The sequence below is a fragment of the Pseudomonas sp. NPDC089395 genome, assembly GCF_044749525.1.
Taxonomy (GTDB): Bacteria; Pseudomonadota; Gammaproteobacteria; order Pseudomonadales; family Pseudomonadaceae; genus Aquipseudomonas.
This window is the reverse complement of the sequence record NZ_JBIVID010000006.1, coordinates 225838-341180: the sequence shown is the minus strand read 5'-3', so window position 1 is coordinate 341180 and position 115343 is coordinate 225838. Positions and strand designations below refer to the sequence as shown.

98 protein-coding genes and 1 pseudogene (1 of these 99 running past the window's edge) are annotated in these 115343 nt (G+C 64.9%); 51 read left to right on the top strand and 48 right to left on the bottom strand.

Annotation, left to right across the window (positions count from 1 at the left end; all coding sequences use genetic code 11):
* Positions 1–57 precede the first annotated feature (57 nt).
* The 26 genes from ACIPZG_RS16105 to ACIPZG_RS15980 all read left to right on the top strand — a co-directional run bounded on the left by ACIPZG_RS16105 (position 58) and on the right by ACIPZG_RS15980 (position 36132).
* Positions 58–609 carry a hypothetical protein gene (locus tag ACIPZG_RS16105; protein ID WP_400639645.1) on the top strand — a complete coding sequence of 184 codons (552 nt, stop codon included), beginning with the start codon at positions 58–60 and terminating at the stop codon, positions 607–609.
* A 562-nt stretch (positions 610–1171) separates the two neighbouring features.
* Positions 1172–1921 (top strand): hypothetical protein, encoded by a 750-nt coding sequence (locus ACIPZG_RS16100; protein WP_400639646.1) that lies wholly within the window; start codon positions 1172–1174, stop codon positions 1919–1921.
* Positions 1922–1984: 63 nt separating this feature from the next.
* Complete coding sequence (tssB, locus tag ACIPZG_RS16095) at positions 1985–2518, top strand: type VI secretion system contractile sheath small subunit (RefSeq protein WP_008100185.1); 534 nt, start codon at positions 1985–1987, stop codon at positions 2516–2518.
* 14 nt (positions 2519–2532) lie between these two features.
* A complete protein-coding gene (tssC, locus tag ACIPZG_RS16090) occupies positions 2533–4035 on the top strand; it encodes a type VI secretion system contractile sheath large subunit (protein WP_400715341.1) in 1503 nt (500 codons plus the stop codon).
* A gap of 27 nt (positions 4036–4062) precedes the next feature.
* Positions 4063–4545, top strand: coding sequence for a type VI secretion system baseplate subunit TssE (tssE, locus tag ACIPZG_RS16085; RefSeq protein ID WP_400715339.1), 483 nt, complete (start codon positions 4063–4065; stop codon positions 4543–4545).
* Positions 4545–6365, top strand: a complete 1821-nt coding sequence (tssF, locus tag ACIPZG_RS16080; protein WP_400715337.1) for a type VI secretion system baseplate subunit TssF — start codon at positions 4545–4547, stop codon at positions 6363–6365. The genes tssE and tssF overlap by 1 nt, the downstream gene beginning before the upstream one ends.
* Complete coding sequence (gene tssG / locus ACIPZG_RS16075) at positions 6329–7399, top strand: type VI secretion system baseplate subunit TssG (protein ID WP_400715335.1); 1071 nt, start codon at positions 6329–6331, stop codon at positions 7397–7399. The genes tssF and tssG overlap by 37 nt, the downstream gene beginning before the upstream one ends.
* Positions 7396–9993, top strand: coding sequence for a type VI secretion system ATPase TssH (gene tssH / locus ACIPZG_RS16070; RefSeq protein ID WP_400715333.1), 2598 nt, complete (start codon positions 7396–7398; stop codon positions 9991–9993). The genes tssG and tssH overlap by 4 nt, the downstream gene beginning before the upstream one ends.
* Before the next feature lie 22 nt (positions 9994–10015).
* The gene (tssJ, locus tag ACIPZG_RS16065; RefSeq protein WP_400715332.1) at positions 10016–10753 is read left to right on the top strand and encodes a type VI secretion system lipoprotein TssJ; all 738 of its coding nucleotides are present in this window, start codon (positions 10016–10018) and stop codon (positions 10751–10753) included.
* Positions 10750–12093 carry a type VI secretion system baseplate subunit TssK gene (gene tssK, locus ACIPZG_RS16060; protein WP_400715331.1) on the top strand — a complete coding sequence of 448 codons (1344 nt, stop codon included), beginning with the start codon at positions 10750–10752 and terminating at the stop codon, positions 12091–12093. Before tssJ ends, tssK begins: the two co-directional genes overlap by 4 nt.
* The gene (gene icmH, locus ACIPZG_RS16055) at positions 12090–12806 is read left to right on the top strand and encodes a type IVB secretion system protein IcmH/DotU (RefSeq protein WP_400715330.1); all 717 of its coding nucleotides are present in this window, start codon (positions 12090–12092) and stop codon (positions 12804–12806) included. Before tssK ends, icmH begins: the two co-directional genes overlap by 4 nt.
* A gap of 30 nt (positions 12807–12836) precedes the next feature.
* Complete coding sequence (locus tag ACIPZG_RS16050) at positions 12837–16640, top strand: type VI secretion protein IcmF/TssM N-terminal domain-containing protein (protein ID WP_400715329.1); 3804 nt, start codon at positions 12837–12839, stop codon at positions 16638–16640.
* Positions 16637–17545: a type VI secretion system-associated protein TagF gene (tagF, locus tag ACIPZG_RS16045; protein ID WP_400715328.1), complete on the top strand. Its 909-nt coding sequence runs from the start codon at positions 16637–16639 to the stop codon at positions 17543–17545. Before ACIPZG_RS16050 ends, tagF begins: the two co-directional genes overlap by 4 nt.
* The gene (gene tssM, locus ACIPZG_RS16040; protein ID WP_400715327.1) at positions 17542–20037 is read left to right on the top strand and encodes a type VI secretion system membrane subunit TssM; all 2496 of its coding nucleotides are present in this window, start codon (positions 17542–17544) and stop codon (positions 20035–20037) included. The genes tagF and tssM overlap by 4 nt, the downstream gene beginning before the upstream one ends.
* Before the next feature lie 144 nt (positions 20038–20181).
* Positions 20182–20700, top strand: a complete 519-nt coding sequence (locus ACIPZG_RS16035; RefSeq protein ID WP_008100157.1) for a type VI secretion system tube protein Hcp — start codon at positions 20182–20184, stop codon at positions 20698–20700.
* Between the two features lie 94 nt (positions 20701–20794).
* On the top strand, positions 20795–21892 hold the full coding sequence (gene tssA / locus ACIPZG_RS16030; protein WP_400715325.1) for a type VI secretion system protein TssA: 1098 nt from the start codon (positions 20795–20797) through the stop codon (positions 21890–21892).
* Between the two features lie 163 nt (positions 21893–22055).
* On the top strand, positions 22056–24572 hold the full coding sequence (locus ACIPZG_RS16025) for an excinuclease ABC subunit A (protein WP_400715323.1): 2517 nt from the start codon (positions 22056–22058) through the stop codon (positions 24570–24572).
* A 220-nt stretch (positions 24573–24792) separates the two neighbouring features.
* Positions 24793–26547, top strand: coding sequence for an L-lactate permease (locus ACIPZG_RS16020; protein WP_400715321.1), 1755 nt, complete (start codon positions 24793–24795; stop codon positions 26545–26547).
* Between the two features lie 137 nt (positions 26548–26684).
* Positions 26685–27194, top strand: coding sequence for a sigma-70 family RNA polymerase sigma factor (locus ACIPZG_RS16015; RefSeq protein WP_400715319.1), 510 nt, complete (start codon positions 26685–26687; stop codon positions 27192–27194).
* Complete coding sequence (locus tag ACIPZG_RS16010) at positions 27191–28144, top strand: FecR domain-containing protein (RefSeq protein WP_400715317.1); 954 nt, start codon at positions 27191–27193, stop codon at positions 28142–28144. The genes ACIPZG_RS16015 and ACIPZG_RS16010 overlap by 4 nt, the downstream gene beginning before the upstream one ends.
* A gap of 87 nt (positions 28145–28231) precedes the next feature.
* Positions 28232–30661 carry a TonB-dependent siderophore receptor gene (locus ACIPZG_RS16005; protein WP_400715315.1) on the top strand — a complete coding sequence of 810 codons (2430 nt, stop codon included), beginning with the start codon at positions 28232–28234 and terminating at the stop codon, positions 30659–30661.
* Between the two features lie 78 nt (positions 30662–30739).
* Positions 30740–31645: a LysR family transcriptional regulator gene (locus tag ACIPZG_RS16000; protein ID WP_400715313.1), complete on the top strand. Its 906-nt coding sequence runs from the start codon at positions 30740–30742 to the stop codon at positions 31643–31645.
* A 103-nt stretch (positions 31646–31748) separates the two neighbouring features.
* On the top strand, positions 31749–32942 hold the full coding sequence (locus ACIPZG_RS15995; protein WP_400715311.1) for a CaiB/BaiF CoA transferase family protein: 1194 nt from the start codon (positions 31749–31751) through the stop codon (positions 32940–32942).
* Positions 32939–33877, top strand: a complete 939-nt coding sequence (locus ACIPZG_RS15990) for a hydroxymethylglutaryl-CoA lyase (protein WP_400715309.1) — start codon at positions 32939–32941, stop codon at positions 33875–33877. The genes ACIPZG_RS15995 and ACIPZG_RS15990 overlap by 4 nt, the downstream gene beginning before the upstream one ends.
* A gap of 87 nt (positions 33878–33964) precedes the next feature.
* Complete coding sequence (locus ACIPZG_RS15985; RefSeq protein ID WP_400715307.1) at positions 33965–35296, top strand: MFS transporter; 1332 nt, start codon at positions 33965–33967, stop codon at positions 35294–35296.
* Between the two features lie 203 nt (positions 35297–35499).
* Positions 35500–36132, top strand: coding sequence for a hypothetical protein (locus ACIPZG_RS15980; protein WP_400715305.1), 633 nt, complete (start codon positions 35500–35502; stop codon positions 36130–36132).
* A gap of 94 nt (positions 36133–36226) precedes the next feature.
* Here the strand turns inward: ACIPZG_RS15980 and ACIPZG_RS15975 are convergent, their stop codons facing one another.
* A complete protein-coding gene (locus ACIPZG_RS15975; protein WP_400715303.1) occupies positions 36227–37102 on the bottom strand; it encodes an AEC family transporter in 876 nt (291 codons plus the stop codon).
* A gap of 153 nt (positions 37103–37255) precedes the next feature.
* On the opposite strand from ACIPZG_RS15975, the gene ACIPZG_RS15970 reads away from it, so the two are divergent.
* From ACIPZG_RS15970 to ACIPZG_RS15960, 3 genes are all read left to right on the top strand, one after another.
* The gene (locus ACIPZG_RS15970; protein ID WP_400715301.1) at positions 37256–38653 is read left to right on the top strand and encodes an MFS transporter; all 1398 of its coding nucleotides are present in this window, start codon (positions 37256–37258) and stop codon (positions 38651–38653) included.
* 94 nt (positions 38654–38747) lie between these two features.
* Entirely contained in the window at positions 38748–39065 is a 318-nt protein-coding gene (locus tag ACIPZG_RS15965) for a hypothetical protein (protein WP_400715299.1), read from the top strand.
* Positions 39066–39106: 41 nt separating this feature from the next.
* Positions 39107–39658 (top strand): YbhB/YbcL family Raf kinase inhibitor-like protein, encoded by a 552-nt coding sequence (locus tag ACIPZG_RS15960; protein WP_400639684.1) that lies wholly within the window; start codon positions 39107–39109, stop codon positions 39656–39658.
* A gap of 9 nt (positions 39659–39667) precedes the next feature.
* On the opposite strand, the gene ACIPZG_RS15955 is transcribed toward ACIPZG_RS15960, so the two are convergent.
* Positions 39668–40600: a LysR family transcriptional regulator gene (locus ACIPZG_RS15955; RefSeq protein WP_400715297.1), complete on the bottom strand. Its 933-nt coding sequence runs from the start codon at positions 40598–40600 to the stop codon at positions 39668–39670.
* A gap of 123 nt (positions 40601–40723) precedes the next feature.
* Between ACIPZG_RS15955 and ACIPZG_RS15950 the strand changes: the two genes are divergently transcribed.
* Entirely contained in the window at positions 40724–40999 is a 276-nt protein-coding gene (locus ACIPZG_RS15950) for a DUF2790 domain-containing protein (protein WP_400715295.1), read from the top strand.
* 1 nt (position 41000) lies between these two features.
* Here ACIPZG_RS15950 and ACIPZG_RS15945 read toward each other — a convergent pair whose 3' ends face one another.
* A complete protein-coding gene (locus tag ACIPZG_RS15945) occupies positions 41001–41696 on the bottom strand; it encodes a tRNA (adenine(22)-N(1))-methyltransferase (RefSeq protein ID WP_400715294.1) in 696 nt (231 codons plus the stop codon).
* A 147-nt stretch (positions 41697–41843) separates the two neighbouring features.
* On the opposite strand from ACIPZG_RS15945, the gene ACIPZG_RS15940 reads away from it, so the two are divergent.
* Entirely contained in the window at positions 41844–42203 is a 360-nt protein-coding gene (locus ACIPZG_RS15940; RefSeq protein WP_400715292.1) for a RidA family protein, read from the top strand.
* A 135-nt stretch (positions 42204–42338) separates the two neighbouring features.
* Here the strand turns inward: ACIPZG_RS15940 and ACIPZG_RS15935 are convergent, their stop codons facing one another.
* The 3 genes from ACIPZG_RS15935 to ACIPZG_RS15925 form a co-directional block, all read right to left on the bottom strand.
* The gene (locus ACIPZG_RS15935; protein ID WP_400715290.1) at positions 42339–42998 is read right to left on the bottom strand and encodes a TetR/AcrR family transcriptional regulator; all 660 of its coding nucleotides are present in this window, start codon (positions 42996–42998) and stop codon (positions 42339–42341) included.
* A 70-nt stretch (positions 42999–43068) separates the two neighbouring features.
* Complete coding sequence (locus ACIPZG_RS15930; protein WP_400715288.1) at positions 43069–43503, bottom strand: acyl-CoA thioesterase; 435 nt, start codon at positions 43501–43503, stop codon at positions 43069–43071.
* Positions 43500–44651: an iron-containing alcohol dehydrogenase gene (locus ACIPZG_RS15925; protein ID WP_400715286.1), complete on the bottom strand. Its 1152-nt coding sequence runs from the start codon at positions 44649–44651 to the stop codon at positions 43500–43502. Before ACIPZG_RS15925 ends, ACIPZG_RS15930 begins: the two co-directional genes overlap by 4 nt.
* A 289-nt stretch (positions 44652–44940) precedes the next feature.
* On the opposite strand from ACIPZG_RS15925, the gene ACIPZG_RS15920 reads away from it, so the two are divergent.
* From ACIPZG_RS15920 to ACIPZG_RS15910, 3 genes are read left to right on the top strand one after another with little or no spacing between them, the layout of a single operon-like run.
* Entirely contained in the window at positions 44941–46380 is a 1440-nt protein-coding gene (locus ACIPZG_RS15920; protein WP_400715284.1) for a hypothetical protein, read from the top strand.
* 4 nt (positions 46381–46384) lie between these two features.
* Complete coding sequence (locus ACIPZG_RS15915; RefSeq protein ID WP_400715282.1) at positions 46385–47842, top strand: acyl-CoA reductase; 1458 nt, start codon at positions 46385–46387, stop codon at positions 47840–47842.
* A gap of 56 nt (positions 47843–47898) precedes the next feature.
* The gene (locus ACIPZG_RS15910) at positions 47899–48957 is read left to right on the top strand and encodes an NAD(P)-dependent alcohol dehydrogenase (protein ID WP_400715280.1); all 1059 of its coding nucleotides are present in this window, start codon (positions 47899–47901) and stop codon (positions 48955–48957) included.
* A 45-nt stretch (positions 48958–49002) separates the two neighbouring features.
* On the opposite strand, the gene ACIPZG_RS15905 is transcribed toward ACIPZG_RS15910, so the two are convergent.
* Positions 49003–50358 carry a DUF1329 domain-containing protein gene (locus ACIPZG_RS15905; protein WP_400639698.1) on the bottom strand — a complete coding sequence of 452 codons (1356 nt, stop codon included), beginning with the start codon at positions 50356–50358 and terminating at the stop codon, positions 49003–49005.
* A 40-nt stretch (positions 50359–50398) separates the two neighbouring features.
* A complete protein-coding gene (locus ACIPZG_RS15900; RefSeq protein WP_400715278.1) occupies positions 50399–52270 on the bottom strand; it encodes a DUF1302 domain-containing protein in 1872 nt (623 codons plus the stop codon).
* A gap of 292 nt (positions 52271–52562) precedes the next feature.
* On the opposite strand from ACIPZG_RS15900, the gene ACIPZG_RS15895 reads away from it, so the two are divergent.
* Positions 52563–53582: an AraC family transcriptional regulator gene (locus tag ACIPZG_RS15895; protein WP_400715276.1), complete on the top strand. Its 1020-nt coding sequence runs from the start codon at positions 52563–52565 to the stop codon at positions 53580–53582.
* Positions 53583–53654: 72 nt separating this feature from the next.
* Here ACIPZG_RS15895 and ACIPZG_RS15890 read toward each other — a convergent pair whose 3' ends face one another.
* Positions 53655–54989: an MFS transporter gene (locus ACIPZG_RS15890; RefSeq protein WP_400715274.1), complete on the bottom strand. Its 1335-nt coding sequence runs from the start codon at positions 54987–54989 to the stop codon at positions 53655–53657.
* Positions 54990–55168: 179 nt separating this feature from the next.
* Entirely contained in the window at positions 55169–56218 is a 1050-nt protein-coding gene (locus tag ACIPZG_RS15885; protein WP_400715272.1) for a 3-keto-5-aminohexanoate cleavage protein, read from the bottom strand.
* A gap of 205 nt (positions 56219–56423) precedes the next feature.
* On the opposite strand from ACIPZG_RS15885, the gene ACIPZG_RS15880 reads away from it, so the two are divergent.
* Positions 56424–58424 carry a U32 family peptidase gene (locus tag ACIPZG_RS15880; protein ID WP_400715270.1) on the top strand — a complete coding sequence of 667 codons (2001 nt, stop codon included), beginning with the start codon at positions 56424–56426 and terminating at the stop codon, positions 58422–58424.
* Between the two features lie 161 nt (positions 58425–58585).
* Here the strand turns inward: ACIPZG_RS15880 and ACIPZG_RS15875 are convergent, their stop codons facing one another.
* From ACIPZG_RS15875 to ACIPZG_RS15865, 3 genes are all read right to left on the bottom strand, one after another.
* Positions 58586–59968 (bottom strand): aspartate aminotransferase family protein, encoded by a 1383-nt coding sequence (locus ACIPZG_RS15875; RefSeq protein ID WP_008091765.1) that lies wholly within the window; start codon positions 59966–59968, stop codon positions 58586–58588.
* Positions 59969–59989: 21 nt separating this feature from the next.
* A complete protein-coding gene (locus tag ACIPZG_RS15870) occupies positions 59990–61480 on the bottom strand; it encodes an aldehyde dehydrogenase (protein WP_400715268.1) in 1491 nt (496 codons plus the stop codon).
* Between the two features lie 64 nt (positions 61481–61544).
* Positions 61545–62393, bottom strand: coding sequence for a LuxR C-terminal-related transcriptional regulator (locus ACIPZG_RS15865; protein ID WP_400715266.1), 849 nt, complete (start codon positions 62391–62393; stop codon positions 61545–61547).
* A gap of 438 nt (positions 62394–62831) precedes the next feature.
* Here ACIPZG_RS15865 and ACIPZG_RS15860 point away from each other — a divergent pair, with 438 nt between their 5' ends.
* Positions 62832–63743: a LysR substrate-binding domain-containing protein gene (locus ACIPZG_RS15860; RefSeq protein ID WP_400715264.1), complete on the top strand. Its 912-nt coding sequence runs from the start codon at positions 62832–62834 to the stop codon at positions 63741–63743.
* Positions 63744–63862: 119 nt separating this feature from the next.
* On the opposite strand, the gene madM is transcribed toward ACIPZG_RS15860, so the two are convergent.
* From madM to ACIPZG_RS15805, 11 genes are all read right to left on the bottom strand, one after another.
* A complete protein-coding gene (gene madM, locus ACIPZG_RS15855) occupies positions 63863–64627 on the bottom strand; it encodes a malonate transporter subunit MadM (RefSeq protein ID WP_400639707.1) in 765 nt (254 codons plus the stop codon).
* Between the two features lie 5 nt (positions 64628–64632).
* Positions 64633–65034 (bottom strand): malonate transporter subunit MadL, encoded by a 402-nt coding sequence (gene madL / locus ACIPZG_RS15850; protein ID WP_028625380.1) that lies wholly within the window; start codon positions 65032–65034, stop codon positions 64633–64635.
* Between the two features lie 60 nt (positions 65035–65094).
* Entirely contained in the window at positions 65095–66015 is a 921-nt protein-coding gene (gene mdcH, locus ACIPZG_RS15845) for a malonate decarboxylase subunit epsilon (RefSeq protein WP_400715262.1), read from the bottom strand.
* Entirely contained in the window at positions 66012–66626 is a 615-nt protein-coding gene (locus tag ACIPZG_RS15840) for a malonate decarboxylase holo-ACP synthase (protein WP_400715260.1), read from the bottom strand. Before ACIPZG_RS15840 ends, mdcH begins: the two co-directional genes overlap by 4 nt.
* Before the next feature lies 1 nt (position 66627).
* Positions 66628–67419, bottom strand: coding sequence for a biotin-independent malonate decarboxylase subunit gamma (gene mdcE / locus ACIPZG_RS15835; RefSeq protein WP_400715258.1), 792 nt, complete (start codon positions 67417–67419; stop codon positions 66628–66630).
* Entirely contained in the window at positions 67416–68264 is an 849-nt protein-coding gene (locus ACIPZG_RS15830) for a biotin-independent malonate decarboxylase subunit beta (RefSeq protein WP_400715256.1), read from the bottom strand. Before ACIPZG_RS15830 ends, mdcE begins: the two co-directional genes overlap by 4 nt.
* Entirely contained in the window at positions 68257–68556 is a 300-nt protein-coding gene (locus tag ACIPZG_RS15825) for a malonate decarboxylase subunit delta (protein WP_400715254.1), read from the bottom strand. Before ACIPZG_RS15825 ends, ACIPZG_RS15830 begins: the two co-directional genes overlap by 8 nt.
* Position 68557: 1 nt before the next feature.
* On the bottom strand, positions 68558–69445 hold the full coding sequence (locus ACIPZG_RS15820; RefSeq protein ID WP_400715252.1) for a triphosphoribosyl-dephospho-CoA synthase: 888 nt from the start codon (positions 69443–69445) through the stop codon (positions 68558–68560).
* Positions 69445–71106 (bottom strand): malonate decarboxylase subunit alpha, encoded by a 1662-nt coding sequence (gene mdcA / locus ACIPZG_RS15815; RefSeq protein WP_400715250.1) that lies wholly within the window; start codon positions 71104–71106, stop codon positions 69445–69447. Before mdcA ends, ACIPZG_RS15820 begins: the two co-directional genes overlap by 1 nt.
* Before the next feature lie 111 nt (positions 71107–71217).
* Complete coding sequence (locus ACIPZG_RS15810; RefSeq protein WP_400715248.1) at positions 71218–71961, bottom strand: cache domain-containing protein; 744 nt, start codon at positions 71959–71961, stop codon at positions 71218–71220.
* Between the two features lie 46 nt (positions 71962–72007).
* The gene (locus ACIPZG_RS15805) at positions 72008–72763 is read right to left on the bottom strand and encodes a FadR/GntR family transcriptional regulator (RefSeq protein ID WP_400715246.1); all 756 of its coding nucleotides are present in this window, start codon (positions 72761–72763) and stop codon (positions 72008–72010) included.
* A gap of 236 nt (positions 72764–72999) precedes the next feature.
* On the opposite strand from ACIPZG_RS15805, the gene ACIPZG_RS15800 reads away from it, so the two are divergent.
* The 7 genes from ACIPZG_RS15800 (at position 73000) to ACIPZG_RS15770 (ending at position 81057) form a co-directional block, all read left to right on the top strand.
* Positions 73000–74424, top strand: coding sequence for a gamma-aminobutyraldehyde dehydrogenase (locus ACIPZG_RS15800; RefSeq protein WP_400715245.1), 1425 nt, complete (start codon positions 73000–73002; stop codon positions 74422–74424).
* A 100-nt stretch (positions 74425–74524) separates the two neighbouring features.
* Positions 74525–75130 (top strand): dimethylamine monooxygenase subunit DmmA family protein, encoded by a 606-nt coding sequence (locus ACIPZG_RS15795; protein ID WP_400715243.1) that lies wholly within the window; start codon positions 74525–74527, stop codon positions 75128–75130.
* Positions 75127–76095 (top strand): PDR/VanB family oxidoreductase, encoded by a 969-nt coding sequence (locus ACIPZG_RS15790; RefSeq protein WP_008091738.1) that lies wholly within the window; start codon positions 75127–75129, stop codon positions 76093–76095. The genes ACIPZG_RS15795 and ACIPZG_RS15790 overlap by 4 nt, the downstream gene beginning before the upstream one ends.
* Positions 76096–76112: 17 nt before the next feature.
* Complete coding sequence (locus ACIPZG_RS15785; RefSeq protein WP_008091737.1) at positions 76113–77153, top strand: DUF3445 domain-containing protein; 1041 nt, start codon at positions 76113–76115, stop codon at positions 77151–77153.
* Positions 77154–77227: 74 nt separating this feature from the next.
* Complete coding sequence (locus ACIPZG_RS15780) at positions 77228–78424, top strand: MFS transporter (RefSeq protein ID WP_400715241.1); 1197 nt, start codon at positions 77228–77230, stop codon at positions 78422–78424.
* Positions 78425–78818: 394 nt separating this feature from the next.
* The gene (locus ACIPZG_RS15775; RefSeq protein WP_400715239.1) at positions 78819–79889 is read left to right on the top strand and encodes an enoyl-CoA hydratase/isomerase family protein; all 1071 of its coding nucleotides are present in this window, start codon (positions 78819–78821) and stop codon (positions 79887–79889) included.
* A gap of 16 nt (positions 79890–79905) precedes the next feature.
* Positions 79906–81057: an acyl-CoA dehydrogenase family protein gene (locus ACIPZG_RS15770; RefSeq protein WP_400715237.1), complete on the top strand. Its 1152-nt coding sequence runs from the start codon at positions 79906–79908 to the stop codon at positions 81055–81057.
* Between the two features lie 90 nt (positions 81058–81147).
* Here the strand turns inward: ACIPZG_RS15770 and ACIPZG_RS15765 are convergent, their stop codons facing one another.
* From ACIPZG_RS15765 to hisN, 3 genes are all read right to left on the bottom strand, one after another.
* On the bottom strand, positions 81148–82101 hold the full coding sequence (locus ACIPZG_RS15765) for an AraC family transcriptional regulator (protein ID WP_400715235.1): 954 nt from the start codon (positions 82099–82101) through the stop codon (positions 81148–81150).
* Positions 82102–82381: 280 nt separating this feature from the next.
* Positions 82382–83113: a hypothetical protein gene (locus ACIPZG_RS15760; RefSeq protein ID WP_400715233.1), complete on the bottom strand. Its 732-nt coding sequence runs from the start codon at positions 83111–83113 to the stop codon at positions 82382–82384.
* 223 nt (positions 83114–83336) lie between these two features.
* Complete coding sequence (gene hisN / locus ACIPZG_RS15755) at positions 83337–84128, bottom strand: histidinol-phosphatase (RefSeq protein ID WP_400715231.1); 792 nt, start codon at positions 84126–84128, stop codon at positions 83337–83339.
* A 138-nt stretch (positions 84129–84266) separates the two neighbouring features.
* Here hisN and ACIPZG_RS15750 point away from each other — a divergent pair, with 138 nt between their 5' ends.
* Both ACIPZG_RS15750 and ACIPZG_RS15745 read left to right on the top strand, forming a co-directional pair.
* Positions 84267–85157 carry a universal stress protein gene (locus tag ACIPZG_RS15750; RefSeq protein WP_400715229.1) on the top strand — a complete coding sequence of 297 codons (891 nt, stop codon included), beginning with the start codon at positions 84267–84269 and terminating at the stop codon, positions 85155–85157.
* Positions 85158–85348: 191 nt separating this feature from the next.
* A complete protein-coding gene (locus ACIPZG_RS15745; RefSeq protein WP_400715227.1) occupies positions 85349–87484 on the top strand; it encodes a TonB-dependent siderophore receptor in 2136 nt (711 codons plus the stop codon).
* Positions 87485–87516: 32 nt separating this feature from the next.
* On the opposite strand, the gene ACIPZG_RS15740 is transcribed toward ACIPZG_RS15745, so the two are convergent.
* The 4 genes from ACIPZG_RS15740 to ACIPZG_RS15725 all read right to left on the bottom strand — a co-directional run bounded on the left by ACIPZG_RS15740 (position 87517) and on the right by ACIPZG_RS15725 (position 90398).
* On the bottom strand, positions 87517–88038 hold the full coding sequence (locus ACIPZG_RS15740; protein ID WP_400639729.1) for an acyloxyacyl hydrolase: 522 nt from the start codon (positions 88036–88038) through the stop codon (positions 87517–87519).
* Positions 88039–88223: 185 nt separating this feature from the next.
* Positions 88224–88970: a phytanoyl-CoA dioxygenase family protein gene (locus tag ACIPZG_RS15735; RefSeq protein ID WP_400715225.1), complete on the bottom strand. Its 747-nt coding sequence runs from the start codon at positions 88968–88970 to the stop codon at positions 88224–88226.
* Positions 88971–89027: 57 nt separating this feature from the next.
* The gene (locus ACIPZG_RS15730) at positions 89028–89471 is read right to left on the bottom strand and encodes a carboxypeptidase regulatory-like domain-containing protein (RefSeq protein ID WP_400715223.1); all 444 of its coding nucleotides are present in this window, start codon (positions 89469–89471) and stop codon (positions 89028–89030) included.
* A 60-nt stretch (positions 89472–89531) separates the two neighbouring features.
* Positions 89532–90398: a LysR family transcriptional regulator gene (locus ACIPZG_RS15725; protein ID WP_400715221.1), complete on the bottom strand. Its 867-nt coding sequence runs from the start codon at positions 90396–90398 to the stop codon at positions 89532–89534.
* A gap of 105 nt (positions 90399–90503) precedes the next feature.
* Between ACIPZG_RS15725 and ACIPZG_RS15720 the strand changes: the two genes are divergently transcribed.
* Positions 90504–91889 (top strand): aldehyde dehydrogenase family protein, encoded by a 1386-nt coding sequence (locus tag ACIPZG_RS15720; protein WP_400715219.1) that lies wholly within the window; start codon positions 90504–90506, stop codon positions 91887–91889.
* A gap of 36 nt (positions 91890–91925) precedes the next feature.
* Here ACIPZG_RS15720 and ACIPZG_RS15715 read toward each other — a convergent pair whose 3' ends face one another.
* A complete protein-coding gene (locus tag ACIPZG_RS15715) occupies positions 91926–93833 on the bottom strand; it encodes a hypothetical protein (protein WP_400715217.1) in 1908 nt (635 codons plus the stop codon).
* A 40-nt stretch (positions 93834–93873) separates the two neighbouring features.
* A complete protein-coding gene (locus ACIPZG_RS15710) occupies positions 93874–94773 on the bottom strand; it encodes a helix-turn-helix domain-containing protein (RefSeq protein ID WP_400639735.1) in 900 nt (299 codons plus the stop codon).
* A gap of 150 nt (positions 94774–94923) precedes the next feature.
* Here ACIPZG_RS15710 and ACIPZG_RS15705 point away from each other — a divergent pair, with 150 nt between their 5' ends.
* The 3 genes from ACIPZG_RS15705 to ACIPZG_RS15695 all read left to right on the top strand — a co-directional run bounded on the left by ACIPZG_RS15705 (position 94924) and on the right by ACIPZG_RS15695 (position 98817).
* On the top strand, positions 94924–96282 hold the full coding sequence (locus ACIPZG_RS15705) for a glutamine synthetase family protein (protein ID WP_400639736.1): 1359 nt from the start codon (positions 94924–94926) through the stop codon (positions 96280–96282).
* A gap of 136 nt (positions 96283–96418) precedes the next feature.
* Complete coding sequence (locus ACIPZG_RS15700; RefSeq protein ID WP_400715215.1) at positions 96419–97507, top strand: polyamine ABC transporter substrate-binding protein; 1089 nt, start codon at positions 96419–96421, stop codon at positions 97505–97507.
* A 14-nt stretch (positions 97508–97521) separates the two neighbouring features.
* Positions 97522–98817 carry an NAD(P)/FAD-dependent oxidoreductase gene (locus tag ACIPZG_RS15695; RefSeq protein WP_400715213.1) on the top strand — a complete coding sequence of 432 codons (1296 nt, stop codon included), beginning with the start codon at positions 97522–97524 and terminating at the stop codon, positions 98815–98817.
* Between the two features lie 282 nt (positions 98818–99099).
* On the opposite strand, the gene ACIPZG_RS15690 is transcribed toward ACIPZG_RS15695, so the two are convergent.
* From ACIPZG_RS15690 to ACIPZG_RS15680, 3 genes are all read right to left on the bottom strand, one after another.
* Complete coding sequence (locus ACIPZG_RS15690) at positions 99100–99405, bottom strand: helix-turn-helix domain-containing protein (protein WP_400715211.1); 306 nt, start codon at positions 99403–99405, stop codon at positions 99100–99102.
* The gene (locus tag ACIPZG_RS15685; RefSeq protein WP_400715209.1) at positions 99386–99769 is read right to left on the bottom strand and encodes a type II toxin-antitoxin system RelE/ParE family toxin; all 384 of its coding nucleotides are present in this window, start codon (positions 99767–99769) and stop codon (positions 99386–99388) included. Before ACIPZG_RS15685 ends, ACIPZG_RS15690 begins: the two co-directional genes overlap by 20 nt.
* 119 nt (positions 99770–99888) lie before the next feature.
* Positions 99889–101265 carry an L-serine ammonia-lyase gene (locus tag ACIPZG_RS15680; RefSeq protein ID WP_400715207.1) on the bottom strand — a complete coding sequence of 459 codons (1377 nt, stop codon included), beginning with the start codon at positions 101263–101265 and terminating at the stop codon, positions 99889–99891.
* A gap of 147 nt (positions 101266–101412) precedes the next feature.
* On the opposite strand from ACIPZG_RS15680, the gene ACIPZG_RS15675 reads away from it, so the two are divergent.
* Entirely contained in the window at positions 101413–102348 is a 936-nt protein-coding gene (locus tag ACIPZG_RS15675; protein ID WP_400715205.1) for a LysR substrate-binding domain-containing protein, read from the top strand.
* Positions 102349–102365: 17 nt separating this feature from the next.
* On the opposite strand, the gene ACIPZG_RS15670 is transcribed toward ACIPZG_RS15675, so the two are convergent.
* The 12 genes and pseudogenes from ACIPZG_RS15670 to ACIPZG_RS15615 all read right to left on the bottom strand — a co-directional run.
* Positions 102366–103787: an undecaprenyl-phosphate glucose phosphotransferase gene (locus tag ACIPZG_RS15670; protein WP_400715203.1), complete on the bottom strand. Its 1422-nt coding sequence runs from the start codon at positions 103785–103787 to the stop codon at positions 102366–102368.
* Positions 103788–103958: 171 nt separating this feature from the next.
* Positions 103959–104723, bottom strand: a complete 765-nt coding sequence (locus ACIPZG_RS15665) for a WecB/TagA/CpsF family glycosyltransferase (RefSeq protein WP_400715201.1) — start codon at positions 104721–104723, stop codon at positions 103959–103961.
* A complete protein-coding gene (locus tag ACIPZG_RS15660) occupies positions 104723–105910 on the bottom strand; it encodes a glycosyltransferase family 2 protein (RefSeq protein WP_400715199.1) in 1188 nt (395 codons plus the stop codon). The genes ACIPZG_RS15665 and ACIPZG_RS15660 overlap by 1 nt, the downstream gene beginning before the upstream one ends.
* Positions 105907–107109 carry a glycosyltransferase family 4 protein gene (locus ACIPZG_RS15655; protein WP_400715197.1) on the bottom strand — a complete coding sequence of 401 codons (1203 nt, stop codon included), beginning with the start codon at positions 107107–107109 and terminating at the stop codon, positions 105907–105909. The genes ACIPZG_RS15660 and ACIPZG_RS15655 overlap by 4 nt, the downstream gene beginning before the upstream one ends.
* Before the next feature lie 42 nt (positions 107110–107151).
* Positions 107152–108498: a glycosyltransferase family 4 protein gene (locus ACIPZG_RS15650; protein ID WP_400715365.1), complete on the bottom strand. Its 1347-nt coding sequence runs from the start codon at positions 108496–108498 to the stop codon at positions 107152–107154.
* A gap of 648 nt (positions 108499–109146) precedes the next feature.
* Positions 109147–110142: pseudogene (locus ACIPZG_RS15645) on the bottom strand (DUF535 family protein); the annotation flags it as partial.
* 7 nt (positions 110143–110149) lie between these two features.
* A complete protein-coding gene (locus ACIPZG_RS15640) occupies positions 110150–111127 on the bottom strand; it encodes a glycosyltransferase (protein ID WP_400715195.1) in 978 nt (325 codons plus the stop codon).
* A 59-nt stretch (positions 111128–111186) separates the two neighbouring features.
* Complete coding sequence (locus ACIPZG_RS15635; RefSeq protein WP_008100535.1) at positions 111187–111711, bottom strand: serine O-acetyltransferase; 525 nt, start codon at positions 111709–111711, stop codon at positions 111187–111189.
* A gap of 8 nt (positions 111712–111719) precedes the next feature.
* Positions 111720–112676, bottom strand: coding sequence for a glycosyltransferase family 2 protein (locus tag ACIPZG_RS15630; protein WP_400715193.1), 957 nt, complete (start codon positions 112674–112676; stop codon positions 111720–111722).
* Positions 112669–113286: an acyltransferase gene (locus tag ACIPZG_RS15625; RefSeq protein WP_008100528.1), complete on the bottom strand. Its 618-nt coding sequence runs from the start codon at positions 113284–113286 to the stop codon at positions 112669–112671. Before ACIPZG_RS15625 ends, ACIPZG_RS15630 begins: the two co-directional genes overlap by 8 nt.
* 141 nt (positions 113287–113427) lie before the next feature.
* Positions 113428–114894 (bottom strand): FAD-dependent oxidoreductase, encoded by a 1467-nt coding sequence (locus ACIPZG_RS15620; protein ID WP_400715191.1) that lies wholly within the window; start codon positions 114892–114894, stop codon positions 113428–113430.
* A gap of 297 nt (positions 114895–115191) precedes the next feature.
* A protein-coding gene (locus ACIPZG_RS15615; RefSeq protein WP_400715189.1) for an oligosaccharide flippase family protein crosses the window boundary here: on the bottom strand, positions 115192–115343 show its 3' portion. It continues 1225 nt past the right edge of the window; 152 of the gene's 1377 nt are visible here — the last part of the coding sequence; its start codon lies off the right edge, out of view; it ends in the stop codon at positions 115192–115194.

Here is a 115343-nt window from a genome sequence, read left to right as displayed (position 1 = left end):
GCACCCCTGCGGTAACCTAGCAACGACGCTAACCAAGCAAGGAACGCTGAGGTCACCGTGAGGAATCATCCCGAACTCCATGTCAGATCCCCTCTTCTCTTCAGGTTGATGGCCATCGGCTTCGCCCTCTGCATGCTTGCCGTGGGGGCGCTTGGCGTTTATGTGCTGTGGACGGAGATCGTGCCGCTCTATGGCCGCCTCTACCGCAATGCGCCGGTCGTGGAAACGCCGCTCAAGGGCTTCTTCGTAATCGCCGGAATTGCGCTGACACCCTTGATGATCGTGGCCTGCGCAATCGCTGCGTGGACCGGGCAGAAGTTCGACCCACCCAAGACTTCGTGGCTCTACGGGTTTCAGTTGCGCTCGCTGCAGTTGACGTTGGTGATGATGGCCTGCCTCGCCCCGGGGATGATCGCGCTGACCACGGCCACGCTTTCGGCGAAGGGCTACTGGTCTTGCCCGAAGCTGCGGATCTCGGGGTCCGGCTGGCAGATGTTCTGGGTGAACGATGAGCGCGTGTGCTTCACGCCGGATTTCTACATCAACGACCATTGGCCGTGCAAAAGAGTCGGCGAGAAGGACATCTGCATTCAGGTCGATGGCAGATAGTCTCGATGATGACCCTTGGCTGCTTCAGTGGCAGTTCCGGCCCTATCGCCGGCAAGCCGGCTCCCACAGGTATCTCGCAGTATTCAAAATCGGCGCCGTACATGTGGGAGCCGGCTTGCCGGCGATAGGGCCGTGACTGACACAACCAATCGCCAGAACCTGCGCACTCAGCGCGCCCTATTCCGTCGCATTGCCATCATTGGATGGCCTATTGCCAAGCCCCAACCGAAGTTTCCCAAGCAACTCAAAATGCGACCCACATCACCTTTCCAAAAATAATTTCTCAGCAATTTCGTCGGTCATTTGCCCCGCCAAAAACCCTGTCACTACGGGGCTTACCCCCTGATTTTCGCGCGCTCAACCGCCAGCCGATAGCAATGCGACACCATTGCGCCCGTTCACAAAACAGGGAAAAAATCGGCGACTTCGCTGGAACTTCTCCGACTGCGAACTGCCCTACACGGCATTGCTGGCAACACGCTATTCATGTGCCAGCACCCAGTTTCAGGTCCGCGCCAACGGCGTTACGGGACGAACACAAAGCTTCATGGACGATTTACCGATGACACAGACGTTTGACGTCGAAGCACTGATCAAGCTGCGTAGCCAGACGCGGGCTATTTCCGATGCGCTCAAGGCGCAGGCGTCGGATTACCTCGCCACCGTGGCCCCGCTGATCCGTCCGCAAACGTTGTTCGGCGAATACCTGCAGGGCGCGCAACGCAGCAGCGGGCGCGAAACCCAGGGCCACTTCCAGTCGCTCATCGAACTCTACGAGCGCATCGGCTGCGCCGCGCCTTTCCAGCTGGTCAGCGCGCTGGACGTGCCGCTCAACCTCATCAGCACCACCCCCGAACTGTTCCCGCTCGAATACGACAAGGTCCTGGCCCAGAACGGCCAGGTCATCCGCATCACCAGCCCAGTGCGCTGGGTGGTCGGCTTCCAGGGCTTCGAGCTTGCGCGCTTTCGCGCCGTCATCAACGACCCCAATCGCAGCAGCGCCGAGCTGTACCGCTTCGTGGTGCACTACCTGGTGCTGTTCTACTGCCTGAGCAAGTCGCCCGGCCTTGGCCGGCTGTTCGAAGGCCTGCGCTTCGGCCTGAGCTTCGAGCGACTCAAGGGCCTGGGCGACCTGCCGTTCTGCGTCATCAGCGCGCCGGTGCGTTCGGAACTGCCCGACGATTCGGTCATCCGCAGCAGCACGCAGATTGCCGGCAACACCAGCTTCGAAGAGCTGGTGGGGCGCGACAACATCCTGGAAATGAACGACGAAATCCGTCAGCGCCTGCTGCTGACGATCGAAGGACTGTAACGCGCGTGCCCGTTACCGGGCCGCGCCAAGATTCGCAGCGAATTGCTCGCATTGGAGATCACGATGGCGAAGAAGGAAAGCACCCAGCACAAACTCGACCGCGTTCGCGCGCCACGGGTCCACATCACCTATGACGTGGACATCGGCGATGCGCTGGAGAAAAAGGAACTGCCCTTCGTCGTCGGCGTGCTGGGTGATTTCTCCGGCAACCCACTGGAGCCCTTGCCCAAGCTCAAGGATCGCAAGTTCGTCTACATCGACCGCGACAATTTCAACGGCGTGCTCAAGGGCATCAAGCCGCGCCTGACCTACCGCGTCGACAACACCCTGGCCAAGAACGGCACCCAGCTGGGCGTCGAGCTGAACTTCAACAGCCTGGAAGACTTCGAGCCGCAGAACGTGGTCAAGCAGGTCGAGCCGCTGCGCAAGCTGCTGGAAGTGCGCAACAAGCTGGCCGACCTGCGCAACAAGATGGGCGGCAACGACAAGCTCGAAGAGCTGCTGATGGATGTGCTGCAGAACACCGAGAAGCTGAAAACCCTGGGCAAGGAATTCGGTCGCGAGGCCGCCGTCCCCGCCACCGACGGCAACGAGTAAGCAGGAGCCAGACGATGACCGACAAACAAGCACTCCCTCAGCAGGACACCGACCTGGTCGAAGTGGAAAACTTCGCCCCGCAGGCCTCGCTGCTCGACAGCATCATCTCGCAAAGCCGCGTGGCCCGCTCCGACACCGAGCGCAGCCGCACCCGCGACCTGATCGGCGAACTGGTCAACCAGGTGCTCGAAGGCGAAATGACCCCGAGCAAGGACCTGATCGCCGTGCTCGACGCGCGCATCGCCGAGATCGACTCGATGCTCTCCGAGCAGATGAACGAGATCATGCACGCCCGTGAATTCCAGCAGTTGGAAGCCTCCTGGCGCGGCCTGAAGTACCAGGTCGACCAGACCGAAACCAGCTCCACGCTGAAGATCCACCTGCTCAACGCCTCCAAGAAAGACCTGGTGCGCGACCTCAAGGCCGCCAGCGAATTCGACCAGAGCGCGCTGTTCAAGAAAGTCTACGAAGAAGAGTACGGCACCTTCGGTGGCGCGCCGTTCGGCATGCTGATCGGCGACTACGAGTTCAACCGCAACCCCGAAGACATGTACCTGCTCGAAGAGATCTCGCACGTGGCCGCCGCGGCCCACGCGCCGTTCATTTCGGCAGCCTCGCCCGAGCTGTTCGGCTGGGACTCGTTCACCGACATGTCCGGCCCGCGTGACCTGGCGAAGATCTTCGACACCGTCGAGTACGCCAAGTGGAAGTCGTTCCGCGCCTCGGAAGACTCGCGCTATGTCGGCCTGACCCTGCCCCACGTGCTCGGCCGCCTGCCCTATGGCCCCGAAACCACGCCGGTGGAAGAATTCAACTTCGTCGAAAGCGTCGACGGTCGCGACCACAACAAGTACCTGTGGATGAACGCCGCCTACGCCCTGGGCACCCGCGTCACCGACGCCTTCTCGCGCTACGGCTGGTGCGTGGCGATCCGCGGCGTGGAAGGCGGTGGCCTGGTCGAAGGTCTGCCGACCCACACCTTCAACACCGACGACGGCGAAATCGCCCTCAAGTGCCCGACTGAAATCGCCATCACCGACCGCCGTGAGAAAGAGCTGTCGGACCTGGGCTTCATCCCCCTGGTGCACTGCAAGGGCACCGACTACGCCGCCTTCTTCGGCACCCAGTCGACGCAGAAGCAGAAGCAGTACAACACCGACATCGCCAACGCCAACGCACGCCTGTCGGCGCAGCTGCAGTACATCTTCGCCACCTCGCGCATCGCCCACTACATGAAGGCGATCATGCGCGACAAGATCGGCAGCTTCGCCTCGCGCATGGACGTCGAGCGCTTCCTCAACCAGTGGCTGGCCAGCTACGTGCTGCTCGACGACACCGCAAGCCAGGAGGCCAAGGCCAAGTTCCCGCTGCGTGAAGCCCGCGCCGAAGTGTTCGAAGTGCCGGGCAAGCCGGGCGTGTACAAGGCGGTGACCTACCTGCGGCCGCACTACCAGCTCGACGAACTGACCGCCTCGCTGCGCCTGGTCGCCGAACTGCCACAAGGCGCCCGCGGCTGACCGGCCCCGTGTGTACAGGGATGACACATGAGTAACCAGGCCCGCCTGCTGCCCTCGCTGCTTGACCGACTGCTGGACGACCGTCCGTACCAGTCGGCCGAGCCTGCCGTGCAGCGCACCTGCTCGCTGGCCGAGTACAAGGCCAGCATCGTGCGCGACCTGGAGGTGCTGGTGAATACCCGCCAGTCCCTGGTCGCCGAGGCGCTCGACGGCTTCAGCCAACTCGGTGGTTCCATCCTTGAATACGGCATGCCCGACTTCATCAGCCGCAGCGTGCTCGACCCGCAGGATCGCCGGCTCATCCAGCAACAGCTGGAGCGGGCGATCAGCACCGGCGACCGGCGCTTTCGCCGGGTACGCGTACAGCTGCTGGCCCAGCAGAACGGCCACCGCATGTTGACCTTCCGGGTAGACGCCGTGCTGCGTCTGCAGGACATCAGCCGCCAGGTGTCGTTTGACGCCGTGCTGCAGGTCAACACCCAGGAATACAAAGTGCAGAACCTCAACTGATGCTCGACGAACTGCTGCCCTACTACGAAAAGGAACTGTCGCACCTGCGCTTCCTCGGCCAGGAGTTTGCTGCGCAGTACCCGAAAATCGCTTCGCGGTTGCTGATCGAGGGCGACAACTGCGAGGACCCGCACACCGAGCGCCTGATCGAGGCGTTCTCGTTCCTGTCGGCGCGGGTGCATAAAAAGCTCGACGACGAGTTCCCGGAAATCGTCGAGTCGTTCCTTGAGGTCCTGTACCCGCACTACCTGCGCCCTACCCCGTCGATGTCGATCGCCGAGCTGAGCCTGGGCAAGCACGAGAAAGTCACCGAAGCCTACCGCGTGGCCCGGCACACCGAGATGCATGCCAACGCCGTCGAGGATGTGGTGTGCAAGTTCCGCACCTGCTACCCCGTCGAGCTGTGGCCCATCGCGGTGCAGCAGGCATCCTTCGCCGAAATGGAACGCTCGGCCTTCAATGGCCACAGCGCCGACCTGGTGGCGCAACTGCGCATTCGCCTGGACGCTACCGGTGACGCCCTGTTCGGCCAGATGCAAATCGACCGCCTGCGCTTCTTCCTCGATGGCGAAGCGACGCTGATGCTGCAGCTCTACGAACTGCTGTTCAACAACCTGGCCAAGGCTACCCTGAGCTTCCAGGACGACGGCCGCCAGCGCGAAGTCGCCCTGCCGCGCGATGCCTTGAAGGCCGTGGGCTATGCCCGCGACGAAGGCCTGGTGGACTACTCCGAACGCTCGTTCCTCGGCTATCGCCTGCTGCACGAGTACTTCACCTTCCCTGACAAGTTCATGTTCTTCGACCTCACAGGTTTCGCCCGCATCCTGCAGGGCAAAGCCGTCAAGCAGGTGGAGGTCAACTTCTACTTCAACGACTACGACCTCAGCGAGCGCCTGGCGCGGCTGACCCAGAACATTGGGCGCAACAACTTCAAGCTCAACTGCACGCCGATCATCAACCTGTTCCGCCAGCAGGGCGAGCCGATCAAGCTCACCCATACCCAGCACGAATACCCGGTCACCCCGGGCATTCGCCTGCACAACGCAGCGGAAGTGGTGTCGATCGACCGTGTGCGGCGCGTGCGCAAGCTCGGCGGCATCGACCAGGTCGGCACCTGCCAGCCGTTCTTCGAACCGCGCGGCGAGCAAGACCCGCACAACAGCTTCTGGATCGCCCGTCGGCGCAACCAGGGTGATGCCACGGCCATGAGCATCCGCGTGGTCGACCGCGACCTGGAGCTGATCGACGCCAGCAACGACACCCTGAGCATCAGCCTTACCTGCAGCAACCGCGATGTCCCCTTGATGCTGCCGTTCGGTGGCGAGCATGGCGATTTCAACATCCCGGCCAACTCGGTGATCAAGGACATCCGCTGCCTGCGCAAGCCCACCGCCACGGTGCGCGTGCCCCTGGGCAAGGGCCTGATCTGGCGGTTGATCGCGCACCTGTCGCTCAACCACCTGTCGCTGGTCAGCCAGGGCCGCGAAGTGCTGCTCGAACTGCTGTCGCTGTACAACTACCGCAACGTGTCGGCCATCCGTAAACAGATCAACGGCATCAAGGCCATCAGCAGCGAGCCGGTGGTCGCCCGTATCGGCCACCCGCGGCCGAACTTCGTACGCGGCGTGGGCATCACCCTGACCTTCGACGAAAGCCAGTTCACCGGCAGCGGTGTGTTCCTGTTCGGCATGGTGCTGGACCACTTCTTCGGGCAGTACTGCTCGATGAACAGCTTCACCCAATTGTCACTGCGCTCCCAACAACGAGAAAAGAGAGTCGTCCAATGGCCAGCACGTACTGGCGATCAGCCCCTGGTCTGATCGATCAGGCCAGAGCCGAGCCGCACCGATTCGAATTCTTTCAATTGGTGCGCCTGCTCCGCCTGCACTACAGCCGCACCGGGCGCATGGACCTGGCAACCCGGCCGCACGAAGACCCGCTGCGTTTTCGCACCCAGCTGTCGCTGGCGTTTCCGGCCAGCGAAGTCAGCGACCTGCACTTCGAGCGCGAAGGCAAGGTGTCGCCGGCCGGGCTGCCGCTGTCGGAAGTGCAGGTGACCTTCATGGGGCTGGTCGGGCCGTCGGGCGTGCTGCCGCGCCCGTACACGGAGCTGCTCCTGGAGCGCCACGTGCAGTACCGCGACGATGCCGCCCATGCGTTTCTCGACATCTTCTCGCACCGCATGACCACGCTGTTCTACGAAGCCTGGCAGAAGTACAAATTCCACATCGAGCACGAGCGCAACGGCACCTCGCGCTTCGATGGCTACCTGCTCAACCTGGTGGGCCTGGGCCCGCGTGCCCAGGCGCTGAAGTTCGAACAGCCCGCGCCACCGCTGCGCCGTGAGCTGTTCAGCTACTTTGCCGGCCTGCTCAGCCAGAAGCCGCGCAACGCGCTGAACCTGGAACGCATGCTCGGCTTCTATTTCGGCCTGCCGATCCAGGTCAAGCAGTTCGCTGGCCGCTGGCTCAACCTGCAGCCCGAACAGTGCACTCAGCTCGGGCGCAAGAATGCCCAGCTCGGCCACAGCGCCGTGGCCGGCAACCGGGTGTGGGACTACCAGTCGTGCATTCGTATCGAACTGGGTCCGTTGGCGCTGGCCGATTACCAGCGCTTCCAGCCGGGCACCGAGGACTACCTAAAGCTCGTCGAGCTGGTGCGCTTCTATATAGGTGCAGAGCTGGACTTCGAAATCGCCCCTCGCCTCAAGCGCGAAGCGGTGCCGCGTGCCCAACTGGGCCGCAGCGGCAACGTCGCCCTGGGCTGGCTGGGCTGGCTCAAACGCCCTGGCCGTGACGCAGAACCCTCGCGTTGCGCCGTCTTCCACATTCCTTACGATGGGGTCGCCTTGTGAACCTGAAGTCTCTGTTCGCCAAGCTCAACGAAACCAGCCGCACGGCCACTGAAAGCGCGGCGGCCCTGTGCCTGTCGGAGCACCACTACGATGTCGAGGTGGAGCACCTGCTGCTGCAGCTGCTGGACAACAGCGACAGCGACCTGGCGCCGATCCTGCGCCACTACGACGTGGTCGCCGAGCGTCTGCAGGCGCAGCTGATCACCGCCCTGGGCACGTTCAAGAAGGGCAATACCCGCACGCCAGCGTTGTCACCGCACATCACTCGCCTCATCGAGCAGGCCTGGCTGCTGGCCTCGATCGAGTACGGCGTCGGCCAGGTACGCAGCGCGCACCTGCTGCAGGCCCTGCTCGACGATGCCGAGCTGCGCCGCGTGGTGATCGCTTCGGCCGCGGAGCTGGAGAAGGTCAACGCCGACGACCTGCGCCTGAACCTCACCGCCCTGGTCGAAGGCAGCGCCGAATCCAGGCTCGCCAGCCCGCTGGCCAGTCCGGCGGCAGCGCCGGCAGCTGCCGGCAAGCTCGGCGGCAAGACGCCAGCCCTGGACCAGTACACCGTCAACCTCACCCAGAGCGCGCGCGAAGGCCGCATCGACCCGGTGCTGGGCCGTGAGTTCGAGGTGCGGCAGATGGTCGACATCCTCACCCGTCGCCGCCAGAACAATCCGATCCTCACCGGCGAAGCCGGGGTTGGCAAAACCGCCGTGGTCGAAGGCCTGGCCCTGCGCATCGCCCAGGGCGACGTGCCGGCGGTGCTCAAGGATGTGGCCCTGCACACCCTGGACCTGGGCCTGCTGCAAGCCGGCGCCGGGGTAAAGGGCGAGTTCGAGAACCGCCTCAAGGCCGTGATCGAAGAGGTCAAGCGCAGCCTGCACCCGATCATCCTGTTCATCGACGAAGCCCATACCTTGATCGGCTCCGGCGGCCAGGCCGGGCAAAACGATGCCGCCAACCTGCTCAAGCCGGCCCTCGCCCGTGGCGAGCTGCGCACCATCGCCGCCACCACTTGGGCCGAATACAAGAAGTACTTCGAAAAAGACGCTGCCCTCGCCCGCCGCTTCCAGGTGGTCAAGGTCGAGGAGCCCGACGAAGACAAGGCCATCCACATGCTGCGCGGCCTGCTGGGCAAGATGCGCGAACACCACAAGGTGGCGGTGATGGACGAAGCCTTGGTGCAGGCCGTGCGCCTGTCCAACCGCTACATCACCGGCCGCCAGCTGCCCGACAAGGCCGTCAGCGTGCTCGACACCGCTTGCGCACGCATCGCCCTGGCCCAGTCGTCGCAACCCGGCGCGCTGGAAGACTGCCGCCGACACATCGAAAACCTGCAGGCGGAAATCGCCGTGCTCGACCACGAAGCCGGCAAAGGCCACGACCATGACCGTCGCCTGGGCGAGCTGCAGGCCGCCTTGCAGGCCGAGCAGCAGCAGGAACAGCGCCTGAACGAGCAGTGGCAGCAAGAACTGGCGCTGGTCGAACAGCTCAAGGCCCTGGACGCCGCCAACGACGCCGATGCCGCGCAGCTCAACGCCCTGCGCGCCGAACTTGGCCGTGTGCAAGGCGACCAGCCGCTGGTGCACGCCCTGGTCGACGCCGGCGCCATCGCCCAGGTCATCAGCGGCTGGACCGGCATCCCGCTGGGCAAGATGCTGCGTGACGAGATCGACACCGTGCAGCGCCTGCCGGCCCTGCTTGGCGAGCGCGTGCTGGGCCAGGACCATGCCCTGCACGAGATCGGCAAGCGCATCAAGATTTCCCGCGCCCGCATGGAAGACCCGAACAAGCCCATCGGCGTGTTCCTGCTGCTCGGCCCCAGCGGCGTCGGCAAGACCGAAACCGCGCTGGCCCTGGCTGACACCCTGTACGGCGGCGAGCGCAACCTGATCACCATCAACATGTCCGAGTACCAGGAAGCCCACACCGTCTCCAGCCTCAAGGGCTCCCCGCCCGGCTACGTCGGCTACGGCGAAGGGGGCGTGCTGACCGAAGCGGTGCGCCGTAAACCGTACAGCGTGGTGCTGCTCGACGAGGTGGAAAAGGCCCACCCCGACGTGCTCGAACTGTTCTTCCAGGTGTTCGACAAGGGTGTGCTCGACGACGGCGAAGGCCGCGAGATCAACTTCCGCAACACGGTGATCATCCTCACCTCCAACACCGGCACCGAACGCATCATGCAGACCTGCCTGAACGCCGAGACGCCGCCCACCCCCGAGGCCATCGTCGAAGGCCTGCGCGATGAGCTGAACCGGGTGTTCAAGCCGGCCTTCCTCGGCCGCCTGAGCATCGTGCCGTTCTACCCGGTGCAGGACCAGGTGCTCGAACGCATCGTCAGCCTGAAGCTTGCGCGCATTCGCAAACGTTTCGCCCGCAACCACCAGGCCGAGCTCTGCTACGACGAGGCCCTGGTCAAGGCCATCGCCGCGCGGTGCACCGAAGTCGACAGCGGCGCGCGCAACATCGACAACATCCTGTCGCGCACCCTGATGCCCGAGCTTGCCCAGCACGTGCTCGAGCGCATGGCCCAGGACGCGCCGATCGAGCGCTTGACGATCGAACTGGGCAGCGATGGCGATTTCGCCTATCGCCTGGCCTGAACACGTTTCCGGAGATTACGCCATGTACACCCCACACCCCGCCATCAAGCGCCTGACCGCCGTGGCCCTGCTGCTGGCGCTGGCCGGCTGCGGCGTCAGCGACCGCATCGGCAAGCGCATGGAAGACAGCTGGGCCGCCGACATGCTGGCCGACAGCGAGCAGGTGATCCTCACCTCCGATGGCGGCAACCAGCTCAACCCGGGCGCCGACGGCAAGCCGCTGTCGGTGGTGATGCGCGTGTACCAGCTGACCGACCTCGATCGTTTTGCCGCCACCGATGCCGACACCCTCTGGGAGTCGCCGGAAAAAGCCCTGGGCAACGCCCTGGTGGACACCCGTGAGCTGACCCTGCTGCCAGGCATCGGTCAGATCGACCAGTGGCCGCTGGCCAAGAGCACCCGCTACGTGGGCATGGCAGCGTTCTTCCGGGATGAGCAAGGTGCCCGCTGGAAGATCGCCTTCGATGCCGACTCGCTGCGCAAGGACGGTATCTGGTTCTCCTCCGATGGCCTGTGGATCCTGGTCGACAACACCGAGATCACCGCCATGCGCGGCATGGACGTGCTGAACAAGCCGCCCACCGCCGACCAACTGGCAGCTGCGCAAAAGCAGCAACAGCTACAGCAGCAAGCCGCCACGCCGACCCTGGGCGAAAAGGTGCAGGACGCGGTGGTCGACAAGGCCGCCGATGCGGCCGGGCAGTCGGTCAGCAACGCCATGGACTCAACCTTCAATTCACTAGTGGATAGCGTCAAATGAGCAAGCAGAGCCGAGTGATGTGGTCGGAAGGCATGTTCCTGCTACCCCAGCACTTCCAGTACCAGGATGAGTTCCACCAGCACCAGCTGGCCGAGGCGAGCCTGCGCGCCACGCCCTTCCATTGGGGTGTGCAGGCGCTGCAAGTGGACGAGGACGCCCTGGCCAACGGTTCGCTGCAGCTCAAGCGCCTGAAGCTGGTGTTTCCCGACGGCAGCCTGTACGACGCACCGCAGCACGACCCGCTGCCGGCCGCGCGCGACCTCAAGGACCTGCTCAAGGCCAACGACCTGAAGGTCCATGCTGCGCTGAAGCTGCCCGAACCGTTCGGCCTCAACTACGTCGAGGATGACCACGCCCACAAGGCTGCACGGCGTTTTCGCAAGCAGTTCGATACCCTGCCCGACCTCAACGAAGGCGAGCTGGAAAACGAGATCACCAGCCTGCGCCTGAACGTGGTGCTGCTGGTCGATGGCGACAGCCTCGATGGTTACAGCCATTGCCCGCTGGCCAAGCTGACGCGCAACAGCATGGGCGGCTTCAACCTCGACCCGCACTTCGTCCACCCGACCCTGCACCTGGGCAGCCACGAAACCATTGCGGGCATCGGCAAGCGCCTGCTGGGTGCGTTGCAGGCCAAGAGCAAGGCCTTGTCCGGCCGGCGCCGCGAACGTGCCGACCAGATCGCCGAGTTTGGCTCTAGCGACGTCACCCTGTTCTGGCTGCTCAACACGGTCAACCGCGCCCACCCGCAGTTGGCGCACCTGCTGGCGCACCCACGCCTGCACCCGGAGCGCCTGTACCTGTTCCTCGCTGACCTCGCCGGGGGCCTTCTGACCTTCACCCTGGACACCCAGCTCAGCGACATCCCGGAATACGACCACCACGACCCGGCGGCGTCGCTGGTGAAGCTCGACGAGATGATCCGGGTGATGCTCGACAACGTCGTGCCCAACCAGTGCATCGTCATCAACCTCACCCAGACCAAACCGTCGTACTGGCAAGGCCAGCTGCGCGACCCACGCCTGGCCGAGGCCGATTTCTATATCTCGGTGCACGCCGACATGCCCGGTGCCAGCCTGCTGGAACTGGTGCCGCGGGCCTTCAAGGTCGGCTCGCCGGAAGACATCGAGGTGGTGGTCAACAGCGCCATGCCCGGGGTCACCCTCAACCACGCCGCGCGCCTGCCCAACGCGATCCCAGTGCGCCTGGACAACCAGTACTTCGCCATCGAGCCCCATGGCCATGTGTACGAGCGAATGATGAACGCCCAGACCATCTGTTTCTACGCGCCCAGCGCCTTTACCAACCTCAAGCTTGAACTGATGGCGGTGCTCAAATGACCGAAGCCGTACTGCAGCAGGGCGCCGTTGCGGCTGCCAGCGACAAACCGACCCTCAAGGACCTGGTCCAGGACTTCATCAGCATGGCGCTGATCGTCCGCAAAGGCCGCCAGGTGACCTCGGTGCCTGCCTTCGAGAGCAGCGTCGAACGCTTCTTCGCCAACCTGGAGCGCGATGCCCGCTCGGCCAACTACAGCGTCGAGCAGGTCAAGGACACCCAGTACGCGCTGTGCGCCTTCGTCGATGAAAGCGTGCTGCGCGCCGGTGACAGCGACCTACGCCGGCATTTCGAGCTGCAACCCCTGCAGTTCCGCTATTTCGGCGTGCACCTGGCCGGTGAAGGCTTCTTCGAGAAAGTCGAGTCGCTGCGCGGCGACGTCAAGCAGAACCTCGACGTGCTGGAGGTCTATCACCTGTGCCTGGCCCTGGGCTTCGAAGGCAAGTTCAGCCTCGGCCAGAAGGACCAGCTGCGCTACCTGGCCAACACCCTGGGCCAGGACATCGCCCGCTACCGCAAGCCGCCGAAAACCCTGACGCCCGACTGGGCCCTGCCCGACCAGGTGTCGCAGATGCTGCGCCATGAAGTGCCGCTGTGGGTGTACCTGGGGTTGATCGCACTGGTCTGCGTCGGCGTGTACCTGACGCTCGACTGGTTGCTGGACAAGGACGTGGCCGCCCTCTCCGAACAAATCCGCCAGCTGTTCAGTGCCTGAACACCCCTCAGGTAGCCGAGTCAGGAAGACATGAAAACACTACTGCGTCTGTTGAAAAGTTTCTGGGTACTGCTGCCGCTGCTGTGGCTGGCCACCCTGTTGATCTGCTGGCTGGTGGCACCCATGGTGCCGTGGCTGCGCCACCATGTGCCCGAAGCGCTGGCGATCGTCAGTGCCTGCTTCCTGCTGGTGATCGTGCTGCGCCAGTACCAGCGTATTCGCGCCGAACACAACCTGGAGAACCTGCTGCAGATCGAGGTCGACCGCTCGTGGAACGCCACCGGTGAATTCCGCGACCAGCACGTGCTGCGCGAACGCCTCAAGCACGCCATCGCCATGCTGCGTACCGACCGCTCCGCCGGGGGGGGTGGCAAGGCTGCGCTGTCGGACCTGCCCTGGTACCTGGTGCTGGGCATGTCGGCTGCCGGCAAGACGTCGCTGCTGACCCATTCGGGCCTGTCGGCCAGTATCGCCACCGCCAATGACAGCGAAAGCGGCACCCAGCACTGCGACTGGTACTTCAGCCCCGACGCGGTGATGATCGACACCGCCGGCCGTTACCTGCGCGACGACCAGTCGGCCAGCGAGTTCGCCGCCTTCCTGCGCATGCTACGCAAGCAGCGCGGCAAGGCCGCGATCAATGGCTTGGTGCTGGTGGTCAGCCTGCCCGAACTGCTGGCGTCGAACAGCGACGCACGTGACGCGATGGCCGCACAACTGGTGGCGCGGGTCGAGGAATACGCCGAGTGCCTGGACGCCAACCCGCCGATCTACCTGATGCTGAGCAAGACCGACCAACTGCCGGGCTTCCACCAGGCCTTCGAAGGCCTTGACCTGCACCAGCGCCAACAGCCGCTGGGGATGACCTTCGGCCTCGCCGAGATCCGTAACCAGGGCCTGCACGCGGTGCTCGAAACGCGCTTGAAGAACCTGCAGCAGCAGATTCGCCAGCAGGTCGATGCGCAGCTGGTGGGCCTGGGTGCAGCAGCCGACAGCACCCTGCTCAACTTCCCGCAGTATTTCGCCGCGCTCAATGGCGTGCTCGAGCAGTTCCTCGAACACTTCACCCGTGAGCAGCGCGGCGGCGCGCCGTTGCTGCTGCGCGGCCTGTACTTCACCAGCGCCCTGCAGACCGAGCAGCAGTTGGCCCAGGTGTACGAAGACGCCATCGCCGACAGCTTTGCCTTGCAGGTGGCCGCTGATGGAGCGTCCCACGCCAGCGCCAAGCCCGTGGGCAACCGCAGCTTCTTCATCACCGACACCTTCCGCCGGGTGATCTTCCCTGACCGCGACCTTACCCTGTACCAGTCGCGCCTGGGCCGTCAGGCGGCCTTCAGCCCGCTGCTGCTGGGCCTGGCCGCTGCCGCCGGGGTGCTGTTCATCGGCTGGCAGGCGCTGGCGTTCGCCAACAACCGCCAATGGCTGGACAGCCTGCGCAGTCAGCTGGCCGAGATCGAGCAATCGGCCGATCGCGAGCAGTTGCTGGCCGCAGGTAAAGGGCTGGAAGTGCTGCGCGAGCAGAAGGCGATCGTCGAGGGCCACCGCCTGCAAGGCGTGCCGCTGCGACTGAGCGCCGGCCTGTACCACGGCGAGGCCGTGCATGACGTGACACGCAACGCCTACCTGGCGCAACTGCGCAGCCAGGCGCTGGAGCCCATCGCGCGCAACCTGCAGGTGCAGATGCGAGCTTTCAATACCTTCGCCAATGGCATCAACCAGGCGCTGGAATTCACCCCGGCCCCGGCCCCGCGCAAGCGTAACGGCAAGCCACTGGCGCCGCGTGTGGCCGCCAAGGCCCAGGCGGCGCTGGGCAATACCCGCGCGGGCGCCTACGCCGCAAAGGTCAACCTGGCCACCGCCAGCGATGCCGCCGAGCTGTCCGCCACCACCGGTGGCCTGTCACTGTCGGAAGAAATGCTCGGGCGCCTGGACGAACAGCAGGTGGCGTCGATCATCGAGGCCTACAACACCCTCAAGCTGTACCTGCTGCTGACCGAACCACAGGCCCACCCGGACCCGGCTTTCGTCGCCGCCAGCCTGCCCCAGGCCTGGGCCAGCGCCGCGACCGAGGGCACGCCCGCCGACGAGGGCGTCATCGCCGAGAACGCGCCGCTGTACGTGCAACTGCTGGAACAGGGCCAGGCGCCTGCGCTGCCGCGCAACGAGCAACTGATCAACGAAACCCGGCAGAACCTCAAGTCGTTCATGATCTCCAGCTCGCTGGTCGACCGTGAATACCTGCGCCTGCAGCTGGAATCGAGCCGGCAGTTCCCTGCCCTGAGCCTCAACGACCTGGTTGCGCAACCCGGCCGTGCCCTGCTCTACGGCTCCGCTGGGGTGCCGGCGATCTACACCCGCCAGGGCTGGGAGACCTTCGTCAAGCCCGAGCTGATCAAACTGGTGTCGGGCAACCTGCGCAACGAAACGGACTGGGTGCTCGATGGCGAAGGCGGCGATGCCTTGGTGCAGAAGGCTAACTTCGTGCGCGAGTTCATGACCCGCTACAAGCGCGACTACACCCAGGCCTGGTACAAGATGGTCAGCAGCGTCGGCGTGCGCCACTTCGCCGACCTTGCCTCGGCCACCGAGCAGCTGGGGTTGCTCAGCGACGTGCAGAACTCGCCGGTGAAGAACCTGCTGGCAGCGGTCAACGACAACACCCAGTGGGACTTGCCTGTCCAGCATGAAATGCCGGCCACCGGCAACGCCCGAGTGGACGGTTTCTGGAGCAAGGTCAGCGGCCTGTTCGACGCGCAGGACGCCCTGCCCGACGCCGTGGCGCCGAGCCTGCCTGCGGTCGACGACGGCAGCCTGGCCAAGCGCTTCGAACCGGTGGCACGGGTGTTCGCCAAGCGCAACGCCGAAGGCGCCGACAGCACCATCATGGACCGCTACCTGGCCGCGCTGCGCAAGCTCAAGGTGCGCATGAACAACATCCAGCGCTCGCAAGACGTCGGCAAGAGCAGCAAGCAGCTGATCAGCGAAACCCTGGAAGGCCAGCCCAGCGAAGTGACCACCGTGCGCAATTACGTGGAAACCAGCGTCGACACCAGCCAGGACGGCCTGTCGCGTTCGCTGCAGGGCCTGTTCAGCCTGCCCATCCAGTACGCCTGGGACACCCTGCGCGACCCGGCCGGCCAGCAGATCGCCAAAGCCTGGGCGCAGCAGATCGCCAAGCCCTGGCAACAGGTCATGGCCCACCGCTACCCGATCGCCAGTGGTAGCCGCAACGAAGCCTCGGTGAAGGACTTGCAACGCTTCGTCGACCCGGACAGCGGCCTGCTGCCGACCTTCAAGCGCAACGAAATCGGCAACCTGTCCGGCGGCGAAGGCCTGGGCCTTGGCAACGGCAAGGCACCGGCGCTGGTCAATCCGGGCATGCTCACCAGCATCGACCGGGCAAGCTCGGTGGGCCAGGTGATCGCCAGCCTGTCGGACCGCGAGAACGGTTTCGAGATCATGCTCGAACCGTCGGCCAACTTCACCGACATCGTCTTCACCCTCGACGGCCAGGAGCAGCACTACCGTAACGGGCGCAGCAGCTGGAGCCGCTTCGCCTGGCCTGGCACCAGCAACGCGCCGGGCGCACGCCTGGACGTGGTCACGCTCAGCGGCGCGCGGGTCACCGTGTTCGACTTCCCGGGCCGCTGGGGCCTGCTGCGCATGAACGAAAGCGCCCGGGTCGACGACCTCGACGGCATCCAGCAGCGCTTCAGCTGGAACACCGCCAACGGCCGAGTAAGCCTGGTGGTGCGCAACTTCGGTGGGGTCAAGCTGACCGACCTGGGTGACGTCAAGGCGCTGAGCGCGCTCAACGACAGGGGCGCGCAATGATCGGCTGCTTCGGCAAACTGCCGTCGAGCGCGGACTTCGTCAGCCTGCACGGTGCGGCGGAAGAAGTGTGCGAGTTCGACGCCTGGTTGCAGGCTTCGTTGGCGGCGATGCGCCACCGCGAAGACTGGCAGGCGTTGTTCGACGCCTTGCCGATGTGTTTCTTCAGCTACCGGGCGCGCAACGGCAATTGGCTGCTGGGTGGCCTGCTCAGTTCGCGCGATGCCAGCGAACGGCGCTACCCGTTCTTCATCTTCCAGTTGCTCAAGGGCCAGGAAGGCGAGGCGCTGCTCAACCCGTTCACCCTCGGCGAGCTGTTCAGCGCGCAGATCAAACCGTTGCTGCACCAGGCCGTGCAGGGTGCCGATTGCGCCGTGGTGTTCGAGCGCATCAAGGCCCTGCGCGCCCTCCAGGGGCAGGACCTGGACCTGTTCCGCCGGGTCCATGCGAAGTTCTTGCACGACTTCAGCTTTGCCGATGTCGCCAGGGCATTGCAGGGCTCCTGGCCCACCTTCGACAGCGCCACCGCGCTGTCGCGGCTGCAGGCCGCATGGCCGTTGCTGCACAGCGACTTCGAAGGCGGCATCGAGCTGCCGCTGCCCGCCGAGCGCGGCCTGAAGAACCCCACCGCCGACCTGTGGCTGACCTGGCTGACGCGCCTGGGCGGCCGGCAGGGCGGCCCGGCGGTGAGCCTGCTGGCCGACGACTTCATGCACCCACGGCTGTACGGCTTCACGTCGCGCCACACCCGCACGGCCTACCGCCTGCTCAGCGGCACGGCCGATGCCTGCCAGCACCTGGAACTGCTCAGCCCGATGCCACACAGCGCACGTGCACACGATTTCGACCGACCCCTTGAACACGTCATCGACCAGTTCGTCGATGCGTTGGATGCGACGCCTGTATGAACAAGATCAAGTACTACTGCCTGCGCTACCAACCCTACCTGCTGGGGGTGGCCTTCTTCCTGGCGATCTTCCTGGTCTGGGCCATCGGCCGTGCCTTGGGCTTCGCCTCGCTGCACAGCCTGTTGGCGGGCATCGGCGTGTTCCTGCTGCTGTCGGCGGGCTATGTACTGTTGCTGTACCGGGGCGCGGGCCAGCACCACAACCTTGAAGCCCTGCTGCGCGACGACGCCGACCAGGCGGTACTCAACGCAACGCCGGCCGACCGCGAGGAAGTCAGCCTGCTGCGCGAACGCCTGCTGCAGGGCATCGAGCGCCTGCACGGCAACACCCCGCGCGGCACACCGGCCAAGGATGCGCTCTACGCCCTGCCCTGGTACCTGGTGATCGGCCAGCCGGCGGCGGGCAAGAGCACCATGATCCTGCAGTCGGGGCTCAACTTCCCGTATGCCGAGCGCGAAGGCATGCGCGTCGCGGGCCTTGGCGGTACACGCAACTGCGACTGGTTCTTCAGTGCCGATGCGGTACTGCTGGACACCGCCGGGCGCTACATGAACAGCCCGGAAGAAGCCGGCAAGTGGCGCGGCTTCTTGCAGCTGCTGCGCCAGCACCGTCAGCGCCGCCCACTCAATGGCCTGATCGTCGCCGTCAGCATCGCCGACATCTTGCAGGGCTCGGCCGAGGACCAGGCACGGGTGGCCAAGCGCCTGCGCGAACGCATCCAGGAAAGCTGCGCACTGCTGGAAGTGCGCCTGCCGATCTACCTGGTATTCACCAAGTGCGACCTGATCCCCGGTTTCACCCCGTTCTACCGCCAGTTGGACGACACGGCGCGTGGCGAGGTGATGGGCAAGACCTTCTCGCACAAAAGCTATGAGCAGGCCGACTGGGGCCAGCGCTTCGGCAAGGCGATGGATGAGCTGAGCGCCTACTGGCAGCAGGTGGCACGCCAGCAACTGGTGCAACAGGATATCCAGCTGACCCGGCACAACGATGCCACCTATCGCTTCCCGCTGGAGTTGGCCGCGCTCAAGCCGCGCCTGCAGGCGTTCGTCGACAGCCTGCTGCGCGCCAACCCGTACCAGCCTGCCGAACTGCTGCGCGGCTTCTATTTCACCGCCGCGCTGGAGGCTGAAGAGACCCCGTGGGGCAGCCACGGCCAGCAGGTGGCAGAGCGTTTTGCCCTGGAGAACGCCCAAGGCGCCGCCAGCGGCGGTAGCCAGCCTTCGCCGCTGTTCATCAACAGCCTGTTCCGCAAAGTGATCATCCCTGACCAGCACCTGGTGGCGCTGTACACCAGCAACCGTCGCGAACGCCGGCGCAAGGCCGCCTGGGTAGGCGCCGCCAGCCTCGCGGGCCTGCTGCTGTGCGGCCTGTGGGGCTGGTCGTACCTGAACAACCGCAACACCCTGGACAGCATTGCCGATGAACTGGCCCAGGCCAGGCAGGAAGATCAGGCGAACGCCGGCCAGTACGCCGCCTGGCACAGCCTCGATCGCTTGCGTTTCTGGGCCGCGCACTACTACCAGCAACATCACGACCAGGCCGTGCCGCTGGGCATGCGCCTGGGCCTGTACCAGGGTCACAAGGTCGAGCCGGTGCTGCGCGCACGGTACTTCGCGACCCTGCAGAACGTGATGCTCAAGCCCACGGCGGACAACCTCACCCGCACCCTGTACCTGCTGACCACGCTCAAGGTCTACCAGCGCAATACCCAAGTGCTGCAGCCGGTCAGCGGCGTGGACAGCGTCGAGGCCGAGGCCCTGCCGCACGACAACCGCGCCCAGTCGATCGCCGATTTCGGCAAGGCCGCCCTGGACACCTACGTCATGCTCTCGCCCGCCCAGCGGGAAAAGGCCGACCCAGCGTTTATCAAGGCGCACATGCCGGATTACTGGTACCCGGCCATCGCCCGCCACACCGGCAAGACCATGGCCAGTGCCGCCGCCGACAGCGCGGCCAACCAGGACTACGCCTACGCCAGCCGGCAGATCGTCTTCTACGCCGACCAGATCCGCGAGCCCGATGTACCGCGCATTCTCGACAACGCCTTCCTGATGTCCAGTTCGCGCAACTACATCAACAGCCTGCTGACCCAGTCGCTGCGCTCGATCGAGACCATCACCCTGGAGTCGGACACCCTGTTCGCGTTCGCCCGCGCCGATTTCCAGAGCCTCAAGAGCGAAGGCCAGAACCAGCTGAGCGCGATCGCCAGCAAACTGTTGAACACCCCGAATATCGGCAAGATCGTCATCTCCGGCCACGCCGACCAGCTCGGCGATGCCCAGGGCAACCTGCAGGTGTCCCGGCAACGGGCGCAGACCATCCGTACCTACCTGGTTGGCAAGGGCGTGCCTGCAGAACTGGTCACCGCCCAGGGCGAAGGCAGCCGCAAGCCGCTGGTCAACTGCGACATGCAGCAACCGCGGGCGCAGCTGATCAAGTGCCTGGAGCCCAACCGCCGGGTGGAGATCGAAGTGCGCGGGCTCAACTGAGGCCGCGCCGGCAAGAACCTGCCAGCCGGGCCTCACTGGAGGAGGCCCGGCTGGCGGCAAGCTACCTCTGCTGAGCTGTTCAGCGAGGTCAACACAAAGGGACGCATGAGCGACCCTTAACTGATGTGAATGGAGAATTTCACAATGGCTTTTGACGCGTATATCCAAATCGACGGCATCCCAGGCGAAGTACTGGACGACAAGCACAAGGACTGGATCGAAGTGCTGGGCTACGAGTACGGCGCCACCCAGGCCACCTCGGCCACTGCCAGCTCCTCGGGCGGTGCGTCCTCCGAGCGCGTGGCGCTGACCGACTTCAAGATCCGCAAAGCCGTCGACAAGGCTTCGGCCAAACTGTTCGAGCACTGCTGCACCGGCAAGCACATCGCCAAGCTCAAGCTGAACGTCAACCGTGCCGGTGGTGACAAGGTCACCTACCTGACCATCGACATGGAAGAAGTGGTGGTGTCGTCGGTGCGTTTCGTCGCCGGTGGCAACCAGGGCGGTGAAGACAAGGCGGTCAGCGACCTGCCGATCGAAGAAATCAGCTTCAACTTCGCGCGCATCAAGACCACCTACACCCAGCAGAACCGTACCGACGGCCAGGCTGGCGGCAACATCGTCGGCGGCTGGGACCGCACCGCGAACAAAGTGTTCGCCTAAGCAGTCGCTTGCCGTGGGCCGCATGCGCGGCCCATAACCTGCACCGTGCCGGGTCGCCCGGCACGGTGCTCATTACCCCTGATCAGAGTGTTCTATGCCTGAAATCCTCAACGACCTTTCGCTGGCCGAGCTGGCCGCGCCGATCGACGGTGGCAGCGGCGAAGACTTGAGCTTCTCCGCCTTGTTCGACCAGATCAAGGAGGCGCGCCGGGCAGACCCTGACTACCTGACCCAAGGCGACTGGCAGACTGACCTGAAGACCGCCGACTGGGAAAAGGTCATCCAGCTTTCCGCTCAAGGGCTTGCCCAGCAGAGCAAGGACCTGATGCTGGTCGCCTGGCTCAATGAAGGCCTGGCCCAGCGCGATCATTTCCAAGGCATCACCTTCGGCTTGAGCCTGGCCGAGCGCATTCTCGAAACTTTCTGGGACAGCGCCTACCCCTCGCTCGAAGACGGCCTGGACGAACGCTCCGCGCGACTGGCCTGGCTGAAAACGACCCTCACCGACATTGCCGGTGGCTTGCCCATTACCCAAGGGCAGCATTTCGGCGTGCTGCGTTATGACGAATCACGCCATGTAGAGAACCTCGCCTTGCAGAACCCCAAGGCGATGCAGACGGCGCTTGCCGAAGGCAAGATCAACGCCGAGATATTCCAGCGTTCGGTGGTGCTCAGCGACAGCGATCACCTGCGCGCCAAGGCCCTGCAGATTGCCGAGAGCCTGCGGGCCTGCGAGCGTTTGCAGGCCACCGCCGACCGCCTGTTCGGCGCCGAATCGCCCAGTTTCGCCAGCCTTGCCGACATGCTGTCGCGGGCCAGCCAACTGGCAGAGAAACTGCTCAAGGACCGCGGCATCGAGCTGCACCCGGTTGCCGTGGCACAGCCTGAACCTGTCACGTCCACCACCACTGGCGCCGAGCCGGGAGAAGCCATGAACAGCACCGTCCAGGCTGCCACGCCCGCCGCGCTGCGCACTACCCCGCTCAACCGCGACGAAGCCTTCACCCTGCTTGCGGGCATTGCCCAGTTCTTCAAGCAGAGCGAGCCGCAGAGCCCGGTGCCGTACCTGATCGAACGCGCCATCAAGTGGGGCAACATGCCGCTGGAAGGCTGGCTGAGCGATGTGATCAAGGACAGCAATGTGGTGGACAACATTCGCGATGTGCTGGGGACGCGTGAAAAGCAGTCCTGATGACCGCGCAGGCCCTATCGCCGGCAAGCCGGCTCCCACAGGAAGCCCACTGGGCTTGATAACAGTGGAGTACCTGTGGGAGCCGGCTTGCCGGCGATAGGGCCAGCACTCCCCCTGCAAATGGTGCAAACTTGCGGCTTCGCCCCCGCCAAGGACAGCCCCCATGCCGCCACGCCACCCCACCCCGCCCGGCTTCATCCGCGTACGTGGCGCCCGCGAGCACAACCTCAAGAACATCGACGTCGACATCCCCCGCGACGCGCTGGTGGTGTTCACCGGTGTCTCCGGCTCGGGCAAGTCCTCGCTGGCCTTCTCCACCCTCTACGCCGAAGCCCAGCGCCGCTACTTCGAATCGGTCGCGCCCTACGCCCGGCGCCTGATCGACCAGGTCGGCGTGCCGGACGTGGACGCCATCGAAGGCCTGCCTCCTGCCGTGGCGCTGCAACAGCAACGCGGCACGCCCAGCGCGCGCTCCTCTGTGGGCAGCGTCACCACCCTGTCCAGTTCGATTCGCATGCTCTACTCCCGCGCTGGCAGCTACCCCGCCGGCCAACCGATGTTGTATGCCGAGGACTTCTCGCCGAACACGCCGCAGGGTGCCTGCGCCGAGTGCCATGGCCTGGGCCGGGTCTACGAAGTGACCGAGGCGACCATGGTCCCCGACCCGTCGCTGACCATCCGCGAGCGGGCCGTGGCGGCCTGGCCGATGGCCTGGCAAGGGCAGAACCTGCGCGACATCCTGGTCACCCTGGGCTATGACGTCGATGTCCCCTGGCGCGACCTGCCCCAGGCGCAACGCGACTGGATCCTCTACACCGAGGACACACCCACCGTCCCGGTGTACGCCGGCCTCACCCCGGCGCAAACCCGCGCCGCGCTCAAGCGCAAGCTCGAACCCAGCTACCAGGGCACCTTCAGTGGCGCCCGGCGCTATGTGCTGCACACCTTCATGCATTCGCAGAGCGCGCAGATGCGCAAGCGCGTGTCCCAGTTCATGCGCCCCAGCCCATGCCCGCTGTGCCAGGGCAAGCGGCTCAAGCGCGAGGCGCTGCAAGTGACCTTCGCCGGGCGGGATATCGGCGAGCTGTCGCGCCTGCCCTTGCAGACCCTGGCCGAGGTGTTCCGCAAGGTGTCGGCGCCGGGCTACCTGGAGCAGCACGACGACAACCTGACCCTGGAAAAACGCCTGGCCGCCCAGCGCATCAGCGTCGAGCTGCTCGAACGCATCGATACCCTGATCGACCTGGGCCTGGGCTACCTGGCCCTGGAGCGCAGCACGCCGACGCTGTCGTCTGGCGAGCTGCAGCGCCTGCGCCTGGCTACCCAGCTCAACTCGCAGCTGTTCGGCGTCATCTATGTGCTCGACGAGCCGTCGGCTGGGCTGCATCCGGCCGATAGCGAGGCGCTGTTCGAGGCCCTGCAACGGCTCAAGCAGGCCGGCAACTCGGTGTATGTGGTGGAGCATGACCTGGACACCATGCGCCGCGCCGACTGGCTGGTGGATGTCGGCCCTGCGGCCGGCGAGCATGGCGGGCAGGTGCTGTACAGCGGCCCGCCTGCAGGCCTTGCCGACGTTGAGGCTTCGCGCACACGGGCCTATCTGTTCGCTGCGCAGCAGTTGGCTGCCCAGGCACCGCGCCTGCCGCAAGGCTGGTTGCAACTGGAGGGCATTACCCGCAACAACCTCGACAACCTCAGCGCGCAGTTCCCCTTGGGTTGCTTCACGTCAGTGACCGGCATTTCCGGCTCGGGCAAGTCGAGCCTGGTCAGCCAGGCGTTGCTGGAGCTGGTCGGCGCCCACCTGGGCCATGCCGAACAACCTGCCGAGCCTGAGGAGCAGAGCCTGGAAGACGCACCCGAGCAGACCAGTACCGGGCGCGTCACGGCGGGCCTGGACAGCATCAAGCGGCTGGTACAGGTGGACCAGAAACCCATCGGCCGCACGCCGCGCTCCAACCTGGCCACCTACACGGGGCTGTTCGATCACGTACGCAAGTTGTTCGCCGCCACCGAGCAGGCCAAGGCACGTGGCTTCGATTCCGGGCGGTTTTCGTTCAATGTCGCCAAGGGCCGCTGCGCGAACTGCGAGGGTGAAGGGTTCGTCAGCGTCGAATTGCTGTTCATGCCGAGTGTGTATGCGCCCTGCCCGACGTGTCATGGCGCGCGCTACAACCCTGAGACGCTGGCCGTGACCTGGGCGGGCATGACCATCGCCCAGGTGTTGCAGCTGACGGTCGACCAGGCGCTCGACGTGTTCGCCGAGCAGCCACCGGCGCGGCGGTGCCTGCAGGTGCTGCAGGACATCGGCCTGGGCTACCTGCGCCTGGGCCAGCCGGCCACCGAGCTTTCCGGGGGCGAGGCGCAGCGCATCAAGCTGGCCACCGAGCTGCAGCGCATGGCCCGGGGCGCCACGCTGTATGTGCTGGACGAGCCTACCAACGGGCTGCACCCGCAAGACATCGACCGGCTGCTGGTGCAGCTCAACCGGCTGGTCGACAGTGGGCACAGTGTGGTGGTGGTCGAGCATGACATGCGGGTGGTGGCGCAGAGTGACTGGGTGATCGACATCGGGCCGGGGGCTGGGGATGCGGGGGGGACGGTGGTGGTCAGTGGGGCGCCTGGGGTGGTTGCCCGGTGCGCCGAGAGCCGTACTGCCGAGTTTCTGGCCAGGGCCCTTTAGCGCCTGTACCGCCGCTATCGCTGGCAAGCCAGCTCCCACAGGTACAACGCCAGCTTGAAGGTCAGCGCTGTACCTGTGGGAGCTGGCTTGCCAGCGATAGGGCCAATGTATTCACAACATCAACTGCAGACAAAATCCTTCCTATACTCCCCCTGGCATCCCTGCATGCCAACCTGCCCAAAAAACGCGAAACCTCACACAACAACAAACGAGGTGGCAAATGGTCTGGCAGCAAATCTACGATCCCTTCTCCAGTCCCTGGCTCTCCACCGTCATGGCCGCCGTACCGGTGGTGGTGATGCTGGCAGCACTGGCGTTCTTCCATATAAAAGCCCACATCGCCGCCCTGCTCGCCCTGGGCTCGGCATTGCTCATCTCGATCTTCGCCTTCGGCATGCCGGCCAATATGGCCGGCTCCGCAGCGTTGTACGGCGCGGCCAACGGTTTGCTGCCGATCGGCTGGATCGTGCTGAACATCATCTTCCTGCACCGGCTCACCACCGAGAACGGCTCGTTCAAGGTGCTGCAGGATTCACTGGCGCGCATCACCGATGACCGCCGCCTGCAGCTGCTGCTGATCGCCTTCTGCTTCGGTGCCTTCTTCGAGGGCGCGGCAGGTTTCGGCACGCCCGTGGCGGTGACCGGGGCAATCCTGATCGGCCTGGGCTTCTCGCCGCTGGCGGCCTCGGGCCTGGCGCTGATCGCCAACACCGCGCCGGTGGCCTTCGGGGCGCTGGGTACACCGATCATCACCTTGGCCAAGGTCACCGGGCTGGATGAGATGGAGCTGTCGGCCATGGTCGGGCGGCAGCTGCCGTTCTTCTCGGTGATCGTGCCGTTCTGGCTGATCTGGGCCTTCGCCGGCTGGCGCAAGATGCTGGAAATCTGGCCGGCGATCCTGGTCGCCGGGGTCAGCTTTGCGATCCCGCAGTTCCTGGTGTCGAACTACCATGGGCCGATGCTGGTGGACGTGATCGCCGCGCTGATCTCCATGGCCTGCCTGACCGGGTTCCTGCGGGTGTGGAAACCGGCCACGGTGCACACTTCGGCGGCGCTCACCGGGCGCGTCGATGATTCCAAGATCGACGTCGACGACAGCCCCGGCAGCAGCGCCGCCTTTGCCCAGCGCGACCAGCGCAGCGTGCTCAAGGCGTGGATGCCGTGGATCATCCTCACCGTGTTCGTGTTCGCCTGGGGTACGGCGAGCTTCAAGAACCTGTTCGACACTCGCCCTGCGCTCGACCCCGCCAGCGGCGCGGCCATGCTCGACCCGCAAGGCAAGCCGCTGCGCGAGGCCAACCCGGTGTTCGCCCCGGTGTTCACCTTCGACACCATCCACCAGCAGATCGAGAAGGTGCCGCCGGTGGTGCCGGCAGCGAAGAAAGAGGACGCCCAGTACAAGTTCACCTGGTTCACTGCCACGGGCAGCGGCATCTTCCTGGCGGCGATTCTCGGCGGGCTGCTGATGGGCTATTCGCCGCTGGAGCTGGGGCGCCAGTACCTGCGCACGATCTGGGTGGTGCGCTATTCGCTGATCACCATCGTCGCCATGCTGGCGCTGGGCTTTCTCACGCGCTATTCGGGGCTGGACGCGACCATGGGGCTGGCCTTCGCCGCCACCGGTATCTTCTACCCGATGTTCGGCACTCTGCTCGGCTGGCTGGGGGTGGCGCTGACCGGCTCTGACACGGCGTCCAACGTGTTGTTCGGCGGGCTGCAGCGGGTGACGGCGGAGCAACTGGGGCTGAGCCCGGTGCTGATGGCGGCGGCCAACAGTTCCGGTGGGGTGATGGGCAAGATGGTCGATGCGCAGTCGATCGTGGTGGCGTCCACGGCTACCCGCTGGTATGGGCATGAGGGGGAGATTCTGCGCTACGTGTTCTTCCACTCGATCATTCTGGCGATTCTGGTGGGTTGCCTGGTGACCTTGCAGGCTTATGTGGCGCCGTTTACCTCGATGGTTGTGGGGGGGTGAATCGCAGAGTCTGCACGCGCCCTATCGCCGGCAAGCCGGCTCCTACAGAACAGTGGGGTATCTGTGGGAGCCGGCTTGCCGGCGAGAGGGACAGATGATTAGAATGCGATCAATTCTTAATTACAACCTCATTCCCCATGCCGCCCGCCGACCCCACCCTCACCCTGCAGGTCAAGACGCTGTACACCGAACACCACGGCTGGCTGCAGGGCTGGCTGGGGCGCAAGCTCGGCAATGCCTGCGATGCCGCGGACCTGGCCCATGACACCTTCGTGCGCCTGCTCGGCCGCAACGCCACGGCGGGCTTTGGCAACGAACCACGCGCCCTGCTCACCCACATCGCCAAGGGCCTCTTGGTCGACCGCTGGCGACGCCAGGATGTCGAGCGCGCCTACCTCGAAGCCATCGCCCACCTGCCCGAGCCCGAGGCACCCTCGCCGGAAACCCGCTGGCTGATCCTGGAAACCCTCTACCGCGTCGATGCCATGCTGCGGGAAATGCCGGCGCGGGTGCGCCAGGTGTTTCTGCTGTCGCAACTCGATGGCCTGACCTACGGCGAAATCGCCGAGCAACTGAACGTCTCGCTGATCACCGTCAAACGTGACATGCGTAGCGCCTTCCTCGCCTGCCTGAGCCTTGACCCATGAATCCGCGAATCGACCCGCACATCCTTGGCGAGGCCGCCGACTGGCTGGTGCAACTGCAATCAGGCAGCGCCACCGAGGACGACCACCACGCCATCCAGGCCTGGTGCCAGCGCAGCGCCGAACATGCCCAGGCGTGGCAGCGTGCCGAGGCCATCCTCGGTGACTTCCGCCGCCTGCCCACACCGGTTGCCGGAGAAACCTTGCGCCGCTTGAGCCGCCAAGGGGGCGTCAGCCGGCGCCAGGCCATGCAGCGCCTGGGCCTGTTGCTGCTGGGTGCGCCTGCGGCCTGGCTGGCCTGGCGCGAAACGCCCTGGCAACAGTGGCGCGCCGACGCCCGCACCGCCGTCGGCGAGCAACGCCCGCTGACCCTGGCCGATGGCTCGCGGGTGCTGCTGAACACCGACAGCGCCATCGATATCGACTTCAACGCCCAGGAGCGGCGCATCGACCTGCTGGCCGGCGAGATCCTCGTCACCAGCGCCGCAGACGCCCGGCCATTGCGGGTGCGCACCCTGCACGGCCAGGCGCAGGCCCTGGGCACGCGCTTCAGCGTGCGCCTCGACGGGCCGCTGACCCGCGTGGCCGTGCTGGAAGGCGCGGTGGATGCGCGGCCACTGCACGGCAGCGGCAACCGGGTACTGCTCGCCGGTCAGAGCAGTGCCTTCGATGCCACCCGGGTGCAGCCGGCCAGCGCGCTGGATGCCGACGACCTGGCCTGGGAGCACGGCATGTTGCTGGCCCGCGACATGCGCCTGGCCGACCTGCTGCAGGAGCTGGGCCGTTACCGCCCCGGCCTGCTCCGCTGCCACCCGGCGGTGGGCGAGCTGAAGGTGTCGGGCGCGTTCCCGCTGACCGACAGCGATGCCAGCCTGCGCCTGCTCGGCGAAACCCTGCCGGTGGCGATCCATGGCCTGACGCGCTACTGGGTGACCGTCGAACCCCGGGTGTAATTATTTTTGCCTCTGCCTGATACCTTTTCCTGCGTCGTCCGGTGATGAGTGCAGAACCCTCGTTTTCTGCACCCACAGGATCCTCGCATGACGCCCCGCCCCCACTTGCGCCTCAAAGCCCTGAGCCTGGCCATGGCCATCGGCACGCTCGTACCCGCTCCCGCGCTGCTGGCCGCCGAGCCCGCTGCCAGCGGCAGCACGCGCAGCTATCACATTGCCGCCGGCCCGCTGGCCGACGTGCTGGCACGCTTCGCCGCCAGCGCCGGCGTGCCGCTGTCGTTCGACCCGGCACTGCTCAAGGGCGCGCAAAGCCAGGGCCTTGAAGGCAACTACAGCGTGGCGGACGGCTTCGCGCACTTGCTCGCCGGCAGTGGCTACAGCCTGATCAGCACCGACAGCGGCGGCTACACCTTGGCCCCGGCGGTGGACCTGGGCGATGCCCTGGAACTTGGCGCCACCACCATCAACAGCGACCTGGCAGCCAGCAGCGACACCTGGCAAGGCGGCCAGGTAGCCCGTAGCGCACGCCTGGGCGTACTGGGTGACCAGCCGATCAGCGATGTGCCGTTCAGCGTTACCAGCTACACCGCCAAGACCATCGCCGACCAGCAGGCGCGCACCCTGGGCGACGTGTTGCTGAACGACGCGGCGGTGCGCCAGTCGGCGGGCTTTGGCAATTTCTCGCAGGTGTTCACCATCCGCGGCCTGCCGCTGAATACCGACGACATCAGCTACAACGGCCTGTACGGCGTACTGCCCCGGCAGATCGTCACCACCGAGGCGCTGGAGCGGGTCGAGGTGTTCAAAGGCCCCAATGCCTTCCTCAATGGCGTCTCGCCCCAGGGCAGTGGCATCGGCGGCGCGGTCAACCTGGTGCCCAAGCGCGCCGAGGACACCCCGACCCGCCACGTCACCTTCGACTACGCCACCGGCGCCAACCTCGGCGGCCACCTCGACCTGGGCAAGCGCTTTGGCGAGGACAACCGCTTCGGCGCGCGCATCAACCTGGCCCAGCATGACGGCGGCACGGGCGTGCACGATGAAGCCCAACATTCCACCCTGCTCGCCCTGGCCCTGGACTACCGAGGCGAACGCCTGCGCCTGTCGACCGACCTGGGTTACCAGAAACAGCGCATCAACCAGGGCCGCGCGGTGATCTACCCGACCGGCACCAAGGTTCCGCATGCACCCTCGGCACGCGACAACTATTCCCAGGACTGGACCTGGTCGCAGCTCGAAGACACCTACGGCATGGTCAACGCCGAGTACGACCTCAACGACAACTGGACGCTGTATGCCGGTGGCGGCGCCAAGCACACCCGCGAGAACGGCGAGTACTCCTCGCTCTACGTCAGCGACGAAAACGGCACGGCGCGTGGCGGCTACCTCTACCCGCCCCACGACGAGGACAACAAGAGCGCCATGGCCGGCCTCAATGGCCGCTTCGCTACCGGGCCGGTCAGCCACCGGATCAACTTCGGGCTGTCAGGCATGTGGGGCGAGCAGCGCTCGGCCTACAAGGCGATCACGGCGGCCAACCGCTTCGACTCCAACCTGTATCACCCGGTCAAGATGCCGCGCCCGACCAACACCTACTCCGGCAGCGACCTGCACGACCCGCGCATCGTCGGCAAGAACCGCATCAAGAGCGCGGCGGTGTCCGACACCCTGGGCTTGTTCGACGACCGGGTACTGCTGACCGTGGGCGTGCGCCGGCAGTCGATCGGCGTCGACGGCTGGGCCACGGCCACCGGTGTGCGCAATGCCAACTACGACGAGTCGGTGACCACGCCGGTGTATGGCCTGGTGATCAAGCCCTGGGAGCATGTGTCGTTCTATGCCAACCGCATCGAAGGCCTGGCCCAGGGCCCGACCGCGCCGTCCAGCGTGAGCAACGCCAACGAAGTCTTCCCGCCCAAGCGCAGCAAGCAGGTAGAAGCCGGGGTGAAACTGGACTGGAACAGCTTTGGCGCGACCTTGGGCGTCTACCGCATCGAGCAGCCCAACAGCACCACATTCCGTGAGCCGGGCGCGAGCAAGGACACCTTCAGCATGGATGGCGAGCAGGTCAACAAGGGTGTCGAGCTGAATGTGTTCGGCGAGCCGGTCGAGGGTTTGCGCCTGCTCACCGGTGCGGTGTTCATGCACACCGAGCTGGATAATACGGCCAATGGTCGTAACGACGGCAACCGGGCGCCGGGCGTGCCGCGCTTCCAGTACAACCTCGGGGCGGACTGGGATGTGCCGGGCATTGCGGGGGCTGCATTGAGTGCCCGGGTGTTGCGCACCGGGGGGCAGTACGTCAACACCGACAACAGCCTGAGCATCCCGGCGTGGACGCGGGTTGATCTGGGGGGGCGCTACAGTTTCAAGGTGGATGACAAGCAGGTGACTTTGCGGGCCAATGTCGAGAACGTGGCGAACAAGGCATACTGGGCATCGGCTTCGACCTCGAACAATTACCTGACCCAGGGCACGCCGCGGGTATTGCGGTTGTCGGCCAGTGTAGATTTTTGATTGCCTGGTCGGGCCTTATCGCCGGCAAGCCGGCGATGGGGCCGGGACAGACGCATACCTGGTGAACCATCCGACTCCATGCACCCAACCAACCTGATCCGCCGCCTCGACCTGGTCACCCTGCAACTCTTCGTGGCCATCCACGAAGAAGGCAGCCTGACCCGCGCCGCCACCCGCGAGGCCATCGCCCTGTCGGCCGCCAGCAAGCGCCTCAACGAACTGGAAAGCGCCCTGGGCACGCCGCTGTTCCTGCGCCAGGCCCGCGGCATGCAGCTCACCCCCGCCGGTGAAACCCTGCTGCACCACGCCCGGCGCATGCTGTTCAACCTGGAGAAGATCGGCCTGGAACTGGGCGAGCACCTGCAAGGCGTGCGCGGCTATGTGCGGATGCTGGCCAACCTGTCGGCGATCATCCAGTTCCTGCCCGAAGACCTCGCCGACTTCAGCGCCCACCACGAACGGATCAAGCTCGACCTCGAAGAGCGCCCCAGCAATGGCGTGGTTCAGGGGGTGCTCGACGGCGTCGCCGACCTGGGCATCTGTTCGGCCGACAGCGATACCCGCGACCTGCACGCCGTGTGCTACAAGCGCGACCAACTGGTCCTGGTGCTGCCCGCCGGGCACCCGTTGGCCGCACGGCCCGAAGTGGCCTTTGCCGACACCCTGGACAACGACTTCATCGGCCTGCATGCGGCCAGCTCCATCAACATGCGCACCGTGGAAGCAGCGCGGCGGGTCGGCAAGGTGCTGCGCCTGCGCATTCATGTGCCGAGCTTCGATGCGGTGTGTCGCATGGTGCAGGCGAACATGGGCGTAGGCATCCTGCCGCGCAAGGCCTTCGAACTGTTCGGCGGCGCGTTGGGCCTGCAAGCGGTGAAGCTCAGTGACGACTGGGCCGAGCGCGAGTTGCTGCTGGTGGTGCGCGAGCTGGAGGCGTTGTCGCCGGTCAGCCGACTGCTGTTCGAACAACTGCGCGGGGACTGAGCCTTCGCGTTTCGCGAACGGTTGTTGCCGACAGAGGATTGGTGCCGCTCCCGCCTGCGCCGTAGGCTCTCCCTCAAAGTCCAAGAACAATGAGGTACGCAACATGCCTGCTCCCCTCGAAGGTATACGGGTGCTGGAAATCGGTACGCTGATCGCCGCCCCGTTTGCCGCCCGCCTGCTCGGCGAATTCGGCGCCGAAGTGATCAAGATCGAAGCCCTGGGCCAGGGCGACCCCCTTCGCAAGTGGCGAAAGCTGCACGACGGCACGTCACTCTGGTGGTACCTGCAATCGCGCAACAAGAAGTCGCTGGCGCTCGACCTCAAGGCCGCCGAAGGCCTGGCCATCGTCAAGCAGTTGCTGCAGGACACCGATGTACTGATCGAAAACCTGCGCCCCGGCGCCCTGGAAAAACTCGGCCTGGGCTGGGACGTGCTGCATGCGCTGAACCCACGGCTGACCCTGGTGCGTATTTCCGGCTACGGCCAGAGCGGCCCCTACCGTGACCGGCCCGGTTTCGGCGCCATTGGCGAGGCCATGGGCGGCATCCGCTACACCACCGGCGAGCCGGGCGCGGCACCGGCCCGCGCCGGCGTCAGCCTGGGCGATTCGCTGGCCTCGCTGCACGCGGTCATGGGCGCCCTGCTGTCCTTGTTCAACGTGCGGGCCAACGGTGGCGACGGCCAGGTGGTCGATGTGTCGCTGGTGGAAAGCGTGTTCAACCTGATGGAAAGCCTGATCCCCGAATACGACCTGCTGGGCCATGTGCGTGAACGCAGCGGCGGCGCCCTGCCCGGCATCGCGCCGTCGAACACCTACCGCACCGCCGACGGCGCGTTCGTGGTGATCGCTGGCAACAGTGACCCGATCTTCCGCCGCCTGATGCACACCATCGGCCGCCCGGACCTGGCCGAAGCCGCCGAATTCGCCCACAACGACGGCCGCGCCGCCCAGGCCGGGCTGCTCGACGAGGCCATCGAACGCTGGACGCGTCAGCATTCGATCGACGCCGTGCTGGCGGCACTGGAGCAGGCCGAAGTCCCTGCAGGGCGCATCTATTCGGTGGCCGACATCGTCAACGACCCGCATTACCAGGCCCGTGACATGCTGCTGGACAGCCAGTTGCCCGACGGCACCCCCGTGCGTATGCCCGGCATCGTGCCCAAGCTTTCGGCCACACCGGGGCGGGTTGACTGGCAAGGGCCGGCGCTGGGTGAGCACACCGACGCCGTGCTTGGCCAGCTGGGCATGGCCGCGGACGACATCGCCCGCCTGCGCAGCCAGGGGGTGGTGCAATGATCCCGGCCAACCCCGAACAGCTGATCATCCAGGAAGTCGCCCCGCGCGACGGCCTGCAGATCGAACCGACCTGGGTGCCTACCGAGGACAAGATCGCCCTTGTCGACGGCCTCTCGCGCCTGGGCTTCAGCCGTATCGAAGCCGGCTCGTTCGTCTCGCCCAAGGCGATTCCGGCGCTGCGCGACGGCGATGAAGTGTTCCGTGGCATCCAGCGCCAGCCCGGGGTGATCTATGTGGCACTGATCCCCAACCTCAAGGGCGCCGAGCGGGCCTTGGCGGCCGGTGCCGACGAGCTCAACCTGGTGCTCTCGGCCAGCCAGTCGCACAACCTGGCCAATATGCGCATGCGTCGCGAGCAGTCGCTGGCCGGCTTCGGTGACATCGTCCAGGCCGTGCAGGGTCACCCGGTCAGCCTCAATGCCTCGGTGGCCACCGCCTTCGGTTGCCCGTTCGAGGGACGCATCGATGAAGACCTGGTGCTGCGCCTGCTCGATGCCTACCTGGAACTCGGCATGCACGGTGTGACCCTGGCCGATACCACCGGCATGGCCAACCCGCGCCAGGTCGAGCGCCTGGTGCGCCGTAGCCTGGAACGGGTGCCGGCAAGCATGCTCACCCTGCACTTCCACAACACCCGTGGCCTGGGCCTGTGCAACGTGCTGGCCGCCTATGAAGCCGGTGCCCGACGCTTCGATGCCGCCCTCGGTGGGCTCGGCGGCTGCCCGTTCGCCCCCGGCGCTTCGGGCAACATCTGCAGCGAGGACCTGGCCAACCTGTGTGCCGAAACCGGCATTCCCACCGGCATCGACCTGGACGGCCTGTTGCGCCTGGCAAGGGGCCTGCCAGCCCTGCTCGGCCATGAAGTACCCGGCCAGCTGGCCAAGGCCGGGCGCAACTGCGACCTGCATCCGCTACCGGCCGGTTTGCCGGGCTGATCCCGCGCCGTCACCCCGGGGCATTGCCCCACCAGACAACAAGAACAACAGGGCCGCCCACGCGGCGGCCCGACTGGAGAACACACAATGAGTCTTTCCGCCCTGCACACGGCGGCCGATGGGGCCGCCGACAGTGAAAAAGCCCTGGTGCGCAAGGTCGCCTGGCGGCTGATGCCGCTGATCATGATCTGCTACCTGTTCGCCTTCTTCGACCGCATCAACATCAGCTTCGCCAAGTTCCAGCTGCAGACCGACCTGGGCTTCAGCGACACCGCCTATGGCCTGGGCGCGAGCCTGTTCGTGGTCGGCTACGTGCTGTTCGAGGTGCCCAGCAACCTGATGCTGTACAAGGTCGGGGCGCGCCGCTGGATCGCCCGCATCATGATTTCCTGGGGCCTGGCCACGGCGGCGATGGTATTCGTGACCAACGAATGGCAGTTCTATGCCCTGCGCTTCATCATCGGCGCCATGGAAGCCGGCTTCGCGCCGGGGGTGCTGTACTACCTGACGCTGTGGTTCCCGCGTCACTACCGTGGCCGCATCACGTCGCTGCTGTTTCTTGCCTCGGCCTTCGCCGGGCTGTTCGGCGCGCCGTTCTCGGGGCTGATCCTTGGCCACCTCGACGGTGCCTTGCAGATGCGGGGCTGGCATTGGCTGTTCCTGCTCGGTGGTCTGCCCTGCGTGGCCCTGGGTCTTTTGGTGCTGACCTTGCTCAAGGACCGCATCGAGGATGCTGGCTGGCTGAATGCAGGCGAAAAACAACTGCTGCTGTCGCGCATCGACCCGCCCCAGGCCGGCCATGGCCAAGGCTCTTTGCTGCAGGCGATCCGCATTCCGGGCTTCCTGACCCTGGGGCTGATCTACTTCCTGATCCAGATCGCCTCCTATGGCCTGAACTTCTGGGCGCCGCAACTGATCCGCAGTGCCGGCACCGAGAACCCGTCGGTGATCGGCCTGCTCACCGCCGTGCCTTACATCTGCGGGGCCATCGCCATGGTGGTGTGCGGGCGCCTGTCGGATGCCACGGGCGAGCGGCGCTGGTTCACCGCCGGGCTGATTTCGCTGGGCGCGCTGGGCTTTCTCTGTGCGGGGATTTTCGATGACAACACGCCGCTGCTGCTGGTGTCCTTGGGCCTGCTGGGGGCCGGTGTGGTGGCGTCGATCCCGAGCTTCTGGGCGCTGCCGCCGAAGTTGCTGGCAGGGGCTGGCGCTGGGGCGGCGGGCGGGATCGCACTGATCAACACCCTGGGGCAATTGGGCGGCATCGTCAGCCCGGTGCTGGTGGGGCGCATTCGCGACCTGACGGGCACCACTACACCAGCGCTGTACCTCATTGCCGGGGCCTGTGTGGTGACGGCGCTGCTGGTGATGTTTGCCTTGCCGGAAAAGCTGCGTACCCGGGATGTGCCCCATCGGTGATTGGGGTGTAGGGCGTTGGATTTTTTTCGCTCTTGAGATCGAGCGCCGCGCGGGCGGCGCTCGATTTCAACCGCGCCACCCCCCCCAAGGCGAGCCCTTGCGAACCCCGTCAAGATACCGTCTTGCCACGATTGCGCCGCTCTAACCCGTAGGTTCTAATGCCGCCCGACCGTTTTATCTGCGCAATCCAAGGACGCTTCAACATGCACAGGAAGATCGTACCGCTGGCACTGCTGGCCACCCTGGCCGGCTGCTCGGACACCAAGGACGCCAGCGAGGCCAATTTCCACAAAGCCGCCCAGGCTTACCTCGACACCCAGTATCCCCACTGTTTCGTGGTCACCGACCTCCCCACCAAGACCCAGGACTTCGACGTCAGCGGCAGCAACAAGGCCCTGCATGCCCTGGCCCAGGTCGGCATCGTCAGCGAAAAGGAAATCGCCCGCGTCGAAGTGCCGGCACGCCTGTGGCAAGCCGCCCGCACGGACGTCTACTACGCCTACGACCTCACCGACGAGGGCCGCAAGTTCTACAAGGCCGATGCCCAGAAAATGCTCAACGGCCAGACTCGCGGCGGGCTGTGCTTCGGCAAGGCCGAGGTGACGGCGATCGAGCAGTTCAGCGAGCCGGGGCAGATGATGGGACATACGATTTCCGACGTGACCTACGCATACAAGATCACCGGGTTGCCGGACTGGGCGGCCAAGGACGTGGTGAAGGCCAATATCCGTGACCTGGGCGAAGCGGTCGCTACCAACGACACACCGGCCAGGGAGAAACGGGTGATGGTGCTGACCAACAAGGGGTGGGTGCATGAGCGGTTGTTTGATAAATGATCGTTGACTGTACGGGCCCTATCGCCGGCAAGCCGGCTCCCACATGCGCGATACCTGTGGGAGCCGGCTTGCCGGCGATGAGGCCCTTACAGGTTCACATCCACCAGGCCAGCACCACCGGCAGCCAAACGAACGACAGCACAGTCGAACACATCACCAGGTTCGCCACCTGCTCCGGCGAACGGTTGGCCCGCACCGCCATCAGGTAGTTGAACACCGCCACGGGCATCGCCGACTGCACCATCAGCACCGCCCGCTGCAAATGCTCCATGTCCAGGGCGGCGCCCACTGCCCACCCCACCCCGGCCCCCAGCACGATCCGCACGCCGCCCAGCAGCAGGCCGCTGGCGATATGTTGTGGGCGAATACTGGCCAGCGACACGCCCAAGGTCAGCAGCATCAAGGGAATGCACATGCCGCCGAGCAGTTCTGCCGTGTTGGCCACCCAGCGCGGGAGGTGGATGTCGAAGAAGATCATCGGCAGGGCAAGGGCCAGGCTGATGACGATGGGGTTGCTCACCAGTGCCTTGAACGAAGCCGCCGTACCGGAGATGGCCATGCCAACGGTGAACTGCACGATCGACAGGCCGAGGAAAAATGCCATGGCCAACGCGAGGCCCTGTTCGCCAAAGGCGTACAGGCTGATCGGCAGGCCCATGTTGCCGGTATTGGGGAACATGAACGCCGGCAGCAGCACCCGCCAGTCCTGGCGGCTGACGCGACACACCAGCAGCCCCGCAATGGCCATGGCCAGGGTACAGAGCAGGCAGGCCAGGGCCATGCTGATAAAGGCAGTGGGATCGAGTTGGGTGCGGTTCAGGGTCGCCAGCACCAGCGCGGGCGTGCCGACGCTCATGACCATCCGGGCAACGAACTGGGTGGGGTAGTCCAGGACCGTGCGGGCCCAGGCAAAGCCGATGCCGGCGACGATGAACACCGGTGCCAATACCGCGAACAGCGAAGCGAACATAGACCTTTCCTTCCCTGGATCAGCTGCGCAAAGGCGTCATTATGCCGCAGGGCCAAGCCCCTTGGGGAAATCTTTCCCACACCTTAGAATCGCGCGTCCTACTCCCCTGTGCCGCTACGGCTGGCAACTGCGCTACTCCCCCTTGAGGTTTTTATGTCTCCGCGTTTGCTGGCCATGGCGCTGGCACCCCTGCTCGGGCTGTTCATCATTGCCCTGGGCAATGGCTTCATGTCTTCCCTGACCACCTTGCGCCTCGGCGCTGCCGGCGAATCGGCCACCACCATCGGTATCGTCTCGTCGAGCTACTTCCTTGGCCTGACCCTGGGCGCTGTATTCAACGACCGGCTGATCCTGCGCATCGGCCATATCCGCGCCTACACCAGCTTCGCCTCGCTGATCGCCGCCACCATCCTGCTGCAGGGGATGTTCTACGACAGCACCTGGTGGTCGGTCTTGCGCCTGATCAACGGCTGGGCGGCGGTCGGCGTGTTCCTGGTGATCGAGAGCTGGCTGCTGCTGGCGGGCGATGCGAAGATCCGCGGGCGCCTGCTGGCGCTGTACATGATCGCCTTCTACGGTGCCGGCGTGATCGCCCAGGCGGGCCTGGGCGTCATCGCGCAGCTGAGCGACAGCGCACCGTTCATGCTGGCCGGCATGCTCGCCGCGCTGTCGGTGCTGCCGATCGTGATCCTGCCGCGGGTGTCGCCGCTGCTGGACCAGGTCGAGCCGCTCAAGCCGCGGCAGCTGCTCGGTGTGGCGCCATCGGGGTTGGTCGGCTGCTTCGGTTCCGGGGTGGCCATCGCCGGGATCTATGCCCTGCTGCCGCTGTACCTGCAGCGCATCGGCCTGGACGTGGGTGAAGTGGGCGGCATGATGGCCTGGGTGATCCTCGGCGCCATGCTGCTGCAGTACCCGGTGGGGCGCTGGTCCGACCGCAAGGACCGCCAGGATGTGCTGATCGCCCTGGCCGCGCTGTGCGTGGTGCTGTCGCTGGTCACGGTGTTCCTGCCCTCGCATTCGGCGCTGCTGCCGGCGATGCTGTTCCTGCTCGGGGGCGGCGTGTTCGCGCTGTACCCGGTGGCGGTCAGCCATGCTGCCGACCGGGCGCCGTCCGATGCGCTGGTGCCGATGATCCAGGGTTTGCTGCTGATCAACTCGCTGGGCTCGGCCATGGCGCCGTTGGCCATTTCGCCGGTGATGACCGAGTTTGGCGAGCCGGGGCTGTTCTGGGCCTTTGCCGTGGTCAACCTGGGCATGGTGTGCTTCTTCTTGTGGCGCCGTGGCAAGCGGCCGGCGGCCGAGCATCCGGCGCCGTTCACTGCCTCGACCACGTTCTCGCCGACTGGGGCGGAATTGCGTGTGACCGAGGACCTGATGCATGCGGCGCAGGAGCATCCGCCGCTGGAGCCGGTGGAGGCTCAGGGGACTGTGGGAGCGGGCTTGCCCCGCGAACACGGGCGTAGCCCGTGCCAGACAGCTGCAGCGTCTGGGCTGGCCTCTTCGCGGGACAAGCCCGCTCCCACAGGGATCGCGCCTGCTTCTAATGTATGAGTAAGACCGTTGTGACCGCCCGTCGCGCGACGGGCACCCCCGCCATCCTCCGCCAGCCAAACGAATGACAGATCATCCGCACAGGAGCTTCGCCATGATCCGCATTCGCCCGCTTGCCCTTCTCTTCACCCTGGCCCTGGGCCTGGGCAGTGCCAGCAGTTTCGCCGCCTCCACCCCTTCCGACACCAACACCGACGCCTACCCGAAAACCGACCAGCAAGGCGGCAAGACCGCAGGCGAGGACAGCAGCGTCAACAGCCCCGGCAGTGGCAAATCCAACGACAGCAGCGACACCGGCAGCAACGCCGATGCCGCCGACGGCGCCGCAGGGGGCTCCAACAGCACCGGCGAGGCCACCGGCAGCGGCGCCGGGCACACCGGCGGCACGGCAGAAGACCAGGACAGCCGCTGACTGAACTACACTGCGGCCCATCGCCCTGCCGAGGAATCGTCATGCACCTCAAGCCCTGGCTGTTCGCCGCCTTGTTGCCTTGCACTGCCCTGGCGGCTGGCGGTAGCGCCGGCGCGCTGTCGATCAGCTCGTCGTCGTTCACCGATGGCGGTGTCATCGCCCTGCAGCAGGTCGGGCCCGACCCGGCCTGCGGTGCAGGCGAGGAACGTACCCCGCAACTGAGCTGGGACAACCTGCCCGCCGGCACGCGTTCACTGGCACTGGTGATGTTCGACCCGGACGGTGGCAAGGGCATCGGCGTGGTGCACTGGGTCGCCTACAACATCGACCCGGCGCTCGATGGCCTGAAAGAAGGCACGGCCGGGCTGACCGGCCCGACGATCATGGTGGGGCGCAATTCTCGCGGCACCCTCGTCTACCGTGGGCCCTGCCCACCCGCCGGCGACAACCCGCACCACTATGCACTGACACTGATTGCCACCGACATTCCCCTCGGCACCTTGCCCGAGGGGCTGGACCGCAATGGCCTGCTGGAGCTGTTGCAGGGGCATGCACTGGGTGCCCAGAGCCTGGTCGGGCGTTACGGGCACTGACCTGCGGGCCTATCTCCAGTACTGCGGATCGTCGACGATGCGTTCGTGCCCGGCGAACAGCCCCGGCAGCTGTTCCTTCATGTAGTCGATCCAGGTCCTGACCTTGGCATCCAGGTAATGGCGCGACGGATAGATCGCATACAGCGCGCATTCCCTCAACCGATACGGCGCCAGCAGGCGCCGTAGCCTGCCTTGCACGATGGCCTGGCTGGCCGTGTAGAACGGCAGCAAGCCAATGCCCATGCCCAGCTCGCTGGCTCTGAGCATGGCGTCGGCGACATTGGTCAGAAAGCTGTCGCGCGGGGCGATCACGCACTGATCGACCCCCTGCGGGAACACCCAGTCACCTTCGTACATCGGGTACGCCATGCGCAGGCAGCTGTGCTCGTGCAGGTCTTCCGGGCGCTCGGGCACGCCATGGGCCTGCAGGTAGCTTGGGGCGGCACAGGGGATGCTGAAGATGGTGCCCAGCGGCACGGCGATCAACTGCGAATCCGGCAGGGCCTCGTCCACGGTGATCACCACGTCGTGGCCCTCGGCCAAGGGGTCGGGGTTGCGCTGTGACAGGGTCAGTTCGATCACCACTTCCGGGCACACGGCGTTGTAGCCGGCCACCAGCGGCATCAGCAGCATGCCCAGGCCGTGCGGGCAATGCAGGCGCAGCCGCCCGCGTGGGGTGAGGTGGGCGCCGCGGGCCTCGTCCATGGCTTCGTCTGTCAGCAGCATGATCTGCCGCGCGCGCTCAAGAAAGCGCTCGCCCGCCTCGCTCATGCGCAGGCGCCGGGTGGTGCGGTGCAGCAGCCGAGTCTGCAGCTGATTCTCAAGTTCCGCGACAATCCGCGACACCTGCGCCGCAGAAATATCCAGGGCATTGGCGGCCGCGGCGAAACTGCCGCACTCCACTACCCGGGCGAAGGTACGCATGGCGTGCAGCATGTCCATGGGCTTGGCTCCTTGTGTTTTCTTATTCGTGCGTTCCAGGCAGGAATCTATCACGACTTAGCCCATTTATTGAGGATCACCAATGAATACATCATTGGTAAAACATTGAAAAAGGAGCCTGCCATGAACACTCGACGCCGAATTGCCGTGCTTGCCGCAAGCGCCCTGCTTGCCTCGTTCGGCGCCCTGGCCGACACCGCCGGCAACCCGCCGGTAGCCGCCAGCACTGACAACTACGAATACGGCATGCCGCTGGACGTGGCCAAGGTCATTTCCATCACCCCGGCCAGCAACGTCGCCGACTGCCAGGTCGGCACCGCGCACATGGTCTATGTCGACCACCAGGGCCAGACCCGCGAAGTCAACTACCGGGAAATGGGCAACTGCTCGCAGCTGTGACTCAGGCCAGTACCTGGGTGATCCAGCCGACCTGGCGGGCGAAGTCGCTGCGCTTTTCCTGGGGGATGGCGTCACGCGCACGCTCGAAGTTGGCCAGGGTCTGCTGCTTCTGGCGCAGCATACGCTGCCACTTGGTGATAAATGCCGGGCTCTTCTCGCGCATCAGCAGGGGGCCGAAGTACAGCTCTTCGGCGCTGTAGGCCGACGCCTCACCCTTCTGCGCGACGATGATCTCGTAGTCGAAGCGGTTCTCGCGCAACAGTTCTTCGCACACGATCCGATAACCGTTGGCCATCAGCCAGCCGCGCAGTTCGCGCTCGCCGCCATTGGGCTGCAGGATCAGGCGCTCGCTGCCGCTCAGGCGCTGCTTGCCGCGTTCGAGGATCTCGCACAGGGTGTCGCCACCCATGCCGCACAGGCTGACCGCCGTGATGCGGTCCAGCGCCTCGATCGCTTCCAGGCCATCGGCCAGGCGCACGGTGATGCGTTGCTCCAGGCCATTCCTGCGCACAGTGCGCTGGGCCGAGGCATACGGCGTCTGCGCCACTTCGCCGGCAACGCCCGCTTCGATCACGCCACGCAGCGCCAGGGCCACCGGCAGGTAGCCGTGGTCCGAGCCGATATCGGCCAGGCGCGCGCCCTGCGGCACATGCGCCGCCACACGCTCCAGGCGCATCGACAATGTCTGTTCGTTCAACTCAAGCCCCTTCTTTACAATCGGCGCGATTCTGACGGCCGGGGCGCGGTATTACAACGTGCGCAGGCCAAACGGTGGCCCTGGCTCGACCACCGCGGCGGGGTCGCGTAGGCTTGCGGCTTTCCTTCCGTTGCAAGGCATCCAACAATGACAGATCTCATCTACACGCCCGATTCCGACGCCGACTCCATTTCCTCCGACGTCGCCGAGTTCAACGGCATTCTCGTCACGACTCAGATTCCAGCTGATCTCGAGGGCGACATCGTGCAGCAGAGCGAAAGCACCCTGCAGGCGCTCAAGGACGCCCTGGAAAAGGCCGGCAGCGGCATGGACCGGGTCATGCACCTGACCATCTACCTCACCGACATGGCCGACCGCGCCGCCTTCAACGAGGTGTACCAGCGCTTCTTCAGCAAGCCGTGGCCGGTGCGTGCCGCCGTGGGTGTGGCGGCATTGGCCTACCCGGAAATGCGCGTGGAAGTGACCGCGATGGCTGCCAAGGGCTGATTCCCTCTCAAGGGCCGGAGTCGGCCCTATTGCTGGCAAGCCAGCTCCCACAGGTACCTCACCGCTCTGAAGGCCTGTGGGGTACCTGTGGGAGCCGGCTTGCCGGCGATGAGGCCTGACGAGTCGCCGCCCATCTCACTCGGTGAGCATGGCGTGGAGCATCCGCGCCAGCATCAGCGGGGTGTCCGGGTCGGTCAGGTAGCCCGGACGCTCCAGCAGCATGGCCCGCGGCAGCGCCGACCAGGTCTGGTACACCAGAAACTCCGCCTTCTCCCGGTCCTTGACGCGAATTTCATCGGCGAAGCGTTGCATCAACGCGGAGCTGGCCGTGGCGCTCCACAGCGGCTTGGCCTTGACCACATCCAGCCGCACCAGCTCGTCATAGTGGGTCGAGCGCACGCTGAAGGCAGGGTCGTAGAGGGTTTTCTTGTGGTGCGAGGCAAGCACAGCCCGCAACGCCAGCAAGATGCCATCGAGCAGCGTGGTGCCTTCGGGTAGCGCCATGATGTCGGCGTACAGCCCACGGCGCGCTTCGGTGCGGTAATCGTCGAACACGGCGGCGATCAACGATTCCATGGTCGGGAAATACTCGTAGATCGAACTGATCGCCACCCCTGAATCTTCGGCCAGGCGCAGCGCGCTCAGGGCTTCCCTCCCCTCGCTTTCGAGAATCTGCCTGCCGGCCTGCTTGACCGCCGTCACCAGCGCAACCGACCGTGCCTGGCGCGGCTCCTTGCGCGGTTGCGCCGGTATCGCCACCTGCACACCCGGCTTGTCCGGACTTGCCTTGATCATCTGTCATCTCTCCAGAATGCTGCCCCTTGCCACCTTGGCCAACGGATGGGCAGCACCCGGGAGTATGCGATCAGTCGACCAGCAGGGCCAGCTTGTCACGCACGCTGGCGGGGATCGGCACCGACGTGTTGCTGGCGCGGTCCACGTACACGTAGACCACATGGGCTGCTGCCGCCGCGAGCGGTTCATCGTTGCGGAACAGCGCCAGCTCGTAGCGCGCGCTGCTGTTGCCCAGGTGGGCGATCTTCATGCCGACCTCGACCCGATCGGGGAACCCCAGGGGCGAAAAGTAGCTGCACCCGGAGTTGACGATCAGCCCGATCACCGGGCTACTGGCAATGTCGAGGGTGCCCTGTTCGACCAGGAAGGTGGTGATCGCCGTTTCACAGTAGCCGTAGTACGCCACGTTGTTCACATGCCCATAGGCATCGTTGTCGCCAAAGCGCGTGGGCACCTGCGTGAAGTGGCGAAAGGCCTGGCGGCTCGGCCGCGCGGGCTTGCTCACAGGATTTCCTTATAGATCGCGTACACATCCGCCAGATTCAGTTCGCGCGGGTTGTTGCCGAGCAGGCGTTGCTGCTTGATGGCATCGCTGGCCAGCGCTTCGAGGTCGGCCTCGGCGATGCCCAGCTCGCTCAGGCGCGTGGCCAGGCCCAACTCGCCGGCCAGGCCGCCCAGGTAGTCGGCCAGCGCCGTGGCCTTTTCGCTGTCACTGCCGCGCAAGCCGGGCATGACGATATCGGCCAGTTGCGCATACAGCGGCGCCACCACCGGCAGGTTGAAACGCATCACCGGCCCCAGCACCAGCGCATTGGACAGGCCGTGGGGGATGTGGAAGCGGGCACCGAGCGGATAGGCCAGCGCATGCACCGCCGCCACCGGTGCGTTGGCGAAGGCCATGCCTGCCAGGCAGGCGCCAAGCAGCATCTGCTCGCGGGCCTCGACATCGTCACCCTGCCGGCAGGCTCTGAACAGGCTGCCAGACAACAGCCGCAGCGCCTCGCGGGCCAGGCAATCGGACATCGGGTTCTTCAGGTGGCGGGTGGTGTATGCCTCGATGGCATGGACCATGGCATCGATACCGGTCGCGGCAGTGACGTGGGCCGGCAGGCCGAGGGTCAATTCGGCGTCGAGCACCGCAAGGTCGGGGAACAGCAAGGGCGAGTAGACCACGTTCTTTTCGCCGGCAGCGGTGGTCACCACCGACACCGAGGTCACTTCCGAGCCAGTCCCGGCGGTGGTCGGCAGCAATATCAGGGGCAGGCGCGGGCCCTTGGCCTGGTTGATGCCATATACCTCGCTCAACGACTCGCCGCTGCAGGCCAACAGTGCGGCCAGCTTGGCAGCATCCAGCGAACTGCCGCCGCCCACCCCGACCACGCAGTCGGCGCCACAGGCCTTGGCCGCCTCCACCGCTGCCAGGATCACCGACTCAGGCGGGTCGGCCTGCACTTCGGCAAACACGCTCACGGCAATCCCCTCGCTCTGCAGCCCGGCGAGCAGCGCATCCAGCAGCCGCGCCGCGACAACCCCTGCATCGGTGACCAGCAATACCGACTTGCAACCCTTGGCACGCACATGCTCGGCAAGCCGGGCCGAAGCACCACGCTCGATGATCAATGAAGGCGTGGTCTGAAATACCATTTTCAACATGAAAGCCTCTCGAATAGCGGTCCGAATTGACAGCTCCACACTCATTTAAATGAGTGGTCGAGGCCCAGTGTATGCCGCCTTTCGCGTCGATCCGGCATGCTAAAAACGAATCCGGAATGACCTTCGAAAACCCTTCGGCAACTTCTTTTTATTCCTTTATTTTCAATGTGTTACCTCGCACTGCCAATACCTGGAATCCGGAACAAATCGGCACTCGCCGTCGACATACTTGGGCCGCACCCTCCCCCCGGCCTGGCCGGATTCCACACGTCGAGTAGCGAGCCCGAATATGCCCACTGCCCCCCTGTCGATAGAACAAAAAACCCAGCTGCTGCTGAACGATCCGGCAGCATTGGTCAACTATTCCCAGCACGCCTGGAACCACCTGCCCCGCGCCGAGATCGACGCACTGCAGCTCAATGGACTCAAGCAGCGCTTCGACGCCCTGCGCCATCGCATACCGGTCTTGAAGAGACTTGCCGATGCCCAGGGCGTGGACCAGATCGAACAGCTCGACGACGTGGTGCCGCTGCTGTTCGAACACACCGTGTACAAGTCCTACCCGCCGTCCTTGCTGGAGAAGCGCAGCTACGCACAGATCAACAAGTGGCTGGGCAAACTGGTGACGCCTGAGGTCGCCGAGGCCATCGCCGCCGTCAACGTCAGCGACTGCCAGGGCCTGGACGACTGGTTCGAGACCATGGACGAAGGCGTGCCGCAGTTGCGCATCAGCCACACCTCGGGCACCTCCGGCACCCTGTCGTTCCTGCCCCAGGGCGTGCACGAATGGGAGAAGTTCGCGCAACTGCGCAAGATGGTGGTGTGGAACATGGACAACCCGGACACCCCGCAGCCCAACCTGCACACCATCTACCCCTACTACCGCAAGGGCTACCTGAGCCATGTGCGGGTGCATGCAGCGATGATCCCGGCGCTGCTGCCGAGCGAATCGCACTTCCATGCCGCCTACCCGACCACCCTCAGCACCGACGTGCTGCACCTGGGCGCCAAGCTGCGCGCGGCGCAATCCAAAGGCACCCTCGACCGCCTGGTGATCAGCTCGGAACTGCTGGAAAAGAAGAAAGCCTTCGACCAGTTGCAAGCCGAGATGCCGCAACACCTGGCGGCGTTCTTCGACCACATGTCCACCCAGCTCAAGGGCCAGCGGGTGTACATCGGCGCCACCTGGAACCTGCTGCACAGCATGGCCAAGGCCGGCCTTGAGCGTGGCCTGGAAGGCGTCTTCCACCCTGACTCCTTCGTGCACACCGCCGGTGGCGGCAAGGGCGTGGTCCAACCGGAAGGCTGGCGCGAGGATGTGCTGCGCTTCACCGGGGCGCGCACCTTGAACGAGTCCTACGCCATGTCCGAAGTCGTCGGCGGCGCCCATGCACGCTGCGAAGCCGGCCACTTCCACTTCGCCCCTACGGTCATCCCCTTCCAGCTCGACCCTGAAACCAGCAAGCCACTGCCGCGCAAGGGCCGCGTCACCGGGCGCGCGGCGTTCTTCGACCTGGGGGCCGAGATCCGCTGGGGCGGCTTCATCACCGGCGATGAAATCACTGTCGAGTGGGACCAGCCGTGCAGCTGCGGCCGGCCGAGCTGCTACGTGGTCGGGCCGATCCAGCGCTACAGCGACCTCAACGGCGGCGACGACAAGATCACCTGTGCGGCAACCGAAGACTCCCATCGCCAGGCGATGGACTTCCTCAACACACTAGAGGGCTAACCCCATGAGCAAACCGATTGCGCCGATGATCATCCGCGGCAAGGTCATCACCGACAACCTGATCGATGTCGGTGGTCGCGGCGGCGACCTGATCTTCCAGACGCCGGATGCGCACAAGTATGTCGACCAACTGCCGCTGGGCAACCCGGCCAAGCTGGCCGACCTGTATACCCTGACGTTCAATGACATCCTCGACTACGCCGAAGCGCTCGGTGAACGTCTGGAGTTCGACAGGAACCCGTTCCTGCAGGAGGCCTGCGAGCTGTCGTACCTGACCGCGCCGGTGACCCCGAGCATGGTCAAGGGCAGCTACATGGGCCTGCGCCAAATGCTCACCCGCGCCTCGGTCACCGAACAGGTGGAGAACGCGGTGGGCATCAAGTACCTGGAAGGCTGGGTCAAGCAGCGCCTGCTCGACGGTACCGAACTCGACGTGCGCTGCTTCGGCGCGCGCACCCTGCATATCGTCGCCGGCAACGCCACGGGCCTGTCGCTGCTGACCATCCTGCGCAACATGGTGCTGCGCAGCGACGCGATCATCAAGGCGCCGTCCAACGACCCGTTCACCGCCCTGGCCATCGCCCGCACCATGGTCGACATGGCGCCTGACCACCCGTTGACCAAGCACCTCAGCGTCGCCTACTGGAAAGGGGGCGACCAGGCCTTCGAAGAGCGCCTGTACCAGCCGCAGAACCTGGAAAAGATCGTCGCCTGGGGCGGCTACAACGCCATGAAGCACGTGACGCGCTACGTGCAGCCGGGCCTGGAGCTGATTTCCCTGGACCCCAAGCGCAGCGCCAGCATCATCGGCAAGGCCGCCTTCGACAGCGAAGCGAGCATGCGCGAAGCCGCCGTGCGCCTGGCCAGCGACATCGGTGCGCTGAACCAGAAGGCCTGTGTCTGCGCGCGGGTGATCTACGTGCAGAGCGGCACCGACGACGCGGGCCTGGCCAAGCTCAACACCTTCGGCCGCTACGTCTACGACGCCATGCAGACCCTGCCCAACACCCTGAGCACCGTGCCCAAGCGCTACGACCCGGCACTCAAGGCCGAAGTCGACGCCCTGCGCCTGGATGACGAGTGGTACCAGGTGATCGGTGGCCAGGACGGCGAAGGTGCAGTGATCTGCTCGCAAACCGCCGACGCCGTGTCGTTCGCGCCACGCCTGGACGACCGCACCGCCAACCTGGTGCCGGTCGACACGCTGACCGAGATGATGGATGCGGTCGACGCCTACACCCAGACCGTCGGCGTGTACCCGGAAAGCATCAAGGACGAGCTCAAGGACATCCTGCCGCTCTATGGCGCCCAGCGCATCGTGTCGCTGGGCTACGCGGCCGGCTTGAAGTGGGCAGGCCCGCAGGATTCCATCGAGCCACTGCGACGCATGGGCAAGTGGATCGTCAACCAGATCGCCTCGCCTGAGACCTCCCCAGCGCCCTGGCTGCGCCCTTCGATCTAAACCTCTCCCCCGGCCCTTGCCGGGGGTTCTTCTTTCCAAAACACAAGGATTCGACCATGACCACTTGCCTGGGTTTTGCCGCCCACGACGCCCACTCGCCCCTGACGCCGTATCGATTCGAGCGGCGCGCGCTGCGTGCCGATGACGTGGCGATCGCCATTGCCTTCTGCGGCGTCTGCCACTCCGATGCGCACCAGGTGCACAACGACTGGAACAACACGGTCTACCCCATCGTCCCCGGCCACGAGATCGTCGGCCATGTCACCGCCGTGGGCAGTGGCGTGAGCCGCTTCAAGGTCGGCGACCGGGTGGCGGTCGGCTGCCAGGTGGACAGCTGCCTGGACTGCGCGCCGTGCCATGAGCATCAGGAGCAACTCTGCACCCAGGGGCCGACGCCGACCTACAACGGCAAGGATCGCCACACTGGCGAGATCACCTACGGCGGCTACGCCGAGCATATCGTCGTGCGCGAGCAGTTCGTGCTGCGCATGCCGCTGAACCTCGACCCCCGCTACGCCGCACCACTGCTGTGCGCCGGCATCACCGTGTGGAACCCGATGCGCCGCTATAACGTCGGCCAGGGTACGAAGATGGCGGTGGTCGGCCTGGGCGGGCTCGGCCACATGGCGGTGAAACTGGCCGTGGCGCTGGGTGCCGAGGTGACGGTAATCACCAGCTCACCGGGCAAGGCCGAAGATGCCCGCGCCCTGGGTGCCAACCATGTGCTGCTGTCCAGCGACGCGGCGGCCATGGCGGCCGCGGCCAATGCCTTCGCGTTCATCATCGACACCATTCCCAGCCGGCACAACGTCAACCCCTACCTGATGCTGCTGGGGCGCGAGGGGGTGATGGTGCTGGTGGGGGCGATCGAGCCGCTGGAGCCGATCCACGGTGGCTTGCTGATCCGCAACAACCGCACCTTGGCTGGCTCGCTGATCGGGGGTATTCAGGGGATCCAGGAGTTGCTGGACTTCTGCGCCGAGCATCAGGTGTTGCCCAGCTGCGAAATGATCGCCATCCAGGACATCAACGGCGCCTTCGAGCGCCTGCAGAACAACGATGTGAAGTACCGCTTCGTGATCGACATGAACAGCTTGCGTGACGTGACCCTCTAACCGCTGCCGATGCTGCGGTGTCGACCACCGCAGCATCGATGTCACTCAGCGGATGCCCGCCCCCGCCAGCGCATCCGGCGCCCACTGCGCCTTGGACAGCGTGTCGGTGTAATGGATGCCGCCATAGGCACCCGTGACACCGTTGATGTTGTAGGAACCCCCTATCAGGTCATAGATCATGAATGGTGTGACATCCGGGATGTTCTTGTCGTAGCTCTGGCTGAGGAAGGCGAACGAGCCCCGGTAGAGCTTGCCACGGGCGTCATACTGGTCGGACGCCAGGGCGATCCAGCTGTCCTCGTCGAGGTACATGCGCCGCTTGTGGTAGATGTGCCGCGCCGACGATTTCAAGGTGCCCTCCACGACCCACACACGGTGTTTCTCCCAGCGCACGAAGTCCGGGGCGAGGTGGTTGGCGGTGGTCAACTGCTTCGGGTCCAGGGCGTAGGTCAGCTTGTAGGTGTTGTAGGGCACGAACATTTCCTGCTTGCCCACCAGCTTCCACTCGAAGCGGTCCAGCGCGCCGTTGAAGACGAACACGTCATCGTAGGTGCCGGCGCCGCCGGTGCCTGGGTTGGGCGTGTCGTAGGACAGGTCCGGGGCCAGTTTCACCCGGCGCTGGCCTGGCAGGTACTGCCAGCTGCGCCGTGGCTGGGCCAACGGGTTGGCGGTGTCCTTGAGCATGATCGCCTCGCCCGCGCGGCGCGCGGGGCCGGTGTAGTACAGCTTCATCTGGAAGAACACGTCGGTGCTGTTGAACGGCTTGTTCATGTCTTCGTAGATCGGGTAGCTGGAGAACGACATGGCCGTGGTCGACAAGCTGGCCCCACCGCCTGAGTCGACGATCCACGAGTCGTACTTGACGTTGCGGTTGCCGCCGACGCGCAGCAGGTGGTTCCACATGGCCTCGCTGCCGGTGGTGGGGATCGGGAACGGCACGCCGGGCAACAGGTTCTCGATGGCCACGCCGCCGTCGATGGAACGGGTGCCGGTGGCATTCTTCACGCTGTTTTCCAGCACAGCGGCGGGCAAGGCCACCGTACGGTGGGTGGGGTACACGTTGACGTGGAAGCTGGGGTAACGCTTGGCCAGCTCTACCGTGGTGGCGGTCAACTGGCCCTGGTACTGCTCGACGTTCTTGCCGTCGATGACCAGCAGCGGCTTCTCGTCGGCGAACGGGTCCGGACGCATGCCGTCGCCGGCCTTGAAGCCGGCTGGGGCTGAAGTCAGGCCGCCTTCGTAGGCGGGGATCGAGCCGTCGGCGTTGGCTGCCCGCTCGGCGCCGACGCGGGTCAGGCTGGTGCCAAGCTTGGCGGCTTCCTGGGCGGACACGGCCGCCTGGGCCTGGCCTGCAATGATCGTCGTCAGGGCCGATGCCAATAGGCTGTAGCGCAGTTTCATCTGAGTACTCTCCACGTTGTTGTTGTCATTCGGGGGTCAATCAGAAAGTGGTCTTGAACGAGGCGGTGAGCATCCCGCGGTCCTTGAGCAAGGGCGCCAGGCCCGCCTGCGAGGTGATCTGCCCGGGGATGCAGCGGTACTGCCCGCCGCTGCCAGGGGTGTTGTTGTCGAAGCCGCTTTCACAGGTGTTGAACGGGCCGAAGGAGTCGACGTACTTGAGGTCGAAGCGGTACTTCTGCTTCACGTCCGCGGCGATGCCGACCGAGTAGCTGCCGGCGTTCTCGCTGCCGCCCAGCTGCACCGCCGAGTTGCCCTTGAGGCCGACGTTGTAGGACAGCGGCATGGACAGGTCGACGCCGGGGAATACCTGGAACCAGGTCGCGGTGAAGTTGGTGGCCAGGCTGTAGGCGTTGGTGTCGACCTTGTCGACGCCCTGGTAGCTGGAATTGCCCTTGAACGACTGCTTGCCCTTGTCGACGCTGACCAGGTGGGTCATGGCCGCTTCCATCGCCAGGGACGAGGAATCCCACAGCGGTGTATTACCAAAGCTCACCAGGCCATTGAGCACGACGTGGAAAGTCTTGCCGCGCGCCGTGCCGGTATCACCTCTGCCGGGCATGCTCGCAATCAGGTTGTCGCCGTTGACCTGGCCAAGCCCTGCCCGCTCGCTCAAGGTCGCGTTGATGGTGGTGAAGTTGCTCAGCAGCGGCATGTTCTCGCGGTAGTTCAGGTCGAGCCCGACACTGACCGGGCCCACGCCCTTGGACAGGCTGATGCCGTAGATGTCGATGTCGTCGGCGTAGGCCGCCAGGTACTCGGTGCCGGGAAGGCCGGCCACGCCGGGTTGGTGCAGGTTGGGGGCGTTGATCAACACCACCGGCATCGGGTCGGAGGTCTTGCGGTAGTAGAAGCCGAGGTTGCCGTCGAGCCAGGCCGGGCTCCAACGGGCCATCAGGCCGAAATCGCCCGTGCTGTGGGGTTTCAGGTCATGCCCACGGGAGGTGGCATAGAACGCACCGGCGCCGTCCAGCGCGGTGGGCACCGGCAGCCAGAACACGTCGCCGCCTTCGCCGAACATGTCGTAGCCGCCCATGTAGGTGCCCCCTTCCGGCAGGCGGGTGTTGCGAAACTCCAGGAAATACTGAGCGCCCAGGGTCAGTTCGGGGTTGACGGTGTAGGACATCGAGAGCTGGCTGCGCGGCAGGAACAGCTCCTTGGTCTCGGTGCCGGGCACGTTGTACAGCTTGGCCAGGTCCAGCCCCGACTGGCCGTAGTTGATGCCGTTGGCGGCGTTGAACACCGTCTCGCCCCAGAACAGGTTGTGCCGGCCCAGCTTGGCGCTGAACATCGACTCCTCGCCCACTTCGGTGCTGTAGAACACGAAGGCATCGAGGATTTCGCCGGAGGGGCCGTTGTAGTAGCGGTCGCTGTAGCGGCTCAGGCCATGGCGTTGGGCCGTGCGGCCGTTGAGCGAGTCGCCGGGGGCAATGGCGCCCGCCTGGCGCGCCGCCACCAGGTTGCCGGCGTTGCCTTCCTGGCCGGGGAACGGGTTGCTGTTGGAGCCGACGTTGTCATAGGCGTGGTCGTACCAGCTTGCGGCGCTGACGCGAAACCCCATTTTCCGCTGATAGAGCACATCCAGCTCGGTCAGCAGGTCGACCCGTTGGGTCACGGCGCTGCCGACACCAAAGTTGTGGTCGCCGTCGTTGTAGTTGGCGGCGTTGGCGATCTTCGCGTTCTGACCTTCCACCCGTTGCCCGTAGCTGAACTTGAGGGTGTTGTCGAAACGCACCGTCCAGTCTTCACGGCCGTCGCTCAGTTCGAAGGCCTGGGCAGCTGGCATCGAGGCCAGCAGCGTGGCGGTGGCCAGCAGGCCGCGACGTGTAGGGCGCAGCCCTGTGGTGCTGTGCATGACGTTGTCTCCGTTTCTTGTTGTTTTTGTCTCAGGCGCCATGGGCCCGCGAGCACGCAGGTTTTGCACGCCTGCCAACGTTTCGGACCCTGCCAGCAGCACAGTAGGATTGCCCCGATCGGAGCGGGTTACATTTAGCGTCAGCCACTTCCCTATCGATGACAGGCGCGCGACATCGACCCGGCAGATTTCCCCGCCAAGCCACTTTTCATTTGACAATCAAGGCTCTATAACTGGCTGCTGACTGCGCCACCGAGATGTCTTTCGTCACCACAGGAAAAGTAGCCACGCCATGCCCGTACAAGCACGCACCGCGGTTCTGACCAACTACCTGGATGTCGCTCGCCACCTGAAGCTGAACACGATCTCGCTGCTGGGCGAGGTGGGCTTGAGCCCTGCCCTGCTCAGCGACCCGAGCCAACGCATACCGGCCACCGCCAGCATCATCCTGTTGGAGAAGTCGGCCCGCCTGAGCGGGTGCGACACCATCGGCCTGCGCATGGCCGAGCTGCGTGAACTGGCGGATTTCGGTGAGGTGAGCCTGCTGCTCAGCCACCAGAACAACCTGCGCGATGCGCTGCAGGTGATCGTGCATTACGGGCAGCAGATCAATGAATCGCTGGCGATCTACATCGAGGAAGTCGGCAACACGGTGATCATCCGCGAAGAGCTGGTGACCGACAGGGGCACCGACAACCGCCAGTCCATCGAGCTGGCGATCGCCGTGATGCACCGCTTCTGCGCCGCCCTGCTGGGCAGCCACTGGCAACCGATCAAGGTGTGCTTCACCCATGACGCGCCCGCGGACCTGAGCGTGCATCGGCGTATCTTCGCTTGCAAGGTCGAGTTCGGCTGCGAGTTCAACGGCATCGTCTGCCCTGCCGCCCACCTTGACACGGCCATCCCCCTGGCCAATGCGGCCATGGCCCGGCATGCACAGCGCTACATGGATTCGCTGCTCGGCAAGCGCGACCCTTCGGTGGCGGGCGAAGTGCGCAAGGCCATCTACCTGTTGCTGCCCATGGGCCGCGCCACCCTGGCGCAGATCGCCCAGAGCCAGGGCATGAACGTGCGCACGCTGCAGCGCCGCCTGGATGAGGAAGGGGTCAGTTTCAGCGAACTGATCAGCAGCGTGCGGCGCGACCTGGTGGTGCGCTACCTGGAAAACCCGAGTTATTCCCTGGGGCGGATCGCCGACATGCTCGGCTATTCCATGCCCAACTCGTTCACCCGCTGGTTCATCTCCCAGTTCGACATGCCACCTGCGGCCTGGCGCAGCGAGCGCAAGATCGTCGCGCGCAAGGACAGCTGAACTGGGCGAGCAAAAAAAATCGGTCATCCGCGTGGACGGATGACCGCAAGGGAGCATGACGTGCCAGCTACGTCATGACGATGCTTCCATCAGGTTTTTTGCAGGCGCCGTCTCGTCCTGTGCACGCTGCACGCGGGCAATGTCTTCCAGGTAATGACAGCGGATGTAGAAGAACACCCCTGCCGCCGCGATGCTCATCATCGGCACCAGCTGGAACGCCCCATGCAGACCGATCAGGTCGGACACCCGGCCGGTGACGAAAGGCCCCGGGGCCAGGCCAACCATGTTGTTGACCAACGTCAGGGCCGCGAAGGCGGTGCCGTGCACCTTGTAGTGGGTCAGGTTGGCGATGGTGGCGATGGTCGGACCATTGATCCCGGTGACCATCAGCATGGCCAGGCCGATCAGCGTCAGTTGCAAAGGCCCTGTGGACTGGATCAACGCGAGCGACATCAGCAGGCAACTGCCCAGGCAGAACACCATGGAGATCTCGATCTTGCGCAGCGCCGACTGGCGGCACAGGCGGTCACTGAGCATCCCGCAGAGAATCGCCCCGCCGCCGCAGCACAGCACCATGACGCCGGCCAGCGCACCGGCCTTGCCCTCGCCCATGCCGTAGTAGCGGTTGAAGTAGCTGGGCATCCACACGATCATGCTGCCGGCGACGAAGGTCTGCAGGCCGCTGGCCAGGTACGCCGCGAGGACCGAGCGGGTGCTGTACAGCGTGCGCAGCGGATGCCTGACCGCCACCTGAGCCTTGTTCGCCGCCGTGGCCATGCGCTGTGGAGCGATTTTCGCTTCCTTGACGATCAGCGGGAACAGCGCCGCCAGCAACAGGCCGAACAGCGCCATGCTGGCGAACGACCAGCGCCACCCCAGTTTGACCGCAATCGCCCCGCCAATCGAGATGCCCAGCACCGAGCCGAACATGGCACCGGCCATGAACGCGCTGGCCAGGGTGGCGCGCATGCTGCGGGGGAACACCGACACCACCACGGCGATGCCGACACTGCCGTAGGCCGCTTCGCCGACACCGACCATGAAGCGGGCGATGAGCATTTCCTGGTAGTTGTCGGCCAGGGCGCAGCCCAGGGTGGCGAGGCTCCACAGCAGCGCCATCAGGGTCAGGCTTTTGACCCGGCCGAAGCGGTCGGCCAGCATCGACAGGGGGATCGTCAGCAGGCCTACCATCAGCGCGACGATGCCGCTGAGCAAGCCAAGCTGGCCATCGCTCAGGGCCCATTCGCCCTTGAGGATGGGGAACACGGCATTGAGTACCTGCCGTGACATGTAGTCGGAAATCAGCAAGCCGAAGGTCAGGGCGAACACGACCCAGGCGTAGCGCCGGGGAATGCCGATTGAAGTATCGATTTCTGCTTCTGCCGCACCGGCGTAATGGGTGGCCATGCTGCCTCCTCAGTTGTTCTTGTTGTTATGGCTAACAGCCGATTCACACGCCCGTGGTGTAGGAGCGGCCTTGTGTCGCGAAAGGGCTGCAGAGCAGCCCCAAGGTTCACGCTGCGCTGCAGAAATCCTGGGGGCCGCTCTGCGGCCCTTTCGCGAAACAAGGCCGCTCCTACACTGCTTTAGCGCTGGGGGACGCCACGCTGGCCTGCTACGCGGTTCGGCGCCATGCCGTTGGCCCGCAGGGTTTGCTCGATGGTCGCGTACTGCTGGCCGATGCGGTAGATGTCCCGCGCTTCCTTGCCGCTGGCAACTTCGCGGCCCAGCTCGTGGGCGATACGCACCGTCTGCTTGACCTGCTCGACCGACGAGAAGCGCTTGCCGTGCTGGTCGATGATGGTGTCTTCGTTACCCAGGCGCGGGTGCAGGCCCATGGCCAGGGCGATGGTGTTGAGCGGCAGCACGTTCTTGAGCAGCGATTCGGCGGTGAGGGTACACCGATCTGGCACGCGGTTGACGAAGTGCATGAAGTTCATCGGGTTGGGGCCGTCGAAGCCGCCGCCGATGCCGATCCAGGTGAGGTTCAGCGGGCCCTTGTAAATGCCCTTGCGCACCAGGCGCTCAAGGGTTTCATAGGCATGGATGCCGGTCAGCTGGAAGTGCGGCTGGATACCGCTTGCCTGCAGGCGCTTGAGGTGCTCGGCGACCCAGGCCGGGCCGGCCGGCACGGTCATTTCGCTGTAGGCGGCGTGGATGGCCGGGTCGAGCAAGGAAGTGCCTTCGATGCCCTCGGCGAACAGCAGCTCGGTGATGTTCATCTGGATGGTGTTAATGGCCACGGTGACCTGGTCCGGCTTCGGCGTCAGGTCCGCCAGCATGTGCCGGGTATCGTCGGACAGCCACAGGGCTTCGGCGCCCTCGCCTTCAGGGGCAAAGGAGATCGAACCGCCGACCTGGATGATCATCTCCGGCACGGCTTCGCGCACACCGGCGATCAGCTCGTTGAACTTGGAAAGACGCTTGGAGCCCTTGCCGTCCAGTTCCCGTACATGCAGGTGGAGCACCGTGGCGCCGGCTTCATAGCAGTCCACTGCGGCCTGCACGTGCTGGTCCATGGTCAGCGGAATGTCCTCGGGGAAGTCGTCGGGCATCCACTGCGGCGCGTAAGGGGCGACGGTGATCACCACCTTGTCCATGTTGTCCGGGTGCAGGGAATCGTCGAAAAACTGCATGATCATCTCCTTTATTGTTCTGACCTGCCGACAGGCGGCAATGGCGTTGAAGGAAATGTATGCGCGGGGCTTGCCGGGTGCGTCTCATCCCGCGACAGCGCCGTCACATTTGATGACAAGCGCCCTCCGGGCAGCCAAAGGTGCCAGCAAGGCATTTCACCGTTACAATGCCGCCCTAACCGTGACAGCCCGAACCTATAACGACATGTCCCTTCCAAAGAATCACCTGGAACTGCTCAGCCCTGCCCGTGACGTGGCCATCGCTCGCGAAGCGATCCTGCACGGCGCCGACGCCATCTACATCGGTGGCCCGAGCTTCGGCGCGCGCCACAACGCCTGCAACGAGGTCGGCGAAATCGCCGAGCTGGTCGAGTTCGCCCGCCGCTACCATGCGCGCGTGTTCACCACCATCAACACCATCCTCCACGACAACGAACTGGAGCCGGCGCGCAAGCTGATCCACCAGCTCTACGATGCCGGCGTCGATGCGCTGATCGTGCAGGACCTGGGGGTGATGGAGCTGGATATCCCGCCCATCGAGCTGCACGCCAGCACCCAGACCGACATCCGCACCCTGGAGCGGGCCAAGTTCCTCGACCAGGCCGGTTTCTCCCAGCTGGTGCTGGCGCGCGAGCTGAACCTGCAGCAGATTCGCGCCATCGCCGCCGAAACCGATGCCGCCATCGAGTTCTTCATCCATGGCGCGCTGTGCGTGGCCTTCTCCGGCCAGTGCAACATCTCCCACGCCCAGACCGGCCGCAGCGCCAACCGCGGTGACTGCTCCCAGGCCTGCCGCCTGCCGTACACCCTGAAGGACGATCAGGGCCGTGTGGTGGCGTTCGAGAAGCACCTGCTGTCGATGAAGGACAACAACCAGACCGCCAACCTGCGTGACCTGGTCGATGCTGGCGTGCGCTCGTTCAAGATCGAGGGCCGCTACAAGGACATGGGCTATGTGAAGAACATCACCGCCCACTACCGCAAAGAGCTCGACGCCATTCTCGAAGACCGTCCGGACCTGGCCCGCGCCTCCAGCGGCCGTACCGAGCACTTCTTCCTGCCCGACCCGGACAAGACCTTCCACCGCGGCAGCACCGACTACTTCGTCACTGACCGCAAGGTCGACATCGGCGCCTTCGACTCGCCGACTTTCACCGGCCTGCCGGTGGGCGTGGTTGAAAAAGTCGGCAAGCGCGACATGCAGGTGGTCACCGAGGTCCCGCTGACCAACGGCGATGGCCTGAACGTGCTGGTCAAGCGTGAGGTGGTGGGTTTCCGTGCCAACATCGCCGAGCCCCGTGGCGAGTTCGAGGAAGACGGCCAGAAGCGCTACCGCTACCGGGTCGAGCCCAACGAGATGCCCGAAGGCCTGCACAAGCTGCGCCCGAACCATCCGCTGTCGCGCAACCTCGACCACAACTGGCAGCAAGCCCTGCAGCGCACCTCAGCCGAGCGCCGGGTGGGCGTCGAGTGGCACGCGGTGCTGACCGAGCAGCGCCTGATGCTCAGCGTCAGCAGCGAGGAAGGCGTCAGCGTGCAGGTCGCCCTGGACGGCCCGTTCGGCGCGGCCAACAAGCCGCAGCAGGCGCTGGACCAGTTGCATGACCTGCTCGGCCAGCTGGGTACCACGATGTACCACGCCAATGCCATCGAGCTGGACGCGCCGCAGGCGTACTTCATCCCCAACTCGCAGCTCAAGGCCCTGCGCCGCGAAGCCATCGAGGCGCTGACCGAAGCCCGTATCAAGGCCCACCCGCGCGGTGCGCGCAAGGCCGAGACCACGCCACCGCCGGTGTACCCCGAGTCGCACCTGTCGTTCCTGGCCAACGTCTACAACCAGAAGGCCCGCGACTTCTACCACCGCCATGGTGTGCAGCTGATCGATGCGGCGTATGAAGCGCACGAGGAACACGGCGAAGTGCCGGTGATGATCACCAAGCACTGCCTGCGGTTCTCGTTCAACCTGTGCCCCAAGCAGGCCAAGGGCGTGACGGGTGTGCGGACCAAGGTGGCGCCGATGCAGCTGATTCAGGGCGATGAAGTGCTGACCTTGAAGTTCGACTGCAAACCGTGCGAGATGCATGTGATCGGCAAGATGAAAGGCCACATCATCGACCTGCCGACACCGGGCAGCGCGGTGGCTCAGGTGGTGGGACACATCAGCCCGGAAGACCTGCTCAAGACCATCCCGCGCGCGCCGCATTGATCGCGGACATGTAGGAGCGGCCTTGTGTCGCGAAAGGGCTGCAAAGCAGCCCCTAGCGATATCAGCAGCGCTGCAGAAATCCGGGGGCCGCTTTGCGGCCCTTTCGCGACACAAGGCCGCTCCTACAGCGAATGGGCCGCGAAGCGGCCCCTTTTACAGCCTCAGAGAATCCCCAAGCCCCGTGCAGTGCGGTCCACGGCGATGCGGGTCTTCTCCACCAGCTCATCCAGCTCGCTACGCTTGGCCACCAGCGCCGGCGCCATGATCATCCGGCCCAGGGTCGAGCGAATGATCACCCCCTCCTCAAAGCCATACGTCCGGCACTGCCAAGCCAGATCGTTCTCGTTGGCATAGCGCTTGCGGCTGCCCTTGTCCTCGGCGAACTGCAACGCCGCCACCAACCCGGCCCCCTGCACCTGGCCAATCAATGGATGGTTGGCGAACACCTCGCGCAGAATCCGCTGCAGGTACGGCCCGGTATCGTCCTTCACCTGGCGCACGATCCCTTCGTCACGCAGCGCCTTGAGGTTGGCAATCGCCACCGCCGCCGCCACCGGGTGCCCGGAATAAGTCAGCCCGTGGGCGAACACCCCGCCGCGCTCCACCAGTGCCTCGGCGATACGCTTGCTCAACACCAGGCCACCCATGGGCACATAGCCCGAGGTCAGGCCCTTGGCGATGGACAGGGTGTCGGGCTCGAAGCCGAAATACTCATGGGCGAACCATTCGCCAGTGCGGCCAAAGCCACCGATCACTTCGTCGGCGCACAGCAGCACGTCGTACTGGCGGCAGATGCGCTGGATTTCCGGCCAGTAGCTTTCCGGCGGGAAGATCATGCCGCCAGCGCCCTGGAACGGCTCGGCGACAAAGCCTGCGACGTTCTCGGCGCCCAGTTCGAGGATCTTCTCTTCCAGCTGCAGCGCGCAGCGGCGGCCGAACTCGGCCGGGGTCAGCTCGCCGCCCTCGGCGTACCAGTACGGCTCGTCGATGTGCGCAACATCAGGGATCATCCCGCCCATCTCGTGCATGAACTTCATGCCGCCCAGCGCGGTGGCGGCCAGGGTCGAGCCGTGGTAGCCGTTCCAGCGACCGATCATGATCTTCTTGCTCGGCTGCCCGACCACCTGCCAGTAGCGGCGCACGGTGCGGATCAGCACCTCGTTGGCTTCGGAGCCAGAGTTGGTGTAGATCGCGTGGCTGTAGTGGCCCGGCAGCAGGCTGAACAGCAGCTCTGACAGTTCGATCACCGCCGGGTGGGTGGTGTGGAAAAACATGTTGTAGTAGGCCAGCTGGTCCATCTGCGTGGCGGCGGCGGCGGTCAGGTCCTTGCGGCCGTAACCGAGCTGGGTGCACCACAGGCCAGACATGCCGTCCAGGTAGCGGCGGCCGTCGTTGTCCCACAGGTACAGGCCTTCACCCCGGGTGATGACGCGCGGGCCTTCGGCGTTCAGCGCCTTCTGGTCGAGGAAGGCGTGGATGTGGTGGGCCGCGTCGCTGGCCTGGTAATCGCGGGTTTCGCGTTGCGGCTGGAAAGGTGCGTTCATTGTCGTTCTCCGTGATGTAGGTCAGCGCAGCTGGAACCAGGTGGTCTTGAGCTGGGTGTATTTGTCGAAAGCGTGCAGCGACAGGTCGCGGCCAAAGCCCGACTGGCGACCGCCGCCAAACGGCACCGCCACATCCAGGGCGTCGACCGTGTTCACCGACACGGTGCCGGCCTTGAGCTGGCGAGCCACGCGGTGAGCGCGGTTGAGGTCGTCGCTCCACACCGAGGCAGCCAGGCCGTAGACGCTGTCGTTGGCCAGGCGCAGGGCCTGGGCTTCGTCGTCGAAGGCGGTGATCGCCAGCACCGGGCCGAAGATTTCCTCGCGGGCCAAGGCCGAGTCCGGGCGCACGTCGCTGAACACGGTCGGTGCAATGAAGTTGTCCGAGCCGTTGAAGCTCAGGCGCTGGCCGCCGCACAGCAGGCGTGCACCGTCGCCCTGGCCCTGCTCGATGGCGGCCATGATGCGTGCGCTCTGGGCGCTGTCGACGATGGCGCCGGCGCGGCTGGCCGGGTCCAGCGGGTCGCCAGGCAGCCAGTTGCGGGCTTTCGCCAGCAGGCGCTCGACGAATTCGTCGTGGATCGAGCGCTGCACGTACAGCCGCGAGTTGGCCGAGCACACTTCGCCCTGGTTGAAGAAGATGCCGAACGCGGCCTTCTCGGCGGCCAGGTCCAGGTCCTGGCAGTCATCGAACACCAGGTTCGGGCTTTTGCCGCCGCACTCCAGCCACACCTGCTTGAGGTTGGACTGCGCCGAGTACTGCATGAAGTACTTGCCGACCTGGGTGGAGCCGGTGAACACCAGGCAGTCCACGTCCGGGTGCAGGCCCAGGGCGCGGCCAGCGCTTTCGCCCAGGCCCGGCACCACGTTGAGCACACCTTCCGGCACGCCCGCCTCCAGGGCCAGTTCGGCCAGGCGCAAGGCCGAGAACGGCGACTGCTCGGCGGGCTTGAGCACCACGCTGTTGCCGGCCGCCAAGGCCGGGGCAACTTTCCAGGCGGCCATGTCCAGCGGGAAATTCCACGGCACCACGGCACCGATCACGCCCAGTGCCTCACGGGTGATGGTGGCCAGGGCATTGGCGGCAGTCGGCGCGACCTGGTCGTAGACCTTGTCCAGTGCCTCGCCGTACCAGGCGAACACGTTGGCGGCGCCGGGCACGTCGATGGTGTAGGCGTCCATCACCGGCTTGCCCATGTTCAGCGAGTCGAGCAAGGCCAGTTCTTCGCGGTGGGCCATCATCAGCTCGGCCAGGCGCAACAGCACCTGCTTGCGCGCCGAGGGTGCCATGCGCGCCCAGGGGCCTTGTTCGAAAGCGCGGCGCGCCGAACGCACCGCCTGATCGATTTCGGCCTCGCCGCAGGCAGCCACCTGGGCCAGCAGTTGCTGGGTGGCCGGGTTGATGGCGGCAAAGGTTTCCCCGGAGCGGGCCGACAGCGGGCGGCCATCGATCAGCGCCGAGGTGATGAAGCTTTGCCGAGCAGCGCGCTGCTGCCAATCGCTTTTCGTGTGCACGCAGGTCTCCCTTGCGGCCGCGCGGGCGGCCGGTTTGTCGTTCGAATGAGGTGTCGCGCGGGCGTCAGCGCCTTCGCAGGTAGCTTTCCAGCGGGTCCTTGCTCAGGCCTTCCTGGGCCTGGGCCAAGGAGTCGATGAACAGCGAGAACAGTTCGGACTGCTTGGCGATGTCGAGCTTGGTGTAGAGGTTCTTGCGGTGGGTCTTGACCGTGTCTTCGCTGATCCCCAGGCGCTCGGCCAGCGAACGGGTCGAGTGGCCGCGCAGCAGGTACTGGGCGATGCGGCATTCGCGCTCGGTGAGCAACGACGAGCCGAAGTTGTTCAGCGCCGCGTTGATCTGCCGGCCCAGGGCACTCTCGAAGCGCCCGCCGAGGGCGTCGATGTCCAGATGGCCCCATTGCCGGCGCACCACGGCCACCACCCACGGTGCCACGCACTTGAGGTCGTTGACCTGCTGGCGGTCCAGGCGCTGGGTGCTGGCCAGGGCCACGGCGATGGTCAGGTGCTCATCCAGCGGGACGATGAAGTTCAGCTCGTCCTCCAGGTGCGCGTGCTGGTAGAACGCCAGGTAGTACTCGCTGCGCTTGAAGTGGTCGGGCGCGACATCGCTCAGGCGGTAGCAACCGGGCGCCACGCCGTCCATGCAGGCGCGGTAGAACGGGCATAGCAGGTAATAGCCTTCAAGGTAACGCTGCACATTGCCTTCAGGCAGCCACGGGCCCTCCTCGTCCTTGACGAACAGCGCCGAGGGCAGGCCCTTGCGCGGGTACAGGAACACCGTGATGGCCTGGCACGGGGCGAGCAGCTTGAGTGCGGCGAACAGTGACTCGACGAAGCCCGGCGCGCCCTGGGCGTCGATGACACGCGCCATCTGCGCGTACCAGTCGGGCGATTTCAGCCGGTCTTTGCTCATTGTCGTGGTCCCATGTCGGGGTTGTTGTGGTTGGGATTCTTGCATGGGTTGAGGGGGGCGGCCATCACCCTTCGGGGTGAGCCTGGGGTGCATGGCGTGGTTTTTGGGGCGCCCATGAGATCGAGCGCCGCCCGCGCGGCGCATCGCGGATGAATCCGCTCCTACATTTGTTGCAACGTGCCACAGTCTGTCAGGCCATGGTTGTCCGCCTTTGGCGCCCGCCGCAATATCGCGTCGTACAAACAAGGCTGACAACCATGGCCTATCAGGCATAGGCACGTTGCAACAAATGTAGGAGCGGATTCATCCGCGATGCGCCGCGCGGGCGGCGCTCGATCTCATGACCACAAAAAATCTCAACCCTTCCACCCACAACACCCACGCACATTCCGCCCCTATGTCATCATTATCCGCCCATCCTCTGCGACCCCCCGCCCCATGCTGATCGACGAAGAACTGACCCTGAAAAAGCTCGAGACCTTCCTCGCCTTCATGCGCTGCGGCAACCTCGGCCGCGCCGCCGCCGAGCTGTCCACCAGTGCGGTCAGCGTGCACCGGGCCATCCATTCCCTGGAAAGCGCCCTGCGCTGCCCGCTGTTCAAGCACGAAGGCCGGCAACTCATCCCGCTGGAAAGCGCCTACGTGCTGGAGAAAAAGGCCCGCCAGCTGATCCAGGACGCCGAACAGATGGTGCGCCAGACCCGCGAGGCCGCCGGCTTCTACGCCGAGCGTTTTCGCCTGGGGGCCCTGTACTCGCTGACCGTGAAAACCGTGCCGAAGCTGGTGATGGGCCTGAAGCTGCGGCGCAGCGAGCTGAACATCGACCTGACCCTGGGCTCGAACATCGATTTGCTGCAGCGCCTGAAGAACCACGAACTGGAGGCGATCCTGGTATCGCTGGACGAAAGCGTGGCCGACCCTGCCTGCGAGCAGTTGCCGCTGTTTTCCGACGACATCTTCCTGGCCGTGCCCACCGACTCGCCGTTCGCCGAACAGCAGGAAGTCGACCTCGCGGACCTGGCCGACTCCACCTTCATTACCCTGACCCAGGGGTTCGCCACCCACCGTGATGGTGCGCGCGTGTTCCAGCAGGCGGGGTTCGAGCCGAAGGTGGCGATGCAGGTGAACGATATCTTCACCTTGCTCAGCATGGTCAGTTCGGGGGTGGGGTTTGCGCTGTTGCCAGGAAGGATTGCGGCGGTTTACGAGAACCGGGTGAAGTTGATTGCGCTGCAGGCGCGGTATCGGTTGCAGCAGCATATCGGGGTGGTGTTTCTGAAAGCTCGGGAGCGGGAGCCGAATCTGTTGGCGTTGCTGGCTGAATGCCGGATGTACAGCCGGGAGAATTGAGGTGCGGCCATCGCTGGCAAGCCAGCTCCCACAGGTACAGCATCGCGCTCAGGCCTTGTGCTGTACCTGTGGGAGCCGGCTTGCCGGCGATGGGCTGCAAAAAAGCAGCCCCAGGTTCGTCAGCCCACCAATCCACGCATGCAGAAGAACAACAGCGATGGCCCCAGCAGGCACCCCAGGGCGGTATAGAATGCCGCCGTCAGGCAGCCGTAGGGCACCAGCTTCGGATCGGTCGCCGCCAGGCCGCCGGCCACGCCACTGGATGTGCCCATCAGACCACCAAAAATCACCGCCGTGCGTGGGTTGTTCAGCCCGATCATCGGTGCCACGAACGGCGTCACCACCATCACCAGGATCGCCTTGACCAACCCCGCGGCGATCGACAGCGCCATCACTTCGGAACTCGCTCCGATCGCCGCACCGGTCACCGGGCCGACGATGTAGGTCACGGCACCGGCGCCAATGGTCGTCAGGCTGACGGCATCGGTGTAGCCGAAAGCCATGGCCACCCCGACCCCGGCAACGAACGACGTGCCGATCCCAAAGAACAGCGACACCACGCCAGACACCCCGGCCCGCTTGAGTTCCTCGATATTGACGCCGAACGCCGTGGCGACGATGGCGAAATCACGCAGCATCGCGCCACCCAGCAGCCCGATGCCTGACAGCAACGGAATGTCCACCAGCCCTTTCTGCCCGCCGGTCATCACCCCGCCCACATAGGACAACACCAGGCCCAGGAAAATCGCGATGGCCGAGCCGTGCAGGCGCCCCCGGGTGATCTTGTCGGAGAACCAGTAGGACAACCACATGGTCACGCCGATGACGGCAAAACCGCTGACCAGGCCATAACCGTTGATCACTTTCATCATGGATTCGTACATGGCGGTCACCGTTGTGGGGCAGTCAGGGATTTGTCGGTGCCCGCCTCAGGCTTCTTTTGCCCGATGCGGTCGAGCAGCGGGACCATGGCGAAGCTCGCGACCACGGCCACCACGCCGGCCAGGATCGCCATGGGGCCGCCGGAGAGTGCCCCGAGCACGTTCTGCTGGGCCGCCATGGCCACCACGATGGGGATGTAGATGGCGCTCCAGAACTCCACGCCTTGCTCGGACTTGGGCTTGATCAAGCCGCGCTTGCTGAGGTAGCTGCCGATGAAGATCAGCAGGAGCATGGCGATGCCGACGCCGCCGACGTTGGCCGGCACCCCCAGGAGCTTGCCCAGGAGTTCGCCGATGAACAGGCCGACAAGGGTACACAGGGCCAGGAAGGCCACACCGTAGATAATCATTGTTGTTGTCCTCGCGTTGGGTCGAAGTTGCTTGTTGTTGTCCTTCGAAAAACACGGCAGTTATCGGCGCTGGCGGCCCTCCTGACGCAACAGGGCGTCGATGCTGTCGGGTCGGGTCTGTTCCACCGCCACCACCCTGCCCTGTTCGAACACCGGCCGGGCCAGGCCGCTGAGCACGCTGCCAGGGGGCATCTCCAGGTGCAGGCGCACCCCGCGTTCATAGGCGTTGCGCACCGTAGCACGCCAATTCACCAACCGCGCCATGTTGCCGGCGAGGTCGTCGCGCAGGCGCTGCGGGTCGTGGATCGGCCGGGCGCTGCTGCCGCTCAGGTAGGTGATGCGCGGGCGGCGCAGTTCAACGTCGGCGAAGGCCGCCGCCAGCTCGGCGGCCGGGCCGTCGAGCAAGGCGCAATGGGATGGCACGCTGACCGCCAGACGCCGGGCCACACCCTGGCCACGGCTGCGGGCACGGGCGGCGACCTCGGCCATGGCCGTGTCGCTGCCGGCAATGACGATCTGGTTATCGCTGTTGAGGTTGGCCAGGTAGACCTCGCCGCCCACCTCTGCCAGCAAGTGCTCGACGCTGGCTTGGTCGAGGCCGCTCAGGGCAGTCATGCCGTAACCCTGAGGGTAGGCGCGCTGCATCAGCTCACCCCGCAGCGCCACCAGGCGCACGGCGTCCGGCAGCGCCAGGGCGCCGGCGGCGACGGCAGCGGGATAGGCGCCAATCGACAACCCCGCCACATAGTCGGGCGCCGGGCTGCGCTGCATCAACCAGCGCGCCCAGGCCACCCCGGTCAGCAGCAGGCACAGCTGCACGGCGCGGGTGCCCTGCAGGGCCTGCGGGCTGTCCAGCGTGAGCACCCGCTCGCCCAGTACATCGCTGGCCTCCTCCAGCAGCGCTGCGCTGCCCTCGGGCAGGCGCTGCAGCATCCCCGCCTGCTGGGCGCCCTGGCCAGGGAAGGCGAACAGGCTGCTCACGCTGCGCACTCCAGCCGGTTCCACGGGTCGGCCACCAGCCGTGCCCCCAGCGCCGACTTGAGCAGCACGCGCCGCGCCACCCCGGCCCATTCGCGCAGGGCGACGGCACCGGTCGGGGTTTCCAGTTGCACATCGATGCGGCACGGGCCGCAGTCGAGGATATCCAGCAGCTCGCGTGCCTTGGCCCGCGCCAAAGGCTTGGAAGTGCGGATCACCAGGTCGAGGTCGCTGGCCGCGTGCAGCACATCGACCCCGGTCGCCAGCTGGTAACCCACCCCGCCCGTTGGCCCCCACTCCAGCCCGAAGGCGTCGAGTACAGGCGCCACGCTTGCCAGTGCCTGCAACGCAGCCCAAGGGCTGGAGCCCTGCCAGCGCAATGCTTCGGGGCTCAGCTGGCGACAGATGTCGGCCAGCCGCATTTCCACGCCCAGGCGCTGCGCCCGCCCCTGCCCACGCACGCCCACTGCTAACCAGCCTGCGGCGCACACGGCACGCCGCACCACCACGGGCTGCCCGGCCGCGAGCACCTGGGCGACCCAGGCCGGGGCATCGGCAGGCAACGCCGCCGGGGTCATCCCCCAAAGCAGGTCATGGGGCTGCGGGGCGTTCATCTCAGGCCTCCTGCCATTGGCTGCGCAGGCGTGCACGCACCTCACGGGAGGCGCTGCGATGCTCACCGGCCAGGCGTGAAGACAGGTCGGTCGAACCGCCGATATCGCGCACCGCCTCGGCCAGGCAGGCGCGGACCTGCGCCAGGTCGGCTGCACTCGGCGCGTCAGCGTTTTCTACGCCAAGGCGCCGCCACAGCAGGCCCAGCGAGGCATAGCTGGCCAAGTCATAGGCCATGGGCGGCACGTCGGCGGCCAGGGCTTCGAGCTGTTCGACGCTGCGCAAGGTGATGCGCGCCGCTGCCGCCTTGCCCATCGCGTGCACCATCACCCCACTGTCATCCAGGGCGATCAGCCGTTGTGCCTGATAACCATGGGCAAGGAAGGCGCCAGACATGGCCTTGCCCACCAGCAGGCCGATGACCGGGTGCCCGGCCAGTCGCGCCTGGGCATAGGCCTGCACGGCTGCGGCCAGGGCCTGGTGGATACCCAGTGCCTCCTCACGACGGCCATAGGCCTGGCTCGGCACATCGATGACCGCGACGATGGCGCGTTTCTCGCCATCGCGGTCCAGCTCGACCGCCTCGCTCACCGCCTTGGCCAGGCCCCAGCCTTCGAGCAGGCCGACCTCGCCTGAGCGGGCGCGGGGGAACGGGTTGTGCGCATCCGGCACCACGGCGATGAAGCGCGCCAGGCGGTGGTCCAGTTCGCCGTCGATGACCTTCACCGAGGCGGGATAGCCCAGCAGGGCTTCGCCACCGGCCAGGCCCGGCAGCCAGTTCAAGGCACGGTTCATGGGGCATCTCCTTGGTAAAGGGCGCGCACGGCGGCGGCATCCAGTTGCGGGCAGTCGTCGCCCAGGCTTGCCAGCCGCTCCAGGTACCAGGCGTGCTGGCCGGCGCGGTCGGCGGGCGCGGTGTCCAGCAGCTGCAGCAACTGCTGGCGAATGCTGTCGACATCGTCAGCCACGTAGCCGTCCACCAGGACGCTGGCATGGCGCTGCTCGCCACCGGTCAGGCTCCAGATGAACGGGCGGTCCTTGGCGTCGTACTCGGCAATGCCGGCTTCCTGTTCGATCACTTGCGGGCCGTTGAGGCCCAGGCGCGCTTCGCGGGTGACCAGCAGGTGGCTGCACAGGCCGGCAGCGATGGACATGCCGCCGAAGCAGCCGACCGAGCCTGCGACCAGACCGACCACCGGCTGATAGGCACGCAGCTCGACGATGGCTGCCTGGATCTCGGCAATCGCCGCCAGGCCCAGGTTGGCCTCCTGCAGGCGCACACCGCCGGTTTCCAGCAGCAGCACGGCGCAGGTGGGGATGCCGTTGCGGTTGTCTTCGATGGCCAGCTCCAGAGCGCCGGCAATCTTGGCCCCACCCACCTCCCCCATGCTGCCGCCCTGGAAGGCGCCTTCGATGGCGGCGATGACGGTGTTGCGGCCCTCGAGCAGGCCCTTGGCAATGACCACGCCGTCGTCGGCCTGGGGCACGATGCCCTGACGCGGCAGCCAGGGCGACATCAGCCGTTCGAATGGGCCAAGCAGTTCGCGGAAACTGCCGGGGTCGAGCAAGGCACGGGCGCGCTGGCGTGCACCCAGTTCGACGAAGCTGCGGCTCTGCAGCAGACGTGCGATGTCAGTCATGGCCGATCTCCTCGAAACCTTGCTCCAGGCGCAGGCGCACCACGCCGGGGGTGGCGCCGAAATCATGGATGTCGATCTTCACGGCCGGCACGCTGCGGCCGTCGAACAGGCGCTGGAACAGCTGGCTCCAGCGGGCGCTGCTGCCGTTGACCGAGGTCACCACCTGGATGTCCAGTTGGCCGGGGGTGCCGGGTTCGATCAGCACTTCCAGGTCGCCGGAGCTGACGCAACCGACCAGGGTGCGGCCACGGCCAGGTTCGGCGGCGGGGAATTGAAAGGTCAGGGTTTCCATGTCACAGGCTCCCGGTCTTGTCGAGGAACAGGCAGGCGGCCAGCAGATCGGCGGCGCCTCCTGGCGAGGCATTCATGTGCAACAACTGGGTGTCGAGCAGGCGCAGCTGGCGGCGCCCGTCAAGGCTGGCGCAACCGCCAGCGGCGAGTACGGCACGGGCGCCCTGCTGCAGCGCTTGCAGGCCTTGTGGGCCTGCGCGCCAGAGCACGCAGGTGTCGCTCAGGGCGGCCATGATCGCCAGCAAGGCATCGAGCCGGGCGTGGTTTTCGCTGGCACCGGCGGCGCGGCTACGGCGCAGTTGCGGCAGGCCGTGTTCGATGACCGCGGGGAAGCCTTGCTGGGCCTGTTCGCGGGCACCGCTGGCGCCGTAACGGCGGCGTACCTGGTTGCCGTGGCTGTCGGGGGCAATGGCTTGCGGGTCGTCGATCAGGGCGATACGGCCGGCGCGGGCTGCCACCGAGGCGGCATCGGCGCGGGTGTCCAGGGCGCGGGCTGCCACCAGCAGGCCCAGGGCCCAGATTGCGCCACGGTGGGTGTTGACGCCGCCGGTGGTGGTCAGCATGACCGCCTCGCCGTCGCGACCGATGCGGCCCAAGGCGGCGCGCAGGGGGACGCCGATCTGGCCATGCTGCTCGGCGGCTTCGGCCATCTGGCGCAGGCAGGGCCACAAGGACAGGGCCGAGGCGTGCATCAGGGCCAGGGTCATGTCGCTGTGGGCACCGCTGCTGCGGCGGTCGACCAGGCCGGGTTTGGGGGAGAGCTCGGCTTCGTCGATCAGGGATTCAACGGCTAGGTCGGCCAGGTGATCGGTCAGCGGGATTGGGGTTGTTTTTGCTGGCCCTATCGCCGGCAAGCCGGCTCCCACAGGGAGCGTGTTGAGGGCATTCATTACCAGCTCCTGAACCGTGCGGGGGGGTTGTAGAGGCCGCCGGACCAGTCCACCAGGTCGGCGATGCTGCGCGCGGCGAGCAGTTCGCGGCTGGCGTCGGTGCGGCGGATGCCGAGGTCTTCAGGCAAGGCCACCAGGCCTTGCTGGCGCAGGCGCAGGGTGTCCTTGGGGTCGTGCCGCAGGCCGATGGCGGTGACGCCGGCCACGGCGGCGATCATCTGCTGGCGCTCTTCCAGGCTGCGCGCTTTGTACAGGTAGGCGATGCCCTCTTCGGTGAGCAGGTGGGTGACGTCGTCGCCATAGATCATCACCGGCGCCAGCGGCATGCCGGCCTTCTTCGCCACCTCGACCGCGTCGAGGGTCTCGACGAAGGTGGGCTTGCCGCCTTCCTGGTAGGTCTCGACCATCTGCACCACCAGCTTGCGGCCGCGTTCGAGCATCGTGTCGGGCACGGTCATGTCCAGCCAGGCCGGGGTCGCATGGCGGCGTCCGCGAGGGTCGTGGCCCATGTTCGGGGCCCCGCCGAAGCCGGCCAGGCGGCCACGGGTGACGGTGGAAGAATGGCCATCGCCATCGACCTGCAAGGTGGCGCCGATGAACAGGTCGACCGCGTACTGCCCGGCCAGCTGGCACATCATGCGGTTCGAGCGCAACGAGCCGTCGCGGCCGGTGAAGAACACGTCCGGGCGCTGGGCGATGTAATCTTCCATGCCCAGCTCGGTGCCGAAGCAGTGCACGCTTTCGACCCAGCCGGTCTCGATGGCCGGAATCAGCGTCGGGTGCGGGTTGAGGGTCCAGTTGCGGCAGATCTTGCCCTTCAGGCCCAGCGATTCGCCGTAGGTCGGCAGGATCAGCTCGATGGCGGCGGTGTTGAAGCCGATGCCGTGGTTCAGCGACTGCACCTGGTGTTTTTCGTAGATGCCGCGGATCGCCATCATCGCCATCAGCACGTGCACGGGCTTGATGTGGCGCGGGTCGCGGGTGAACAGCGGCTCGATGTAGAAAGGCTGGTCGGCGACCACCACGAAATCCACCCACGAGGCCGGGATATCGACCCGTGGCAGGTCGTCGACCCGGTCCACCAGCTGGTTGACCTGGGCAATCACCAGGCCGTCGCTGAACGCGGCCGGCTCCACCAGCGCGGGGGTGTCTTCGGTGCTGGGGCCGGTGTACAGGTTGCCTTCGCGGTCGGCCATGAAACCGGCGACCAGGGTGACGTTGGGGATCAGGTCGACCAGCAGCCGCGAGTACAGCTCGATGTAGGTATGGATGGCGCCGACTTCGAGCAGGCCGTCTTCCAGCAACTGGCCGATGCGCAGGCTCTGCGGGCCGGCGAAGGAGAAGTCGAGCTTGCGCGCGATGCCGCGCTCGAACAGGTCCAGGTGCTCGGCGCGGCTGACACTGGGCATGATCATGTGCAGGTCGTGCAGGCGTTCGGGGTCGGCCTTGGCCAGGGCGCGTGAGAGGAAGTCGGCCTGCTTCTGGTTGTTGCCTTCGAGCACCACCCGGTCGCCGGGGGCGATCAGCAGTTCCAGGGCTTCGACGATGCGCTCGGTCGGCAGCACCACACCGTCGGCGAGGTGGCGGACGCGTTCCAGGCGGCGCTGCTTCTCGGCGCGCCGCCTGGACCATTGCGGCGGTGGATTCTTCGTTATGGTCATTTGTGACTCCACGGGTTCGCTGTCGTGGAGGCACAGTAGGACGGGCTAGCCAACCCGATCAATCAAGCCGGGTGCGCGTTCGTTACGCTCAGGTTAACGGATACGCGATTTTCAGCGCCGGGGGGATGGCAAGCGAATCAGCGACCAGCCGGCCTCGGGTTCTTCCAGGACCAGGCGCACGCCGCCAAGCGGCGTGGGATCGAGCAGCTTCGGCGCCAGGTCGCCGACCATCCAGTTGGCGGTGTTGGCGGCGATGATGCGTCCATCGGCACTGATCAATACGGCTTCGTGCTCAAGACGCATGAGGCTGCACACCAGCATCTTCTCCAGGTTGTGCAGCGACAGGTCGAGCCCCGCGACACCAATGAATTGCCCCTCGACAATGATCGGCATGGTGAAGGTCAGCACGTACATGTTGGTGCCGTAGAGGTCGACGTAGGGGCCTTCGACGCTGCTGTTGCGCGAGTCGCGCGGGCGCGCGTACCAGGGCATGTTGGTGTAGTCGTAGAAGTTTTCCCGGCGCCGGTCGAAGTTCGGGCGCAGCGGCAGGGTCTTGCCGCCGTCGGCCAGGTACCACCATTCCAGGTGCATTTCGCGGTCCGCCAGGCAACCGGGCTCGACGATCACCCCGCCCCCGCAACCGAACGCGCCGGTGGCCAGCAGCTGCTCGTCGATGGCCGGGCGCAGCAAGGCCAGGTCCTTGGAGGCCGGCTGGCGCCCTTCGGCCAGTACCCGCGTCCACTGCTCGACCGCCACATCCACCAACTGCCGCACCTGGCCAAAGACGGTGCCCACCGTGCTGTTGAGCTGCTGGGCACACAGCAGCAGAGGGTCGCTATCGATCGCGGTAGACATGGCATTTCCTCACGCAGTTATTTTTGTAGAGTGTTGTGGTCAAGGGTCAGGCCGGGGTTTCGCCACCGGCCAGCAACTCCAGGCGCAGCGCCATCAGGCGCTTGATGCCGCGGCTGACATGGGCCTCGGCCAGCGCGCCGGCCAGCACCGCGTCACCATTGACCAGGGCGTCGAGAATCGCCCGGTGCTCGTGTTCGATCACGCTGACTTCGCCGCCGCCGGCGGCCTCCATCCACAGCAGCTCGCCGACTTCCGACTGCAGGCGCATCTCGGCATGGGTCAGGCGCAACGACTGGGCCGCTGCCGCCACTTCGATATGGAACCGCGCATCGGCGCGGTGCCGGGCCAGGCGGGTGGTGGCCTGCCTTAGCGACTCGATGTGCTGGGCGATGCGCGCCTGTTGCTCGCGGGAGCTGCGCTGGGCGGCCAGGCGCGCGGCGGTGCCGGAAATCGCCATTTGCTCATCGCCCAGGTCGCGCAGGTCGGGGCCGCTCATTTCGCGCAGGCGGCTCAGCAACAGCGGCTCGGGCAGTTCCACCGGCGCGCAGACGAAGCTGCCGCCGTTGCGCCCGCGACGGGTTTCGATCAGCCCGCGCTGGCGCAGGACCACCAACGCTTCGCGCAAGGTTACGGTGGCCACCCCCAACTGCAGCGCCAGTTCGCTTTCGCTGGGCAGTTGCTGGCCTTCGGTGAACAGCCCCAGTTCGATGGCCTCCACCAGTCGCCGCGCCACTTCGTCGGTACGGCCTTCCTGGCGCAGGCGAATGAAAGCGGTGCTGCGGGCAGTATTCAGGGCACTCATTGACTCTCCCTATTCAGTGTGTTCGACCAGGCCCTGGGGCAACGGGTTAAACGTTCAGTTCCGTATCTTATAGCGAATGGGCGGTGGCTGATACGGTCGCTGCAACGCCGCTGCAACCGCTTGAATGCGGCGCACGACCTATTATCGCCAGGGGAGTTGGCAAACTTCAAACATTAAGATATGTTTTCATATGTTTACGGTTTACCACAACGATAAAACCCCTCAAGGGAACCGCCATGCAAACGAAACTACTGATCAACGGCCAGCTGATCGCAGGTGACGGCGCCAGCCATGCTGTGTACAACCCCTCCCTGGGCGAAGTCATGGTCACAATCAACGAAGCCAGCAGTGCACAGGTGGATGCCGCTGTGCAGGCGGCCGATCAGGCGTTCGATGCCTGGTCGCAAACCCCGCCCAAGGACCGCGCCGCCCTGCTGCTCAAGCTTGCCGACCGGATCGAAGCGCAGGCCGAGGTGTTTGCCTACCTGGAGTCGCAGAACTGCGGCAAGCCCTACCAGGCCGCACTCAACGACGAAATTCCCGCCGTTGCCGACGTGTTCCGCTTCTTTGCCGGTGCCAGCCGCTGCATGAACGGCTCGGCCGGTGGCGAGTACCTGCCCGGCCACACCTCGATGATTCGCCGCGACCCGCTGGGCGTGATCGCCTCCATCGCGCCGTGGAACTACCCGCTGATGATGGTCGCCTGGAAGCTCGCCCCTGCCCTGGCCGCCGGTAACAGCGTGGTGCTCAAGCCTTCCGAGCAGACCCCGCTGACCGCACTGAAGCTGGCCGAGATCATCAACGAGCTGTTCCCGGCCGGGGTGGTCAACATCCTCTTCGGCAAAGGCCCGAGCGTGGGCGAGCCGCTGGTGACCCACCCGAAAGTGCGCCTGGTGTCGCTGACCGGCTCCGTGGCCACCGGCGCGCGCATCGTCGCCAACACCGCCAGCAGCGTGAAGCGCACCCACATGGAACTGGGCGGCAAGGCCCCGGTGCTGATCTTCGACGACGCCGACATCGACGCCGCGGTCGAAGGCATCCGCGCCTTCGGCTTCTACAACGCCGGCCAGGACTGCACCGCCGCCTGCCGCCTGTATGTGCAGCAAGGCGTCTACGAGACCTTCGTGCAGAAGCTTGGCGAAGCGGTCGGCAGCATTCGCCATGGCCTGCAGGACGACCCGCAAACCGAGCTGGGCCCGCTGATCACCCGCGACCACCTGGAGCGCGTGGCAGGTTTTGTCGAGCGCGCCAAGGCGCAGCCGCACATTCGCGTCATCACCGGCGGCAACCGTGTACCGGGCCCCGGCTACTTCTTCGAGCCGACCGTGCTGGCCGATGCCCGCCAGGACGACGAGATCGTCCAGCGCGAAGTCTTCGGCCCGGTGGTCAGCGTCACCCCGTTCAGCGACGAAGCCCAGGCCCTGGCCTTTGCCAACGACTCCGACTACGGCCTCGCCTCGTCGGTCTGGACCCGTGACGTCGGCCGCGCCAACCGCCTGGCCGCGCGCCTGCAGTACGGCTGCACCTGGGTCAACACGCACTTCATGCTGGTCAGCGAAATGCCCCACGGCGGCATGAAGCAGTCCGGCTACGGCAAGGACATGTCCATGTACGGGCTGGAAGACTACACCTGCGTGCGCCACGTGATGTTCAAGCACTGAGCCAGCTTCGCTTTCGCCATAAAACATATAACACAATAGGTAATATGGCTTTACGCACTGACCGTGCGCCCTGCCATCACCTGAACGAGGTGTGACACCCATGCTTATCACCGGCATCAAGAGCCGCCCGGTCTATGACCGCCTGCAACCGATGACAGGGGGCCTGCGCCACCTGGTCGCCGGCCAGGGCAGCGGCGGCGCGGCCATGCTGCGCCTGATCGGCGACATGACCCCCAGCCAGCGCCAGGCCAGCACCCTGCTCTACTCCACCGAGTCGTTTTCCGGGCACAACCACCTGGCTGAGCTGCGCCAGGCCCAGGTGGGCGATCTGCAGGTGTTCGACACCAACCAGGCGCTGATCGGCGGCCTGCGCCGCCTGCTGGAAAGCGCGTACATGGGCACCCGCCTGTACCTGAGCGGTTCGGAAAGCTTCATCGGCACCACCATGCAGGCCGCCAACGCGGTGGACCTGAACCGTGACGAAGTGCTGCGCGAACACAGCGGCACCCTGGTTCGCCGCGTCTGGTGCGCCCACTGCGACACCTACACCGAGAACGTCACTCACCGCGTCTTCACCTGCCCCGGCTGCCAGCTGGACCTGGTGGTACGCGACCACTACTCCCGCCGCCTGGCTGCGTTCCAGGGTATCAAGGCTGACGGTGAAGTCCCGGGCGAAATGCCAGCTGCCGAGGAGCTCGACACATGAACACCCACAACGGAACCCTCAGCGTGCGGGTCACCCGCATCGAGACGCTCACCCCGGAAATCAAGCGCTTCACGTTCGTCGATCCGGACGGCAAGCACCTGCCGGCGTTCTCTGGCGGCAGCCATGTGGTCGTGGTGATGCAGGACGGTGACAAGACCCATCGCAATGCCTATTCGCTGATGGGCTCGCCGTACGATTCCAGCGCCTACCAGATCGCCGTGCGCCGAGTCGAAGACGGCCGCGGCGGCTCGCGTCACCTGCACGAAGCCGTGACAGAGGGTGCGCTGCTGCAGATCCTGCAGCCGGCCAACCTGTTCCCGCTGGCCAAGCATGCCCGCCAGCACGTGTTCATCGCCGGTGGCGTGGGGATTACCCCGGTTTACTCGCAGATGGAAGAGCTGCATACCAAGCAGGCCAGCTTCGAGCTGCACCTGGCCGTGCGCGGCCCGGAGCACACCGCGCTGGGCCTGGAACTGCAAGCCCGCTATGGCGCCCGTGTGCATCTATACGTGCAAGGCCAGGATGAGCGCATGGACATCCGCGGCATCCTCGCCGAGCGTCCGCTGGGCAGCCACGTCTACGTCTGCGGCCCGGACAGCATGATCGACGACACCGTCGACAGCGCCCACGCCCTGGGCTGGACCGACAGCCACATCCACTTCGAGCGCTTCACCGAGCAAGGCTCCACCGGCCAGCCGTTCAGCGTCACCCTGGCCCGCCAGGGCGTGACCATCGACGTGCCGCCGGACCAGTCGCTGCTCGAAGCCGCCGAACAGGCTGGCTACAAGGTGCCCTACCTGTGCCGTGGCGGTGCCTGCGGTTACTGCGAAACCGAAGTGCTGGACCTCGACGGTGAGCTGGATCACCGCGACGACTGGCTGAGCGACGAAGACAAGCTGAGCCAACGCAAATTCATGCCGTGCGTATCCCGGGCCTCCTGCAGCCGCCTGGTCGTAGACCTCTGAGACGAGAACAAGAAACCATGACCGTGTTCAAGCCGATCGAAACCTATTCCGACGACTACTCCTACAGCAACAGCCGCGACGCCATCCTGCGCCTGCCCTTCCCCTACCCGGAAGACCAGTACATGTACTCGATGAACGTCGAGCCGCATGTGCCGTTCGGCGTCGGTGCCCTGCGCGCCCAGTTCGACATCGACGAGCACTACATCTCCGAGTGCCACCACCGCGCGCAGACCCTCGACAGCCAGCCGGGCGTGCACTACGCCGCGCTGCCGCACATGATGGAAGCGCAGTGGGACTTGCTGGAGCTGCTGATGGAGTCCTACTCGCGGGACTTCCCCGAGCACTTCACCCTGGAGAAGAACGGCAGCCAGTGGCACTGGATCAATCGTCCGCTGCAGATCGACCAGACCTTCACCTTCGGCGACGCCAGCACCCTGCCGATGGAGCCGATGGAATACATCACCCGTCAGGCCCAGGGCGAATTCATCCTCCTCGAAGAGCGTGACGAGACCCTGGTGATGGGCGCCGGCATGGCCACTCAGCGCGCCGACTATTCGCTGCGCTTCAACCTGGGCATGAGCTTCATGGAGTTCCACGGCCCGGTGCCGAAACTGCACGAGATGGGCATCCTGCAGCGCGCGCTGAAATTCCTGCTGCGCCTGCGCCCAGGCCACCCGGTGCGCCGCACCAACTGGTCGATCACCGTCAACCCGCGCCTGGAAACCTCGGCCGAGACCCTGCCGGACTGGGCCCCGGACCGCACCACCGTGACCGCGGAAAACGCCGGCGAGCTGGTCAACCTGCGCATCGAACTGCAACCGCTGCACCGCCTGCCGCGCAGCAACGCCGTGCTGTTCCCGGTGCGCACCTACCTGGTCAGTCTCAAGGAGCTGGCCGAGGCCGCGCCGCAGTGGGCCAAGCGCATGCACCGGGTGATCCGCGACCTGGACCAGGAACTGGTCGACTACAAGGGCTTCACCCGTTACCGCGACGCCATGGTCACCTGGCTGTCGCAGTACGACGACGGTACGCCTGTCGACGAAAGTCTGCAGCAGTAAGCCTTTTCTCCACGAGCGCGCCATACTGGCGCGCTTTTTCGTAACGCTGTGCATGCCAACCAGGGATTACCCCGATGAAAACAACAATACGCAATGCCTTGCCCGAGAGCTGGAGCCTGGTGTTCTCTTCCGCCGCCTCCGCTTATGGTGTGGGCCTGCTCGGTCTTTGGGCGCTACCGTTTCTGATCAGCGCGATCATCAATGACCTCAAGCTCAACGAGGCCCAGGCCGGGCTGCTGATGTCGGCCGAATTCATCTTCACCATGCTCGCCTCGCTGCTGGTAGCGCCGCTCATGGGCCGCGCCCCACGCCGAACCCTGGCGTTGGGTGGCACCCTGCTGGCGATCGCCGCCAACCTGGTCAGTGCGCACATGACCGACCTTTATGCCCTGGGCGCCGTGCGCTGTGTGGCCGGGGTCGGCGCGGGCCTTGCGCTGGCGTGCGGCAACGCCTGCGTGGCCAGTGCCAAGCAGCCCGACCGTATCGCCGGGCACATGAACATCCTCTCGGTGCTGCTGATGATCGTGGTCATGCTCGGCTACGCCAAGGTCATGGCGCTGTACGGCCTGGCCGGGCTGTACAACGCCATGGCCGCGACCATGGCGGTCATGCTGCTGGCGATCCCGGTGATGGAGCAGCGTGCACCGGTACTCGAAGCGACGGTGGCGACGCGCAAAGGCCCTGGCAATGTGCTGCTGAGCCTGCCGGCCATCTGCATGATGCTGGCGATGTTCGTGTTCCAGGCCCGCGACACCATGGGCTGGGCGTTCGTCGAGCGCATCGGCACCCTGGTCGGCTACAACGGTGACGAACTGGGCGTGTTGCTGTCGTTCCAATCATTCGTCGGCCTGATCGGTCCGCTGCTGGCGGCGATGATCGGCAAGCGCTTCGGCCTCAGCACTCCGGTGATCCTGGCCATTCTGCTGACCGGCGCGACCAGCCTGTGCTACGTGCTGGGCGAGCACTCCAAGACCATGTACACCATCGGTGTGATGACCATCTGCATCACCTACTTCTATGCCCTGAGCTACCTGACCGGGCTGGCTGCGGCGCTGGACCGCGAAGGGCGTGTGGTGGCTGCAGCGAGCAGCTTTCTTAGCCTGGGGCTGGCGGTGGGGCCTGCGATTTCCGGGGGGTTGATCTCGCTGGGCGGGTTCAGTCTGGCGGCCTGGGGCATTGGGGTTACCGTGGTGCTGACGTTGATGCTGGTGGCTATCCCCTTGGCGAGCATTCGCCGTGAGCAGGTTCCTGCAGTCCTGGCGACCGCCTGAGGTTCGGCGGCGCGGTTGAGATCGAGCGCCGCCCGCGCGGCGCATCGCGGATAAATCCGCTCCTACATTTGTTGCAACGTGCCTATGTCTGATAGGCCATGGTTGTCAGCCTTGTTTGCACGACGCGATTTTTCGACGGGCACCCAAAGCGGGCAACCATGGCCTGACAGACCGTGGTACGTTGCAACAAATGTAGGAGCGGATTTATCCGCGATGCGCCGCGCGGGCGGCGCTCGATCTTGACCGCGCTGAAAAACTCGACCCAGGCAAAAATGCAGGCCACCCCTGCATTTTTGCCGATTGTGGACGACAAATTCGCATGCCACGATCTCGCGATACTCCAGCGCCCTCCAAACTTCACTTGGAAAATCAATAACAAAGCAGGGAGAACGCGATGACCGCGCACGCTCATACCTCGGCAACGGCTCATGTACTGGCCGAGGTCCGCAACCAGATTGGCCACCTCACCCTCAACCGCCCCACCGGCCTCAATGCCTTGACCCTCGACATGGTGCGCAGCCTGCGCCAGCACTTCGACCGCTGGGCCGAAGACCCGCAGGTGCTGGCCGTGGTGCTGCGCGGCGAAGGCCCCAAGGGCTTCTGCGCCGGTGGCGATATCCGCTCGCTGTACGACAGCCACAAGGCCGGCGACACGCTGCATGAAGACTTCTTCGTCGAGGAATACGCCCTCGACCTGCTGATCCACCGCTACCGCAAGCCGGTGCTGGTGCTGATGGACGGTTTCACCCTCGGTGGCGGCATGGGCCTGGCCCAGGGCTGCGACCTGCGCATCGTCACCGAGCGCAGCCGCTTAGGCATGCCCGAGGTCGGCATCGGCTACTTCCCGGATGTCGGCGGCAGCTACTTCCTGTCGCGCATTCCGGGCGAGCTGGGCACCTACCTGGGCGTCAGCGGTGCCCAGATCCAGGCCGACGACGCGCTGTACTGCGGGCTTGCCGACTGGTACCTGCCCAGCGACAAGCTCGCGGCGCTGGATGAAGGCCTGGACCGCCTGACCTTCACCGAGCAGCCGCTCAAGGACCTGCAGAACCTGCTGGCCAAGCTCGGCAGCCAGACCCTGGGCGACGCGCCGCTGGAGAAGCTGCGCCCGGCCATCGACCACTTCTTCGCCCTGCCCGACCCGGCGGCGATCATCGAACAACTGCGTGCCGTCAACCTCGGCGACAGCCATCAATGGGCCCTGGCCACTGCCGACCAGCTGGAAAGCCGCTCGCCGCTGGCGATGGCGGTTACTCTGGAAATGCTGCGCCGGGGCCGTCACCTGGCGCTGGAAGACTGCTTCGCCCTGGAGCTGCACCTGGACCGCCAGTGGTTCCAGTACGGCGACATCATCGAGGGCGTGCGCGCCCTGATCATCGACAAGGACAAGCAGCCGCGCTGGAATCCGCCAACCTTGGCCGGCCTGCAACGCCAGCGGGTCGAGCAATTCTTCGAAGGCCTGTGAGCCCGGGAGTACAGCAATGCAAGACCTGGAACTGAGCGAAGAGCAGATCATGATCCGCGACATGGCCCGGGACTTCGCCCGTGGCGAGATCGCCCCGCACGCCCAGGCGTGGGAAAAGGCCGGCTGGATCGACGACGGCGTGGTGCGCAAGATGGGCGAACTGGGCCTGCTGGGCATGGTGGTGCCGGAGGCGTTCGGTGGCAGCTACACCGACTACGTCGCCTATGCCCTGGCCGTCGAGGAAATCGCCGCTGGTTGCGGCGCTACCGGGGCGATGATGAGCATCCACAACTCGGTGGGCTGCGGCCCGCTGCTGGCCTACGGCACGCCTGAGCAACAGCAGGCGTGGCTGCCACGACTGGCCAGTGGCGAGGTGATCGGCTGCTTCTGCCTGACCGAGCCGCAGGCTGGCTCCGAGGCGCACAACCTGCGTACCCGGGCCGAACTGATTGACGGTGAATGGGTGATCAACGGCGCCAAGCAGTTCGTCAGCAACGCCCGCCGTGCGGGCTTGGCGATCGTCTTTGCGGTGACCGACCCGGACCTGGGCAAGAAAGGCCTGTCGGCCTTCCTGGTGCCGACCGACAACCCAGGCTTCAAGGTCGACCGCAGCGAACACAAGATGGGCATTCGCGCCTCCGACACCTGCGCCGTGACCTTCGACAACTGCCGTATCCCTGCCGCCAACCTGCTGGGGGTGCGCGGCAAGGGCCTGGCCATTGCCCTGTCCAACCTCGAAGGTGGGCGTATCGGCATTGGCGCCCAGGCGCTGGGGATTGCCCGTGCGGCGTTCGAGGCGGCGCTGGTGTACTCGCGTGACCGGGTGCAGTTCGGCAAGCCGATCAACGAGCACCAGAGCATCGCCAACCTGCTGGCCGACATGCAGGTCCAGGTGAATGCCGCGCGGTTGCTGATTCTGCATGCCGCGCGCCTGCGCACGGCTGGCAAGCCGTGCTTGTCGGAGGCTTCACAGGCGAAGCTGTTCGCCTCGGAGATGGCTGAGCGGGTCTGTTCGATGGCGATCCAGGTGCATGGGGGGTATGGCTACCTGGAGGATTACCCGGTGGAGCGGCATTACCGGGATGCGCGGATTACCCAGATCTATGAAGGGTCCAGCGAGATTCAGCGGATGCTGATTGCGCGGGAGTTGAAGCACTATCCGTTGTAGGGCTCGGCTTGGGATTGGTGGGGATGCGTAGATCGCGCGCCGCGCGGGCGGCGCGCGATCTCAAAAACCCTACAAGACTCAAGGCAAGCCCTACCGCCGCCGCAAAGTCTCCGAAGGCAGCTCGCCAAACCGCTGTCGATAAATCTCCGAAAACCGCCCCAGGTGCAAAAAGCCATAATCCATGGCCAACTCGGTCACGCTGCGCACCGTGCAACTGCCATCGCTCAGGCACGCATGCACCCGTTCCAGCTTGCGCTGGCGCACGTACTGCTTGGGCGTGGTGCCCAGTTGCCGGTCGAACAGCGCATACAACGACCGCACACTCATGCACGCCTGCTCCGCCAGCGTCTCGGCCGCCAGCTCCAGCTTCAGGTTGCGATCGACATAATCAAGTATCCGCTCCAGCCCCACCCCAGGGCTGCCCAAGTGCTCGCGGCGGATATTGGTGCTCATCAAGGTCAACAGCTTGCTTGCCACGATCTCGCTGTAGTGCCCCTGCACGCGCGGCAGCGAATCGCTGACCTCGGCCTCATGGCAGACCATGCCCAGCAGGTTGACGAAACCTTCCAGCTCGTCCAGTCGATAATGGTTGCGCAAGAACCGCACCCCGCCCTCCGGCCGTTGCCAGCGTTGTTCTTCGCAGATCGACTCGAGCAGCCGGGTGGGCACCTTGAGGATGAACTTCTCGCAGTCGTCCGAGTAGGTCAGGTCGACCGGGTCGTCCGGGTTGATCAGCAACAGCTCGCCCGGCACCAGGTGGTGCTCGCGCTGGTGGCCGCGCCACAGGCAGTTGCCGTTGAGCAGCACCTGCAGGTGGAAGATGGATTCAAGTGCCGGTGAAGTGACGCGCACACTGCCGCCGTAGCTGATGCGGCACAGGTCGAGGTCGGCGAACTTGCGGTGGCTGAGGCTGGCTTGAGGATGGGTGGTGCGTGACAAGCCGATGCAGTGCTGGCCGACGTGCCGGTTGACGTAGTCGGACACGGCATACGGGTCGGCGTGATGGAACACGCTACTGCGCTCGCTCAGCAGGCGGCTTTCCATAGGCAAGGCACTCGGTGTCGTTATTGTTCTGGGTGCCGCTTCCTACTGGCTCGGGGGCCTGTGGTCGCGGTCGGTCACGGTCATTGAACGATACACTAAGCAAAAGGTGAGGGTTGGGCAATGCGACCTGTGGATTGGGTGGGCGGATAGCGGACAGGGGCGCGGGCGGGGTTGCGCGATAATCGAACGGTTTTGCAATTTGTGGGGGGGGCGGTGAAGGCCATCATCGAGTTGGCGCAGGACGAAGGCCACCCGACAGCACCGCATCGCCTGACACCCGTCACTGCACCGGCAGGAAGTTCATCAGCAACAGGCTTTGCGCATAGTTGAGCCCGATCCGCCGGTAGCGTTCATCCAGTAGCTCGGCGAGCAGATCCAGGCGTGCCACGATCTTGCCGAACTCGACGGCGAAGCTCAGGTTGCTGCCCTCTTCGGAAATCTCGTTGGAAAACAGCAGCAGCACGCCATTGGCATCCTGGCGCTGGCTGAGCATCCAGGTTGCCTTCTCGATGTTGCGCGCGGCATTGTTGACGAACAGCGGGTCGATGGTATCGGTCATGTAGAACTCGGTACGCCCGCCGTGCGCGGTGATCAGCATGCTGCCGATGGCGTAGATGAAGGCGCCGACCCGGTCACCGCGAAACTCCGGGCTCAGGGCATAGCTCAGGGCTGCGAGGTCGCGGCGGTTGCCCAGCTGCGCCAAGGGCTGGCGCTGTTCGATGGCGATGCGAATCTGCCGCTCGGCGGTGGCGGCATCGAGGTAGCCGGACATCTTCCACTGGTTGGGGTTGCGCAGGTACAGCTTGTTCATCAGCAGGTACAGGCTCTGCAGGTTGTCGCGCATCGACAGCGTCGCCAGGCGATCGACGCTGGTCTGGAACAGCTCGCTGGGCTTGCCGTTGCCGAACTGGCTGACGATGTCATGGCCTTGTTGCTGGGTACAGGCGCCCAGGCTGATCAGGACGCCTGCCAACAGCAGGCGGGGGAAGAATTCGGGTTTGTTTGCAACCATCGGCACCGGGACGTAATCGGCGGCCGCGCGGGGGATCGGCGTGGCCTGGCCAAGCATAGAGCCCGGAAATGGGAAAAAGTGCGATGGGGGTGATGTGCTTGTCTGTGATGGCCTCTTCGCGGGACAAGCCCGCTCCCACAGGTTCTCCACTTACTTCAAGGCTGCAAAGTACTTGTGGGAGCGGGCTTGTCCCGCGAAGAGGCCGGTTCAGGCAACCCAAGACTTACATGGCGTGACGCAACATCTCCACCATCTGTGCATGCAGCGCCGGGTCGCCACAGGCCACCACGCACCCGCCATCCTGCGCCGAACTGCCATCCCAGGCGGTCATCACCCCACCCGCCCCTTCGATGATCGGCATCAACGCCTGCACGTCATAGGGTTGCAGGCTCGCCTCGACGATCACATCGACGAAGCCCGAAGCCAGCATGCAATAGGCGTAGCAGTCGCCACCGTAACGCATCAGCCGCGCCTTGCCAGCCACGGCTTCGAAGGCCGACTTGCGCTCGGCCGTGTCGAACATGTCGGGCGTGGTGCACATCAGGGTGGCCGACGCCAGGTCCGCACAGGACCGGGTTTTCAGCGGCGTACCACTGCGCCAGGCGCCTTCGGGCGTACCCACGAAGCGCTCACCGGTGAACGGCTGGTTCATCACCCCAAGCACCGGGCGCGTACCGTCGTTCAAGGCAATCAGCGTGCCCCACAATGGCAGGCCGGTGATGAACGCACGGGTGCCGTCGATAGGATCGAGCACCCAGGTCAGCGGGCTGCTGCCCACTGCCACGCCCGCCTCTTCACCGAGAATGCCGTGCTCGGGGTAGCGTGCCTGGATCAGCGCGCGCATGGCGTCTTCGGCCGCCTTGTCCGCCACGGTCACCGGGTCGTACAAGCGCCCGCCCTTGTCCTCGACGTCCAGGCTGGCGCGAAAGTACGGCTGGATCGCTGCTGCAGCGGCATCGGCCAACTGCTCGGCGAAGGCGCGGTATTCGGCGATCTGTTCGGCATTCAGGGACATGGGGCGGGACCTCGAGGTAGAAGTTGGGGCTCGCATCATACCCGAGTGGCCAGCGCCTGCGTGCTAGCCGCAGCTGGGTCTAGACTGAACAGACCACGAGGCATGAACCGGGGGGCTGCCCACACGAGGAGGTGTGCGATGAGCCAGTTCAAGCGTTTGTTCGTCATGCTCGGCCCGCAGATGCGCCACACGCCAGCCCTGCAACGCGCAGCGGCATTGGCGGAGTCCAACGGTGCACTGCTGGATATCAATGTGTTCGTCGACGATGTCGACACCTTTGGCTTGATGGGCGACGGTCACGAGCGCGAGCGACTGCTCGCCGACAACCGCCAGTGGCTGGCCGACCAGGCCGAGCAACTGGGCAATGCCGGGCTCGATGTGTCCACCGAGCTGCTGCTGACCCGCGACCCGCTGGGCAGCGTGCTCGAACGCATGGAACAAGTGGGCTGCGACCTGATGGTCAAGGACGTGCAGCACGAGCCGGTGCTCAAGCGCCTGCTGGTGACCCCACTGGACTGGCAACTGCTCAAGGACAGCCCGGTGGCGGTGCACCTGGTCAGCGACATCCGCCTGCCGCTGCCCCGGCAGATCGCCGCGGCGGTCGACCTCAATAGCCATGGCGTCGGCGAACACCTGGACGAGCAGGTGATCCATTGCGCCCATGCCCTGGCCCTGCAGTGCAACGCCGAACTGCACTTGCTGCATGTGTGTGATGCGAGCAAGACCCACATCGCCGATTTCGGCGCCGGCACGGTGACCATGCCTGGCTTCGATGCCAGCGTGCGCAGCGGCCAGCGCGCGGCGTTCAACCGGCTTGGCGACCATCATCAGATCGCGCTCGAGCGCCGGCATTTCCTCGAAGGCGCCGCGACGCGGGCGATCGCCCAGTTCGTCAGCCACAGCCGGATGGATGTGATCGTGATGGGCAGCCACCGGCACGATGCCATGCAGACGTTCCTCGGCGGCACCACGGCCCATGTGCTGGAGCATCCACTGTGCAACGTACTGGCGATCAAGGGGGCGCAATAGGTTTCTGCGGCTCATCGGCGCCCACCTTTCTCGTGCAGGTGCAGGCTTGCACGCGAAAGGACTCGGGCGGCGCCGACCATGGTATGTGGTACACCAGTTCCACTTAAATATAATGTATTTGATAATGATTCGTAGTAGTTTCACGGCGCTCCCCCACCCCCTCAGCGCCCTACTTCAGGATCGTACCGTCGATGCGTCGCACGTTCGTTTCGCTTTGTGTGCTTCAAGCCATCTCCCCCCTAGCCCTTGCCGAGCCTGCACCTGCCAGCGACCCTGCAAGCATCGAGCTGCAGGCCCTGAACATCACCAGCAGCGCCGACAGCGAGCGCGCCGATGGCCCGGTCGAGGGCTATCGGGCCACCCGCTCGGCCAGCGCCACGCGTACCGACACCGCCCTGCATGAAACCCCGCAGTCGATCAGCGTGGTGCCCAAGGATGTGCTCGAAGACACCGGCGCCACGCGCCTGCAGGATGGCCTGGACTACGCCGGCGGCGTCGGCCGCGCCAACAACTTCGGAGGCCAGGGCCTGACCACGTTCACCGTGCGCGGCTTCACCACCGGCGAGTTCTACCGTAACGGCTTCCCGATCAACCGCGGCTACCCCAATGCCCCCGACGCCAATACCGTCGAGCGCCTGGAAGTGATTCGCGGCCCCGCCACCAGCCTGTACGGCCGTGGCGACCCTGGCGGCACCTTCAATGTGGTCAGCAAACAGCCGCTGGCCGACCCCAAGGTGACCTTGGGTAGCCAGTTCGATGACCAGGGCATGCACCGCGCCACCCTGGACGCTACCGGGCCGCTCAACCAGGACGGTTCGCTGGCCTATCGCCTGAACGTGCTGGGCGAAGGTGGCGAGAGCTTCCGCGATGATGTCGAGAGCGAACGCTACGACGTCGCGCCGGTGATCAGCTGGCAGGTGAACGACGCCACCAGGCTGGTCTTCGAGGGCGACTTCATGCGCAACAACCACCCGCTGGACCGTGGCCTGACCCGCCTGCCCGGCCAGCGCGGCACGGCCTCGCGCGACACCTACATCTGGGAGAAAGGCAGCGACAACCTGCTGCACAACGACAACGACATGGCGCAACTGCGCTTCGAGCACGCCCTCGACGACAACTGGACACTCGGCGGCGGCCTGCAGTGGCTGGACGGCTCGCTCAAGGGCAACGCCGTCGAAGCCAATGGCCTGCAGGCGGACGGCCGCACCCTGGGGCGCAACTTCAATTACCGCAAGCTGGAGTGGACCGACCGCGACTATCAGCTCAACCTCACCGGCCACTTCGACACCGGCGGCTTCGCCCATACGCTGCTGACCGGCATCGAATACGAAGACTACGACTACAACTCGATCATCCAGCGCTCGGCCGCCGGCAGCGGCGCCTACCCGATCGACATCTTCGACCCGGTGCTGGGCCAGCCCCGCCCTGCCCTGACCCGTACCACCACCTTCGACAAGGAGAACCTCAAGACCTGGGCCGCCTTCGTCCAGGACCAGGTTGCCTTGACCGAGCGCCTGAAGGCCCTCGCCGGCGTGCGCTTCGAGCGCTACGAGCATGACTACGACAACAAGCTCAACAATGCCGGTGACTTCAGCAAGGGCGAAAACGGCGTGACCCCACGCTTTGGCCTGATCTATGACCTCACCGACAGCGTGGCGGTCTATGCCAACACCGCGCGCTCGTTCAAGCCCAACAGCGGTGCCAGTCTGCAAGGCAGTGGCTTCGACCCGGAGAAAGGCAAGTCATATGAACTGGGCGTGAAATGGCAGGCGCTGGATCGCCAGCTGAGCATCGACGCGGCGATCTACCACATCGTCAAGGAGAACGTGCTGACCCGCGACCCGAACGACCCGACCGGCACCTACAGCATTGCCGCAGGCGAAGTGCGTAGCCGTGGCCTGGACATCAACATTGCCGGCAACCTCACGCCCGAATGGCGAGTGATCGGTGGCTATGCCTACGTCGATGCTGAAGTGACCGAGGACAACAGCGTGCCCACCGGCACGCGCCTGGCGAACATTCCGCGCAACAGCTTCAGCCTGCTGAACACCTACGAGTTCCAGGATGGGTTGGCCAAGGGCCTGGGCCTGGGGGTTGGGGTGAAGTACATCGATGACCGCGCCGGGCAGACTGCCGCGACCACCTACACCATGGAGCGCTACAGCGTGGTCGACCTGCTCAGCTTCTACAAGGTCAACGAGCACGTGCGGCTGAACCTGGATGTGAAGAACCTGTTCAACAAAGGCTATGACGAAGGGGCGTTCAATACCTACGTCTACCCAGGCGCACCGCGCACCGTACAGGCCGGAGTGTCTTACACCTTCTGAAGGGCTGGGGCCGCGCTGCGGCCCCCTGCTACTCAGAATCCTTTGCTGTAGAACAGCGAGTACGACTCGATGCCGTCGTTCGGCTGGTTGATACCAGCATTGGAGTAGTGCATGACACGCAGGCCTATCTTCTGCTCCCCCGGCAGCTTCAGGCCAAAACCGATACGGTCTTCGAAGTTGACCGACGAACCCAGTTGCTGATTGCCCACATCGGTCTTGGAGAACGCCGCCAGGCCGATACCGGCCTCGATGTACGGGGTGTAGGTGAAACCGCTGAACTCGTAGGTGAACACCGGGCTGAATGACAGCGAGTGGGCGCCACTGAAGTCACCCCCTTCCCAATAGGTGTAGGCCGCATCCCAGTAGCCGGTGACGTAACCGGTGTTGCTTTCCAGCCATTTCTTGTCCCAGTCGAAGGACATGCCGATACGGTAGGTCATGTCCCCCTGGCCGGTGGCGCCAATGGCCCCGGACACCTGCGCAGCCTGAGCCAGGTTGGTCGCGGTGAATGCCAATACGGCGGCAGCCAGCGAAGCGGCTAGTCGGGTATTCATTGATGACTTCTCCTGATGGTCAACACGGCAAGCGGGGGCTTGGGCCCCTCGATTTTTTCGGTGACCCGTACATTCAACGGGTCACACGATGTAATACCTTTCTGATTATTGTTCAGATAATCAGAAAGTTGAAAGTGATTTGCCACTAATGGCTAATCTCTTTTTCCGCCCTCAGCGGCCGGGTTTCAATCGTACTCGGCCTCCTCATGTTCACCCAGCAAACGGCGCTGCCGGGGCGTGGCCGCCTGCAACACGTGCGGGTTGAACTGCCAGCTCAAGTACGGCGAAAACTTTTGCGCCACCATGCGCCGCCCGTAGTGCACCTGCAGCATGTCGCGCTCGCGGGTGTTGCTGCAGTTGGCTGCCGCGCTGTGCCAGACGTCACTGCGAAACACCAGCGCATCGCCCGCCTGGCACAACACCGATTGCGCCTCGCGCCCCTGCCATTGCTGCTCGCCGTCTTGCGGCGGTCGCGCCGCACGGTGGCTGCCGGGCACGATGCAGGTCGGCCCGATGCTAGGGTCGATGTCGCAGAGGTACAGCTGTGCCGTGAGAATGTGTACAGGCTGGACGAAGTCTTCACGCTCGCTGATCCACGCCGGGAGTTGCATGGGCAGATGATCCAGGTGCAAGCCCATCCCCGGGTAGCCGGGGTGGCTGCGCCAGGCGGTCTGGCCGATCACGTGGCAATCGCTACCCAGCGCTGCCTCGGCCAGGGCGATCAGCGGGGGCAGGTCGAGAAACGGCAGCCACAGCGGGTTGCGATTGAAGACACATTTGTAGTGTTCGAGCAGCCCTTGGTAATCCCAGTGGATAGGCTGCAGGTCATCGATGGCGCAGCGCAGCAACGCCACCTGCAGGGGGTCGAGCACACGGGGCAGCAGCACGTAGCCCTGCTCCTGCAACTGCTTCAACTGAACGTCCAGTCCCATGGCGATGTGCTCCTCCATGCGCGGAGTACATTTGTACTCCGCGCCGTATCTGCCCTCTTAACGCCAGTTGAGGTTCACCGTGGCGGGTGCCTTGCCGTTGACGGTCACGTGCTGCTGCACCGTAGTGCCGTCAGCCTGCCCGATCACGCGGTACTGGCCCGGCGGCAGCTGTACGTATAGCAATGGCCCTGCATCCTGCAAGCTGAGCAACGAGCTGCCTTGGGCATTCTGGATGTCCACCGAAGCGCCGCTCTGGAACTTGCCGTCGGGCCCGGTCGAGAGTTCTACGTGAAGGTCGTAGCCTGGGGTCTTGCGCAGGGCATTGGCTTCGTCCTGCCCGATGCCGCCTTCCAGGTAGCGAATGCCGTTCTGCTCCTGCGGTTGCAGTTGCACCGCTTGCATGTCGACCGGGGCATTCAGGTCCGCGGCGGCGGCGAGGGTCCAGGGCAATGCCAAGGTGACCAGCAGTGCTGCACCCAGGGCGTAGTGATGATGACGCATGGTTAGCTCCTCCTTGTGGAGATGGCTCACCTACATTGGATGCCCGGCCAGCGGCGGGGTTCACCCCGCGCGGCGTTCTTCGAGCAGTTTCACGAACATGCTCAGGCTGCGCGACACGGTGCCCCGCCGCCACACCAGCCAGGTCTTGAGGTAGCGGAAATCCTCCGACATCGGCCAGGCGCTGACCGTGCTGCAGCCGGGCATGTTGTCGAGCATGCTGCGCGGCAACATGGCCAGGCCCGCGCCGGCGCTGACGCAGGCGAGCATGCCGTGGTACGACTCCATTTCATGGATCTTGCCTGGCACCGCCTGGTCCTGGACGAACCAGTTCTCGAAGTGATGGCGATACGAGCAGTTGGCACGGAAGGCGTAGATGCTCGCACCATTGACGTCCTGGGCGCGGCTCACCGGCGCATGGTTGAGGGGCGAGATGATCACCATCTCCTCTTCGAACACCGGCATGCCTTCGAGGGTCGGGTGCAGCACCGGCCCATCGACGAACGCCGCCACCAGGCGCCCGGACAGCACGCCTTCGAGCATGGTCCCCGAAGGCCCGGTGGAGAGGTCGAGGTCGACCTTGGGGTAACGCTGGTTGTACGCCGCCAACAGCGCCGGAATGCGCACCGCCGCCGTGCTCTCCAATGATCCCAGGGCGAAGGTGCCCTGCGGGTCTTCGCCGGCCACGGTCAGCCGTGCTTCGTGCACCAGGTCGAGGATGCGCCGGGTGTATTCGAGGAAATTCCAGCCAGCTGGCGACAGGCGCAGGCGGCTCTTTTCACGAATGAACAACTCGACGCCAAGGTCTTCCTCCAACTGCTTGATGCGGGTGGTCAGGTTCGACGGCACCCGATGGATGTGCTGGGCGGCGGCGCTGATGCTGCCCTGCTCGGCCACGGCTTTGAAGATCTCCAGTTGCACCAGGTCCACAATCATTCTCCAAACGTGAATGTTTCGCTCATTATTATTCAGTTTTCATTAAAGCTATAGCCCACTAGTCTGGCGTCACTGATTAACAACAAAGAGTGCCCCGCCATGAGTGCGATCAGCAGCCTGACCCACGCCATCTCCGTCGACCCTTTCAGCGGCGAACAGATCGGCGCCTACCCCTTCGACACCGACGCCGCACTGGAAGCGGCGCTGCAACGCGCCAAGGCGGGCTATAGCCGGTGGCGCCAAGTGTCGCTGGGGCAGCGCAGCGAATACCTGCTCGCCCTGGCCAGCACGCTGGAAGCCAAGGCCGAAGCCTTCGCGCAGATGATCAGCCACGAAATCGGCAAGCCGATCAGCCAGGCCCGCGGTGAAGTGAGCAAATGCGTCGGCCTGTGCCGTTGGTACGCCGAGCACGGCCCAGCCATGCTGGCCGCAGAACCGACCCAGGTGGAAAAGGCGCGTATCGAATACCGTCCACTGGGCCCGATCCTGGCCGTGATGCCGTGGAACTTCCCGATCTGGCAGGTGCTGCGCGGCGCGGTACCGGCGATTCTGGCCGGCAACACCTACGTGCTCAAGCACGCCCCGAACGTGATGGGCAGCGCTTACCTGCTGGGTGAACTGTTCAAGGACGCAGGCGTCCCTGAAGGCGTGTTCGAAGTGCTCAACGTGACGCCGGAGGGTGTCACCCGCGCCATCAACGATCCGCGTATCGCCGCCGTGACCCTCACCGGCAGCGTGCGCGCCGGCATGGCCATCGGTGCCCAGGCCGGTGCCGCGCTGAAGAAGTGTGTGCTCGAGCTGGGCGGTTCCGATCCGTTCATCGTGCTGGCCGACGCCGACCTGGACGCCGCGGTCAAAGCTGCTGTGATTGGCCGCTACCAGAACACGGGCCAGGTCTGCGCCGCCGCCAAGCGTCTGATCGTCGAAGAAAGCATCGTCGAGGAGTTCACACGCAAATTCGTCGAGGCGACGCGCCAGCTGAACGTCGGCAACCCGCTGCAGGACGACACCTACATCGGCCCGATGGCCCGCTATGACCTGCGCGACGAGCTCGATGCCCAGGTCCAGGCGACCCTCGCCGAAGGTGCCACCCTGCTGCTGGGTGGCAGCAAGGTCGAAGGCGTCGGCAACTTCTACGCACCGACCGTGTTCGCCAACGTGACCTCGGAAATGACGGCGTTCAAGCAGGAGCTGTTCGGGCCGGTGGCAGCGATCATCACCGCCCGTGATGCCGACCACGCCGTGGAGCTGGCCAACGACAGCGAGTTCGGTCTGGCGTCGACCATCTACACCGCCGACTATGCCCTCGCCGAGCGCATGACGGCGGCGCTGGAGACTGGGGGCGTGTTCATCAACGGTTACTGCGCCTCTGACCCCCGTGTGGCGTTTGGTGGCGTGAAGAAGAGTGGTTTCGGGCGGGAGCTGTCGCACTTTGGCGTGCGTGAGTTCACCAATGCGCAGACGGTTTGGCTGGATCGTAACTGAGTTGCTGCCTGGGGCCGCTTTGCGGCCCCAACGACCTCAATCCCTGACCTGGTCCTTGACCCAGTCCAGCATCCCCCCCGGCACGATCAGCTCATGCCGCGCCCGTGAACACGCGGTGTACAACCCCGCCAACATCCGCGCCCGTTCATTGCGGTTGCCCGCCGTTGTCGGTGCAACCATCAATTCCGGCGACACCATCACCCGCGCGAACTCCATGTTCTTCACATCCCGAACCCGCCCCAGGAACAACTTCGGCGCCTTGTCCCAGCGATAACGGCTCTTGGCCTTGGCGAAGTGCTCAGGGGTGTAGCCCTTGCGCAGCATGCCGGCCACGGCAGCAAAAGCCTTGTCGTCGCCCTTGTCCTGCTCCAACGCCTGCCAGCTGGGATAGCGGAACAACATCGGGTGGCGCGCCCGGGTGCCGTAGCGGTACAGCTCGATGCAGTCCTCGACGAACAGCTCGAAGTCCTTGCGCGCGCTTTTCAGCAGCACGAACGGCACGCCTTGGTGTGTCAGGCGCTGGAACCAGCCGAACAGCCCCCACTCGTCGTCGACGATCAGCGCCGTAGGCTGCTCGGGCACTGTCACCGCGTCGAAGAAGCTGACCCGCGTGTAATGCTCGGCACTGCCACTGAACGCGGCCTGGATGGCGGACGGGTGCGCCTGGATCAGCGGGTTGAGCACGCTGTCCATGGCTGGACCTGCGCGCAACGAGTGGTCGATGTAGCGCTGGCGGATGAAGCTGCCGTGGTGCGGGCTCAAGCCATTGAGGTTCTGCAGCTCATCGCCCAGGGCAATGACTGACTGCGGGCTGCGGTCGAGCACGGCAAGCATCGGTGCGGACAGCTCGTGGGCTTCGTCGACGATGACGTGGGTGTAGCGGCTGTCGATCACCTCGGCGGTCAGCGACAACAGCTTGACTCGGTGGTAATCGCGCAACGGCAGCTGGATCTCGCGGGCCGAGGGGCGAATCAACTCTTGCCAGTACAGCCGGGCTTTCTCCAGCAGCACTTCCTGATCCAGCGGCGAGGTCCCCGGGCCGGCCCAGGGCAGGTGATGCAACTGCAGCTGGCTGTCGCCGCTGCGGCAGAAACTTCGCACGGCCTTGATGCACAAGGCCACCACGTCACGCGCGGCCAACGGCCCGATGTCGGGAATGGCCAGCCATCTCACCACCTGCGCCTCCTGCGGGCGCCATGACAGCTTGGTACGGTACGGGTCGCGCAGGCGCCAGCCGTTGCTGGTGAGGTCACGGTTGAGGATCTCGTCGGCCAGCTGGCCGAAGGTCATCGCCGTGTAGGCGGCGGCGTCCTTGACCCGTGCCTGCAACGCCCGCAGCTGGCCTTCGGTGAGGGCCAGCAGCAAGGTACGCTGCGGATCGAGCAGGCGTGCGAACTGCTCGATCAGAAAGGTCTTGCCGGTGCCGGCGAAGCCCTGCACCGCCACCGACTCGTCCACGCCGGAAAGGAACTCGCGCAGCAGGCGGTTCTGCTGGTCACTGAGCAGCAGGTCGCTGGCCAGCGACGGCAGGTAGACCGGGTGCAGCGGCGTCACGCGCTGGCGGTAGCTGTCGGCGAACTGGAAACTCCACTGGCCCTCGTCGTCCTGAAACTCATCGACCGGGTATTCGACCTCTGGCGAAACCAGGCCGACGCCATTCTCGCCCAGCATGCCAAGCCCCATGGCGAAGGCTTCGCGGTCGAAATGCTGCGCCACCTGGCCCTGGAAACGGCCCGGGGCGGCCGCTTCGACTTCATTGGCAATGCGCACGATTTCGGCGAATCGCCGCTCCTGCGCATCGGCCGAGGCGCTGGCGGGTTGCCGTGGCAGGTTCTGCACGAACAGCACAGCGGCGGCCTCGAACAGGCTGGCGGTGTGAAAGAAGTCGGTGGGCTCGCTGGCCAGGCGGTCGGCCTGGTCGCTGGGCAAAGGCAGGTAGAACATCGAAACCTCGGGTGGAAACTGCCAGGCACGATAGCAGGTTTCAGGCCCTGCTGCGCCTGAGCGTCTCGCTCGGTAACTCCTTGAACAATTGCCTGTAACTCTCTGAAAATCTTCCCAAATGCCAGAAAGACCAGCGCATCGCCACTTCCGCCACTGTCAGCTCACCGCCGCGCAGCAGGTCACGCCGTGCGCCGTTCAACCGGCGTAAGCGCAACCACTGCGCCGGTGGCATGCCGGTAAAGGCCTTGAAGGCTTCCTGTAGCTGGCGCAGGGAAACGCCGGCAACCGCCGCCAGTTCCACCAGGTTGAGGGTCTCCTCCGGGCAGTCCGCTGCCCATTCGCTGACCCGCTGCATGATGCCCCGCTCCACCCCACGCCGTCCTAGGGCACCGCCCTGCAGCCGCTGACAGGCGTTGTCGAGAATGAACAGGCAGTCTTCCAGCAGTTGCTCGGCCAGCGCCTGGCCCTCCAGCGGGCAATCCGCATCACCCAGGCGCGTCAGGGTGGCACTGAGCCAACTGCCGAACAGCGCGTTCTGACCGCTGCCCAACGGCACCATGAACAACCCTTCGAGGCGCTGCGGGTCAAGCCCGTGGCGGGCCAGGAACGCCTGGTCGAACACTACCGCCACTTCCTGGTAGTTCTCCGGCGTGATCCAGATATTGCGGCTCTGCTCGTTGAGCAGGTAGAGGCTGTTCTCGCTGCGATCGAAGCAGAACGCCAGGGCGCCGCTCGGGGCGCGGAAGAACTGCTCGACGCGGGTGTTCAGGCGCTCTTCGTACACCTCCACGCCATCGAGCCCCAGGCAGCGCAACTGGCCGCTGAAGTGGCCCGGCGACATCTGCCGGTACTGTTGCTGCCAACCCGGCGTAGCACGCACCAGCTCGGTGACATCGGTGGTGTGAAAAGCCTGGACTTGCAAGGCATTGGGCGTATTCACGCTTGGTCCTATTTGCACTCTTTTGGTGCATTCATTGTCGAATAAAGTGGATAGATCGCCTGTGGGGGCTGCGACCAAGATAGTCGCCAGCACGCCGTGTGGGAAGGTTCCTACACGCAAGTGCCATAAAAACCCAACCAAGAGGTCTGTATGAACGCCCCCTTCGATCAGCTGTCCACCTGGCTGAAAGAGCACCGCATCACCGAAGTCGAATGCGTGATCAGCGACCTGACCGGCATCGCCCGCGGCAAGATTGCGCCGACCGCCAAATTCCTCCACGAGCGCGGAATGCGCCTGCCCGAAAGCGTGCTGCTGCAAACCGTTACCGGCGACTATGTCGACGATGACATCTACTACAGCCTGCTCGACGCCGCCGACATCGACATGGTCTGCCGGCCCGACCCGACCGCGGTGTACCAAATTCCGTGGGCCATCGAGCCGACTGCCATCGTGATCCACGACACCTTCGACAAGCACGGCAACCCCATCGAGCTGTCGCCGCGCAACGTGCTGAAGAAAGTCCTCAAGCTGTATGCCGACAAGGGCTGGCAGCCGATCGTCGCGCCCGAGATGGAGTTCTACCTGACCCAGCGCTGCGAAGACCCGGACCTGCCCCTGCAAGTACCGCTGGGCCGCTCGGGCCGCGCCGAAAGCGGGCGCCAGTCGTTCTCCATCGATGCGGCCAACGAATTCGACCCGCTGTTCGAGGACGTCTACGACTGGTGCGAACTGCAAGGCCTGGACCTGGACACGCTGATCCACGAAGACGGCCCGGCGCAGATGGAGATCAACTTCCGCCACGGCGACGCGCTGGACCTGGCCGACCAGATCACAGTGTTCAAACGCACCATGCGCGAGGCTGCGCTCAAGCACAACGTGGCCGCCACCTTCATGGCCAAGCCGATCACCGACGAGCCCGGCAGTGCCATGCACCTGCACCAGAGCGTGGTCGACATCGCCACCGGCAAGCCGGTGTTCGCCAATGACGATGGCAGCATGAGCGAGTTGTTCCTGCACCACATTGGCGGCTTGCAGAAGTACATCCCCAAGCTGCTGCCGATGTTCGCGCCGAACGTCAACTCGTTCCGCCGCTTCCTGCCGGACACTTCTGCGCCGGTCAACGTCGAATGGGGCGAAGAGAACCGCACCGCGGGGCTGCGTGTGCCCACCTCCAGCCCCGACGCGATGCGGGTGGAGAACCGCCTTCCAGGCGCCGACGCCAACCCGTACCTGGCGATCGCCGCGAGCCTGTTGTGCGGCTACCTGGGCATGGTCGAGAAGCTGGAGCCGAGCGCACCGGTGCAAGGGCGCGCCTATGAGCGACGCAACCTGAGGCTGCCGATCACCATCGAGGATGCCCTGCAGCACATGGAGGACTGCGAGACCGTGCAGCAGTATCTGGGCAAGCAGTTCGTCCAGGGCTATGTGGCGGTCAAGCGTGCCGAGCATGAAAACTTCAAGCGCGTGATCAGCTCCTGGGAGCGTGAGTTCCTGCTGCTCAGCGTGTAACGCATCGCCGGCAAGCCGGCTCCCACAGGGGCCGGTGTTGCCAGCGCTGTACCTGTGGGAGCCGGCTTGCCGGCGATGGGCTGCAACGCAGCCCCAAAACACCGAACTCGAAGAACAAGACCAACGAGGTGTCGACATGCGTCATCTGCAATCCCTGATACCCGCAGCATTCACCCTGCTGTTCGGCGCCGCCGCGCAGGCCACGCCCACCGTCAGCGTGTACAACTGGACCGACTACATCGGTGACACGACGCTGGCCGATTTCCAGGCCAGCAGTGGGATCAAGGTGGTGTATGACGTGTTCGACTCCAACGAAACCCTGGAGGGCAAGCTGCTCGCCGGCCGCACCGGCTACGACGTGGTCGTGCCCTCCAACCACTTCCTCGCCCGCCAGGCCCAGGCCGGCGCCTTCCTGCCGCTGGACCGCAGCAAGCTGCCGAACTGGAAGCACCTGGACCCGAAACTGCTGCAGCAGCTTGAACAGAACGACCCCGGTAACCAGTACGCTGTCCCTTACCTGTGGGGCACCAATGGCATCGGTTACAACGTCGACAAGGTCAAGGCCGCGCTGGGCATCGACCGTATCGATTCCTGGGCGGTGCTGTTCGAGCCCGAAAACCTGAAAAAGCTCAAGCAATGCGGCGTCGCCTTCATGGACTCGCCCGACGAGCTGTTCCCCGCCATGCTCAACTACATGGGCATGGACCCACGCAGCGAGAAGGCGGGCGACTACGCCAAGGCCGAAGCACGCCTGCTCGAACTGCGCCCCTACATCACCTACTTCCACTCTTCCAAGTACGTCTCCGACCTTGCCAACGGCGATATCTGCGTGGCCTTCGGCTACTCCGGCGACGTATTCCAGGCAGCCAACCGTGCGATCGAAGCCAAGAACGGCGTGAAAGTCGCCTACAGCATCCCGAAGGAAGGCAGCAACCTGTGGTTCGACCTGCTGGCCATTCCCAAGGATGCGCAAAACCCTGATCAGGCCCTGGCCTTCATCAACTACCTGCTGCAGCCGCAAGTGATCGCCAAGGTCAGCGCCACCGTCGGCTATGCCAACGCCAACCCCGACGCCAACGCGTACATGGACCAGGCGCTGGTCGACAACCCCGAGATCTATCCGCCCCAGGCAGTGCTGGACAAGCTGTACATCTCCAGTACCCCAAGCCCGAAGATCATGCGCGTCATGACCCGCTCCTGGAGCAAGATCAAGTCCAACCGCTGAGCCGAGAACGCGCCATGCCTTTCGATACCCAACACACCGCGTCGTACTATGCCGCCACGGCGCGCAACACGGCGCCCTACCCCAGCCTCGACGGCGAACTCGCGGCCGACGTGTGCGTGGTCGGCGGCGGCCTGACTGGCGTCAACACTGCCCTGGAGCTGGCCGAGCGGGGCCTTTCGGTGGTCCTGCTGGAAGGCCGACGCATCGGCTGGGGCGCCAGTGGGCGCAACGGTGGCCAGCTGATCCGCGGCATCGGCCATGACGTCAGCGGCTTTGCCCGCTTCGTCGGCGATGATGGCGTGCGCTACCTGAAGCAGGCCGGCATCGATTCGGTGGCCCTGGTGGCCAGCCGCATCGAGCGATACGGCATCGCCTGCGACCTGCGCTGGGGCTTCTGCGAGTTGGCCAACACCCCTGCCCAGTTCGCCGCCTTCAAAGAGGAACAGGATGACCTTGCCGCACTGGGTTACCGCCACGAAACGCGCCTGATTCCGGCCACCCGCATGCAAGAGGTGGTGGCCAGTGACCAGTATGCCGGCGGCCTGGTGGACATGGGCTCGGGCCACCTGCACCCGCTGGACCTGGTCCAGGGCGAAGCACGGGCGGCGCAGGGGCTGGGGGTGCGCATCTTCGAGCAGAGCCCGGTGCTGCGCATCGAGCACGGCCCGACGGTTACCCTGCACACCGCGCGTGGCAAGGTGCGGGCGCAAAGCCTGGTACTGGGCTGCAACGCCCACCTGGATGAACTGGAACCACGCCTGAGCGGCAAGGTGCTGCCGGCCGGCAGCTACGTGGTGGCGACCGAACCCCTGCCCGAGGCGCTCGCCAGCACGCTGATCCCGCAGAACATGGCGCTGTGCGACCAGAAAGTCGGCCTGGACTACTACCGCCTGACCGCCGACCGCCGCCTGCTGTTCGGCGGTGCCTGCCACTATTCAGGGCGCGATCCCAAGGACATCGCGGCGTATATGCGGCCGAAGGTGACCAAGGTGTTCCCGCAGTTGGCCGATGTCCGCATCGATTACCAGTGGGGTGGCATGATCGGCATCACCGCCAACCGCTTTCCACAAGTGGGCAGGCTGAGTCAGCACCCGAATGTCTACTATGCCCAAGGCTATTCCGGGCATGGGCTGAACGTGACCCACTGGACGGCGAAGCTGCTGGCAGAAGGTATCGCGCTCGGCCAGAGCAAGGGGCTGGATGTGTTCAGCGCCGTGCCGCACCTGACCTTCCCGGGGGGTAAGGCGTTGCGCTCGCCGCTGCTGGCGATGGGGATGTTGTGGTATCGCTTGCGTGAAGCATTGGGCTAGTACCGGCCCTGTGGGAGCCGGCTTGCCGGCGATGAGGCCAAGATAGGCAAAAGCGGGGGATCAAGATGATCCCAGTCGCCGCCCTGTTGCCTTGGGCAGGCTGTTCGGGCCCTATCGCCGGCAAGCCGGCTCCCACAGGAGAAACCACTGCATTAAGTGAGTGAGGTGTCACCGAAGCGTCGTGCCGTGGCGGTTTCTCATTCAAGAAACGACTTTAGGTTTACAACCTAAGCAACTGCTTTAAAACAAATAAAGCACTTAATCTCGAAACACCTTTAAGTGCTATAGAATCGCCTGCAACCCTTTGCTAGCGATGACATTCAGCAACTTCAACGCCGGGCCTGCCGGCCGTGTCTCGCCCTGCTCCCACTTGCGAATGGTCGAGGCACTGGTATGCAGGTGCAAGGCAAAGACCGGCTGGCTGAAGTTCAGCGCCTCGCGCAAACGACGAATATCCAGCGCACTGAACTCATGCACAGGCGCAGGACAGAGCATTTCGAAATCGCGCAGGGTGACCTTGCCGATTGCCCCAGCTTCATGAAGGGCAACCAGGTCTTCACGCAACGACTCAACAAGTTTGCTGCTCACAACAGACCTCCATTAACACACCCGACTGCAATGCTCGGCCAAGCGCGACAGGTGAAAGCTCCAAGAAAACCCTGCCCGCAAACTGCAAGGCCTTCTTATCCTCCACGGTGATGTTGGTCTTGTCACTTTTGGCAAAGCCGTGCAGAAAAACATAGCGATCGCCGATGCGAGCCGACAGCAAAGTACGATAACCGCCTCGTTTGCCCATGCCGTGTGCTGCCACGCGTTTTTTGTACAGCTCACCACCAAGGTTGGCATCCACCAACCCTCGGCGCATCTCCTCCACCGCCTGACACAACATGCCGTCCGAGAGCCGTTGAGCCACTTGCCAACGCGCGAAATCCTTGCGCTTGAAAACTTCCATGAGGATTCTCCAAACCATACCCGTAACGGGCATAGTTTTCCAACAGGCATGGCAAATGCAAAGACAGCACATGCCTGTCGAATCGTAGGAAGTTTCCTAAGCTAGTGACGTGCAGTGCCTCAGCACTCCACAAAGGCCACAGCCAACCCCCCCCGCGAGGTTTCCTTGTAGTTGGCATGCATGTCAGCCCCGGTGTCGCGCATGGTGCGGATCACCCGGTCGAGCGAGATGAAGTGCTCGCCGTCTCCGCGCAAGGCCATCTGCACGGCATTGATCGCCTTGACCGCGGCAATCGCGTTGCGCTCGATGCACGGCACCTGGACCAGCCCGCCCACCGGGTCGCAGGTCAGCCCCAGGTTGTGTTCCAGGGCAATCTCGGCAGCGTTCTCCAGCTGCGGTGGCGTGGCGCCCAGCACTTCGGCCAGACCCGCAGCGGCCATCGAGCAGGCCGAGCCGACCTCGCCCTGGCAACCCACTTCGGCACCGGAAATCGAGGCGTTCTTCTTGCACAGGATGCCGACCGCAGCCGCCGCAAGTAGAAAGGCCACCACGTCGTCGTCGCAGGCTTCCGGGTTGAACTTCATGTAATAGTGCAACACTGCCGGGATGATGCCGGCGGCGCCATTGGTCGGCGCGGTGACCATGCGCCCGCCTGCGGCATTCTCTTCGTTCACCGCCAGGGCGAACAGGTTGACCCATTCCATGGCGCTCAAGGTCGAGCCGATCACGTTGGGTTTGCCCAGCTCCTGCAGGCTGCGGTGCAAGCGCGCGGCGCGGCGCTTGACGTTGAGTCCACCGGGCAGGATACCTTCGTGGCGCAGGCCGTTGTCGACGCACTCGCGCATGGCCGCCCAGATGCGCAGCAAGCCTTCACGCACTTCGCTTTCAGGGCGCCAGGCGCATTCGTTGGCCAGCATCAACTGGCTGACGCTCAGGCTGTGGGCCTTGCACAGGGCCAGCAATTGGGCGGCACTGGAAAACTCATAAGGCAGGCAAATATCGCTGCGCTCTGCCTGCGGAGCTTCGATCTCTTGCTGCTCGACAATGAAGCCACCGCCGACGGAGTAATAGGTCTGGCTCAATAGCACGCCCTGCCCGCCCGCCGCTTCCAGGGTCATGGCGTTGGGGTGGTAAGGCAGGCTTTCGTCCAGCAGCAACATGTCGTGGGCGTAATCGAACGCCAGCGGGTGGCTGCCGTCGAGCATCAGGCACTGCTCCTGCATGACCTGCCCGATGCGTGATTCGATGGTCGCCGGGTCGATACGGTCCGGCCATTGGCCCATCAACCCGAGCAGGCAGGCGCGGTCGGTGGCGTGGCCGACGCCGGTCGCCGACAGCGAGCCATACAGGCGCACCTGAACGCGGCTTACCTGCGCCAGCAGGCCACGCTCACGCAAGGCCTGGGCGAAGGTCGCCGCAGCCCGCATCGGGCCCACGGTGTGGGAACTGGACGGGCCGATGCCAATTTTGAAAAGGTCGAAAACACTGATAGCCATGCTAATGCCTGGCCGCGCCAGCGCATGTGCGCTGCTACACGGCTCTCTGGGAAAATTGAACGGTACTGCTGATTTAAGCGATACTGCCGCGCTCATCCGCGGATGACCAACGAAACTTTCTAAGCATGCCTTTAGCGGTACTAAACGATGCGACGGCAAATCAATGGCCAGATGTTTGTCTGGCTGCATGTTTTCAGCTGTGCGGCGCGGCACTTGTCGTTCACCCGCTGCGCCGAAGAACTGCACATCACCCCGGGCGCGGTCAGCCAGCAGATGCGTCAGCTCGAAGAGCGCCTGGGCTATCGGTTGTTCCTGCGCCGGGCGCGTGGGGTGGAACTGAGCGCCGAAGGGCAGCGGCTGGCGCAAACGGTGGCCGAGGCCTATGGCAGCATCGAGGCCGAACTGTTGCGCCTGGACGCCGGAGAGATCCGTGGCACCTTGCGCCTGCGCTCGATTCCCTCGTTCCTGGCTAAATGGCTGACGCCGCGCTTGCCGCGCTTCCAGCAACGCTACCCGGACATCGAATTGCGCCTGGTCGCCGAGGACAGCGCCCAGGCCCTGCACCCAGGCGATTTCGACCTGGCCATCGACCTGAACGACGGCAGCTACCCGGGCATGCTTTCGACACCGCTACTGGACGAGCAGATATTCCCGGTCTGTTCCCCCGCCCTGCTGCGCGGCCGCCCGCCCTTGCATGGCCCAGCGGACCTGGTGCATTACCCGCTGCTGCACGACATCACCGCCTGGCGCGGCAGCTCGGAATACGCCGAGTGGGAGTTCTACCTGGATGGCATCGGCGCGAGCGGGTTGAATGTGCGCCGCGGGCACACCTTCAACCGCAACCACCTGACCATCGAGGCGGCGATTGCCGGCATCGGCGTAGCCATCGCCCGGCGCACGCTGCTCAATGACGAGCTCGAACGCGGGGCGCTGATCGTGCCGTTCGGGGTCCCGATCGCCAACTACAAGCGTTATGTGGTGCATTACCCACCGGGTGGGCTGAACCAGCCAGGCGCACGGGCGGTGCACGATTGGCTGGTAGAGGAAGCGCGCGGGTTCAGGGCATTGCACCCGTTAGGCTGATAACCCGCGCGCAGCGCTCAATACGCCTGCTTGCCGGTGAACGCATTGAGCGTGCGCACCAGGATCACGAAATCGAGCCACAGCGACCAATTGTTGATGTACTCGATGTCCGAATCGACCCGCTGGATCATCTGCTCGATGTCGCGGGTTTCGCCACGGAACCCACGCACCTGGGCAAGGCCCGTCATGCCCGGCTTGATGTTGTGGCGGGCAAAGTAGTCGACGATGTCCTGCGAATACAGCGAGTCATGTTGCAAGGCATGGGGGCGCGGCCCGACCAGGGACATCTCCCCGGTCAGCACATTGAACAGTTGCGGCAGTTCATCCAGGCTGGTGCGCCGGATGAACGCCCCTATGCGCGTCAGACGCGGATCGTTCTTCTGTGCCTGTTTGACGACGCCCTGCTCGGGCTGATGTACGTGCATGCTCCTGAACTTCCAGATGCGGAAAGATTCGCCTGTCCAGCCGGTACGTTCCTGACGGAAGAACACAGGTCCCGGGCTGTCCAACTTGATCGCCAGGGCAACGGCCAGCAATACCGGCGATGCGCACAACAGAATCAGCGCCGCCAGCACCCGGTCCTCGAGGTTCTTGAGGAACAGGCTCATGCCGGTCAGTGGGGTTTCCGACAAGGTCAGCACGGGAATGCCGGCAATTTCACGCACGCTGTGGTTGATCAGTCGTAGCGAGAAGATGTCCGGCACCCAGTTGACCGCAATGCACTTGTCGAGCAACTTCAAATACACTTCGTTAATAACTTCCGAACCGCCAAGCGGGGTCACCAGATAAACCGTTCTTATTCCATGCCGCGCCACAAGTTCATCCAACTCGTCAACATGCCCCAATACCGGCAAGCGCTGTTTATTGTCATGACTTTCCTTGCCCGGCTCCATCATTTCATCAATCAATACGCAGCCAACTACCCGCTCGCCGAACCACGGGTTGTTACTGATTTTCTGATAAAGGAAGTTGGCCAGGTCACCCGCCCCGATAATCAGGGCATTGTCCAGCCGGGCATGGGCGGTAAACCGTTTTTGCACCTCGCGCACGGCATAGTGCAGAAACAGCTGCACCACGTAGCCGATCACGAACAGCTGCCCCACCAGCAGGCGCGAGTAGGTCTCGCTTTGCTTGGTCAGAAATGCCAGGACCACGAGAAAACAGAAGGTCGCCGACCAGGCCTTGAACAGCCTGAACGCCTTGATGGACAAGCCGACATTGGTGCGGTAGATGGCGTAATGGTCGTAGATCACCGCCAGGGCGCCGATCAATAGCAGCAGCATGATCACGTAGTCGGAGGTGATGTAGCCGATCTGATCGTAGATCAGGTACCAGGCCACGCCGGTCACGGCAATGCCGTCGAGGCCCGCCTGGATGGCGTTGCTGACGCTGCTTCTTCGCTGGAGCAAGGAACGACTGCTTCTGGGTTCGAAAACCATTCTCAGGCCTCATCAAATTAGGCGCAGCAAATACAATTCACCAAGTCACAACAACAAAAGCACCACCTGCTCCATATGACTAAATCGTCCATGATCGTTATTCGAATCATGTCAATTGATATGACTGTAGCAGTACCTTGCCATCACGCCGGCTCCCTCATGCTGTCGGTTTTATTGCTGTAAATCGGTGACGTCTTTCTGACGCTGCGCCGTAAACATCCGAGTGCGCCAAATAAACATTGGATTACCCACAACATAGCGCATGAACAGACGTTTGGGTTCTTTCATCAGTCGGAATATCCATTCACTGCCCAACCGCCGCATCCACTGTGGCGCCCGGGCCACTTTGCCGCCGAGAAAGTCCAGAATCGCGCCACCGCAGACGATCACGCACGGCGCACCGCTGGCGGCCAGTTGGCTCGCGACGAGCTCCTGCTTGGGCATGCCCATGCCCAGCACGATGAGTTCAGGCTGCAAGTCCCGCGCCAGCTCAAGGTAGGTGTGGGCTTCGGCAAATCCGTGGTGCAGCGACACCGGCGCGACACCGAACAACGCCTCGCTGCGCCTGGCCGCTTCTGCCAATGTCGGCGCCTGGGTGCCCCAGAACGCCACGCGGCGGCCCTTGTATGCCGCCAACAACTTGGGAATGAAGTCGGTGCCGTTCATGTTCAGCCCGGGATCCTGCCCCATGCGACGAAACAGCATCGCCATGCCCGAACCGTCGCGCAACAGCACATCGGCAGCGCTGAGCGCTTGCAGAAAGGCGGCATCCCGGGCCACCAGGTTCAGTGCGTGAGCATTGACGAAACCCAGTACCAGCGGGCGCTCGGGGGCGGTCAACGCATGGAGCACGCGCTGTTCATCGGCAGGGTCGACTACCCTGCGCATCTTCTCGGTCACCGCCTTCCAGCGGCCCTGCCAACCTGGATTGCTCATCAGCCGTCATCCCGCTTGGAACGCACCCACTCCACCTGACGCTTGACCAAGAACCCCAGGTAGAGCGGGATCTTCTTCAACGCGTAGAGCGGCGCATAGATCAACACCGAAAACGGGATCACCTCCCGCGAGAAGCGGCTCCAGGCCAGCCATACCGCGCAGCCCAACATGGCCAGTGCCAGCGTCGCCAGCGTTGCCGGGAGCGCCACGCCCAGTAGCAGGAACGCCAGCCATGCCACGACGAACAGCCCCACCAACGCCAAGGTCAGCAGCGCCAGCGGCGGCACCATCAGGTCCAGGCTCATGGCCAGCAAGGGCCAGTTACGCTTGGCCAACGCGCTGATGACCAGCTTCGGCCCGTCCGCCAGCAACACGCCCAGGTGCCCATGTTCCCACCGTGTGCGCTGGCCGCTGAGGCCTTCCTGGCTGGTCGGAAACAAGCTGGTGACCTGCGCCTGCGGGCAGAACAACGGGGGTTTGCCGGCACGGCAGAAGTCCAGCCCCAGCTTCAGGTCTTCGACCAGGTGCCCGGTCGCCAGGTTGGCGGCAGCGATGTCCTGCCAGCCAATCGCCATGCCCGTGCCCATCAATTGGCACGGCAGCCCCGCACGCGCCCAGCCTTGCGGGCGCACCAGGTTCTTGACGCGCCAGGCGAACTCGGCGATCAGCACTTTCAGCCCCGCCCCCGCCGGCGCGCACATCAGGTCCAGGCCCTGGACCGGGCGCCCAGACTCGATGCAGCGTTGCGCCAAATGTTCGATGGCGCCTGCGCTCACCTGGCAATCGGCATCGATGATCACGACAACGTCCGGCGGCGCCTCGGCCAGGTGCCGCACGCCGCAATCGAGCGCATAGCCTTTGCCGCGCAATCGCCCATGCTGGCGTTCGACGACCTGCGCGCCAGCCGCTCGGGCCAGCGCGGCGGTCTGGTCGCTGCAGTTGTCCGCCACCACCAGCACACGGTCGCCCGCCAGCAACTGACGGCGGATGCCCTGCACCGTCGCGACGATGCCGGACGCCTCGTTGTGCGCGGGCACCAGCACGGCCACCCGTGGCCGTGCTGTCGTGGCCGGTGGCCGTGGCCGAGCAGGCAGACAGGCCAGCAGCACCTGCGCGAACAGTACCGTCACCGGCACCAGGATCAGGAACGCCAGGGCGCTCAACAGCCAGCTGATGAGTGTGCTCATGCGGGTGCCTTGAAGTAGTGGGCCAGCTTGGCCGCTTCGGTGTCGATATCATGGCGCTCCAGCACGCGCTGGCGCGCTGCCTCGCCCATACGCTGCAGCACCTCGACCGGTTGCGCCAGGCAGTCGGCCATCGCTGCCGCCAGTTCGTCGACGGCTCCGGCGGGAAACAGCCAGCCGTTTTCCCCCGGACGCACCAACTCGGGAATACCCGCCACATACGTGGTCAGTACCGGCCGGCGCAAGGCCATGGCCTCCATGATGACCACCGGCAAGCCTTCGGCGAAGCTCGGCAGCACCAGGGCGCGTGCGGCGAGGATTTCCTCGCGCACCTGCGCGCTGCTGATCCAGCCGGTGATCCGCACCTGGGCCTGGAGCCCGTATCGGGCGATCAACGCTTCGATCTGCGCGCGCATTTCGCCGTCACCGGCCAGCACCAGTTCGAAGTCCAGGCCCTGATCGGCCAACCGGTGCGCCGCTTCGAGCAGCAACAGCTGGCCCTTCTGCTCGCACAACCGACCCACGCAGACCAGCCGCGGCGCGGTGGGTGTCGCCTGCGCCGCCACCTGGTGAAAGCCGGGTTCCAGGCCACAATGCACAACCTTGACCTTGTCCCAGTGCTCATGCGCCACCCAGCGATACAGCTGACTGCGGCCATACGAGCTGACCGAGGCGACGAAGGCCGCTCTGCGCACCTTTTCGCCTACATGCAGGAACTGCGGTTTGTCGAACTCTTCCGGCCCATGCACGGTGAAACTGAAAGCCGGCCCCCCCAGCGCATTGGCCAGCATCACCACTTCGGCGGAGTTGGTGCCAAAGTGCGCATGCACGTGCTCGGCGCCAAACGCCTCGAGCCACTGCACCACACAGCACGCCTCGGCCAGGTAGACCAGATGGTAGGGCAACGGCCGATCCGCGCGCAGGCCCAGGCGCAGGGCCAGCCACAGGGCCGAGCCGAAGCGCCGCGGCTCGGCCCGCAGCACCTGCCACACCGGTTTGAGCAAGCCCTTGATGCCGCCCTGCAGCACGTACTGGGTCTTCTCCCGCTCGGCCAGATCCTCGGCATCCTGCAGCTCGCCATCCCAACCGCGCAGGGCGATACGCTGAATCACCACGCCCTGGCGCTCCAGCGCCAGGATTTCGCGGCGGATGAAGCTGTGGCTGACTTTCGGATACTGATTGATGAAGTACGCAATGCGCATAGGAATCCAGATCTCTACCTGCGTGATGGATGAGCAGCGTGCTCAGCGTTGCGGGCACAGGCCCTTGGCCGTCGCGCTCGCCTTGAGCACGTCGTCGTACATGGCCTGCAGTTCCAGGGCCTGGTCGCTGCACAAGGTGATGCCTTGCTTGAAGGTGTTGCGGTGCTGCCGATAGCGCTCGGGGTGCTCGAGAATTTCGACCAGCGCCTCGCGCAGGTATTTTTCGTCGGCACTGAGCGGGATCAGCGTGCCATTGACCCCGTCGACGATGTCTTCCACGGTGCCGCCGGCATGGGTGCTGATCACCCAGACATCGCGCACCAACGCCTCGCGTACCGCCAGCCCGAAGGTTTCCTTCGACTGCGTGGGGAACAGCAGCACATCGATACCGGCAAAGAATTCGTCCATGTTGGCCTGGGTGTAGCCCGGCACGATGCTGACGGTGCCCGGTATCTTGATGCTGTGCCGGTTCAAGGAGCGAAAGCCCAGGTGCAGCAGGTTGTCGACCACCTTCAGTTCATAGTCCGCACGCGCAAGCCCGGCGAAGGCGCGGGTGATCACGTCGATACCCTTGATGGTTGCATTGCCGCCGACGAAGCCGAAGCGAATGGCCTTGCCGGGGTGGCGCTGGTAGTCGGCCGCCGGTGGCAGGATGCCGTTGCGATTGACGCGCAGCTTCGCGGCCTCGAAGCCATTGGCGATGTACAGGTTGCGCGCGAAGTGGCTGGGCGCCAGCAGCAGATTGGCCTGCTTCAGCGTGCTGGCCAGGAACGACTGGCGATAGACATTGAGCACCGGGTCGTCCACGCAGCGTGCGCAGACTTCGGCGCGAATGGTGGTTTGACCGCAGTACTTGCCCTGGTTGTCGATCATGAACTGGCGGCCGCAGATCCACCAGCAATCGTGCAGCGTCACCACGAAAGGCAAGCCTGCGCGCCGGCAGCTGTCGGCCAGCAACGCACCCAGCCCCTGAATCGAGTGCATGTGCACCAGGTCCGGGGCCACACGTTTGAGCACGGTGTCGAACACGGGCAACGTCGCGGGGTTTTCGAAATCCTCCTGGGCGCTGCGTTTGTCTGGCAGGCCCATGCCGATCACCGCAGCGCCGTGCGCCTCATAGCGGTACAGGCTGTAGGGCGCCGCGTCGGTTTCTGGCAGCGAGGTAAAGATGAACTGCTGGAACGTTGTGGTCGCCGCCATCAACCGCGCCATCTGTTCGGCCACCACCGTGGCCCCACCGAAACTGCGCGGGGCGAAGAAGATGTTGGCCGCCAGCACGCGCCGAGTGCGATCACGCGGCAGCCGCGGAAACAACTGACCAAGCTGCTCGTCGTTCAGCGTTTGGGCAGCGTTGTCCCACTCGACCAGCGTGACGTGGCCGGCGCCCATGTCCAGCATGGCCTTGGCCAGTGCCGAGGTTGACGCAATGGCCCGATCGCACATCAGCAAGGCCCGCTGGAACAGCGTGACCGCTGCCATCAACGGGTTGACCGTTTCCTCGTTGAAGGCGCTCAGGTCGTTGTGCAACCGATACGCCTGCGGGTCGAAGATCAGCGCGTCGACATCCCAGATCGTGCTCACCTTCAGCCGCTTGGCCTCCTCGACCAGCTGGAGCATGTCGGCCGTGGCGGGCAGGCGATGGAAAATCACCGCAGAGGCAGTCTGCAACGCATTGGTACAGGCTGCGCCGTCGCGCCAGTCGAGCACCTGGCAATGGTAGCCAAGGAACTGGAGCGCCTGCTGCAACCAGGCCGGCCGACCGCTGGGCGGCCGCGCCAGGTTGCCTTCGCAGATCACCAGCAGCTCGCGCGGGAAGAGTTCACTGGCCGGTACGCTGGGGTCGTCCAGCGGCAGGCTCTTGCGTTTGCTGTCGGCGGGCTTCCACAAGAGTGCCGGCCCATGCTTGAGCAGTTCGCGAACGGCCTTCTTCGCCGTCGGGTACACGCCCGCCTTGCGCAGGTAGGCAATGAAGCGCTGGTCCGCGCGGGGCTCGCGCCTGATCTGACGCAGCAAGCCCGCCAGCCTGGACCGGAGGCTGACAGGTGCACTGGCAATCGCGTCCTGCTGCACCGCCAGCGCACTGGCCAGGCGCTGGCGGTGCACGTTCAGCTGCTGCGCAAGATCGTGGTCGGGCAGCGCGGCCTCAAGCTGGCCGAACAGATCGTCCAGCAGTGCATGCCGGCGCCGATACATGGCGCGTTTCTTTGGCGCGATGTCTTCTGCCGAGCGCTTGGCTGCTGTCAACGGAATGGCGAAGAAGCCTTCACGCGACAACGTCTCGGCACCGCTCTCCTGCCAGATGGTGTCGTAGTTGGCGGCCAGTTCGCGCCCCGTGTCAGCACCGAAATAGGGATGGCGATGATGCCGGTAGGCATCGCTGACGGCATGAATGTGCGCCGCGCCCACCAGCCGGGCAACGCACTTGATGGCTTCGATCAACAGGCTGCGCGGGCGCAGGCCTTCGAAATCCTTGGTCAGGTCGCGGTAGATGTTCAGCGACGTTTCGCTGTCGATGCCCTTGTGTATTCCCTGCACGGCGCCGATCAACAGACTCAGTTCACCGTCGGCCCGGTGCAGGCTGAAGGCCAGGGAGGCTACCCGCAACTCGCCCTGGAACAGATTGAGGACCAGCTCCCCTTCGCGCTTGAACCAGATCGGTCGGTCCAGCACCAGCGTGCAACCCTGGGAATACGCGGACAGGTCAGCGAGGGTGCGGTGTTGTTCACGCCCCCGCAGCAATAGCGAAGGAAATTGCCCAGCCACCACTTCATAGTGCGAGGCCACCACGGCCAGCCGCTCAGGTGCATCCCAGCCTTTGCTGATGTAGGGCCACTGCAGGATGCCGACGCAGTCGTCGCCGAGCGCTGCGAAGGCGTCATCGCCCAGCGCCGTGCTCAGGCGCTGCATGAAGGCACTGAGCTGCGGCCACTGGCGAACCATCAGCAGGCTCAGGGTGAGCCTGTTCTTCAGCGCTCGCGGCGAATAGCCAGGGTGCACCGCTGGCAGGCTCCTGGCGAGTGATACAAGGTTCATGGTCATCTCACTTGTACTCGATCAAGGCCGATTTGCTGGCGGTCAATCTGTCCAGCAGAAACTTCACTTGCCCGATCATTTCAGGGAACTTCCCAAGCACCAGGAAGATCGCCTGCAGCCCGTTCTCGCGCAGCGAACGCTCGCCGCGGCGTGCCAGGCGCAAGGCCTGCAAGGGATAGATCGACAACAGCAACAGCCCCCAGCCGCCGAACACCCCACAGGCCAACAACGTTGCCAGCGGGATACCCAGGCCCCACAGCCAGGCCCGGCGCGACTCACGCCGCCAATGCCGCTCGGGCGGGTAACCGTGCAGATAGGTGCCTTCGGCGAAGGCGTAACCGCCCCGCACGCAGCGCCGCCACCACTGGCTGAAGCGGGTCATGGCAGCATCGTGGAGGGTCATTTCGGCGCCCAGACGCCAGATCTTCCAGCCACGGGCGCGCAAACGTACACAGAGCTCCGGCTCTTCGCCGGCAATCAGTCCCGGGCGATAGCCCGACACGGCCATGAACGCATCGACGCGCATCAGCGCATCGCCGCCGCAGGCCTTGGCTTCGCCCACCGGGGTATCCCACTCCAGGTCGCACAACAGGTTGTACACCGACCGCTCCGGAAAGCGCTCGCGGCGCCGGCCACAGACCACCGCCACCTCAGGGTGCGCATCGAGGAACTTCTGGGCACGGGCCAGCCAGCCCGTCACCACTTCGCAGTCACCGTCGACGAATTGCACATGACGCAGGTCCGGGCACAACTGCAGCAAACAGGCGAAGCCTTCGTTGCGCGCCCGCGCTGCGGTGAACGGTGTGCTCAAGTCCAGCGCCAGTACCTCGACGCCATGATTGCGCGCCCTTTGCACCGAGTCATCGGTGGAACCGGAATCGACATACACAACCTGATCCGCCCCCTGTGCCAGTGACGCCAGGCAGCGCTCCAGGCGCATGCCCTCATTACGACCAATCACTACGACTCCGATGCCTGTCACCATGCGCCTCACTCGCCACCCCTGCACGTCATTAGCCGTTCACCACCGCCCTGCAGGCCGGCTCATGAGTACTGCGCTGCCTCACTATGCTTTCGGGCCTTGACGGTTGCCGGCACACCCACTGCCAGCGAATTGTCCGGCACATCGATCAACACCACCGCGTTGGAGCCGATCACCACGTTGTCGCCGATGCGGATGTTGCCCAGCACCTTGGCCCCGGCACCAATATCGACGTTGTTGCCAATCACCGGCGCGGTCGGCTCGCTGACATTCTTCAGGCCCACCACCACGCCGTTGCGGATCCTGCAGTCGTCGCCGAAGCGGGCGTAGCCGCTGATGACGATGCCGCCGAAATGGTCGATGACGAAGTTGCGGCCCACCACCACCTCGCAGGGCAACTCGACCCCGGTGATGATCTGCACGAACTTGAACAGCACCTTGTAGACGAACGAGAAGAACTTGCGCAGCAACGCCGGGCGCACGCCGTAGCGCCAGCGGCCAAAGCGGTACACCAGCATCACCCAGAAACCCTGGGCACCCCAATCACCACCGTATGCCCGCAAGTCCGCGCGGATATTCTCGAACATGGCTTCACCTACCGTGTTGGCTGGGTTGCGTAGCGGGTCTTGAACAGCAGCGACCACGTGGCGCGGGTGTGCTGCCAGCAGGCCTTGATGGCAGCCCAGCCGCGCCCTTTCAACAGGGCCTTGAGTGCCAGCACCAGGTCGCCCAGGCTGACCAGGCACATGTGCAAGGCCAGCCCGGCCGCGCCATGGTGCTTACGGAAATACAGCAATTCGCTTTCGATCTGGTAGGCGGAGATCTGCCGGCTGGCCGCCTCCAGTTCGGCGACCGACTTGGAGCTTTCGCCGCCAATGTGCACGACCGTGGTATGCGGGTAGAACACCACCTTCCAGCCGGCCTCCTTGACCCGCTTGCAGTGGTCGACTTCCTCGTAGTAGAGGAAATAGCGCGGATCGAACAGCCCAACCTTGTCGAGCACCTCGCGGCGCACCAGGTAGAAACAACCCGGCAACCAGTCGCATTCACGCACCGAAGCGTGGTCCCAGCTCATCTCGTCGACCATCTTCAGCCCGGGGAACAAACGCCCCAGGCCGGTGCGGGCGACGAAGATGTTCAACGGGGTCGGGAAGTACCGGCAACACGGTTGCAGATCACCCTCGCGCCCTTCCAGGCGCACGCCCAGCACGCCGCATTCGGGATGGGCGTCCATGTAGGCGATGGTTTTTTCCAGGCTGTCGCTGGCGACGAAGGCATCGGTATTGAGCAGCAACGCGTACTTGCCCTGCAGGTGCGCCAGCAACTGGTTGTTGGCGCGACCAAAGCCGACGTTCTGCTTGTTGCTCAGCAGCAGCGCCTCGGGGCAGACCTGGGCCATGCGCGCCAGCGAATCGTCGGCCGAGGCATTGTCCACCACCAGGTAGCTCGCCAGCCGTTCGCTGTCGGCCTGGCGCAGCGCGTCGAACATCGGCTGCAGCAGCGACGCGGTGTTGAAATTGACGACCATCACATCAACGGGCTTTCTATCCATTGTTGCCGTCCCCAAAGAAATACTGCCGCCTCACTGCCGCCAAGGTCGGTTCCAGCGCCGGGTCGAAGGCCCCCTTGCGCTGCTTGACGAGGTCAATCCAGGGATACGAATTGCACCGCTCCTCAACCCGTTCGATCAACTCCTTGGTGGAGCAGATCACTTTGGCCGGGTTGCCCCCCACTACCATGCCCGGTGGCACATCCTTGGTCACCACGGCACCGGCGGCAACCACCGAGTCAGGCCCGATGGTCACTCGCGGCATGACGATGGCGCCGTGGCCGACAAAACAGTTGTCACGTATATCAATGTAGCCCACCGAATCGAGCTGCTTGCCATAACAGACCTCGATCAGCGCAACCACGCCGTCATGACCGATCAACGTGCAGTCCGACAGGCCCACGTTGCTGCCGATGCGCACCAGCGTCGGGTCCGTGACACAAACGCCGCAGTTGATGTGCACGTTGTTGCCTATCGAATGAAACTTGCCCCACCGCGCCTGGTAAGTGCCCCATTGCAAGGGCGAGGGGTTGCAGAATTTCCTCCACAGCGAGCTGCCCCGCCCAGTTGCGTTGGCGTAGTGGTACACGGCGTTCCGTAGCCATCCGAACATGCTGTTTGCCTCGTAAGTATTTCCTGGACTGCTCCTGAGGCGAACCCGGTCTCGTTCTTCTTGTTGCTGACCGCATCGCACTCAACCCTTGTCAACCACACTGTTGCCGTTACGTCACGCCGGGGCACGCTCCCTTGCGGCTCATACCGCCGCCTTGCGGGTGGATTTCATCTTCTCGTCGAGGTGGTCAGCCAGCCGCAGGGCGAACTGCAGCAGTGGCATCGTCGGGTTGGACGCGCCACTGGTGGCAAAGATGCTGCTACCGGCGACATACAGGTTCTGCGTGCCGAATACCTTGCAGTCGCGGTCGACCACGCCGAACTCGGGCGTCGCGGCCATGCGCGTGGTGCCCATATGGTGGGCATGCGGCTGGATTTTCAGGGGCACGGTGGTGTCGTAGACGAAGTCGTGCAACTTGACGAAGCCAAGGCCCATTTCGGCGAATTGCTTGGCCAGCTCGCTGCCGATGCATTTGATCGTATGCCGATCACCCTCACTCAGTTCCCAGTTGACATTGACCTTGCCGACCCCCAACGCATCCTTTTCATCCAGCAGCGAGAGGTGGCTGTGCAAGTTGGGGAACTGCTCGATCATGGTGCCGATGACGCCGTCGCCGGGGCAGCTGAAGTTGGCGATGAAGGCGATCTTGCTCGCCACGCCCATTTTGCAGGCCAGGTTTTCCAGAAAATATTTCACCTCGGCCGTTCTGCCGTAGGTCCTGACATCGTCCAGCACCGACGTGGTGACATTGCCTTTGCCTGCGTGGTACTCGGCGATGAAGGCGTCTGTGGTGTAGTACTGATGGGTACCGGTGTCCTGCCCCTCACCGAGGATGAACGTGCCCATGTCGATGTTCAGGTGCTCCATGAAGCAGCGCCCCACCAGGCCGTCCCCGCTCACCACACCGGCCGCCGACAGTGACTGGCTGTTGAGCAGCTGGCGAGCGTTCTCGATCGCGCCAGTGGCGAGGATGAAGTGTTTGGCGACCAGCCTTTGGCGATGGCGGTCGTAGTCGGACACCTGCACCGACGTCAAACTGCCCGAGGCCTTGTCGAACTCAAGGTCCACGCAATTGCAGTTGATAAACACATCGAGGCCGTCGGTCTCGTTGAGCGCGGTCGCGTATTTTTGCGCAAAGCGCGTGGGCGGGCTGAGCAGAAAGCGGTCGCCTTCGAAGTCGCCGCCCTTCAACCCGCCGTTGAGCGCTTGGAAGTCCTTGCCCTGGGGCAGGTCGACGATGTCCATGGCGGCGGGCAGGTAGTGCTCGATTTCGGCATAGGGGATCGGCCAACCCGGCAGTTCGCCCGGGGGCTGCACGGCGAAGTCGGAGGGGGTGAAGGGCCGGCAACGCCCGGCCCAGTGATTGGAGGTACCGCCCAGAAAACGCAGGCGGGTTTCCTCGGCGTACAGCTCAAGCCCCGAGGACGAGCATTTGTACAATTCCTGCGAGCGTGGCGCGTACTCATGGCCACCGCCTTCGATCAGCACCACGCGCCAGCCTCGCTGTGCCAGGCGCAAGGCCAGGGTGATGCCTGCTGGCCCGGCACCGATGATGCACACGTCGTAGTCTTCGCGCAGGGTCTTCTGCGTCTGGTAGTCGTTGATCATGTTTACTGATTCCGGAAGTACTGGGACGGCAACACCCAACCGTTGATCACGACAAACCCCTTCGGCTCGACGGATTCATCTGCGGCGGCGCGCGCAATGCCAGGCGCCACGCCGAACAACGCACCACCTACCCCCAACAGGACACAATTGCGCAGAAAGCCCCTACGACCCGGCGCAGCGCAGTACTTAAGCTTCCCCATGATCCCCAGACCCGTGCCATTTTCTTAAGAATCCTAGTCACTTATCCGCGATGCGCTACCCTGCCCATCGCTCGGGTCACCCTTTTCGTCGGGTCCGCTAGATCCAGTCGAAGAAGCGCACCACCAGCTCGCCGCAGAGGGCGCCTATCAGCACCATCGGCAGCACCATCAGCTCGCGTTTGATATTGAGAATGTCCAGTTTTCGATTGACGTAGACGATCAGCACCAACGTCGGCAAGGCATGCAGCG

Bases quoted from the DNA above. Each gene is read 5' to 3' on its own strand.
- ACIPZG_RS16100 (WP_400639646.1), top strand. From the start codon at position 1,172: ATGACACAGACGTTTGACGTCGAAGCACTGATCAAGCTGCGTAGCCAG.
- tssB (WP_008100185.1), top strand. From the start codon at position 1,985: ATGGCGAAGAAGGAAAGCACCCAGCACAAACTCGACCGCGTTCGCGCG.
- tssC (WP_400715341.1), top strand. From the start codon at position 2,533: ATGACCGACAAACAAGCACTCCCTCAGCAGGACACCGACCTGGTCGAA.
- tssE (WP_400715339.1), top strand. From the start codon at position 4,063: ATGAGTAACCAGGCCCGCCTGCTGCCCTCGCTGCTTGACCGACTGCTG.
- tssF (WP_400715337.1), top strand. From the start codon at position 4,545: ATGCTCGACGAACTGCTGCCCTACTACGAAAAGGAACTGTCGCACCTG.
- tssG (WP_400715335.1), top strand. From the start codon at position 6,329: ATGGCCAGCACGTACTGGCGATCAGCCCCTGGTCTGATCGATCAGGCC.
- tssJ (WP_400715332.1), top strand. From the start codon at position 10,016: ATGTACACCCCACACCCCGCCATCAAGCGCCTGACCGCCGTGGCCCTG.
- tssK (WP_400715331.1), top strand. From the start codon at position 10,750: ATGAGCAAGCAGAGCCGAGTGATGTGGTCGGAAGGCATGTTCCTGCTA.
- icmH (WP_400715330.1), top strand. From the start codon at position 12,090: ATGACCGAAGCCGTACTGCAGCAGGGCGCCGTTGCGGCTGCCAGCGAC.
- ACIPZG_RS16050 (WP_400715329.1), top strand. From the start codon at position 12,837: ATGAAAACACTACTGCGTCTGTTGAAAAGTTTCTGGGTACTGCTGCCG.
- tagF (WP_400715328.1), top strand. From the start codon at position 16,637: ATGATCGGCTGCTTCGGCAAACTGCCGTCGAGCGCGGACTTCGTCAGC.
- tssM (WP_400715327.1), top strand. From the start codon at position 17,542: ATGAACAAGATCAAGTACTACTGCCTGCGCTACCAACCCTACCTGCTG.
- ACIPZG_RS16035 (WP_008100157.1), top strand. From the start codon at position 20,182: ATGGCTTTTGACGCGTATATCCAAATCGACGGCATCCCAGGCGAAGTA.
- tssA (WP_400715325.1), top strand. From the start codon at position 20,795: ATGCCTGAAATCCTCAACGACCTTTCGCTGGCCGAGCTGGCCGCGCCG.
- ACIPZG_RS16025 (WP_400715323.1), top strand. From the start codon at position 22,056: ATGCCGCCACGCCACCCCACCCCGCCCGGCTTCATCCGCGTACGTGGC.
- ACIPZG_RS16020 (WP_400715321.1), top strand. From the start codon at position 24,793: ATGGTCTGGCAGCAAATCTACGATCCCTTCTCCAGTCCCTGGCTCTCC.
- ACIPZG_RS16015 (WP_400715319.1), top strand. From the start codon at position 26,685: ATGCCGCCCGCCGACCCCACCCTCACCCTGCAGGTCAAGACGCTGTAC.
- ACIPZG_RS16010 (WP_400715317.1), top strand. From the start codon at position 27,191: ATGAATCCGCGAATCGACCCGCACATCCTTGGCGAGGCCGCCGACTGG.
- ACIPZG_RS16005 (WP_400715315.1), top strand. From the start codon at position 28,232: ATGACGCCCCGCCCCCACTTGCGCCTCAAAGCCCTGAGCCTGGCCATG.
- ACIPZG_RS16000 (WP_400715313.1), top strand. From the start codon at position 30,740: ATGCACCCAACCAACCTGATCCGCCGCCTCGACCTGGTCACCCTGCAA.
- ACIPZG_RS15995 (WP_400715311.1), top strand. From the start codon at position 31,749: ATGCCTGCTCCCCTCGAAGGTATACGGGTGCTGGAAATCGGTACGCTG.
- ACIPZG_RS15990 (WP_400715309.1), top strand. From the start codon at position 32,939: ATGATCCCGGCCAACCCCGAACAGCTGATCATCCAGGAAGTCGCCCCG.
- ACIPZG_RS15985 (WP_400715307.1), top strand. From the start codon at position 33,965: ATGAGTCTTTCCGCCCTGCACACGGCGGCCGATGGGGCCGCCGACAGT.
- ACIPZG_RS15980 (WP_400715305.1), top strand. From the start codon at position 35,500: ATGCACAGGAAGATCGTACCGCTGGCACTGCTGGCCACCCTGGCCGGC.
- ACIPZG_RS15975 (WP_400715303.1), bottom strand. From the start codon at position 37,102: ATGTTCGCTTCGCTGTTCGCGGTATTGGCACCGGTGTTCATCGTCGCC.
- ACIPZG_RS15970 (WP_400715301.1), top strand. From the start codon at position 37,256: ATGTCTCCGCGTTTGCTGGCCATGGCGCTGGCACCCCTGCTCGGGCTG.
- ACIPZG_RS15965 (WP_400715299.1), top strand. From the start codon at position 38,748: ATGATCCGCATTCGCCCGCTTGCCCTTCTCTTCACCCTGGCCCTGGGC.
- ACIPZG_RS15960 (WP_400639684.1), top strand. From the start codon at position 39,107: ATGCACCTCAAGCCCTGGCTGTTCGCCGCCTTGTTGCCTTGCACTGCC.
- ACIPZG_RS15955 (WP_400715297.1), bottom strand. From the start codon at position 40,600: ATGGACATGCTGCACGCCATGCGTACCTTCGCCCGGGTAGTGGAGTGC.
- ACIPZG_RS15950 (WP_400715295.1), top strand. From the start codon at position 40,724: ATGAACACTCGACGCCGAATTGCCGTGCTTGCCGCAAGCGCCCTGCTT.
- ACIPZG_RS15940 (WP_400715292.1), top strand. From the start codon at position 41,844: ATGACAGATCTCATCTACACGCCCGATTCCGACGCCGACTCCATTTCC.
- ACIPZG_RS15935 (WP_400715290.1), bottom strand. From the start codon at position 42,998: ATGATCAAGGCAAGTCCGGACAAGCCGGGTGTGCAGGTGGCGATACCG.
- ACIPZG_RS15925 (WP_400715286.1), bottom strand. From the start codon at position 44,651: ATGTTGAAAATGGTATTTCAGACCACGCCTTCATTGATCATCGAGCGT.
- ACIPZG_RS15920 (WP_400715284.1), top strand. From the start codon at position 44,941: ATGCCCACTGCCCCCCTGTCGATAGAACAAAAAACCCAGCTGCTGCTG.
- ACIPZG_RS15915 (WP_400715282.1), top strand. From the start codon at position 46,385: ATGAGCAAACCGATTGCGCCGATGATCATCCGCGGCAAGGTCATCACC.
- ACIPZG_RS15910 (WP_400715280.1), top strand. From the start codon at position 47,899: ATGACCACTTGCCTGGGTTTTGCCGCCCACGACGCCCACTCGCCCCTG.
- ACIPZG_RS15905 (WP_400639698.1), bottom strand. From the start codon at position 50,358: ATGAAACTGCGCTACAGCCTATTGGCATCGGCCCTGACGACGATCATT.
- ACIPZG_RS15900 (WP_400715278.1), bottom strand. From the start codon at position 52,270: ATGCACAGCACCACAGGGCTGCGCCCTACACGTCGCGGCCTGCTGGCC.
- ACIPZG_RS15895 (WP_400715276.1), top strand. From the start codon at position 52,563: ATGCCCGTACAAGCACGCACCGCGGTTCTGACCAACTACCTGGATGTC.
- ACIPZG_RS15890 (WP_400715274.1), bottom strand. From the start codon at position 54,989: ATGGCCACCCATTACGCCGGTGCGGCAGAAGCAGAAATCGATACTTCA.
- ACIPZG_RS15885 (WP_400715272.1), bottom strand. From the start codon at position 56,218: ATGCAGTTTTTCGACGATTCCCTGCACCCGGACAACATGGACAAGGTG.
- ACIPZG_RS15880 (WP_400715270.1), top strand. From the start codon at position 56,424: ATGTCCCTTCCAAAGAATCACCTGGAACTGCTCAGCCCTGCCCGTGAC.
- ACIPZG_RS15875 (WP_008091765.1), bottom strand. From the start codon at position 59,968: ATGAACGCACCTTTCCAGCCGCAACGCGAAACCCGCGATTACCAGGCC.
- ACIPZG_RS15865 (WP_400715266.1), bottom strand. From the start codon at position 62,393: ATGAGCAAAGACCGGCTGAAATCGCCCGACTGGTACGCGCAGATGGCG.
- ACIPZG_RS15860 (WP_400715264.1), top strand. From the start codon at position 62,832: ATGCTGATCGACGAAGAACTGACCCTGAAAAAGCTCGAGACCTTCCTC.
- madM (WP_400639707.1), bottom strand. From the start codon at position 64,627: ATGTACGAATCCATGATGAAAGTGATCAACGGTTATGGCCTGGTCAGC.
- madL (WP_028625380.1), bottom strand. From the start codon at position 65,034: ATGATTATCTACGGTGTGGCCTTCCTGGCCCTGTGTACCCTTGTCGGC.
- ACIPZG_RS15840 (WP_400715260.1), bottom strand. From the start codon at position 66,626: ATGAACGCCCCGCAGCCCCATGACCTGCTTTGGGGGATGACCCCGGCG.
- mdcE (WP_400715258.1), bottom strand. From the start codon at position 67,419: ATGAACCGTGCCTTGAACTGGCTGCCGGGCCTGGCCGGTGGCGAAGCC.
- ACIPZG_RS15830 (WP_400715256.1), bottom strand. From the start codon at position 68,264: ATGACTGACATCGCACGTCTGCTGCAGAGCCGCAGCTTCGTCGAACTG.
- ACIPZG_RS15825 (WP_400715254.1), bottom strand. From the start codon at position 68,556: ATGGAAACCCTGACCTTTCAATTCCCCGCCGCCGAACCTGGCCGTGGC.
- ACIPZG_RS15820 (WP_400715252.1), bottom strand. From the start codon at position 69,445: ATGAATGCCCTCAACACGCTCCCTGTGGGAGCCGGCTTGCCGGCGATA.
- mdcA (WP_400715250.1), bottom strand. From the start codon at position 71,106: ATGACCATAACGAAGAATCCACCGCCGCAATGGTCCAGGCGGCGCGCC.
- ACIPZG_RS15810 (WP_400715248.1), bottom strand. From the start codon at position 71,961: ATGTCTACCGCGATCGATAGCGACCCTCTGCTGCTGTGTGCCCAGCAG.
- ACIPZG_RS15805 (WP_400715246.1), bottom strand. From the start codon at position 72,763: ATGAGTGCCCTGAATACTGCCCGCAGCACCGCTTTCATTCGCCTGCGC.
- ACIPZG_RS15800 (WP_400715245.1), top strand. From the start codon at position 73,000: ATGCAAACGAAACTACTGATCAACGGCCAGCTGATCGCAGGTGACGGC.
- ACIPZG_RS15795 (WP_400715243.1), top strand. From the start codon at position 74,525: ATGCTTATCACCGGCATCAAGAGCCGCCCGGTCTATGACCGCCTGCAA.
- ACIPZG_RS15790 (WP_008091738.1), top strand. From the start codon at position 75,127: ATGAACACCCACAACGGAACCCTCAGCGTGCGGGTCACCCGCATCGAG.
- ACIPZG_RS15785 (WP_008091737.1), top strand. From the start codon at position 76,113: ATGACCGTGTTCAAGCCGATCGAAACCTATTCCGACGACTACTCCTAC.
- ACIPZG_RS15780 (WP_400715241.1), top strand. From the start codon at position 77,228: ATGAAAACAACAATACGCAATGCCTTGCCCGAGAGCTGGAGCCTGGTG.
- ACIPZG_RS15775 (WP_400715239.1), top strand. From the start codon at position 78,819: ATGACCGCGCACGCTCATACCTCGGCAACGGCTCATGTACTGGCCGAG.
- ACIPZG_RS15770 (WP_400715237.1), top strand. From the start codon at position 79,906: ATGCAAGACCTGGAACTGAGCGAAGAGCAGATCATGATCCGCGACATG.
- ACIPZG_RS15765 (WP_400715235.1), bottom strand. From the start codon at position 82,101: ATGGAAAGCCGCCTGCTGAGCGAGCGCAGTAGCGTGTTCCATCACGCC.
- ACIPZG_RS15760 (WP_400715233.1), bottom strand. From the start codon at position 83,113: ATGGTTGCAAACAAACCCGAATTCTTCCCCCGCCTGCTGTTGGCAGGC.
- hisN (WP_400715231.1), bottom strand. From the start codon at position 84,128: ATGTCCCTGAATGCCGAACAGATCGCCGAATACCGCGCCTTCGCCGAG.
- ACIPZG_RS15750 (WP_400715229.1), top strand. From the start codon at position 84,267: ATGAGCCAGTTCAAGCGTTTGTTCGTCATGCTCGGCCCGCAGATGCGC.
- ACIPZG_RS15745 (WP_400715227.1), top strand. From the start codon at position 85,349: ATGCGTCGCACGTTCGTTTCGCTTTGTGTGCTTCAAGCCATCTCCCCC.
- ACIPZG_RS15740 (WP_400639729.1), bottom strand. From the start codon at position 88,038: ATGAATACCCGACTAGCCGCTTCGCTGGCTGCCGCCGTATTGGCATTC.
- ACIPZG_RS15735 (WP_400715225.1), bottom strand. From the start codon at position 88,970: ATGGGACTGGACGTTCAGTTGAAGCAGTTGCAGGAGCAGGGCTACGTG.
- ACIPZG_RS15730 (WP_400715223.1), bottom strand. From the start codon at position 89,471: ATGCGTCATCATCACTACGCCCTGGGTGCAGCACTGCTGGTCACCTTG.
- ACIPZG_RS15720 (WP_400715219.1), top strand. From the start codon at position 90,504: ATGAGTGCGATCAGCAGCCTGACCCACGCCATCTCCGTCGACCCTTTC.
- ACIPZG_RS15715 (WP_400715217.1), bottom strand. From the start codon at position 93,833: ATGTTCTACCTGCCTTTGCCCAGCGACCAGGCCGACCGCCTGGCCAGC.
- ACIPZG_RS15705 (WP_400639736.1), top strand. From the start codon at position 94,924: ATGAACGCCCCCTTCGATCAGCTGTCCACCTGGCTGAAAGAGCACCGC.
- ACIPZG_RS15700 (WP_400715215.1), top strand. From the start codon at position 96,419: ATGCGTCATCTGCAATCCCTGATACCCGCAGCATTCACCCTGCTGTTC.
- ACIPZG_RS15695 (WP_400715213.1), top strand. From the start codon at position 97,522: ATGCCTTTCGATACCCAACACACCGCGTCGTACTATGCCGCCACGGCG.
- ACIPZG_RS15685 (WP_400715209.1), bottom strand. From the start codon at position 99,769: ATGGAAGTTTTCAAGCGCAAGGATTTCGCGCGTTGGCAAGTGGCTCAA.
- ACIPZG_RS15680 (WP_400715207.1), bottom strand. From the start codon at position 101,265: ATGGCTATCAGTGTTTTCGACCTTTTCAAAATTGGCATCGGCCCGTCC.
- ACIPZG_RS15675 (WP_400715205.1), top strand. From the start codon at position 101,413: ATGCGACGGCAAATCAATGGCCAGATGTTTGTCTGGCTGCATGTTTTC.
- ACIPZG_RS15670 (WP_400715203.1), bottom strand. From the start codon at position 103,787: ATGGTTTTCGAACCCAGAAGCAGTCGTTCCTTGCTCCAGCGAAGAAGC.
- ACIPZG_RS15665 (WP_400715201.1), bottom strand. From the start codon at position 104,723: ATGAGCAATCCAGGTTGGCAGGGCCGCTGGAAGGCGGTGACCGAGAAG.
- ACIPZG_RS15660 (WP_400715199.1), bottom strand. From the start codon at position 105,910: ATGAGCACACTCATCAGCTGGCTGTTGAGCGCCCTGGCGTTCCTGATC.
- ACIPZG_RS15655 (WP_400715197.1), bottom strand. From the start codon at position 107,109: ATGCGCATTGCGTACTTCATCAATCAGTATCCGAAAGTCAGCCACAGC.
- ACIPZG_RS15650 (WP_400715365.1), bottom strand. From the start codon at position 108,498: ATGGGCGCCGGCCACGTCACGCTGGTCGAGTGGGACAACGCTGCCCAA.
- ACIPZG_RS15640 (WP_400715195.1), bottom strand. From the start codon at position 111,127: ATGGTGACAGGCATCGGAGTCGTAGTGATTGGTCGTAATGAGGGCATG.
- ACIPZG_RS15635 (WP_008100535.1), bottom strand. From the start codon at position 111,711: ATGTTCGAGAATATCCGCGCGGACTTGCGGGCATACGGTGGTGATTGG.
- ACIPZG_RS15630 (WP_400715193.1), bottom strand. From the start codon at position 112,676: ATGGATAGAAAGCCCGTTGATGTGATGGTCGTCAATTTCAACACCGCG.
- ACIPZG_RS15625 (WP_008100528.1), bottom strand. From the start codon at position 113,286: ATGTTCGGATGGCTACGGAACGCCGTGTACCACTACGCCAACGCAACT.
- ACIPZG_RS15620 (WP_400715191.1), bottom strand. From the start codon at position 114,894: ATGATCAACGACTACCAGACGCAGAAGACCCTGCGCGAAGACTACGAC.